Origin of the sequence: Streptomyces sp. NPDC051664, from assembly GCF_044453545.1 — a bacterium.
Lineage (GTDB): Bacteria > Actinomycetota > Actinomycetes > Streptomycetales > Streptomycetaceae > Streptomyces.
Map to the genome: position 1 here is coordinate 1 of NZ_JBITCU010000021.1, position 114510 is coordinate 114510.

A 114510-nucleotide genomic window follows, 5' to 3' on the forward strand; every position below is an offset into this window, starting at 1 on the left:
ACCACAGCAATCTCGTCCGGAGTCACACACTCTCAACGCCACACCGGACCCCCAGGACACGCACCACCACAACCGACCTGACCAAGCCCTACTAGGCACTGTCTGATAAATGATCAGGCTGTGGGCGCGCGAAGTCGTCAGCTGCGTGGCCACATCGGCAGCCGCAGCCGCGAAAGGTCAGGCCCTTCAAACGGACGACATCGGCGCGTGAAAGGCTGAGCCGCATGACCAGTGAAGCCGATGAACCACGTCGAGACCTGTTCCTCCGAGACGGCCTGGAGGCAGCAGACGTGGTACGTGTTCACCGTGAGGCGCTTCGTGTCCTGCGAGACAGCATCGAGACGGCTCACGTCGATGCCTACAGCGATATCGCATGGTCACGGGAAGTGGCGCCCGCGTACGAGCAGGTGTTGTCGATGGCCGCCAACGAGGTGGCCGAGGGCGTCCGGTCTGCGAAAGGTGATCCTGGCATGGGGATTGACGTCGATGTCCGCGACGACACGCAGTTCGACGTGCTTCTGGCCTTGGCTCCCTACACGATTCATGCCGAGGCGTGGCGACAGGGTCGAGAGATCTTCAGCGCCAGCGACACGGGCACAGCCTTGTGGATCGCTGTCACATCGGAGCAAGAGGTTCGGCTCTTGTCACAGCTCGATGCGCTGGGTGTCCCGCAAACGGCGTTCACGAATCAACCTCGCAGGCGGCGAAGTCTGTTCGCCCGGTGGTCACGGCAGCAGATCGCGTAGCCACAAGATGAGCGAACTCAGCTGCAGTCCCGCCTGGTAGCGGGGCCGAGGACGCGCTCATCGACGCGTACACCGGGCTCTACGCGCTCACGCACGACATCGTCGACCTCACGACCCTGCATACCGACGACCCGGCCGGACACGAGGTCCACATGACGGTCACCGAATCGGATGTCACCGCCCCTGCCCGCACCGAGCAGGTCACCACCGTCTTGATGAGCCACGGCTTCCAGCCGTCCAGGGCGGACGGACGAACCGTCCTGCAGCTCCCGGCTTCCATGACCGACCGGGAGAAGGACCGTGCACTGGTCAGGGCGGAAGCGCACCTGAACGCCGTGGGCGGACCCCTCTCCATCCGACTCGGCCCGCCCTGCTCCAAACCGCAGACCTTGCCGGCAATAGCGGTCTCCGCTCCGGCACAGCCCCGCACCACCCGCTCCCGATAGCCGACCTGCCGCACCACCGCGACACAACACCCCAGAACACCCGAACGGCCGCCCTTGTTCACCGCCACCCGACACATCGACCTATCAGCCACCTCACCGTCCGCTTCAGCGACGAAGCGCTCCACGACGTCGAACAGCCACCGCACAAACCAGGACACCGACTGGCAGCCGGTCGAGACCCTGGCCTCCGCCATGGCCACACCCGCGACCTCCTGCAGGAACCAAGGCGTGCCTCCCCGAGACGCAGACTCCGGCCGACAGCCTGCACGGCGTCTCCCGCACCACCTCGGCGCTGACCACCGCTCGCCCGGTCCCGCTCCCAAATGGACCACGTCCCGGCCCCGCCCTGCGATGACAGCACGAGTTCAACCAGTAGCTGCTGTATGCCCACAAGCCTCAGCGAGAGGCGTAGAGGAAGTACAGATCAGTGCCCCGACCGGCGCGCTCCTTGCAGCTCGGCCGTTGCGGTGGGCGTGACCTGGAGGTGCCCTGCTGTGCGAGTGGAGCGGTTCCAGTTTGTTCGTGATATCGAACAAAGGTCGAAGTGTCGAGCAACCTGGATGATAGGGAACCGGGGAACGGTGTCAATACTTCTCGCATGATTCGCGAATGCCGTCGAAACATTCGCACCGCTATATGGATGAAACGCCACAGGTCAAGCCGATCGAATGGCCGGGCTGAGCGGATGGACAGCCCTTTGGCGCCGGAGCGGGGCCGGTTTCGTGGACGGTGTTGACCTACGGTCGCCGCTCTAATATCCGAAGGAGCCGTAGGTGCCCAGCCGATCAGGCGGACGACGGCTCCGCCTCCTCGTGACCGCCATGCTGACGGTCACCGCGTCCGTGACGACCTCCTCCCACTCCACCGCCACGGCCGCGCCCGGCAGCCCGGCGCTCACCTCGCCGCTGGGGGTGGAACAGCTGGAACAGCTTCGGGTGCGGGATGACCGAGGTCCAGGTGCGCCAGGCCGCCGACGCGATGGTGTCCTCGGGCATGCGGGACGCCGGCTACCGGTACGTCGTGGTCGCTCGCGTCATATCTGCACGGGCATTGGCGAGGCGTCGATTCGGGGCGCTCATCGCCGAGTTGGCCAGGCCGTGGACGGCGCGGGAAGAGTCCCGGCCGAGCGAACGCCGAGGCCATGACCGTCTGCGCGCCGAGGGCGGCGGACCCAGGCAGCAACTGGTCTTCACCGACCGGGCGATCGCGACCCTGGTAATCCTGCGGTTCCAGCTTCCGCACGCCGCCCTCGCTGTCTTCTACAGCGTGGACCGCTCCACCGTCACATCCGCCGTCCATGAGACCCGTCCAACCCCTGGCGGCGCGGGGTTTCGCAGTCCCCGGCGAGGCAGGACTGCGTCTGTACACACTGGCGGATGCCTTCGCCCACGCCACCGCGAAAGGTGTTGAGCTGGGCGCGGACGGCACCGAGGTACGGGTCCGGCGTCCGAAGGCGGGCCGCCCTGACCTGGCGTGCGTTCGTGTCCGGCGATCTGCGGCAGAACACCGAGAAGGCCACCGTCATCACCGACGGACAGGGCCGCACTCCGTGGACCGGTGCGCTCCGGCCGGGCCGCATGCATGATCAGACTGCGGTCAAGACCGAGGGGATAGAGCCCTCTTCGAGCAATACCCACAGGTCAAGACCAAGATGGATGCCGGATACCGGGGCGGGGCCAAACGGTCTCCCGACCAGGCCAGGCGCCGCTGAAGAAGCCCACCAAGGACGCGTCGGCCGAGAAGATCACTGTCTGGGAGGAAGCCCGCAAGAAGCAATCCGCGGAGCGGATATGCGTCGAGCACGCCAACGCCGAGCACAAGCAGTGGAGGTCCCTCGAGCGGCACCTCGGCCCCCGCAAGTACTACTCCGAGAGCCATCCGACCATCGCCGGCCTCGTCTCCGGCTGCACCGCAGAGCGGTAATCACCCACCAGCCCAACCCGCCAAGCCCACACGACGCAACGTCAGTTGCGCTCGGCATCGTAAGTTTCGGCGAACTTTCGGAAATGAGTCATTGACTACCGCTCTGCGCCGAGCGCATACTCCAGCGATCGACGCCTCTCCGTAACGGACACGACTCCATACGGTCACACCCGTCCACCTGGCACGTCCACACGCGCATGCCCGGAGCCGGAAAGCAGGGGTTGCAGTGATCGACACGACTTCGCGCACTGTGCCCGACCCTCGCTGTCGCCACGGCTGGCCTGACGCTTGAACACCAGATCAGCGCATGCACGAAATTTTGGCACACCCAACAGGCCATTGCCTTGCGCGAACTATCCCCACCCATTGTGACAATGACGACGGATCAGGAAGTTTCCACGATGACGAGGAAAGCACGCAGCGCGACGGCTGTCGCGATCGGCTTGGGCATCGCACTCGCTGCCACCGGCTGCGCCGGCGGCGGCGACAACAGCAGCGGTGCGTCCGATGGCAAGGTCACGTTGACCTTGTGGGAGAACGCGACGCCCGGGCCCGGTGCGGAATACTGGAAGGCCGCCGCGAAGGCATACCACTCGTTGCACCCGAACGTCACGATCAAGATCCAGGCGGTCCAGAACGAGGACTTCGACGGCAAGCTGCAGACCGCGCTCAACTCGAGCTCCGCGCCGGATATCTTCCTTCAGCGCGGTGGCGGCAAGATGCAGGCCATGGTCGACGCCGGCCAGATCCAGGCGCTGAACCTCACCGCCGCTGACAAGGCGAATGCAGGCGCGGCGGGTGTCGCAGGCTATTCGATCGACGGCAAGGTCTACGCGATGCCGGTCGACACGCAGCCCGAGGGCATCTACTACAGCAAGGACCTGTTCAAGCAGGCCGGCATCACCTCGACGCCGACGACGATGGACGAGCTCGAGGCCGATGTCGCGAAGCTGAAGGCGATCAAGGTCGCGCCGATCGCGGTCGGTGCCAAGGACGCCTGGCCGGCTGCGCACTGGTACTACAACTTTGCCCTGCGCGCGTGCAGCCAGGACACCATGAAGAGGGCTGCCAAGTCGCTCGAGTTCACCGATCCGTGCTGGACCAAGGCCGGCGACGACCTGGCTTCGTTCCTGAAGATCGAGCCCTTCCAGAAGGGTTTCCTGACGAACTCGTCGCAGCAGGGCGCCGGGTCGTCGGCGGGCATGCTCGCGAACCACAAGGCGGCCATGGAGCTCATGGGCAACTGGGACCCCGGTGTGATCGCCAACTTGACCCCGAACAAGAAGCCGCTCCCTGACCTGGGCTGGTTCCCCTTCCCTGCCGTGGCCGGTGGCCACGGCGACCCGACCGCCATCATGGGCGGCCTCGACGGATTCTCGCTGTCCAAGAACGCACCGAAGGAGGCCGTTGGCTTCCTCGAGTTCCTTGTGACCAAGGACCAGCAGGAGCCCTATGCCAAGGCCTTCTACACGATCCCGGTGAACAAGGAGGCCCAGGAGGTCGTCACCGACTCCTACAACATCTCGGCACTGCAGGCCTTCAACAAGGCCGCCTACTCCATGATGTTCCTTGACACCGAGTACGGCCAGAACGTCGGCAACGCCATGAACACCGCCGTCGTGAAACTGATGGCCGGCCAGGGCTCCGCCGCCGGCATCGCCAAGGACACCAATGCTGCTGCCGCGAAGGGCTGAGTAAGTAGACAATGAGCGACACCCTGGGTACTGACACGGCCACAGGCCGCCAGTCGCAGGGCACGCCTGGAGTCGGGGGCGCGGCCAAGTCCGCGCCTCCGACTTCGCCGCGAGCGGCTGGGCGCCGCCGCGGCCGTGTCAAGATGCGACTCGAGATCGCGGTCCTGTCCGGACCGGCAATCATTATGTTCTTGGCGTTCGTGATCTTCCCGGTCGCGCTCGCTGCGTTCTACGGCTTCTACCGGTGGCACGGCTACGGGGCGCCCACCGACTGGGTCGGCCTGGACAACTACAAGCTGATCCTCACCGACCCCGCGTTCCAGCAAGTTCTGTGGCACAGCGGCCTGATCATGGTGCTCTCACTGGTTATCCAGGGCCCGCTCGCGATCACCCTCGCGCTCCTGCTCAACCAGAAGATCCGCGGCCGCTCGATCATCCGCGTCCTGGTCTTCGTGCCCTACGTCGTCTCCGAGGTCATCGTCGGCACCGGCTGGAGCCTGATGCTCCAGAGCAACGGCGCCATCAACGACCTGCTGCAGCACATCGGCCTGGGCTTCCTGCAGGCTGAGTGGCTCTCCAACCCGAAGCTGGCCATCTGGACGCTGATGGGCATCATCTCATGGAAGTACATCGGCTTCGCGGTGATTCTGATGCTCGCCGGCCTGCAGTCGATCCCCGACGAGCTCTTCGAGGCCGCTCAGATCGACGGCGCCTCCTACTGGCAGGTCCAGCGCCGCATCACGCTGCCGCTGCTGGGGCCGACGATCCGCATCTGGGCGTTCCTGTCGGTCATCGGCTCGCTGCAGCTGTTCGATCTCGTCTACATCATCTGGGGTCAGTACGTCGCGGGCACTGCGGGCACCTCGACCATGGCAATCTACATGGTCGCCCAGGGCCGCAGCGCGGGCAACTACGGCTACGGCAGCGCCGTCGCGGTCGTGATGTTCCTGATCTCGCTCATCGTCGCGCTGATCTACCAGCGCTTCGTCCTGCGCCGTGACCTCCGGGGCGCCGTCACCGAAGGAGCCGTCTGATGAGCGCGACGACCACCAACTCCTGGCTTTCCTCCGCCGTGGAGCCGGATGCCCCCATCGACCGTCGCGACAATCGCGACAAGCCGCAGAAGTGGGGGAATCCCTTCACCTACTTCATCGCGCTGCTCTTCATCGGTGTCTGCATCGCACCGGTGCTCTATATCGTGCTCGGCGGATTCCGCACCAACTCGCAGATCACCACGAGCCCGGCCGCCCTACCGCACCCCTGGGTCGTCAGCAACTACATCAGCGTCCTGACGTCGACGACGTTCTGGGGCGAATTCGCCAACTCCATCATCGTCGGGCTCGTGAGCACCGTCGGCATCGTCGTCCTCGGCCTGATGGTGAGCTTCGTGCTCGCACGCTATGACTTCAAGCTCAAGGGCGCGATGTATTCCCTGTTCGCCGCCGGCCTGATGTTCCCGATGGTCATCGCGATCACCCCGCTGTACATCCTCATCAAGGAACTCGGCCTCGTCGACAACCTGTTCGGCGTGATCGTCCCGCAGATCGCCTTCGGCCTGCCGACGACCGTCATCATCCTGGTGCCGTTCCTCAGAGCCATTCCAAATGAGATCGAGGAGGCCGCCGCGATCGACGGTGCGAGCCGACTCGGATTCTTCTTCCGCATGGTGATCCCGCTGTCACTGCCCGGTGTGGTGACCGTCGGCATCCTCGCGTTCATCGGTAGCTGGAACAACTACGTCCTGCCCCTGTACATCCTCAACTCGCAAGCAAACTTCACCCTGCCGCTCGGCGTCCAGGCGTTCTCCTCGCAATACTCCTTGGACACCGCGAAGGTCCTCGCGTTCACCTCACTCGCAATGCTGCCCGCGCTGATCTTCTTCTCGATCTTCGAGAAGCGGATCGTCGGCGGTCTCACCGGCGCCGTGAAGGGCTGAAGCCAGCACCGGGTTCTGCCCCCAGACCGTCTCACGCCTGCCCCTGCCGTGCCTTCGGCAGGGGCAGGCCGCTGATCGGCGGCATCGCTCAGCCCACGGCACGCCCCGCGCCATCCCATAGAAAAGGACCATTGAATTGCCCCGCGCCCACATCGAGCTCGACAAGCAGGCCGTCATCGCTCCTGTCCGACGCCGCACCTTCGGCTCGTTCGTCGAGCACCTCGGCCGCTGCGTGTACACCGGGCTCTACGAGCCGGAGCACCCGAGCGCGAACGATGAAGGGTTCCGCATGGACGTCGTCGAACTCGTCAGGGAGCTCGGCAGCACGACCATCCGCTACCCGGGCGGCAACTTCGTCTCCGGCTTCCGCTGGGAGGACTCGGTCGGCCCGCGCGCGAATCGCCCGGTGCGCCGCGACCTCGCCTGGCACTCGCTCGAATCGAACCAGGTCGGCCTCGACGAGTTCGCCAAGTGGCTCAAGCTCACCGGCTCCGAGCTGATGCTGGCGGTCAACGTCGCCACGCGAGGCATCCTGCCCGCCCTGGACCTACTCGAGTACGCCAACCACCCGTCTGGCACGGCGCTGTCAGACTTGCGCATCGCCAACGGCACGCCGGACCCCCACAACGTGCGCATGTGGTGCCTCGGCAACGAAATGGACGGACCGTGGCAGACCGGCTTCATGACGGCGGACGACTACGGCAAGATCGCCGCCCGCACCGCCGCCGCGATGAAGACGGCCGACCAGGACCTCGAACTCGTCGTCTGCGGCTCCTCCGGCTCCGGCATGCCGACATTCGGCGACTGGGAGCGCACGGTGCTCGAGCACAGCTACGACTATGTCGACTACGTCTCGTGCCACGCGTACTACCAGGAGCACGACGGCGACCTCGGCTCCTTCCTCGCCTCGGCGATCGACATGGACTACTTCATCGACACCGTCGTCGCGACCGCCGACCACGTGGGGTACAAGAAGCGCTCAAACAAGAAGATCAACGTCTCCTTCGACGAGTGGAACGTCTGGTACCTCAAGGAGCACCAGGCGTCCGAGGAGGTCAACGACGAGTGGCGCTACGCCCCTCGGCAACTCGAGGACATGTACACGCTGGCCGATGCCGTCGTCGTCGGCAACCTGCTGATGACGCTCCTCAAACGTAGCGACCGCGTCACCTCGGCATCACTCGCGCAGCTCGTCAACGTGATCGCGCCGATCATGACCGAGCCCGGCGGCCCGGCCTGGCGGCAGACGATCTTCTACCCGTTCTCGATCACGAGCCGGCTTGCTTCCGGCGAGGTGATCCGGCCTGTGATCGAGACGCCAACCTACAAAACGGCGCGCCACGGCGAGGCATCCGTCATCGACGCCGTCGCGACCATCGACGAGGACCGGGCCGCGGTCTTCCTCGTCAACCGTGACCTGGAGGAGGCCGCGCAGGTCGTGATCGACGTGCGCAGCCTCGGCTCGTCGCGCATCGTCGAGGCGGTCACGCTCGCCGACTCCGACGTGTACGCGAAGAACACGCTCGCCGAGCAGCACCGGGTGACCCCGTCCGCAAACACGAGCGCGACACTCGTCAACGGCGTGCTCACCATCGAGCTGCCGCCGATTTCATGGACGGCGATCGCCCTACGCTGAGCGACGACACGAAGCAGATCTGGCGCCGTGTCGGAGTCCTGTCGCGGCGCCAGATCATGTCACGGCAAACTCACTCGGAACGTTCGCCGAGGTGGCGCTGCCCCGGCGCACTATCTGCTGCAGTCGTTGCTGCTCCTGATCGGTCAGTCTGCGTACTCGTACCGGCTCCGCCATTGCTCCTCCCCTGCAGGACAGACCAGTCGCGCGACTCGCTTGGACTTCGTCGCCCTGGGACGGCATGCACAAGCTCCGTACGAACGAGCCCGTCTGACAAGGCGTCAGACCGCCCACACCGTCGCGGGCGGTCTGCTCCGGCTGCGACTGCCGACGGGGGACGGCCCACATCGCCCCTCCCGATTCAAGATCCGGACCAGTACCGGGCCAAGGCACTGTGCAGAGCCTCGAACGTAGGCATCTGCCCAGGTCATTGGGCATCACGCTCGTGTACCACCAGCAGACGAAGAATCTGCTGGTGTCGTACTCGGCGAAGAAGCTCCCACATGAGTGATCGAACACAGCATCACAGCCCGCCACACTCGGCCACACTCGGCCACACAAGCAGAGTGTCTGGTATTCGAAATCGGGTTCTAGATTTCGCCCGCTCCCACCCGTTACGGCGACAGCAGAACCTCCGTTACCCGAGCACCTGTCCGCATCTCGCCCCGAGGGGTCCCCATGCATCCCGTACGCCGCCCTGCGCTCGTTCATCCTGCGTTCGAGAACACCGCTGTCTCCTCGGGCACCAACCCTCGCATCACCTCCGACCGCGCCGCCCTGCTCGCCGAGGGGTCACGACCGGATACGAGGTACCTGGCATGACGGAATCCACTCGTCTTCCCTCTTCCCTCGCCACCTGGGTGGAGAGCGAGCTGGGCCCCTTGAACTGTGTGCGGGACGCCTCGCATGCCCGCGACAACTCCCAGGTGTGGAGGGTGACCGGACCGGCCGGTGACCACTACGTGAAAGTGGCGCCCAAGCCGATCCTGTATACGCGCGAGACCTGTGCCTACCGGGTGGCCGTTCCTCACCTCGGCCACGGCAACGCCCCGGTGCTGCGTGACAGTTCTGCAGAGCTGCTCGCCCTGATCCTTACCGCTGTGGACGGCGAGCCGTTGGAGGATGAGGAGTCACCCGCGCGCCGCCGCGTTGCCCACCGGCAGGCCGGCCAGCTCCTGCGCCGATTCCACGACGCAATGACCGGCCCCCTGGTCCAGCCTGAAGCCGCCAGAGTCGTCGAGAACACGGTGGCCGGCCTGGACAAGCACCTCGCGGAGGCCGGCGACCATCTGTCCGCCGCGGAAGCCGACACGCTGCGGCACCTGGTGAGCGCGCTGCCCGGCTGCGGACCGCTACCGGCTGGGTGGAGGCACGGGGACTTCTGGGAGCGCAACCTGCTGTGGAACGGCCGACGCTGCGCATTGATCGACTTCGAGCGCAGCGAACCGGGCCCTCTCGTCACCGACTTCGTCAAACTCGCCACCTCGCTGTGGCCGGACCACCCCGAACTGCGAACCGCCCTGTTCGAGGGGTACGGCCGACCTCTGTCCGAGACAGAAGAACGGGCGCTGAGAGCGTTCTCTGTAGCCGACGCCGCCAGCGCACTCGCCTACGGCCCCCGGCACGGCGACCCGCTCGTGACCGCGCGCGGCCGGCGCACCGTCGAATGCCTGATGCAGGAGGGCCGTCTGTGAGCGACGCGCCTCACCTGCTGATCTCTGACGTGGCCCAGGTCCTGCTCCGTGCGAACGGTGCCGCCCGGTGCGTGCGCCGCAAGCGGGACGCGCCCCTCGCACCGGGACAACTCACCGTCGTGGGCGGCCATCTGGAAGCCGGCGAAGCGCTCGATCGCGCCGCGCGGCGCGAAGCAAACGAAGAGACAGGGGTCCGCATCAGCGCTGACCAGCAGGAGTTCTGCGGCCTCATCCACCACCACGAACCCGGCGATGGCTTGGACAGGGTCACCGCTGTGTTCGTCGCCCAGTCCTGGGAGGGCGAGCCGCACAACGCCGAGCCGGACAAGCACGAAGGTCTGTTCTGGGTGCCGATGGACAAGCCCCCGCCGGACTGCCACCCCTACGCCACCCACATCTTCCACATGCTCGCCCACGGCCCGTCCTACCGGGCTCTGAACTGGCCGACGCAGGGAGGCAGCGAGTGAAGCGATTCTTCGGTAAGGTCCGCATGGCGGAGCCTCAGGTCTCCGACGCGGAGCGAGAGCTCTTCGGTGGGCCACTGCGCTACGACATGGGCTGGTCCCAACACGAGCACGCGGGCCTGGACTTGACCATGCGGTCAGCGCTGCGTCAGATGCCCAGACTCGTCAGCGCCACCCTGCGGATGGCCTGGAGCGCGGATCGCCGCGCGCTCGTGGTGGTGGCGATCAGCGAACTCGGCCAGGGCATCGCCGCTGCGGTCGGCCTGCTTGCCATCAACGCAGTCATGCACGCGCTTTTGGGGGCCGGAGACCCTGTCGAGCGGCTGCACGCCTTACTGCCGGGCCTGCTCGCCGCCGCAGGCGTCGCCGTCGTGAACTCCGCCTTGGCCGGCTGGTCGACCTCTCGGGCCGGACGCCTGGAGCCGAAGGTCGAGCGGATCGCCACGACGCAATACCTGGCCGCGGCAACCGCCGTCGAACTCGAAGCGATTGACGATCCGGACTTCCGCCGCCTGATCGACATCGCCCAGTACGGGCCCGCCTCCGCGCGCCGCATGATCGGCGCCTGCGTCTCCGCGCTGAACAGCACCATCTCGTTGATCGCCACGGCCGGTGTGCTCACTGTCTTGCACCCGGCACTGCTGCCCATGCTGCTGGTCATCGCGGCTCCCCGCGGTTGGGGCGCCATGCGGGTGGCACAGGAACGTTATGTGTCGATGATGAGCTGGATTGAGCACCTGCGGGCCAGCCGTCTCATCGGAAACCTTCTCACCGAGCGAATGGCTGCCCAAGAAGTACGTATCCACGCCGTCGGCCCCTTCCTTCTCGACCGGTACCGGCGCATGGCCGCGAGCGCAGAAGCGGAACAGGAACGCCTGGCCTCCAGCAAGGCCATCACCGAATGGGTCGCCTCCGCGCTGTCCGGGCTGGCGATGGCCGCCACCTACGGAAGCATGATCTGGCTGATCATGGCCGGGCACCTGAGCCTCGCCGTCGCCGGCACCACCGTGATCGCGGTACGGACCGGGTCAGCGAGCCTGGGCGCCCTGGTGATGAACATCAACCAGCTGCACGAAGAGTCCCTCTACGTCAGGGACCACGGACAGTTCCTGGTCGAGGCCGCCCAACGCGCCATCCCGCAGACCGGCAGTCCCGTCCCTGCCCAGGTCAGGCAGGTCTCCTTGGAGCACGTCACCTACCGGTATCCCGACCGCGACGCACCGGCCCTGGACGACGTGACGCTCACCTTCCCCATGGGGTCGGTCACCGCCGTGGTGGGTGAGAACGGCTCCGGCAAGAGCACGTTGATGAAGATCCTGTCCGGGCTGCTCCTCCCTCACGACGGAACCGTGAGATGGGGTGAGGCCGACATCTCCGGGCTGGAACGCTCCCAGGTCTTCGACCGCGTCTCCCTTCTCACCCAGGACTTCCAACGCTGGCCCGTAACTGCCGCGATGAACATCCGCATCGGCCGCCCCGGCCACGACGCCTCGACCCGCGACCTGCAGACATCCGTCGACTACGCCGGAGCCGGATCCGTCACCGCCAAACTGCCCAACGGGCTGGACAGCATGCTCGGCCGCATGTTCCGCGGAGCCATCGAACTCTCCGGCGGCGAATGGCAGAAAGTGGGCCTCGCCCGCACCCACTGGCGTAGCTCAACATCGCAGGCGGACACCGTCCTCATCGTCGACGAGCCCACCTCCGCCCTCGACCCCGAAGCCGAGATCCAAGCCTTCGACCGCATCCGCCGCCTCGCCGCCCCGAACCGGGCCGTCGTCCTGGTCACCCACCGCATGTCCGGCGTCCGCCACGCCGACCACATCTACGTCCTCAGCCAAGGACATCTCGCCGAACACGGCACACACGACGAACTCATCGCCACGCGCGGCCGGTACGCCGCCATGTTCGACACCCAAGCCGCCCAGTACGCCCCCACCGCCAGCATCCCGAACCCTGCCGCACCCACCGTCTCGGACCCTGCATGACCCGCTCGCACGAAAGGCCCGCCGTGACGACACCCCCCACCACCGACCTCGACGAAGCACTCACCCTGCGCCACCAGCTGGCCGACCAGCTCGCCGAGGCGGGTCACATCCGAAGCCCCGCGGTCGACGAGGCCCTGCGTACCGTGCCCCGGCACGCCTTCTCCCCCGAAGTACCGGTCCGGAAGGCGTACGCCAACGACATCGTCGCCACCCGCCACAGCGACGACGGCAGCATCATCAGCTCCATCTCTGCGCCCTGGCTGCAGGCCGACATGCTCGAAGCCGCCCGCATCCGGCCAGGCCACCGTGTCCTGGAGATCGGCTCCGGCGGCTACAACGCCGCCCTCATGGCCGAACTCGTCGGCCCGACCGGCAGCGTCACCACCCTCGACATCGACCCGGCCGTCACCGACCGCGCCACCCGCTTCCTGCCCCAGACCGGATACGACCACGTCCACGTGGTCACCGCGGACGCCGAGCACCTGCCCGCCGGCATCGTGCCGGACGGCGGCTTCGACGCCATCCTGGTCACCGCCGACACCTGGGACCTGCCCTGGATCGACGCTCTCACCGACGGCGGACGCCTCGTCGCCCCGCTCCGCCTACACGGCTACCACTGGGCCATCGGCTTCACCAAGCACGACAGGGCCCTGCACAGCGACGAGCCGCTCATCGTCTGCGGCTTCGTCGCTATGCAGGGCGACGGCGTCTGGAAGGCGAACCGGCGCACCGTCCCCGGCACCGGCGTACACCTCTCCTGGGAAGACGGCGCCCCACTGCCCGTCGACCAGCTCGCCCCCGCCCTCACCCGCGAACCGACCGTGGCGCACACCCACGTCACCGTCGGCGGCCAGGAACCCTTCGACGCCCTCACCCTCTACCTGGCCGGCGCCCTGCCCGGCTTCTGCCGCCTTGCGGTCGACCCCGACGGCGACAACGGGGTCCTGAACCCGCCGCCCAAGCACTGGCCCGGCGCCGCGATCGTCCGCGGTTCCTCCCTCGCGCGGCTGGCCACCGAGCGCTTCTCCGACGGCGACGACGGCAACGGCCTGTACGAGTTCGTCGTCCACGGCTACGGGCCCCACGGCCACCTGGCTGCGAAGGAGATGGTCGAGCAGGTCCAGCACTGGCAGCGCAACCACCGCGCCGCCCTCTGCCCGCGCATCACCATTCACCCCCTGGACGACAACAGCCCCACGCCCGCGACCGGTGCTCCGCACGTGTTCGTCAAGAAGCACACCCTCGTCGTGATCGACTGGCCGACGATTCCCGGTACCGCGGCTCTGCTTACCGACGACGACGGCCGCTACCTGCTCCACCTTCGCTCGGCGAACAGACCGATCTGGCGCCCGGGACACTGGGCCCTGCTCGGCGGAGACACCGAGAGGGGCGAGACCTGCGACGAAGCCATCGCCCGGGAACTCGACGAGGAGATCGGACTCGTCATCCCGGACCTGACCGGATTCGCCACGCTGGACACCCTGGATGCGAGCGGGGCCTTCAAGGGCCGCGTGCGCGTCTACCACGGCACGCTGAACACCCCCGCGCACGAGATCGATCTACGCGAGGGCATCCAGCTTCGCTGGACCCGTATCGAGGAAATCGCCGAGATGACCATGGACCCCGGCGCCGCCGCGGTCCTGCACGCTCACCACAACGCGGACCAGCCCGCTGGGCGCCAGGACGCAACGCTTCCTGTGGTGGAAGTCCGCGAGCCGCGCGATCACCGCAGCCGCAGCATCGTCGGCGCCCACCTCGTCCTCCTCCGTGACGGGGCCGTTCTTCTGGGCAAGCGCCACCCGGACAGTGCCTTCGCCCCCTCGACCTGGCACCTTCCCGCCGGACACCGCGAAGACATGGAATCCGCCGTCACCTGCATGGTCCGGGAAGCGGAGGAAGAGACCGGACTCCGCATCCCGCAGAGCGACTTGTCACTCGTCCACGTCCTCGACCTGCTCGACCCCGGGAGCACGATCCCGCGCATGGGGCTGTTCTTCGCTCCCTCCCGCTGGGAGGGCGAGCCTGTCGTACGTGAACCGGAGTGCTGCACCGAGTGGTGCTGGTGGCCGCTGGATGCGCTGCCCGAGCCCATCGTCGAGTACACGCGCGTCGCCTTGGAGGCCATCTCCAACGGCACCTCCTACGTCCCCATGGGCTGGTCCTGACGGGGTCTACATCCGGACGACCGGCTTGACGGCACTCTCGGCGGCTCCGCTGCACTGCCGTCGCCAGAACCGCTACCGAGAAGGGCGTGCCTTCTCAGATGTTCACCACGCAGGACGAAGAGGACCGCTGCAACGCCGAAGGGCGCCGCACGCCGTCGAGTTCGACCACCGCCCTGCCCGGCCCGGCCGCCCCATGCCGATGACGCCATCGCAGTACGCGCAGACCGTCCCCCACCACACGGTGTACGGCTGTCTGTACGTCCGGGACGAGCACGACCGGCCGGTACAGCTACGCTCGGTCTACGGCTCGCGGCTCTGGCAGTTCCCGGGCGGCAACCTCGACGCGCAAGGGGAAGATCCGCTCCAGACCGCCCGGCGCGAAGCGGTCGAGGACAGCAGCGCTCTTGAGAGCTGTCCTGTGCCATCGAAGTTTGAGTGACCTGGGTTACTTAGACGGTGTCCTACGTGGTGAGTTTGAGGAGTCGCTTGTAGCAGCACAAGGCAGCGGCAAGGCCGAGAAAGGCCAGGTAGTTGGCGGGTTGGCGCTTGTAGCGGGGGCTGAGTCTGCGGTAGCCGGACAGCCACGAGATCGTGCGCTCGATTGTCGGCGTCGACGTCAGCGGGCGAATCCGCGGCCGGCAGCACCGTTGGTTCCGCCGCAGCACGACGGCATCCGGTACGGACGCGGAGTCCGTACTCCCGCGTCCTGTCGCAGACGCGGAAGCACAGCTCGTTCGGTCTCTCGATGCGGTGCCCTATCGCAGGTCGTCGACGTCCAGTTCGGCGCCGACCACCAGGGTGACCTCGCCCACCGGAGCGGCGGCGTCCTCGACAGGGCGCGCGCCGGGCACCTGGGACGCGAGGACCGCGGCCCGGTCGGCGAGGCCCGGGGGATAGGTGACCGTGGTGCGGCCGGCGTGCGGCGCGTTGCCGGTGCCCGTGACGGTGAACCCGGCCTCGCGCAGTCTCTCGGCGACCGCGGCGGCCTTCCCCTCGGCGTCCGATCCGTTGAGGACACGCACGTGCACGGAGGACGCGTACAGCGGATTCTTCGTGTCCGCCTCCAGGCGCTTCTTGTCGATCTCCCTGTCCTTGGCCAGGGCGGTGAACACGGTGGCGGCCTGCGGGTACTGCCACACCACATTGGCCTTGTCCGTCGGGACGTCGGCTTCGCGCGGGTAGCTGGGAACGGTGAGGAACGTCAACCGGTCCTCGGGGACAGCCTTCAGCTCGGACGCGAGGCCGGTGAGGGCTTTCGCACCGGCCAGTTCGTCGTCCGTGGTCAGGGACTTGGTGAGGGACTGCAGCAACTTGTAGAGAGCGACGGGGTCGGTGATCTTCGACTTGGCCTTCTCGGCCAGCGCCGACATGAACTCCTGCTGGCGGCCGATGCGTCCGATGTCGGAGCCGTCGCCCACGCTGTAGCGGGCACGCACGTAGCCGAGCGCCTTCTCGTCCCTGATCGTCTGGCAGCCGGCCTCCAGATCGAGGTGGGCCTTCTTGTCGTGGATGGCCTGCTCAGGGCAGACCTCTATGCCTTCCAGGGCGTTGACCATGCCCTTGAACCCCTGGAATTCGACCGACATGAAGTTGTCGATGCGCAGACCGGTATTGGCTTCGATGGTCTTGATGGTGCAAGCGGCGGCGTCGGCCACCTCGCCGCCTGTGCCGCCGAGCGAGAACGCCTCGTTGATCTTGAAGTGATGGACCTCGGAGGTCGTACCGTCGCCCTTGTCGCAGGCCGGTATTCGCACCCAGGAGTCGCGGGGTAGGGACACGACCGCGGCCCACTTCCGGTTCGCGGGGATGTGCAGGACCATCAGCGTGTCGGAGTGCATGGTGCCCCCCTCCATGCCGCCGTACCGGGCATTGGCCCCGGACCTGCTGTCGGAGCCCACGACCAGGATGTTCCGCGACCCGGGACTGAGGTTCTCCGGGCGGTCGTCGCCGAGCTTGCCGTCGAGGTGGGCGCCGTGGATGTTGCCGTCGAGGTCGTTGTAGATCCACGCACCGGCACCGCCGGCGCCGAGGACGCACACGGCGCCGATACCGGCGGTCCAGGCAACGATCCGGCCCCGCCGCGTCAGCCCGTCCGACTTCCCGCCCGGTTTCCCGCCCGCTCGCCTACGCGAGCGCCCGGCCGCCGGAGCACTCTTTCGTCCGCGTGTCCCACCCATGTGAATCGCCCCCCGCGCCCCGCCCCGACCACCCGGCGTGACCGGACACCAGACGCCCGATGTCGATCACCGGACTTTATACGATCGTTTCCAACGTGCAGCTGTTGGTGCAGCGAAGCTCCGGCTTAATGGTGCGGCGCGGCTTGATTGATGTGGAGTCTTGAAAGCTGAGGTGGAGCTGCGTGACGGCCGACAGCGTGAGCCAGGTGTCGTGGTCGTCGAGGAACGATCGCCACGACTGCGTCGCGGTGAGGCCCCGCGCGTAGTGGTCCTTGAGCCGTTGGTAGGTGTCCTCCGGCATGGTCGGCCGCGGCACTGGTCGTTCGTTGGGGAAACGTGGGCTGAGGATCCGCTTGAGCAGCCAGAGAGGAATCTGCCAACGATGGGCGATCCGGCGCAGGCTTTGCTTGCTCCAGCTGGCTTCGTCGTGAGCGCGGCGAGTGACTTCTCCATTGGGAAGCCACTCTGGCGCTCGGTTTTTGCGCGGAGGTGAGCCGAAGCGCAACAGGTGTCGCAAAGGCAGGCTTGTTGTCACCAGATCCTCGGCGTCCGGTGCTTGTACCCGCTATTTCACCCGTTCGTCATCTGCGTCAGACGGTGGGCTATGACCCGGCTATATCGGTGTGGTGATCAGCGAGGACGGCGACTTTCTGTGAGTGCTTTACGGGCCGTCTTCGTGCGGATTGCCCGGTAGTAGAGCGATTTGGTGGATGAATACCTCCAAGGGAGTGCCTCCGTGAAGCCGTCTACCTGGCGGAACTGCTCTCGGGCCGCTCTGTACCGGCCCTGCCGGTACAGGAAGTACGCCAGCAGGTGCCGTACTTCCGGGAGCCTCGGGTGGTCCGGGTCGGCGAGTGCTGCGTCGTCGAGTGCTGCGTCAACCAGTGCGTGTACCTGTGCGCTGCGAAATCCGAAATCGCCCAGTTCATCCGCGTGGTTCTCGTACCAGGCGATCACCGGCAGCACGGCCAGCAGGCTCCCCGGCGGCGCCCCGGCGGCCGACTTCTCGGCGGGGCGGTGCCGTGGTGATCGAATCGTTGCCGCACCGCGTACAACCGCGTACAGCCCTGCCTTGTCCCACAGTCAGCCGCGAGGACGAACCTCCGGCCGGTGCGCCTACGCGCTCGGTCCAGGCTGCAGGGGAAAGGCGGGCTCGAAGATGGGGAAGACGATGTGGAGAGCGGTGGTGGTCGGTGGAGCGGCGGTCGTGTTCACAGGGGTGGCGGCGGTGCCGGCCGGGGCGGCGGAGGGTGGGGTCTCCTTCACCCGGGTCGCGGTGAACGGCGGAAAGCCGATCGTGATCGGGGTCAAGGAGGAGGTCGAGGTGCATGCGGTCTTCCGGATGACGACCAGGCTCAGATACGACTTCGGGCCGACGGTGTTCCCCTACCGGGGGAAGCCCGACACTGGGGACACGCTGCACAGCTCCGTCATCACCAGCGACTGTGAGGTCGTGGACAGGGCGAAGGGAATCTGCGACTTCGGGGAATGGCTGTACATCGACCCGCGGAACCTTGACTTCGGGAACGAGGACGCCGGCACCTGGGGAACTGCTGCTCGGGTCTTTCTCGCCGGTGACGCCCACGACACTGACGACGAGGACCTCCCGTTGCAGGTCAAGCGGGCCACGCGCGTCACTGTCAACGCCTCGCCGGAGCCGGTCGCGAAAGGGAAGACGATCACCGTGACCGGGCGGGTCACACGGGCGAACTGGGACACCCACACGTACCAGGGGTACGCGGGCCGCACGGTGAGCCTGCAGTTCAAGGCGGCGGGCGCCTCCTCGTACACGACGGTCAAGAAGGCGACGTCGAGTAGTACGGGGGCGCTCAGGACCACGGTGAAGGCCACCGGGTCGGGGACGTGGCGGTGGACGTACTACGGGAACTCCACCTCGGGGGCGAAGTCGTCGACCGGGGATCACGTCGCCGTGCGGTAGGCGACGTGCGCGGACCGCTTTCCCTCGCAGAAGCGTCATCATCCGGACGAGGAAGACGGTGTGCACCCCGTGGCCGCGGGCATGGGTGGTCAGGGCCGCCGTGACGGCGGCGGCCAGGCCCTGGCGGCGAGCGGTGGGCAGGGTGCCGTCCGGGGTGACGGCAGCGATGAGTGTCTTGTGCCCGGCGCGGATGGCGGGGGCGGGTCGTTGCGACAGCGCCGTCCGCGGCCAGTTCCTCGGCCGCCGCCGCCAGTTCCGCGCGGCCCGCCGAGCCCACCGCTGTGGCCGCCTCGGCGAAGGCCAGGCGGGGAAGGGCGAGAGCTGCGGGCAGGGCCGGGTCGTCGGCCGACAGCGCGCGGACCGTGACGCCGTCCGGCAGGGGCTGCGGGGGGCATCGCGTGGTGCGGGTCGAGGGCCATCAGCGGGCGTTCTTCCACCGGGAGGCCGACGGCCTCGATACGGGCGCGCAGCATCGGCTCCGCCTCAGCGAGGCACTCGAATGCTTCCGGCACGCCGAGTTCGCGCTGCCGGCCGCGCACCCGGGCGATGTCGGCGGCGGTGACGACTGCTGAGCCGTCTGGGGTGGGCTGAGCGTGGCTCGGCCCGCCGTGGTACGGACCCGGCGGGTGGGGACAAGACGGCGGTACGCCACCACGCACTCCCCCGCCGACGCCAGCGCCTCGTCGAGCCGCCCCAGTTCGTGCTGCGCCTGCGCCCCAAGGCGCAGCACGAACTCTCGCGCTGTCGGCAACCACCGTGCGCCCGGTACGGCCGGCAACGCGTCCATCGAGGTGCACGCCTCTTCGTACCGGCCGACGAGCAGGCGCGTGAAGGCATGCAGGCACAGGGCGCGAGCCAGGAGATCCCGGTGCCGCGGACGCGGGCCCTCCACCTCGACCCGAGCGAGGCACACGGCGACCGCTTCCTCGACCCAGACCAGCCGACGCTTGGACGACGGCGGCCGCGGCAGCACCCAGCCGGGGGCGATGCAGTGCATCAGTGCCACGCCAAGCAGGGGCCGACCGCCCCGTGGGCTCAGCCGGGCCGCGGCACGTGGCAACGGCAGCAGTGGGCGCACCAGCCCCATCGGCTCCCCCTCTTGGGCCGATAGCCAGAGTACGACCGAGCCCTCTCCGTGGTGGCCCCGAATGCCGTCGACGCACGGGTGGGGCTGGTCCTGTTCCCTGCAAGGGGGTTGGCCGGCGCGGAAAGCTGCCGCTGAGCATGGCGTCGATCGTCGGTTGCTCGCCCTACGCGGACGGCGCTGCCACCGGCCCCAGCCGCGTGTTACGGCAATATGGTTTTGATATTAAATCCAGTATCGAATCGTTGCCCTGACTCACCGTCGGCTGGCAGATTGCGTGAGCACGACAAGGTTTTCACGGCCAGGGGTCGGGGCGTTCGCGGATCACGCGGGTCTGCCCGATAGCAGCGCGCGGCACCCAGGGATCGCGACAACCATCGAGGCGCCGCGCCACCCGCGGCGTTGTACGACACCCCCAGGACAGCGGAGCCGGCTCACCCCGACTTCGCGACGGACAACGGCCCGGTCCGACCGGGCCGTGAAAGGCGATGTCGTTAGATGACCAGCAGCGAAAGCTCAAGACTGTCCCGTCGAGCGCTTCTTCGGACCACCGCGGCGGCCGGCGCCGCCGCGGCGACGCTGATCCACCCGGGCACCGCCTCGGCGGCGCCCGCGATACCCCCGACTCGGACCGACCACGACCAGCCGTCCGCCGGAACGCAGAAGAACGGGTCCATCCCGACCCCGGCGGAGTACTTCGGAACTGCGATCGGAACCGAGGGCTTCCTGGCTCAATGGGACAAGATGGTCCCGTACTTCCAGCTGATCGGTGCCCGCAGCGACCGGGTGCACTTCGAGGAGATCGGCAAGACCACCCGGGGATACCCGTACGTCCTGCTGACCATCAGCTCGCCGAAGAACCTTGCCAACCTTGACAAGTTGGTCGCCACCAACGCCAGGCTGGCCGACCCCCGAGGGCTGTCCGAGGCCGACGCCAAGAAGCTGGCCACCGAGGGCAAGCCGTTCTACTACGTGCAGGCCGGCATCCACTCGACCGAGGTCGGTAACTCCCAGGCCGCCATCGAATGGGCCTACCGGCTGGCCACCGAGAAGTCCGACTACATCGAGAAAATTCTGGACAACCTGGTCATCCTGCTCCAGCCGTGCCAGAACCCGGACGGCATCGTGCTCGTCAACGACTACTTCGCCGCCACGGCCAACACCGATTACTCGCGCACCTACCCCGACCTGTACAACAAGTACACCGGCCACGACGACAACCGTGACTGGATCATGCTGACCCAGATCGAGAGCAGACACAACGTCTCGATCCTGAACAAATACCGGCCCCAAGTCTTCCAGGACTCCCACGGCGCCGGCGCCGGCGCTCCCCGGCTGTTCACGCCGCCGTACCTGTCGCCGTACGACCCCAACATCGACAGCATCCTGGTGCAGCAGACCGACACGGTGGGCCTGGCGATGCAGCGGGGCATGACCGTCGCAGGCATGAAGGGCAACGGCTGGGGTTCGACATACGACTACTGGTCGCCGTCCCGGCAGTACTGCGTCTACCACGGCTCGGTGCGCATCCTGACCGAGGCGGCGTCTGCCGCCAACCTCGCCTACCCCCAAGTGGGCACGAAACCGCTCGGGCAGCAGACCACCGACATCAATTTCATCGAGCCGTACGACTCCAACACCTGGACGCTGCGCAACATCGTCGACTGGGTCTCCCAGGCCTTCTACTCGGGCCTGGAGGCGGTCGCCTACGACAACTACAACTGGCTCTACAACTCCTACCGCGTCGGGGCCAAGGCGGTGACCCGGACCAGCCCGTACGCCTACGTCATCCCAGCTGGGCAGCGTGACCCGCAGGCGGTCTACGACGCCCTAGAGATCTTCCACCTCGGCGCGGTGGAGATCCGCCAGGCACAGGCCGCGTTCACCGCCGGCGGCAAGCAGTACCCAGCCGGGTCGTACATCATCTACATGCAGCAGCCCTACGCCGGGTTCGCCAAGACGCTGCTGGAGGTGCAGGAATACCCGCAGCTGCTGCAGTACCCCGGTGGCCCGCCGCAGCGGCCGTACGACACAACCGCGCAGACCCTGCCGATGCTGCTCGGCTTCGAGGCCGACCTCATCGCCACGTCCTTCTCGGCCGAGACCAAGCTGCTGAGCTCCATCAAGCCGCCGGTGGTCGCCACGCCATCCGCACCGCCGAGAACCGGGGCGTACACGATCGGACCGGAGTCCTACGGGGTGTTCCGGATCGTCGCCGCGCTGCAGAAGCAGAACATCCCCACATTCCGCGCAGCCGCCCAGTTCACCGACGGCGGTCGCACCTTCCCCGCCGGCACCTTCCTCGTCCCACCGTCCTCGGCGGCCCGGCAGCTCCTGCACACCCGGTCGAAGAGCACCGGCATCCCGGTGTCCGCCGTCAGCGCGGTGCCGGCCGTGGCCGGCATCCAGCTCAAGCCGGGCACGAAGATCGGCCTGCTCAAGCCCCCGGACAACATGCCGTCCGGCTGGCTGATGTGGGTGTTCGACCAGTACGGGGTGAACTACTCCGTCGTGGAGGCGGGCGACTACGCCGACCTCGCCGGTAAGTACGACGCCATCATCATGCCGGATGGGGTCAGCAAGAACTCCATCGTCAACGGCCTGAACTCGACGAAGTACCCGTCCGACTGGGCCTGGGCGTTCGGCGTCGGCACGACCGGCTGGAACCAGCTGCACGACTTCGTGACCGGCGGCGGCACGCTGGTCACCTACGGCAGTGCGACCGCTACGGCGCAGTCGCTGTTCAGCCTGCCTATCACCTCCACTCTGCCCAGCGGTTCCTCCTCGGACTTCTACTGCCCGGGATCGCTGCTGAGCCAGGAGTTCGACACGAATAACCCCGCGGCCTGGGGCGTGCCTGCGAACAACCCCGTGTGGTTCGTGTCGAACGACGCGTACAAGTTGACCAGCACAAGCACGTATCCGGTGGACGTGATTGCCAAGTACCCCGACAGCGGCGACCAGTTGCAGAGCGGCTGGTTGATCGGCGGCGAGCACCTCAACGCGGCGGTCAACGGGCTGTCCTGGAAGATCGGCGACGGTTACGTCGCCACCTTCGGCAACGAGATCGGGTTCCGCACCTGGAACCGGTCCGAGCAGCGGATGCTCTTCAACGCCGCCTACTACGGGCCGTCCACGAAGCTGACCGCTGACCAGTTCCAGCGTTTCGGAAAGTAGATCGCGTGGTGGGGGCGGGTCTCCCCGCCCCCACCACCGGCCGCCGGACAGAACAGAGAGGAAGACCCGGTTGTACCCCGATGACGACGGAACCTGGACTAGCGCGCTGACCCACCTGGAGTGTGGTCGATGCGCCGAGCAGTACGACGCGGAAGTGCCCCAGAACGTCTGCCGCTGCGGTTCGCCGCTGCTCGTCCGCTACGACCTCGACCAGGTCCGGGCCACGGTCCGGCCACAGGACATCGCGTCGCGCAGCACGGACCTGTGGCGGTACCGGGAGCTGCTGCCGGTACGGGATCCCGCGAACGTGATCGCCCTCGGCGAGGGCTGGACACCGATCGTGCCGCTGGCCGAGTACGGCCGACGGATCGGTGTACCGGGCCTGCTGGCCAAGGACGAGGGAATGCTGCCGACCGGAAGTTTCAAGGCGCGGGGTGCGGCGGTCGGCGTCTCCCGGGCGCACGAACTGGGGGTACAGCGTCTGACCCTGCCGACCAACGGCAATGCCGGCGCCGCCTGGGCCACCTACGCAGCGCGGGCCGGTATGGAATGTCTGGTGGTGATGCCCGAGGACGCTCCGGAGGTGACCCGTAAGGAGTGTCTGGCGGCCGGCGCCAGGGTGTACATCGTGGACGGTCTGATCGGCGACGCCGGTCGCATCGCAGGACAGGCGGTGAAGGACGGCTGGTTCAGTGCCGCGACGCTGCGCGAGCCTTACCGCATCGAGGGCAAGAAGACGATGGGCCTGGAGATCGCCGAACAGTTCGGCTGGCGGGTGCCGGATGTCGTGGTGTACCCGACCGGTGGCGGCGTGGGCCTGATCGGTATCCGTAAGGCGCTGGACGAGTTGACCGCGCTGGGTTGGATCACCGGGCGGCTGCCCCGGTTCGTGGCCGTGCAGTCCAGTGGCTGCGCGCCGATCGTGAAGGCCTTCGAGTCGGGGGCCGAGACCGCCGAACCGTGGCCGGCGGACCGGGCACGCACCGTCGCCTTCGGTATCAACGTCGCCAGCGCGCTGGGCGACTTCCTCATCCTGTCCGCGCTGCGGGACAGCAAGGGCACGGCGATCGCCGTCGACGACCGGGAGATCCTCGAGGAGCAGGCGGCCTGCGCGGCCTCCGACGGTCTGCTGATGTGCCCGGAGGGGGCAGCGACGCTGGCCGCGGTACGCCGGCTGCGCGCGGACGGCTGGCTCGACGGGGACGAGGAAGTGCTGGTGCTCAACACCGGCAGTGCGCTGAAGTATGCCGACACCCTGCTGGTCGGCGAGCCGCCCCGCCTGCTGCGCGACGCCGACCTGCCGCCCGAGGCGGCCTCCTCGGCCGGAACGACCGGCACGGCCCAAGGCCGTCGGACACCGCGATGACGGAGTCGCCGGGTGTGGACGGTCCGCTCGCCAAGTCACCCGCCGACACGCAGACGGCCATGGTGGAGCTGCGCGGGGTGTACAAGTCGTACGGCGATGTCGAGGTGCTCAAGGGCGTCGACCTGACGGTGGCCCGCGGTGAGGTGGTCACCATCATCGGTCCGTCCGGTGGCGGCAAGAGCACGCTGCTCCGCTGTGCCAACCTGCTGGAGTCGGTGACCTCCGGCCAAGTGCTGCTGGAGAACCTGGACTTGACCGGTCCCGGCGTCGACCTGAACACGATACGCCGGCGCATCGGCATGGTGTTCCAGCAGTTCAACCTCTTCCCGCACCTCTCCGCCATCGACAACCTCACCCTGGCGCCGCGCAAGCTGCTGCGGATGCCCAAAGGCGAGGCGCAGGAGCGGGCCGTCGCATTGCTGGGCCGCGTGGGGCTGGCCGGCAAGGCCGAAGCGTACCCGAGGCAGCTGTCGGGCGGGCAGCAGCAACGGGTCGCCATCGCCCGCGCGTTGATGATGGACCCGCACGTGATGCTCTTTGACGAGGTGACCTCCGCACTGGACCCGGAGCTGGTCAGCGAGGTCCTCGACGTGATGCGTGACCTCGCCCGCTCCGGGATGACGATGCTGTGTGTCACCCACGAGATGGGCTTCGCCCGCGAACTCGGCGACCGGCTGGTGTTCATCGACGGTGGCGTGATCGCGGAGCAGGGCCGCCCGGCCGATGTGCTGGACCGGCCCCAGAACGAACGTACCCGCCATTTCCTCCGCAAAGTTCTCAGATAGCCCGCCCGATCGAGCAGAAGGAAGTTGTGTTGTGAGATCGAAATTCGGCATGCTCGTAGGTACAGCGATGGTCCTGGTCCTCGCCGTCGGCTGCTCCTCCTCGTCCGACGCGTCATCCTCGTCCGGTAGCGGTTCAGGCGGTTCCAACGCCGCCACCGGTGACCCCGTGGACGTGGGAGCGCCGCTGCCCGACGAGGTGAAGAGCAGGGGCAAGCTGACCGTCGGCGTCAAGTGCGACTACCCGCCGTTCGGATACATCGACGAATCGTCGAAGAACGCGGGCTTCGAAATCGACATCGCCCGCCAGATGGCCTCCTACGCGTTCGGCGACTCCAACGCGCTGACCCTGACCTGCGTGACCGGATCCAACCGGGTGTCGTTCCTGACCTCCAAGCGCATCGACCTGATCGAAGCGACGATGAACTACACCCAGGAACGCGCCCAGACCATCGACTTCTCCACCCCCTACTTCCAGAGCGGCGTGAAACTGCTGGTACCCAAGGACTCCCCGATCACTTCCTTCGACCAGCTGGCCGGCAAGACGGTCATCAGCACCAGCGGCGCCACCGCCAGCCTCTGGCTGACCCAGTGCAAGAAGGACGTCAAGCAGACACTGTTCACCCAGACCAGCCAGGCACTGACCGCACTGAACCAGAAGCGCGGTGTCGCTTTCGCCCAGGACGACGCCCTTCTGCTCGACCTGGCGGCGAAGAACTCCAAGCTCAAGGCCGTCGGCGACGCCAAGGCCGGCAGTCCCTGGGGAATGGGCGTCCGCAAGGGCGATGTGCAGATGCTGGCCTGGGTCAACGGCGCCCTGGCCCACATGCAGCAGACGGACTTCCTCTGGACCGATTTCCAGAAGACCGTCACCGACCCCTCCGTGCAGCAGCAGTTCGCCCAGTACGTGCCCCGGCCGGGCCGCAACCTGACCTACCCGTCCGGCTCCACTCTGAAGTGCTGAGCATGCTCGACGTCTCCGGCTACCACTTCGACCCGGGCTTCATCGTCCACCATCTCGGCGATCTCGGAACCGGCCTGCTGCGAACGCTGGCGATCAGCGCCATCGGCATGGCCGGCTCCCTGCTCGTCGGTGTGCTGCTCGGCGCCATCAGTGCGCTTCGCATACCGGTCGCCCGACAACTGATCGCGGCCTACGTCGAGTTGTTCCGCAATACCCCGCTCCTGGTGCAGATCTTCTTCCTCTACTTCGCGCTGCCCGAAACCGGGCTGCAGCTGGACGGCTTCACCGTCGGCTGGCTGTCACTGCTTCTGTGGGGCGGCGCCTACAACGTGGAGAACTTCCGCGCCGGCTTCGAGGCTGTCGAAGGCGGCTACGTCGAAGCCTGCCGGGCCCTCGGCTTCCCCCGCCTGGCCGCCTTCCGATATGCCACCCTCCCCCTCGGCGCCCGCATCGCACTCCCGTCGGTCACCAACACCCTCATCTCCGTCTTCAAGAACTCATCGTTCATGGTCGCGATCAGCTACCCGGAACTCACCGAAACCGCTGTCAACGTCGTCGCCGTCACGTTCCGGGTGTTCGAGATGTTTCTCGCCATCGGCGTCATCTACCTCGGACTGGTCTGGCTCATGTCACTGGGCGCCGGGGCCATCGAGCGTCGCTTGGCGATATCAGGAGGACACTGATGCCCCCATGGGTCGGGCCCGTGGCCGACTACCTCGCCGGCGGCCTGCACGAAACCGCCCTGCTGGCCCTGGTCAGCATCGCCGCCAGCCTCCTGGCCGGAATCCTGCTCGGCGCCGTACTCACGCTGCCCAGCAGACCGGTCCGGGGGGTGGTCCGGGCCTACGTCGAAGTCTGGCGGGGCCTGCCGATCATCATCATCCTGTTCTTCATCTTCTTCGTCCTGCCCATCATCGGCGTACGGGTGGACACCTTCGCCGCCGCCGCCATCGGACTGTCCCTGTGGGGCAGCGCCAACATGGCCGAAGTCGTCCGCGGCGCCGTCCAGTCGGTACCCCGCGGGCAAGCGGAGGCCGCCGCGGCGCTGGGCTTCTCCTGGACCGGACGCATGCGACACGTCCTCCTGCCCCAGGCCGCCCGGCGAGCGCTCCCCCCACTGATCGGACTCGTCGTCAACCTCATCCAGCAGACCTCGCTGGCCGCCGTCATCGGGCTGCTCGACATCCTCGAAGCATCACAACGCTCCGTCGAACGACTCACCCTTTCCGGCGGGTCCTCCCACGCAATACCGATCCTCGGCGCCGTGCTAGCCGTCTTCTTCGTCATCTGTCTGCCACTGACGATGCTGTCCCGCTGGTACGAGCGCAGACTTCACTGACGCGCCCGGCCGGACCGTAGTCTCTTCGAGTACACAGCGTCCTCGGTACCGACCATCACGAAGAAACGGGGGCACCCGCGGCCATGACCGTCCCGCGCCACACCCTGCTGAACGCCGCCTACGACCACCTGCGGGCCGCCATCCTCGACGGTTCCCTCACCCCGGGCTCACGCGTCACCGTCCGTCCGCTGACCGAACAGCTCGGCCTCAGCCCAACACCCATCAAGTCCGCCCTCGCCGCGCTCGAACGCGAAGGCTTCCTCGTCGCCGTCCCGCACCGCGGCTACTTCGTCCCCGAAGCCGGCACCGACGACCTGCTGGAACTGTACGAGCTGCGGGAGGCCGTCGACGGGATCGCCGCACGCCGGACGGCCGAGGCACCCGATCACGACCAGGTCGCCACACAGCTGCGCACGCTGCTGGCCAAGCAGCGCGAGGCCATCGAAGCGAACGACCTGCAAACCTACGGGGAGTTGGACCTCGCGTTCCACCGCCTCATCTGGGAGAGCTCAGGCAGCCGACGACTCATCCCCATAGCGGAGAACCTCGTCGCCCAGGTGCGCCTGGGCAACCGTCTCTCCGCGCAGGCACCCGGCCGGTTGCCGGTCGCCATCGACGAGCACCAGGACATTCTGGATGCGATCAGCAAGGGCGACCCGCGCGCCGCAGAGCAACACATCCGCAGCCACGTCCGGGAAGCGGGCCAGGCGCTGCGACGCTACCTTGGGGTACAGGGCGCAGCGGAGCAGCGTGACTTCACGTAGCCGGCGCAACGGCTCGTGCCGGTTCCCCGGCCCCGGGTACTTTGCCTTCGGTCTTAAGCCGAACCACCGCGTACCCGGTCTGTTCCCGGTAATCCTCCGCCCGGTATCCAAGGGCCCGCAGGACCATGGTGCGGGCCAGTTCGTTCTTGGTCCCGAATCGGCAGTGTTGGGGGATGCGGGCGGCGCGGCAGCGTTCGGGGTCGTCGGTCCAGGATTTGGACAGGTAGAGCTCGCAGTCGACCGGAGCATGACCGCGGGTGACGCGCACCGCCGTCGACGGCGGCCTTTCACCGCTGTGGCCCATGTCAAGCTTTCGCGTGATCAGGCGGTCGCCACGATCCTGGACAGCGAGGCACTGCGCACCGTCGCCCCTGGGCCAGGCCGGCATTCCCACGGATCACGAATCGCGAAAGCGACCTGCCTGGCCCACCGTTCGGACGTACGTTCCGCACGCGTGCTGTCGCGAACGGTCCCAGCTCTCCCTGAACCGCGGCCGCAGCTGGACCACGCTCATCAGCCCAGACCAGTCCGACGAGCTGGCCACACCCGGACCGCCGACGAGATCCTCGGCAAGGTCGCGCCACCTATTCAACGAATCCCCGACTCAGGTCACCAGGACGACCGGGTACAGTGCGCGCCGGCAGTCTGGTTACTTGAGGAGGGGAAGCGTGACCGACACCAGCGAGGCCCGATCCGCGGACGATGCAGCTCAAGCGACCCAGCAGAGCCGACTGCGCCGCCTGATGCGCTACATCCCTTTGATCGCCCCCGTCCTGCTGTGGACTGTGCCCTGCTGGGTGCTGCTGCACGCCGGCCAGCACTGGCCGCTCCCCGTGGCGCTGGGCGGCACCGCCCTGTTCGTCCTCGGTCTGGTCGCTATGCCGCTCGCGATGGTGCGCGGCCACGGCCGGCGGCAGCAGGACTGGGCGGCGATCGTCGGAGACACCCTCCTCGGGGCCAGCTGGGTACTCTTCACCTGGTCCGTCCTGCTCGGCGTCCTGCTGCGCCTCGCCCTGACCGTGGCCGGTGTAGGCAACGGTCAGAACCGGGCCCGGATCGTCAGTTGGGTGGTCCTCGGCGTAGCCGCCGGGCTGCTCGCCTGGGGGTACGCCGAGGCCCGCCGGGTGCCACGGGTGCGCCAGCTCGACGTACAAATCCCGCGGCTGGGAGCCGGATTGGACGGCATCCGCGTCGTCCTCATCACCGACACCCACTACGGCCCGCTCGACCGCGCCCGCTGGTCTGCCCGGGTCTGCGCGAAGGTCAACACCCTGGAGGCCGACCTGGTCTGCCACACCGGCGACATCGCGGACGGCACGGCCCAACGCCGCCGCGCCCAGGCCGCTCCGCTCGGCACCGTGCGAGCCACCCGGGCCCGGGTCTACGTCACCGGAAACCACGAGTACTACAGCGAGGCCCAGGGCTGGGTCGATCTGATGGACGAGCTGGGTTGGGAGCCGCTGCGCAACCGTCATCTGCTGCTCGAACGCGGCGGCGACACCCTTGTGGTCGCCGGCGTGGATGACGTCACCGCCGAGTCCTCCGGCCTGGCCGGCCACCGCGCCCACCTCGCCGGCGCCCTGAACGGCGCCGACCCCGACCTGCCCGTCCTGCTCCTGGCCCACCAGCCCAAGTTCGTCGACCGGGCCGCAGCAGGCGGCATCGACCTCCAGCTCTCGGGCCACACCCACGGCGGCCAGATCTGGCCCTTCCACCACCTCGTCGGCATCGACCAGCCGGCCCTCGCCGGCCTCAGCCGCCACGGCACCCGCACCCTCCTCTACACCAGCCGCGGCACCGGTTTCTGGGGCCCGCCGTTCCGCGTCTTCGCCCCCAGCGAGATCACCCTGCTCGTACTCCGCTCCCCGCAGCGGCCTCCCACACAGCCCCTGTGAGCGGGGTCCTGGCTGCAGCGGTCCGTGACGAGGTGGAAGATCTCCCTGGCCGCGTAGCGTTTGAGGCAACGATTTCGCGGGCTTCGTGAAGCCCCTGCATGACGACGAGTGGTACATGGGCAGCCTGTCGGACAGTAGCGGGGACTGGTTCCAAGGGAATGTGACCCTCCGCATCCAGTCCCCGCTGTGCGGTCCGCGCTACTTCAGTGCGTACGGCACCGCTACCAGCGTGCCGTCGACAGGGCACACGAGGAGACCGCGCCAGCGTGCTCCCACGGCGCCGATCCCGGCGGCCGGCCCGCCCAGCAGGTCGAACAAACGCGCGCACGGGAAACGTGAACGATGAGGCGAACACCGCCAGCACCGTTGCCGACGTTGTTCCTTCCGGTGTCGCCTGCGCGGCACGCAGTGAGCGTCATGACGGCGAGCGCGCCCGTCGAGCCACGGGCTGGGTGCCGAAGACATGGGAGCGGCCCTCACGATCAGGCCGACGGGAGTCGACGTGATCACGAAGGCCGCGCCGTTCACCGGGTGACCGGCTCAGGCGAGCCGAACCCGAGGGCCCATTAGGGCTGTCAGGGTGTCGGGTTGTCGATTTCGAAGCCGTCGAACGTGGCGTACTGTCCCGACAGCTTGCTCACCACGATCGTGTGAATGCCGGCCGGGAGCGGGGCGCCGGTGTAGATGGCCGCATCGGCGTGGCGGGTGCCGTCGGCAGGAACCGTGTCGACGACGGCGGGGGATGCGCCGTCGATCGACACACTGATCTTGCCCTGGTCGGTGTACTGCTCGCCAAAGACCTTGATGCCGGTGCCGATGAAGGTGAACGAGAGGCTGCTGCCGTCGCTCCCTGCGTAGTGGATGTCGCCGTTGTAGTCGCCGTAGCTTCGGCCGGCCGAATAATTCCAGCCGCTGTAGGTGATCGACGGGTCTGTGTCGTCGATCCGTGCCGCGGCCTGCGGTACTCCGATGTAGACCGTGACGCCTGCCGACCGCTTGGACGTGGCTCCGGCCTTGTCGGACTGCGTGGCGGTCAGCGTGTGCTGGCCGGGTGAGGAGCTGGTGACCGTGCAGGCCCACGTGCCGCCGGTGCCGGTCACCGCGGTGCAGCCGGTGTGGTCCAGGGTGACACCGACGGTGACGGTGTCACCGGCCACTCCGGTTCCGCGCACCGTGTAGGTGTCCGCCAGGCCGGCCGCGCCGTTGACGGGAGCGGTGATCACCGGCTTGGGCACGTACGTGCCGACGGTGACGTCGGTGCCGTCCGCTCCGGGCGGCACCGTGGCGGTCAGGAACCCGGAGGAGAGCAGCCGCACGCTCGTCGCGCGCTGGTCAACGAAGTACACCGGGGTGCTGCGCGAGAAGCCGACGCCGGCGATGAGCACCTGGTCGGTCGTGGAGGACCCGGCAGTGGCGGGCGTGGGCGCGGAGATGTAGCTCGCCTGCGGCCGCAGGCTGTCGGCCAACGACTGGTACGCGCCGGTCAGTCCGGCGCCGGCGAGCATCGCGTCCGGGATGACGCCCGGGCCGGGCGACGCGGGGATCGTGGTGTTGTCGCTGATGTTCGAGTCGACCGGCTTGTTGCAGTCGTAGCTGCCGACCCGGTCGGAGAAGTAGTTGCCGGTGACCCAGAAGTGACCGGTGGACGAGCAGCCGCCCTGCCCGGCGACAGAGGTCAGCGGGTGGAACTCCGCGTTGCCGCTGAAGTCGATCCACTCGGAACCCGCGTCGTCGTAGTACGCGTTGTACGGGGCGCCGTCGTTGTACGTGACGTTGCCGGTGACGTGCAGGCCGTTCGCGAGGGTGGCCGCCGAGTCGATCGTGCCGTCGGCCTGGTAGACGTACTGCGCCTGGTGGCCCTCGATGTAGATCGCGCCGCCGTCGGCGAGCACCTTCAGGAAGTCGAAGATCAGGTTGTTGCTGATCGTGTTGTCGGCGTTGATATTGGTCGAGTTCTGCGGGTGGTCGGCCTCGTCGACGTGGCCCTGGATGACGCCGGCGGTGATGCCGGTGTAGGGCAGGTCGTAGAGGTCGTTGTGCGTGATCGTGGTGTGCTGGCTGAACAGCAGCGTGATCCCGCAGGCCGAGGGGTAGTCGGTGCCGATCTGGTGGATCACGTTGTTCGCGACCGTGGTGTGGTCGAGGATCTCGTTCTGCCCGACCGGGTCCTTGGCGACGGCCTTCGGGTCAGGGGTGCAGCCGGCCTGGATCACCGATGCCGGCGTGGCCGTGGGGGTCGGGTCGTAGGTGCAGCCGAGGATCAGCGCGGTCGAAGCGATCCGGGTGAACTCGTTTCCTTCGATGACGTTCTGCGAGCCGCCGTACTTGAAGCTCAGGCCGGCGCCGCCGAGGCCGACGAACCGGTTGCCGCTGATCGTGATGTGGCTGGACGCGGTGAAGGAGACGTTGGCGGCGGGCTGGGTGAGCGCGCCCCACGGGCAGCTGCCGGCGGGCGTGGAGAAGGTGCACAGGCCCTGGTTGTTCGCGCCGGTCCTGCGCAGGTTGCTCTGCACGTCGGCGAACCCCACGGTGGAGGACGGGTCGTTCCAGGTGGCGTAGGAGAACTGCAGGCCCGCGAAGGTGATGTCGTGCAGCGGGGCGCGCAGGCTCCCGGCGCCTTGCAGCAGCGTCTCCAGCCGCGGCAGCTCGACGTCCAGGGCGGCGACGTGGACACCGCTCTTCGGTGCGTAGTAGATCCTGTTCGCAGCGCTGTCGAGGAACCACTGCCCGGTCTGGAGCAGGCCGCGGACGTTCTCGATCGTGGAGGGCATCCGCGAGGTGGACATCGACGGCAGGCCGCCGGAGCCCTGGGTGAACGGGGCACCGTTGGTGACGTTGGTCCAGCAGGGCTGATCCATGATCAGCCGGCTGCCGGACATGCTGGCGACCTGGCACTTCGAGTCGGTCCACGGGCCGCTGCCGCCGGGGTAGTCGAACTCGACCTGTGCCAGCTGCGCCGGCGTGAGTTGGCCGAACCAGGCCACGGCCGCGGCATCCTTCGACAGGTCGTACCCGGTGGTCGAGCCGACCCAGCCACCCGTGAAGTGCAGGGCAGCAGGCGTGGCCTGCGCGACGGACGCCTCCGTGCCGTCGACGTAGAGCTGCCGGCTGGCGCTGCCACGGGGCACGCTCGCCGACCACACACCGGTGCTGCCGACCTGGGACCAGCCGGTAACCCGCGTGGCGCCGGAGATCACCGGGTGTGCGCCCGGCGCCGCGCGCCACACCACCGGGTGACCGGTGCTACCGGAGTCGGCGGCGCCGAACTCCAACGGTTTGCTCAAACGGTACGTGCCGTCGGTCAGTTCGACCGTGACGCCCGCGGGGTGACGGCCCCCCTCAACCTTCCGCACCGCAGCCTGCGCCGCTGACAGCGAGCAGGGATTCCTCGACGTGCACGCCGCGCCATGGCCGTCAGGCGCCGCCCACAGCACCGCCTGCGTTGCCGCCTGCGCGGGCGCCGCCGACCAGGCGGGTGCCGCGCCGGCGAAGCCGAACACAACTATGGAAACGAGAATCTTCCACGATGACGCCATCCACTTCATGATCGCTCCGGAACCGCTGGCCCGCGGGGTCCGCCCACAGGGAGACAAAGACATCCGATCAATGCGGCCAAAGGTTGGCAGCCTACTTGACGGCCGTCAAGAGGTTTCGCAAGAAAGTCGGCCCATCGGACAGACGCGCCCATTGAGTCAGCCCCCGTTCCGCGCACAGTGATCCGACGTATACAGTGGGCGCACATCCGCATGCGACGGCCGGAACCTGGCAGCCCTTCGACGGCCGGCTCCTGCCACCGGCCCGCCCGGCGAGGCTGGCGATTGCCCTTGACGCGTCCGCGCCGCGGGTCCAGACTCGCCTCCGGCGTGGGTGACAACGTTGTCGCGTGTGTTTTCTGACAGCCCCCCACCGAAGAGCCGTGCAAGGTGACAGGGAAGGTCTGACGTGTACCGACACCGAGCGAAACACCACCGCAGAACCAGCAGCAGCCGCCGCTTCGGCCGTCCTGCCGTGGTCGCGGCGGCACTTGCCGCGGTCAGCGCGCTGGTCGTGCCCGCCGCGCTGGCGGCGGGGCCGGCCGGAGCGGCGGGGCGGGGCGGCGGGACCGCGCTCGTCGCGGACCCGACGGCCTACGTCAACACGTTCATCGGCACGCAGAAGGGCGTCGACTGGGAGAACACGTTCCCCGGCGTCACCGCGCCCTTCGGAATGATGCAGTTCAGCCCGGACACTGCTACCGCGCCGACCGGCTACGGGTACACCGACACCACCATCAAGGGCTTCAGCCTCGACCACTTCTCCGGTGGCTGCTCATCCTTCGGTGACATCCCGATCCTGCCGGTGACCGGCGAGGTCGGCGCCGACCCGGCCGGGCGCACCGAGCACTTCTCGCACGACGACGAGCAGGCGGCGCCCGGCTCGTACGACGTGCATCTCGCCGACTCCGATGTGCAGGTGGACATCGGCGCGACGGCCAGGACCGGGATCGCGTCGTTCGGCTACCCGGCGGGCAGCCAGGCGCAGCTGCTGGTCAAGTCCGGTACGAGCCTGGGCGGTGACCTGGCCGCCAAGGTGAACGTGGTCAGCGACCACGAGATCTCCGGCACGACCACCCCGCGCGGGCTGTGCGGCAACAGCAAGTACACGATGTACTTCGACATCACCTTCGACCGACCGTTCACCGCCCACGGCACCTGGCAGCGCGGCGGGGGCAGCGGCAGCGGTGCCACGGCCGTCACCGCGGGCTCGTCCACCTCGGCCGGCTCCGGGTCCGGCGCCTACCTCACCTTCGACACTTCCACCGACCGCAGTGTCACTGCCAAGATCGGTATGTCGTACGTGAGTACGTCCGGTGCGGCGGCCAACGCCGCGGCTGAGATTCCCGGTTGGAACGTCAGCCACGTCCAGGCGCAGACCAGGGCCGACTGGCGGGACGCGCTGCGCAAGGTGTCGGTCGGCGGTGCTTCCGACGACGAACTGACGACCTTCTACTCCTCGTTGTACCGCTCGCTGCAGTCGCCGAGCGTCTTCAACGACGTGGACGGTCGCTACATCGGCTTCGACGACGCGATCCACCAAGTGCCGCGCGGGCACACCCAGTACGCGACCTTCTCCGACTGGGACATCTACCGATCGCTGGCGCCGCTGCAGACGATGCTCTACCCGGACAAGGCCGGCGACATGGCCAACTCCCTGCTGCGGGACGCCCAGCAGCAGGGCGGCTGGTGGCCCAAGTGGCCGTCACAGAACATGACGGGGAATGTCATGAACGGCGACAACGGCGTACCGCTGTTCGCGCAGTACGTCGCCTTCGGCGCGACCGGCGTGGACATCAAGGACGCGCTGCCGATCATGAAGAAGGCCGCGACGCAGTCGCAGAAGGTCGGCTGGGGCTGGGTGGAGCGCCCCGGCGTCGAGGACTACGTACGGCTCGGCTACGCGCCCAACAACAGCACCTCGCAGGGTGACCACGGGCTGCAGGGCGCATCGGAGACCCTGGAGTGGGCCACCGACGACTTCACGATCTCGCAGCTCGCGGCCCGGATCGGCGACCACGCGACCGCGGCCGAGTACGCGGTGCGCGGCAACAACTGGCAGAACATCTTCGACCCGGCCACCAACTACTTGCGCCCGCGCGATGACAACGGCGCCTTCCCCGCGGGTCCCGGCTTCGAGACCCCGCCGGCCGGCGCGTTCGGCCAGGACGGCTACGACGAGGGCAACGCCGCCCAGTACAACTGGTCGGTCCAGCAGAACATCGCGGGCCTGGTCACCGCGATGGGCGGCAACGACGCGGTGATCCCGCGCCTGGACGACTACTTCAGCCGGCTCAACGCGGGCGGCAACGCGCCCTACGACTGGGCGGGCAACGAGATCGACACCACCACCCCGTGGATGTACGACTACGTCGGCCAGCCGTGGAAGACCCAGGAGGTCACCCGGCGGTTCGAGACGGAGCTGTTCACCACCGCACCCGACGGACTGCCCGGCAACGACGACAACGGCGCCCTGTCGTCGGAGTACGTGTGGGCGGCGCTCGGCATGATGCCGGCCACCCCCGGCACCCCGACGCTGGTGCTCAACAGCCCGCTGGTCAAGCGGGCGGTGATCAGCCTGGGCAACGGCCACCGGATCACCGTCGACGCACCGAAGGCCGCGGACGACGCGCCCTATGTCACCGGAATGCGGCTGGACGGACGGCACTTCGAGTCCACCGCGCTGCCCGCCACCTTCGCCACCCAGGGCGGCTCCCTGGACGTCGACCTGTCCACCCGGCCCGACACCCACTGGGCCACCGGCGCCAAGGCGGCCCCGCCGTCGTACCGCACCGGCGAGGTGCCGGCGGTCGGCTATCTCACCCCGACCGGCAATCAAGTGATGTCCAGCGGTACGAGCCTGCCCGCGACGGTGGGCGTCTCCGGCCTCGCCGGGCACGCCGGCTCGGTGCGCTGGACCGCCGCGTCGGACGTGCCTGGGGTCACCGTGACCCCGTCATCCGGCACCCTCGACCTGCGCCACGCCGACCGCGCCACCGTGCCCGTCACCATCTCGGTCGCGGACGGCACCCCCTCCGGCTACCACCCGGTGAAGGTCGCCTTCCGTTCGGCGGACGGCACCTCGCTGCCCGGCGGCGCCGCCGTGGTGACCGTACCGGCCGCGGACGGCAGCGCGACCGCCTGCGACACGCTCGGCGCGACCGACACCGAGTGCGGGCTGCGCTTCCGGGACAACGGGGACGGGCACACCACGCCGGTCACCGTCGGCGATCGCAGCGGTCGGTCCACGACGGACGGTTCGCCGTACGAGTACTTCGACATCGACAACACCATCGTCCCCGGCGGCGCCTACCATGCGACCGTCTCCATCGACTATTACGACCACGGCACCGGCAGTTGGAGCCTGCAGTACGACTCCACCGCCGGCGCCTACAAGCAGTCCCCTTCGGTGGCCAAGACCGGCACCGATACCTGGAAGACGGCGACCTTCACCCTGGACGACGCGGCCTTCCACAACGGTGAGAACGCCGGCAGCGACTTCCGGGTCGCCAACAGCGGGGACACCGGCACACTAGGCCGGGTCCAGGTGACCGTCAGCGGCGGCAACGTCCTGGCTCTGCACCTGTGCCCGGACGGCAGCTGACGGCAACTGATCGCAGCCGGCGGTCACCACCGCAACCGACGGCCCCTGGGCGCTGGACAGCACGACCGTCCGGCGCCCAGGGAGGCCTTCGTGCTGTCGCTGATCTCCCTCGGCCTGGGACTTGACGGCCCTGGGCATCGGCGTGGCCGGCTGCGTCGAGGGAGGCGGCGATGGGAATGCCAACCGCATCATGGCGCTCGTGTACGCGATCGTCAGCCCACTGTCCAACGTCGCCGCGCCCCTTCGGCACCCAAGCCGTCCGAGAGAAGTGCGACCCATGGGTGAAGGCCGTGCCGCCCGTCGCCGACCTCATCAGCTATCCCGTCGCCGCCGTCTTCAACCTCCTCGTCAACCTGGGGGTCGGCAAGAAGTAGCAGGGAGTCGTTCTCTCCCGGCCCTGGCAGACCCTCCGGCCGGACGTCTCGGCATGGGGCTTGGCGGGCGTCGGAACGACCGCGACGGGGCGGGGCTCGATCCTCCGCCATCCGTTGGACCGGAACTTCGGTGGGCCGGTCCGCCGCGGCCTCGAGGTCGCAGTCGGTGCACCGGCCAGACGGGCAGGGACAGGTGCCGTGCTCAAGGCACAGGCCTTGGGCGGCACGCTCGGCACGCTCACGTGCGGCGATCTCGGCGCACAGCTCGCAGGCCGCGCCGGTCCGCCAGGTCACGCCGCTCTCGCAGTCCTGGAGGACGCAGCCCCGGAGGGCAGGGCCAACCCGAGCGGCCACCGGTCCGGGTCGCGGACGCGCGGGGGATGATGGGGATGGAAAGATGGAAACAAGGTCTGGAGCTTCCATGGCGAGGCGGGTTCACCAACCCCGTGAGGACGCGGAGTTCGATTTCATCCTCAGGATGAGCGGAGTCCCGGTCCTCGCATACTTCACCGGGACATGGCCCAAGGCAATCGAGCTCTGCCGGGCGATGGACCTCGTCGTGGGTGGCATCGCCGACGAGTACGCGGGCCGCCTGACGGCCGTCCGCACCGACATTACGCGCTGTCCAGCCGCAACCGAGCGATACGGGATCACCGGAGCCCCGTCCTACGTCCTGCTGAAGGAGGGAGAGGCCGTGGCGCACGGCACGGGGCCTATGACGACCGCCGAGGTCCGGGAGTTCCTGGACGGCCACCTCTGAGACGGCAGGGGTCGCATCCACTCGGACGGGTCCTGGTCCGCCTTGGAGCGGTCGGCGTGGGCGGTGACGGCCACCAAGCTGGTCGCTGCGTCTTGGTCGTTGGCGTACGCCTCACGAAGAGCGGCTGTCCATGCCGCCGCGGGCCGGAGAAGGTGGTGGAGGCCAAGCGGGTCGCCTTGCAGGTCAAGCGAGCCAAGGCGGACCTGGCGGAGTTGCACGAGAAGCAGCAGGCCATGATCGAAGCTGATCGGCAACTGCCGCACGCTGCTGCAGCACATCTACACCGACGGTTTCGCCCCAGCAAGCGAAGACCAAGGCCGGGCAGCTTTCCGCCGAGGTGCTGAAGGTGCTCGCCGGGATCGAGGTGGATGCCGAGGCCGGACAGGTGGCGGCCCGGTTCGGCGGTGCGGTGGCGCCCGCACTGCACGCCCTGGCCGCCGCGGTGACCACGCAGGCCGGCGGCCTGTCGGCGGTGCTGCAGGCTGTGGACGGATTCGGCGGGTTCGACGGGCAGTACGAGCAGATCGAGAAGGCCTCCGCGCACCACGGCGACTACTGGGAGGTGCTGCTGTACGGGCACCTGCGCAAGGACCGGGCGGTGATGTACGACTTCACCAAGCTGGTCGAGCTGACACGGCCACTACCGACGACAGCCGGGTGCTGGACGCGCTGGAGCACGCGCGGCGGCACAAGTTTGCCCGGGACTTGATCCCCGACACCGATGCGGACGGCGGTCGAGGTCGACATCTCCTTCGCGACGAAGAACTGGCAGAAGGCGATCAGGTACAAGAACTGGCCCGGCCGCTTCGTGCGGCGGCACTTCGAGGCGATGGTCTTTCATGCCCTTGCCGAAGACACGCGGAGCTGACCCGGCTTCCGCGCGGCACAGCGGAACCCGGGGCCCAGGCCCTCCGCGCCCGGAAACGATCGAAGAGCCCGCGACCTTCATCCCTCCACAGGATTCTGATCGTTCTGCTCTTGCGCCTGCGCCCAGGCGATCGCCCATTCGTCGAGCGGTTGGAGGGCGTAACCGAGTGCTGTCCCCAGCCGGGTGAGCTCGTAGCCATCGGCTGAGGGGGCGATGATCCCGCTTGCCGAGAGTTCGCGAAGCCGCTGGTAGAGGACACTGGATGACACACCTGCGCACCGTGCCAGCAGCGCACGCGCACCGAGCGGGCCCGCACGCAGCTCCCAGATAATTCGCAGCGCCCACCGACGGCCGAAGAGATCCATCGCGGCCATGATCGGGCGGCCGGTAGTCGATCCACGAACCGGTGTTCCTGGGCGCGGTGTCGGCATGACCCTCCTTGCGTTTCGGTATTCGAAACACTAGCATCCCTCTCGTGTTTCTAATTTAGAAACAACCTCAACGGGAGCGCCGGTGTCGGGAATAGCCTTGCTGGAACCGCCGTACGCCGACCAGGCCGGCGCGCTACTCGCGCGCACGATGCCCGGGGACGTGCACGGGCGGAGGCGGTCCCGGCCACCCGTACGAGAGTCGCCGCCCTCTCCGCACTGGGCGAGGCCCGCGCCGCGGCCGACACTCACACGCTCGTCGACGCTGCGGAGATCCCGGCCCGCGCGGCCGTGCGCGCCGCCGCCCGCCAGGTCCTCGCCGAGGCCGGGCTCACCCCCGACTACCTGGCCCTGATCGATCCCTCCGACTTCACCGAGGCCCCCGACGACCACACCGGCGAGGCGATCCTCGCGGTGGCCGCCAGGGTCGGCACCACCCGTCTCATCGACAACATCCCGCTCACCTTCGGGGGCACCCAATGACCGCGTCCGCAACAGGAACCGCGACCGGCATACGCCTGCACGCACCGGCCCCGGGCTGGTCGATCGACGCGGACGTCGTGGTCGTCGGCTCCGGCGTGGCAGGCCTCACCGCCGCCCTGCGCTGTACGGCAGCCGGCCTGCGCACCGTCGTCGTCACCAAGGCCCGCCTGGACGACGGCTCCACCCGCTGGGCCCAGGGCGGCATCGCAGCCGCGCTCGGTGAGGGCGACACCCCTCAGCAGCACCTGGACGACACGCTGGTCGCGGGGGCCGGACTCTGCGACGAGAGCGCGGTCCGTGTCCTGGTCACCGAGGGTCCCGACGCGGTACGCCGCCTCATCGCCACCGGCGCCCACTTCGACACCTCGCCAGAGGGCGACCTCCAGCTCACTCGTGAGGGCGGCCACCACCGCCGCCGCATCGTCCACGCGGGCGGCGACGCCTCGGGCGCGGAAGTCTCCCGGGCCCTGGTCGAGGCGGTCCGCTCGGCGGCCCTCCGCACGATCGAGAACGCCCTGGTCCTGGACCTGTTGACGGACACAGAAGGCCGTACGGCAGGCGTCACCCTGCACGTCATGGGCGAGGGCCAGCACGACGGAGTCGGCGCGGTCCGCGCCCCGGCTGTCGTCCTCGCGACGGGCGGCATGGGCCAGGTCTTCTCCGCGACGACCAACCCCTCGGTCTCCACCGGAGACGGCGTGGCACTCGCCCTGCGCGCCGGAGCCCAAGTCTCCGACCTCGAATTCGTCCAGTTCCACCCCACGGTCCTCTTCCTGGGATCGGGCGCGGAGGGCCAGCAGCCCCTGGTCTCCGAGGCGGTACGGGGCGAGGGCGCCCACCTGGTCGACGCGACGGGCACCCGCTTCATGCTCGGGCAGCACGAACTGGCCGAACTGGCCCCCCGCGACATCGTCGCCAAGGCCATCACCCGCCAGATGCAGCTCCACGGCACCGAGCACATGTACCTGGATGCCCGCCACTTCGGCGCCGAGATGTGGGAGACCCGCTTCCCCACGATCCTCGCCGCCTGCCGCAGCCACGGCATCGACCCGGCCACCGAGCCGATCCCCATCTTCCCGGCCGCCCACCACGCATCGGGCGGCGTACGCACCGACCTGCGCGGCCGCACCACGGTCCCCGGCCTCTACGCCTGCGGCGAGGTCGCGTGCACCGGCGTCCACGGCGCCAACCGCCTCGCCTCCAACTCCCTCCTGGAGGGCCTGGTCTTCGCGGAACGCATCGCGGACGACATCACGGCGACCGCGCACGAGCGCACCGCCCCAGTGATCCCCGAGGGCACCACGCTTCCGCTCCTCGCCCCCGAGTCCCGCCTCACGATCCAGCGGATCATGACGAAGGGCGCCGGAGTGATCCGCTCCGCGGCCAGCCTCGCCGAGGCAGCCGAGTCCCTGGAGTCGATCAGGGCGGACGCCGACGCCGAGACCCCCGACGACCACAAGCCCGCCGTCCCCGGCGTCGAGGCCTGGGAGGCGACGAACCTCCTGTGCGTGGCCCGCGTCCTGGTCGCCGCCGCACAGCGCCGCGAGGAGACCCGCGGCTGCCACTGGCGCGAGGACCACCCGGACCGCGAAGACGCGGACTGGCGCCGCCACTTGGTGGTACGACTTCAGCCGGACCGCTCCCTCGCGGTCCACACCACAGACACCGCCGAATTCCCCCCGACCCTTCCTGCTCAAGAGAAGTGACCGTGACCACCCCCGACCTCCCTCTCCTCCCGGCCGACGGCTGCGGCGACGGCTGCGGCTGCGGCTGCGGCGGAGCAGGCGACCTCGAATGCGGCCTCGACCCCGCCCTCGCCCAGCTCCTTGAGGACGCGGGCCTGGACCCGGTCGAGGTCGAGGTCATCGCACACATGACACTCGGCGAGGACCTGGCCGGGGCATTGACGTCACCACGGCCGCCACGGTCCCCGAAGAGGCAGTGACCACAGGCGACTTCACGGCCCGCGAGGCGGGCACCGTCGCCGGCATCCACATCACCGAAGCGGTCCTGTCGGTCGTCTGCACGGACACCTTCGAGGTCGAGCGCCACGTCGAGGACGGCGACCGCGTCGAGGCGGGCCAGAAGATCCTCTCGGTCACCACCCACACCCGCGACTTACTCACCGCCGAGCGCAGCGCCCTCAACATCATCTGCCGCCTCTCGGGCATCGCGACGGCCACCCGCGCCTGGGCGGACGTCCTCGAAGGCACCAAGTCCAAGGTCCGCGACACCCGCAAGACGACCCCGGGCCTGCGCTCCCTGGAGAGGTACGCGGTCCGCTGCGGCGGCGGCGTCAACCACCGCATCTCCCTCTCGGACGCGGCTCTGGTCAAGGACACCCACGTGGTGGCGGCGGGCGGCGTGGCCGAGGCCTTCACGCTCGTACGCGAAAGCTTCCCCGACCTCGCGATCGAGGTGGAGGTCGACACCCTCACCCAGGTCACCGAAGTCCTGGACGCCGGCGCGGACTTGATCCTCCTGGACAACTTCACCCCGGCGGAAACGGCCGAGGCGGTGGCCCTGGTCAACGGCCGGGCGATGCTGAGTCCTCCGGCCACCTGACCCTCGACACGGCCCGCGCCTACGCCGAGACGGGTGTCGACTACCTCGCGGTCGGAGCCCTCACGCACTCCTCGCCCATCCTCGACATCGGCCTGGACCTCTGATGCTCCTGACCGTCGACGTCGGCGACGAGGTTTCATGGGGCCGGGCCGGCCGCCCGTCAACCGATGACGAGCAGTGAAGTCTGCCTGACCGGTCCACGCCTTTGCCGAGGGTGAGCACGCCGTGCAGAGTCAGCATCCGGAGCCGATCTGCGGAGACGATGTCAGGGCGAGGGCAGCGATCCGCAGCTGGGCCGCCCACGTCTGCTGGTCAAGCCCCAACGTGTACTCAATGCAGCATTCGCATTGCGGGATCAGCGCCACGAACGATTGCTCCGCCGCGGTCGCGACCTCCTTCTCCCACCAGTCGTCCGTCGCCAGGTCGGCGGGAGTGATTTCACCATCGATGAGTCTCGCCGCCATCCGGCGCAGAGCGTGGCGCCGTGCCAGGCCCCGATCCGGCAACCCGATTCCTGACTCGGAAAGTGCTTGCTCGAACGCGTCGCGAATATCGCGGGCATCCGCGTTGCGAGGCCAGCCGGCGAGTTCGCACAGCGTCGGGGTGTCCAGCCCGGCCGCGAGTGCCTCAGCCGCGATCATCGGCAGGTCCTCCGGCCGTATCTCATCCGCCTGATAACGGCATGCCACCTCCCCCAGAGACGTGAGGCCACTCTGCATAGGGATTTCCGGTTCCGGTGTCGTTCCTTCTGCTTTCATGACTCCGACGGTGTCAGCACCATTCACAGGGAAGGCACCCAGGGGCGGCCCGCTCGGCACCCACCCGCGTGTTCGCCTGAACCCGAAGGCCGAACCCACGAGAACACGACATTCCATCCTTGGGTTCCTGCGAAAAGCCCTTCAGTTTCCGTGAACTCGCGGGCCTCCAGGAGCGCTGGTAGGAACCGTGTCACCAGCCGCAAACGGCAGTGATCAGTGCTGGAGGGTCAGGGCAGTTCGGCTGTGCTCGGGGAATACGACACGGTATGCGGCTGAGATGTAACGCCGGGGCCGGGGATGTGGGCCCGCTGGGTGAATCCACAGGAGGGCTCCTGGCAGGTCCGGACGTACCCATGGCGTCGGAGGAGACGCGGCACCGGTGGTCAGTGAGGCAGCACGGTGTCCAGCCATTGCAGGATCTCGGGGGTCACCGGGTCGGTGATGTCGGCGAACTCGTCATGCTTCTTGAGGAACTTCGCGACGTAGGGGCAGACCGGCACGATGCGCTTCCCTGACGTGCGTACGTCGGTCAACGCCTGCTGTACGAGTATCGCGGCCAGGCCCTGCCCGGCGAACGCGTCGTAGATTTTGGTGTGGTAGAAAACGCGCTGGTCGTCGCGGTCGCGATACGCGGTGTGGCCTGCGGTTTTGCCGTCGACCAGGATTTCGTACCGGTGCTTCGGGTCCACTCGCTGAACAGTCGGAGCGGCGGCGGGCTGGGTCATCGCATGCCTTTCAGTGACGCGTCGGGTTTTTGCGAGGTGCGATGGTGGCGTGGGGAAGGGCCGGAGCGGGAAGACGGTCGCCGTCGTAACCGTCGACCTTGCCGAAGCGGTCGGATGCGCTCTGCCACGCTTCCCTGGCTTCGACGATGTCTTCGTGGCTCCGACCGATGAAATTCCACCACATGACGATCTGTTCCTCGAACGGCGTCCCGCCGAGCAGGACTGCCCGCGCGACGGCGTCCGTCTCGTTCGCCAGCGTCAGTGTGTCGCTTCCCGTGCCGACGTATCCCAACTCCGTCGGGTGCAGGAGTGTTCCGGCGATACGGACCTCCCCGTGGTCGACGAGAAGGCCGTGCTCGAAGCCGGCGTCGATGGCGAGCGTGGTCGTCGAGTGCGGCTCAAGGATGAGTTCGGCACCGAGCAGGGGCGTGAACGTCCGCACCGGGGCGGTGTCACCTGCCAGCGCCCCGAGGAACACTCTGACTTCGGCTCCGTCCACCCGGACCGAGCTCGGGACGTAATGCTGGAAGTCACGGCCGGTGTGCCGGTGTTCTTCGGGAAGCGCCACCCACAGCTGGACGCCGTGCAGGATCGTGGTGCGGGCGGTGGAAACTTCCGAGTGGCTGATGCCGTGCCCACCCGTCATGAGGTTCAGCTCACCGGGCCGTACAAAGGCGTGGCTGCCCAGGCTGTCCCGGTGCTCGATCTCCCCGCTGAACAGCCAGCTCACCGTCTGCAGACCGGTGTGCGGATGGGGCGCGACGTCCATGCCGCCCGTGCCGGCAACGTCGTCGGGGCCGTAGTGGTCGATGAAACACCAGGCCCCGATCAGCGTCCGGGCCCGCTGCGGCAGCGTGCGCCGCACGGTCATCGACCTCGGACCGCCCAACGGGACGTCCCTCGCGGAGAGGACCTCGACCTGCGGCACATGCTCACCGTGCTCCGAGGCTCCGCAGCGGAGCTCGGCGGGTTCCCTCTCGACATTGCTCATCGCACGCCCCTCTCACCCAAGGATGATTTTATATTCAACAATTGTTTCCGATGATACGAGGATGCCCCGCCGTGCGCACGGCAGGGCCGGCGAGGGCCGGGAGCGGCCCGTGAGGAGTCCAGGTTGAGTGACACGGCAGCAGGCCCCGCGCGCAAGCGGGTCTTCATCGACAAGCAGAGCCCGAAGGCGTACCACGCACTGACCGAGACAGCCGAAACGGTCCGTGCGGTCGCCGCCGACGCAGGGCTGGACCGCAAGCTCGTGGAACTGATCAACCTCCGCGTGTCACAGATCAACGGCTGCGCGTACTGCCTCAACGTGCACACCCGGGCCGCCCTGCGCGCGGGCGAGACCACCCAGCGCCTGGGTGTACTGGCAGCCTGGCGCGACACCGAACTGTTCACGGCACGGGAGCGCGCGGCACTCGCCCTGGCGGAGGCGGCCACCGAACCCGCGAACGCCGCCGTCCAGGAGAGTGCCTACGAGGCAGCCCGCCAGGCCCTCACCGACGATGAGATCTCCGCTGCGATCTGGGTAGCGATCACCATCAACGCGTTCAACCGCATCTCCATCATGAGCAGGCATCCCGTGCGCGTGATCCCGCAGCAGTGATTCCGGCGGCACCGTTCACAACCCCCTGCCGGACGCCGAGACACCGGTCGCACACACCACGGATTCAGGAAAAGTTAGTTGATTCTTAAATCATATCCGTTTACGGTTCAACGATGTAGGGCGTGCTCCACCGACGCTGCGACGCCGGCGGCCAGTGTCAGCCCACTCCCCATACGTACTTTTCAACGGAGAACAAAGACATGACCACAGCCGTCAAGCTTGCCGTCATCTACTACTCGTCCACCGGTTTCAGCGCCGAGATCGCCAAGGAGATCTCCCAGGCCGCGGAGAAGGCCGGGGCCGAGGTCCGTCTCCTGAAGGCCGCCGAACTCGCTCCCGAGGCCGCCATCAGCTCGAACGAGGCATGGGCCGCACACGCCGCCGCCAGCGCGGGCATCCCGGTTGCCACCCCCGCGGACGTCGAGTGGGCCGACGCCGTGATCTTCGGCTCCCCGACCCGCTTCGGCAACATCTCCTCGCAGCTCAAGCAGTTCATCGACACCCTCGGTGGCCTGTGGGCCCAGGGCAAGCTGGCCGACAAGGTCTACAGCGGCTTCGTCACCACCGCCACCGCCCACGGCGGCCAGGAGTCCACCCTGCTCGCGCTGTACAACTCGATCCACCACTTCGGTGGCCTCGTCGTCTCCCCCGGTTACACCGACCCGGTCAAGTTCGTCGACGGCAACCCCTACGGCACCTCGCACGTCGACGCCCAGGGCAACAACCCCATCGGCGACCAGACCCGCAACGCCGCCCGTCACCAGGCCGAGCGCGTCGTCCAGGTCGCGGGCGCCCTCAAGGCCGGCTTCGCCGCCTGACCCCTCCCGGCCCGGACCCGGCTCATCGGCGTTGCCACTCCTCGGCCGGCAGTTCGTAGGTCCGTACCCGATCGGCATCGCCGTGGGTGATGGTGGTGATGAGCCTCGGGGGGGGGGGGGGGGGGGGGGGGGGGGGGGGGGCCCGCCGCCCCCCCCCCCCCCCCCCCCCCCCCCCCCCCCCCCCCCCGGCCCCACGACCTGCGCGCTGCTCTGGACGGAAGAGCCCGCGCGTCTCCCCCGGGCCGGCGCCCGCGTCCACCGTCGTCATGCCAATTCCTGCGTCCCAGTGGCATGACCGGGACGTGACACGGTGCTGCGGCCGGCGGAGACCCAGATGAGGTCCGTCTCCCTGCGAAAGCCGAAGAGGTTCCGGCCCGCCCTCGGGGCGGACCGGAACCTCTTCGGCTTTCGCAGCGCGGTAGAAATCAGTGGACGGCCGCAGGAGCTCCCGCGGCGTTCCACTCGGCGATCACAGGTCGTCCGTGTTCGGTGGAGAGCCGGCTGACCGTCCCCGTCGTGAGCTGGAACAGCCGCCCGTCCGCGGCGGGCAGCCCGAGGCGACGCGCCGTGAGCACCCGCAGGAAGTGGGCGTGGGCCACGAGCACCACGTCACCGCTGTCCAGGGCTGTCCCGATGCGGCTCAACACGCGGTCGGCACGCTGTCCCACCTCGATCGGTGACTCGCCCGGATGACCGGCCGGACCGGGCGGCACTCCGTCGTTCCACAGGTACCAGTCGGGCCGGGTGCGATATATCTCGAGGGTTGTCACGCCTTCGTACGCACCGTAGTCCCACTCGTGCAGATCGGGCTCGCGTACGGCATCGTACAGGCCCGCGAGTTCCGCTGTCCGTTCGGCACGGCCCAGTGGGCTGGTTAGCGCGAGGGCGAAGGTCCGCCCTGCGAGCAGCGGGGCGAGAGATTTGGCCTGCTCTTCGCCACGCTGGGTGAGGGGCAGGTCGGTCCAGCTGGTGTGCTGGCCCGACAGGCTCCACTCGGTTTCGCCGTGGCGGACCAGCAGGAGGTCGCCCATGGCGGTTACTTCGCCGACTCGACGGCGTGGCCACCGAACTGGTTGCGCAGCGCGGCGATCATCTTCATCTGGGGGGAGTCGTCCTGACGCGAGGCGAACCGCGCGAAGAGCGACGCGGTGATCGCAGGCAGTGGCACCGCGTTGTCGATCGCCGCCTCGACGGTCCAGCGGCCCTCGCCGGAGTCCTGCGCATAGCCGCGCAGGTTGTCGAGGTGCTCGTCGTCGTCCAGCGCGTTGACGGCCAGGTCGAGCAGCCAGGAGCGGATGACCGTGCCCTCCTGCCAGGAGCGGAAGACCTCGCGCACATCGGTGACGGAGTCGACCTTCTCCAGCAGCTCCCAGCCCTCGGCGTAGGCCTGCATCATGGCGTACTCGATGCCGTTGTGGACCATCTTGGAGAAGTGGCCGGCGCCGACCTTGCCCGCGTGGACGAAGCCTGCGTCGCCCTCGGGCTTGAGTGCGTCGAAGATGGGCTGGGCCTTCGCTATGTGTTCGGCGTCGCCGCCCACCATCAGCGCGTAGCCGTTCTGGAGACCCCAGACACCACCCGAGACACCTGCGTCGACGAAGCCGATGCCCTTGGCCGCCAGCTCCTCGGCATGCTTCTCGTCATCCGTCCAGCGGGAGTTGCCGCCGTCGACAACGGTGTCGCCGGCTTCCAGGAGGTCACCGAGCTCGTCGATGACGTGCTGGGTCGGGCCGCCCGCGGGCACCATCACCCACACCACACGCGGGGCTTCGACCTTCTCGACCAGTTGGGCCAGGCTGCTCACGTCGGCGAGGTCCGGATTGCGGTCGTAGCCGATGACGGTGTGGCCCGCGCGGCGAATCCGCTCGCGCATGTTGCCGCCCATCTTGCCGAGGCCGACGAGGCCCAATTGCATCGTTGTCATGCTGTTTCACTTCTTCCGGAGGGTGCGGTACGCGGCCACCAGGGCGGCGGTTGAGGGATCGAGTCCGGGGGCGTCCGCTCCGTCGGTGAGCGCCGGCTCCACGCGCTTGGCGAGGACCTTGCCGAGCTCGACGCCCCATTGGTCGAAGGAGTCGATGTTCCAGATCGCGCCCTGCACGAACACCTTGTGCTCGTACAGCGCGATCAGCTGGCCGAGGACCGAGGGGGTCAACTCGCTTGCCAGGATCGTCGTCGTGGGGTGGTTGCCGCGGAACGTGCGGTGTGGCACCTGCTCCTGGGGCACGCCCTCGGCGCGCACTTCGTCACTCGTCCTGCCGAAGGCGAGCGCCTGGCCCTGCGCGAACAGGTTGGCCATCAACAGGTCGTGCTGGTCCTTGAGTTCGGGGCTCAGCTCGTCGACCGGGTTGGCGAAACCGATCAGGTCGGCCGGGATGACCTTCGTGCCCTGGTGGAGCAACTGGTAGTACGCGTGCTGGCCGTTGGTGCCGGGCGTGCCCCAGACCACCGGACCGGTCTGCCACTCCACCGGATTGCCGTCGCGGTCCACCGACTTCCCGTTGGACTCCATGTCCAGCTGCTGCAAGTACGCAGTAAATTTGGACAGGTAGTGCGAGTACGGCAGCACCGCGTGCGACTGGGCGCCGAGGAACGATCCGTACCAGACACCCAACAGGCCTAGCAGCAACGGCGCGTTTACCGCCGCGGGCGCGGCGCGGAAGTGCTCGTCGACGAGGTGGAAGCCGTCGAGCATCTCGTGGAACCGGTCCGGGCCGATGGCGATCATCAGCGACAGACCGATAGCGGAGTCGTACGAGTAGCGACCGCCGACCCAGTCCCAGAACTCGAACATGTTGGCGGTGTCGATACCGAAGTCCGCGACCATCTCCGCGTTCGTCGACAGCGCCACGAAGTGCTTCGCGACCGCCTTCTCACCGCCGCCGTCGAGCCCGGCAAGGAGCCAGGACCGCGCCGATGTGGCGTTGGTGATCGTCTCGACGGTCGTGAAGGTCTTGGACGCGACGATGAACAGCGTTTCCGCCGGGTCCAGGTCCCGTAGGGCCTCGTGCAGATCGGCGCCGTCCACGTTCGAGACGAACCGCACGGTCAACGAGCGGTCGGTGACGGCCCGCAGCGCCTCGTACGCCATCGCGGGTCCGAGGTCCGACCCGCCGATACCGATGTTGACGACATTGCGGATCCGCTTTCCGGTATGCCCGGTCCACTCGCCCGAGCGGACGCGCTCGGAGAAGTCGGCCATTTTGTCGAGCACGGCGTGCACCGCCGGGACGACGTCCTCGCCATCGACCTCGACGACGGCGTCGCGCGGGGCGCGCAGCGCGGTGTGCAGGACGGCACGCCGCTCGGTGACGTTGATCTTTTCGCCGCGGAGCATGGCGTCCCGCAGCCCGAACACGTCGGTCGCGGTGGCGAGTTCCTGGAGCAGCGCGAGGGTCTCGTCCGTGATCAGGTGTTTGGAGTAGTCGATGCGCAGGTCGCCGACGCTGACGGTGTAGCGCTCCGCGCGACCGGGGTCGGCGGCAAACAGGTCACGCAGCTGCAGGTGGCGCAGCTCCTCTCCGCGGTGGTCCTCAAGGGCCGTCCACTCCGGGCGGTGCGTGAGCTCGGGTGTGTCAGACATGACGGGGGTTCTCCTTGGTACCGTCCCCGCGCAGGGCGACGGCATACATCTCGTCCGCGTCGAGGCGGCGCAGCTCTTCGGCAATCAACTCGGAGGTGCTGCGCACCTTCAGGGCGAGCGTGCGCGAGGGCTGGCCCGGCAGGGAAAGCGTGACCAGCGGGCCGTCGGGGCGGTCGATCACGATCTCGCCGCTCTCCGTTCCGAGCCGGACGGCCGTCACGACCGGCCCGGCGGTGACGACGCGCTCGACCGGGACCTCGAGCCGGGCCTCCAGCCAGCGGGCCAGCAGCTCGGCACTCGGGTTCTCGGCCTCACTCTCCACAACGGCCGACACAACCTTCTTACGGGCCTGGTCCAGCGCCGCGGCCAGCATCGAGCGCCACGGCGTCAGCCGGGTCCACGCCAGGTCGGTGTCGCCGGGCGCGTACGAGGAGACACGGGCCTCCAGGGCGACGAGCGGGGCCTCGACGGCGTACATGTCGGTGATCCGCCGCTGTGCCAGAGCGCCCAGCGGATCCTCGGCCGGCACGTCGGGCGCGTCCACCGGCCACCAGACGACGACCGGCGCGTCCGGCAGCAGCAGCGGCAGGACCACCGAGTCGGCGTGGTCGGAGACTTCGCCGTACGTCCGCAGGACGACCGTCTCGCCGGTGCCGGCGTCCGAGCCGACCCGCACCTCCGCGTCCAGGCGGGAGTTCGTGCGGTCACGCGGGGTGCGTGCGACGCGTTTGATGACGACCAGGGTGCGCGAGGGATGCTCGCGCGAGGCCTCCTCGGCCGCCTTGATCGAGTCGTACGCGTTCTCCTCGTCGGTCACGATGACCATCGTCAGGACCATGCCCATGGCGGGAGTACCGATGGCTCGGCGCCCCTGCACGAGCGCCTTGTTGATCTTGCTTGCCGTGGTGTCGGTCAGATCGATCTTCATGGCCTGCGCCAGCTCCGTCCGTCTCGTGCGAGCATCTCGTGGGCTTCTTCGGGACCCCAGCTGCCCGACGCGTACGGCGCGGGCTTGCCGTGCGCGTCCCAGTACCCCTCGATCGGGTCGAGGATCTTCCAGGACTCCTCCACCTCCTGGTGACGGGGAAAGAGGTTGGCGTCGCCCAGCAGAACGTCCAGGATGAGGCGTTCGTACGCCTCCGGGCTGGACTCGGTGAAGGAATCGCCGTACGCGAAGTCCATCGTGACGTCCCGAATCTCCATCGACGTACCCGGCACCTTCGATCCGAAGCGCACCGTCATGCCCTCGTCGGGCTGGACACGGATGACGATCGCGTTCGCACCGAGCTCCTCGGTGGCGGTCGAGTCGAAGGGCGAGTGGGGTGCGCGCTGGAAGACGACCGCGATCTCGGTGACCCGGCGGCCGAGGCGCTTTCCGGTGCGCAGGTAGAAGGGGACGCCCGCCCAGCGGCGGTTGTCGACCTCCAGCTTGATGGCCGCGTAGGTGTCGGTCGTCGACCTGGGGTCGATGCCGTCCTCCTGCAGATAGCCGCGCACCTTCTCGCCGCCCTGCCAGCTCGCCGCATACTGCCCGCGCACGGTGTGCTCGCCCAGGTTCTCCGGCAGCTTCACGGCCTTGAGGACCTTCAGCTTCTCGGTGAGCAGCGACTCGGCGTCGAACGCCGCCGGCTCCTCCATGGCGGTCAGCGCCATGAGCTGGAGGAGGTGGTTCTGGATGACGTCACGGGCCGAGCCGATGCCGTCGTAGTAACCGGCGCGGCCGCCGATGCCGATGTCCTCGGCCATCGTGATCTGCACGTGGTCGACGTAACTGCGGTTCCAGATGGGCTCGTACATCTGGTTGGCGAAGCGCAGCGCCAGGATGTTCTGGACCGTCTCCTTGCCGAGGTAGTGGTCGATACGGAACACCTGGTCCGGGTCGAACACCTCGTGCACGATCGCGTTCAGTTCGCGCGCACTGGCCAGGTCGTGGCCGAACGGTTTCTCGATGACCGCACGCCGCCAGGAACCTTCCGGCGCGTCCGCGAGACCGTGCTTCTTCAGCTGCTGGACGACCTTCGGGAAGAACTTCGGCGGTACCGAGAGGTAGAACGCGTAGTTGCCACTGGTGCCCCGAGATGCGTCCAACTCGGCAACGGCAGAACGGAGTTGTTTGAACGCCTGGTCGTCGTCGAAGTCGCCCGGGATGAACCGCATGCCCTCGGCCAGCTGCTGCCAGACCTCCTCGCGGAACTCCGTGCGGGCGTGCTCGCGCACCGAGTCGTGCACCACCTGGGCGAAGTCCTGGTCCTCCCACTCGCGCCGGGCGAACCCGAGGAGCGAGAAGCCCGGCGGGAGCAGACCTCGATTCGCGAGGTCGTAGACGGCAGGCATCAGCTTCTTGCGGGAGAGGTCGCCGGTGACACCGAAGATGACGAGGCCGGAGGGGCCCGCGACACGAGGGAGGCGCCGATCTCGGGGGTCACGGAGCGGGTTGTTCCAGTCGAGGGCCGGGGCGGTAGCGCTCCCGTCGCCCATCACGTCGCCGGGTATCGCAGCCGCGTCGCCGCCCGATTCCCGGGCCGCGTCACTCGATCCGGCGGTCACGCCGCCCGGTTCCAGGGCCGCGTCACCAGATCCGTCCGCCGCGGCGGGCGCATCCTGCGCGGCACCACCGGGAAGCGTCTCGCGCTCACTCATTCCCCCTCAACTCCCTTGCTGCTCAGCGACGTCGCGACCACACCCAGCAGGTCTACCCAGGCCGCCTCGAACTTCGACACGCCTTCGTCCTCCAACTGCTTCACGACCTCGTCGTACGAGATCCCGAGCCGCTCGACGGCCGCAAGATCGGCGCGGGCCTGGGCGTAGCCGCCGGTCACCGAGTCGCCGTGGATGTCGCCGTGGTCGGCGGTGGCGTCGAGGGTCGCCTCCGGCATGGTGTTGACCGTGCCGGGCGCGACCAGTTCATCGACGTAGAGGGTGTCCTTGTACGCGGCGTCCTTGACGCCCGTCGAGGCCCACAGAGGACGCTGCTTGTTGGCCCTCGCGGTGGCGAGCGCGGTCCAGCGATCTGCGGCGAAGACGCCCTCGTACGCCTCGTATGCGAGACGGGCGTTGGCGAGCGCGGCCCTGCCCCTGAGTGCGAGCGCCTCCTCGGTGCCGACCTTCGCAAGGCGCTTGTCGATCTCGCTGTCGACTCGGGAGACGAAGAACGAGGCGACCGAATGGACCGTGGCCAGGTCGATGCCCGCCGCCTGCGCCTTCTCCAGGCCCGCCAGGTACGCGTCCATGACCTCGCGGTAGCGCTCCAGCGAGAAGATCAGCGTGACGTTGACGCTGATGCCGAGGCCGATGACCTCGGTGATCGCCGGGAGGCCGGCCTTCGTCGCCGGGATCTTGATCATCACGTTCGGGCGGTCGACCAGCCATCCGAGCTGTTTGGCCTCGGCGACGGTCGCCGCGGTGTCGTGCGCGAGGCGCGGGTCGACCTCGATGGAGACCCGGCCGTCGCGGCCGCGGGTCGCGTCGTACACGGGCCGCAGGATGTCGGCGGCGTCGCGGACGTCGGCGGTGGTCATCATGCGGACGGCCTCGTCGACCGTGACGCCGCGCACGGCGAGGTCGGCCAGCTGCTCCTCGTACCCCTCACCGGAGCCGATGGCGGCCTGGAAGATGGAAGGGTTGGTGGTGACGCCCACCACGTGCTTCCGCTCGATGAGTTCAGCGAGGTTGCCGGATGCGATCCGCTTGCGGGACAGATCGTCCAGCCAGATGGAAACGCCTTCCTCGGCGAGGGACTTGAGGGGTTCGGCGGTGTTGCTCACAGTGACTCTTTTCTTTCTGGCGGCCTGATCAACCACGCGCGGCAGCGAGAGATTCCCGCGCGGCGGAGGCGACGTTCTCGGCGGTGAAGCCGTACTCGGCGAACAGGGTCTTGGCGTCGGCGGAGGCGCCGAAGTGCTCCAGGGAGACGATGCGTCCGGCGTCACCGACGTACCGGTACCAGGTCAGACCGATCCCTGCCTCGACCGCCACACGGGCCTTCACGGACGCCGGAAGCACACTCGCGCGGTACTCCGCGGACTGCTCCTCGAACCACTCGACGGACGGCATCGACACGACACGCGTACCGACCCCCTCGGCCTCGAGCTGTTCACGCGCCGCGACGGCGAGCTGCACCTCGGAGCCGGTGGCGATGAGGATGACGTCAGGGGTCTCGGCGGAGGAGTCGCGCAGGATGTAACCGCCCTTCACGGCCTCGGGGTTTGCCTCGTATGTCGGCACACCCTGGCGGGTCAGCGCGAGGCCGTGCGGAGCAGGGTTCGTGGCGTGCCGTCTGAGGATCTCGGCCCAGGCGATACAGGTCTCGTTGGCGTCGGCGGGGCGGACGATGCTGAGTCCGGGGATGGCCCGCAACGAGGCCAGGTGCTCGACCGGCTGGTGGGTCGGGCCGTCCTCGCCGAGACCGATGGAGTCGTGCGTCCAGACGTATGTGACTGGCAGCTCCATCAGCGCGGACAGCCGCACGGCGTTGCGCATGTAGTCGGAGAAGACCAGGAAGGTGCCGCCGTGGACGCGGGTGTTGCCGTGCAGCGCGATGCCGTTCATCTCGGCGGCCATCGAGTGCTCGCGGATGCCGAAGTGGACCGTGCGGCCGTACGGGTCGGCCTCCGGCAGCGGGTTGCCCTTCGGCAGGAAGGAGCTGGTCTTGTCGATCGTGGTGTTGTTCGAGCCGGCGAGGTCGGCGGAACCGCCCCACAGCTCAGGGATGATCTCGCCGAGCGCCTGGAGCACCTTGCCGGACGCGGCACGGGTCGCGACGGATGTGCCCGCCTCGAACTGCGGCAGAGCGGCCTCCCAGCCATCGGGCAGCTGACCCGTGACGACGCGGTCGAACAGCTTGGCGTGCTCGGGGCCGGCGGTGCGCCACTCGGCGATCTGCTTGTCCCAGGCCGCGTGCGCCTCGACGCCTCGGTCGAGGGCCTCGCGGGCGTGGGCCAGTACCTCGGGCTCCACCTGGAAGGACTGCTGCGGGTCGAAGCCCAGGACCCGCTTGGTAGCCGCGATCTCCTCGGCGCCGAGCGCCGAACCGTGCGACGCCTCGGTGTTCTGCGCGTTCGGGGCAGGCCAAGCGATGATCGTGCGCATCGCGATGATCGAGGGGCGCCCGGTCTCGGCGCGGGCGGCGGTCAGCGCCTCGTACAGCGCTCGGACGTCGATGTCGCCGTCGGCCGAGGGCTCGATCCGCTGGACGTGCCAGCCGTACGCCTCGTACCGCTTCAGGACGTCCTCGGAGAAGGCGGTGGCCGTGTCGCCCTCGATGGAGATGTGGTTGTCGTCGTAGACGAAGACGAGGTTGCCGAGCTTCTGGTGACCCGCGAGGGACGAGGCCTCGGCGGAGATGCCCTCCTCCAGGTCGCCGTCCGAGACGATCGCCCAGATGGTGTGGTCGAAGGGGGACTCGCCCTCCGGCGCCTCGGGATCGAACAGGCCGCGCTCGTAGCGAGCCGCCATCGCCATGCCCACGGCGTTCGCGACACCCTGACCGAGCGGGCCGGTGGTCGTCTCGACACCCGCCGCGTGCCCGTACTCAGGGTGACCGGGCGTCTTCGAACCGTGCGTCCGGAACGCCTTCAGATCGTCCAGCTCCAGCTCGTACCCGGAGAGGAAGAGCTGGGTGTACAGGGTCAGCGAGGTGTGGCCCGGGGAGAGAACGAAGCGGTCTCGGCCGGTCCACTCCGGGTCGGCCGGGTCGTGCCGCATCACCTTCTGAAAGAGGGTGTACGCGGCCGGCGCCAGACTCATCGCGGTGCCCGGGTGGCCGTTTCCGACCTGCTGTACGGCATCGGCCGCCAGAAGGCGGGCGGTGTCGACGGCACGCCGGTCGAGTTCGGTCCACTCGAAACCGTCAGGAAAGCTGTCGGATGTCTGCGTGCTCATCTTCAAGAAGTCCTCGATAGGAACCGGTCAACTGCTCTGATGCCTTCAAACCTAAAAGTATGACTTTTACTGGGGTAGGTGCCCCTGTGTCAGCCTTTGGTGAAAGTGGGACAACGAGTGCGGGACCGAGCCGACGCGAGAAGGACATGACGGACAGAACGACCCAAGGGAGTGGAGAGATCAAGACCTTTCCCTTCCCCACGAACCTGAGCGTCTGCGGCGTAGGTATGCAGGTCGAATCCATGGAACCCGGTCGGCCCTGGCATGCGGACGCGCCATTGGAGCGCGTGCACCGCGTCGACTTCCACGTGGTGATGCTGTTCCACGGCGGCCCCATCAGACACATGGTCGACTTCGCCGAGTACGAGGCCTCCGCCGGCGATCTCCTATGGATCCGCCCAGGCCAGGTGCACCGCTTCTCCCCCACGGCCGGGTACCGCGGCACCGTCCTGACGATGCAGCCCGGCTTCCTGCCCCGGGCAACTGTCGAGGCGACGGGCCTGTACCGCTATGACCGGCCCCCGCTTCTGCGCCCGGACGCGAACCAGCTGGCCGCCCTCGAGCACTCCCTCGCCCAACTGGAGCGCGAGTACGTCGACACGACCACACTGCCCCTCAGCCTCCACACCTCGGTGCTCCGGCACTCCCTGACCGCGTTCCTGCTCCGCCTGGCCCACCTCGCGGCAATCTCCGCCAAGACGGCACTCGAGCAGACCGACACCACCTTCAGCCGCTTCCGGGACGCGGTCGAGAAGGGCTTCGCCACCAACCACAGCGTCAGCGCGTACGCGGACGCCCTCGGCTACTCCCGACGCACCCTCGTCCGCGCGGTGGGTGCGGCCACCGGCAACACCCCCAAGGGCTTCATCGACAAACGCGTCGTCCTCGAGGCCAAGCGCCTACTGGCCCACACGGATATGCCGATCGGCCGGATCGGCGCCGCCGTGGGCTTTCCCGACGCGGCCAACTTCTCGAAGTTCTTCCATCAGCACACCGGGACGACTCCGTTGGCGTTCCGGGTGGAGCTGCGTTGAAAAGGCGGGGCGGGCCAACCGGCCCGCCCCGCTGGTGACATGAGGCTCAAGGTCAGACGTACCTTCACGGCCGACACATGGACTGCAGCCTCCTCGTGCCTGGGCTTTTCAACGTTGTGAATCATCCTCATAGACATCGCGCCATGGGCGTGCTGTCATGCCACTTGAGCGTTTTCCAACGATGGAAGAACGACCGGACCGGTGTGGACGAGCCTCCCGGTCGACGTGAGAAACGGAGTCGCACATGAGACCCGTACCAACGAGGCGCCGGTCGCGATCCCTGCGAGGGCCGATCAGTCTTGCCGCCCTCCTGAGCACCGCCGCCGCCATGACGATGGTGGCCGGCGTCGGTCCCGCATCGGCAGGCGGATCGCACAGTCACCGGATTCCGACCGTCTCGGTCGGCGATGCCCGCTTCGAGATCCTCTCGCCGACATTGATACGCACCGAGTACGCGGGCGACAGGAAATTCACCGACGACCCGACGTTCAACGCCATCGGCCGCGACGGCTTCACCCCGGCCGCATACACCGCCAAAACGTCCGAGGGCTGGCTCACCATCACGACAAGCGCCATGACCCTGCGATACAAGGTCGGCTCGGGGCAGTTCGACGCGCAGAATCTCTCGGTGCAACTGACAGCCGGCGGCACTCCGATGACTGCCACCCCCTGGCAGCACCTGAGCTGTACGCTCGGGACTCTGTGCGAGGCCGAGAACCTGCAGGCCGGCGGGGTCACCGTGGCGTCCGATCACAGCGGCTACACCGGGACCGGCTTCGCCGCCGGATTCGAGAGCGCCGGAAGCTCGGTGTCCGCCGACATCGATGTCAAAAGCGCGGGCGCTTACCAGTTCGACCTGCGGTACGCCAATTCCCTCGGCGGCGACGGTCAGGCCCAGACCCGTACCCTGACCCTCTCCGTGGACGGCGGCGCACAGCAGAAGGTGAGCCTGCCGTCCACGGTGAACTGGAATACGTGGAACCTCGCCTCCACAGGCGTCCAACTCGGCGCGGGACACCACACGATCACGCTGGCCCGCACCGCGTCGGACTCCGGCAACGTCAACATCGACAGCGTTGCCCTGGTCCACGCCGACGACGCGTACCCACCCGTCTCCAGCACCGCGATCGCGGACTGCCGCTTCGGTGTGAGCTGCGAGGCGGAGGCCGGGCGCATTGACGGCACCGCGGTCAGCGCCACCGACCACAAGGGATACGCCGGCAGCGGTTTCGTCGCCGACCTCAACCAGGGGTCGAGCCTCACCACCCACGTGGTGGAGGTTCCCTCCGACGGCGCCTACACCCTGCGGGTCCGCTACGCCAACGGCGTAGGCGGCGACGGCAAGCACGAAACGCGTACCGCCACCGTGTCCGCCGGCGGGATCGCCGACACCCTGTCGTTCCCAGCGACGAAGGACTGGGACACGTGGGAGACCGCCTCACTGCCCGTCATGCTGAAGGCGGGGGCCAACGACATCACCCTGAACTGCCCTGAAGCGGCGAGTTGCCACGTGAACGCGGACACCGTCTCCGTGGCCACGCCCACGGCCGCCGCCCCGCCGCCGCACGTGGCGATCGGCGGATATCGCCGCGGCCTCGACGGCGTCACCGGCAACGGCAACTCCCCCGTGACCACGCCCGGCCTGCTCAACCAGGACGGCTGGTACCTCCTGGACGACACCCCGTCGGCGCTGTACGACACCGCCTCGCAGAAGGTCACCCAACGCCCCGGCCACGGCGGCGCGCCCTACCACGACGGCTACGTCTTCGGTTACGGACACGACTACAAGCAGGGGCTCACCGACCTGGCCACGCTCACCGGGCCGCCCGCGCTGCTGCCCCGCTGGGCGTACGGCGTCTGGTACTCGGAGTACATCGATCGCACCGCGACGGACTACGAGAACACGATCCTGCCGAAGTTCCGGTCCGAGGGGGTGCCGCTCGACGTGCTGGTCACGGACACCGATTTCAAAGCCGTGAACTCCTGGAGCGGCTGGGAGATCGACCCCGCCAAGTTCCCTGACCCGAAGAGCTTCTTCGACTGGTCCGCTTCCCAGGGCCTGCACAACACCCTCAATGTCCACCCCAGTATCCTCGCCTCCGATCCTCAGTTTCCCCAGGCACAGGCCACTGCCAAGGGCAAGCTGCAGAAGGGCGGTTGTGCGCCGGGGGCCAGCGTCAACAACGACTGCTACACCTTCGACTTCGCCGACCCCGACCAGCTCAAGGCATACATGGACCTGCACCGGACCATGGACCAGCAGGGCAACGACTTCTGGTGGCTGGACTGGTGTTGTGACGCAGCGCAGTCCTCGCTGCCTGGGGTGACTCCGGACGCGTGGATCAACCAGCAGTACGCCACCGCCACGGGCAAAACCCTCGGCCGCGGGTTCGTCCTGTCGCGCGCCTACGGTTCCCTTCAGGCCGGCGGATACAGCGGCCAGCAGGCGTTGCCCACCGGTCCCTGGGCGGACAAGCGCACCACCGTGCACTTCACCGGCGACACGTCCTCCACCTGGGGAACGCTGAGGCTCGAAGTGGGCTACACCCCCGGCGAGTCGGCCGCGACCGGGATGGCTGCCATCACTCATGACATCGGCGGCCACAACGACACCACGGGGTTGCAGGGCTCGGAGACGTACACCGACGGTGGGCAGAACCACACCACATACAAGCTGCCCGACGACCTGTACGCACGCTGGGTCCAGTTCGGCGCGTTTCAGCCCATCGATCGCCTGCACAGCAACCACAGCGACCGGCTGCCCTGGCAGTACGGCGCGACGGCCAAGGAGTCGGCGAAGAAGTTCCTCAACCTTCGCGAGAACCTCGTGCCGTATACCTACTCGCTCGCCGAGGAAGCGCACCGGACCGGCGTGCCGATCGTCCGGCCCACGTACCTGGAGTACCCGGACGAGCAGCAGGCGTATGCGAGCGCCGGCAGCGAGTACTTCTACGGCTCCGACGTCCTGGTCGCCCCCGTCACTACTCCCGGGACCTCCGCCACGACCTCGGTCTGGTTCCCGCCCGGCCAGTGGATCGACTACTTCACCGGCAAGACGTACGCCGGTGGCACCACCCAGGATGTCACCACCACCCTGGACTCAATGCCGGTATTCGTGAAGGCCGGTGGCATCGTGCCTACCCGGACGCACAACGTCGCCCACGACGACCGGAGCGCGCTGACCGACGTCACACTCACCATCGCGGCGGGCGACTCGGGATCCTCCAGCCTTTACGAGGACAACGGGTCCACCGCGGGCCCGGGCCGGAGCGCCCTGACAGAGATCCGGTACAAGGAGTCCGGCGGGCGGCACACGGTGTCGATCAGCCCCACGCAGGGCTCTTTCCGCGGCCAGATGACAGACCGTCAGTGGACCCTTTCGATCATGGGGGCGAGCGCGCCCACCCACGTCACCACCAACGGCGTAGATCTGTCCCCACACGCCTATCACTGGGACGCCGCCTCGGGGATCCTGACCATCACCGTATCGCGGCACACTGTCCACGCCCCGATCACCGTGACCTACCAGTAGGAGCCGCAAACCACCTCCGAGCAGAACCACAGCGGCCGCCGGTGGGCCGGCGCACCACGCACCCGACCCGCAGGCGGCCGCCGTGGCGCGGGACGAAGCTTCCATCCGCCTCGGTTCCACACTCCCCACCTGGATCGACGCAGTCGACGTCAGACAGCTCCCCGGCCTCACAGGCTTCGCACTCCACCTGCTCCGAGACCTCGGTGCCGTGACAGCCGGACTCACTCGCGACTGGAGCTCCGGCAGCATCGAGGGCGCCGTCAACCGCATCAAGAAGATCAAGTGGCAGCTCTACGGCCGAGGCAGATTCGAACTGCTCCGCAAAATGATCTTGCTGCAGTAGCTTGCGCGACGGTGTTGGTCTGCCGCTGGTCGGCACGTTGGAGGTCAGAGTTCCGTCGTCCAAACCCCGACAGGGTGTTCCCTCGGCGGCAGCCACAACCGAGGCTGCGACTCGCGATGCCTCTCCTCAGCCTGATCTTCCCAGTGGAAACGGTCATCCACATCGGGCCACGCAACTTGCAGCACAGGCAACGGAGGCTGCCGGTAGAACCCCATTGCCCGCCCGAAGAAGGTTCGGTACCAGCCGAAATCGACCCGCCTGAGCGCGACTTCGTGACCGTCGACAACCTCAGGATGCCTCTGGCCTTCAGCCAATACAGCACCCGCGGCGGACTTCGCTCCGAGCCTGTTGAGCGTGTGGTGCATAGCGTGGATATCGAGTCCGAACATGGCGAGTTCAGGTCCGCCGTGAGTGTGCGCGAGGCCGATCGTGTAGGCGAAGCCAGGACCGATTTCGTCCTCGGGAACCATCTGGACGTGCCATCCGTGCTGCTGCACATTCTCGATGATCGTCAGATCCGCGCGGTCCGCCTCGTCTCGGTCACCGTAGTCATGGCAGAGGACACAGCGGCAGTGGAACGAATCATCAGTCATGTGCGGAGGCTACGAGGTGAGCGGCTGAATCGGGCAGCCAGGGTTCGTGACCACCCTTTCAATCGAACAACATCGTCACCCCCCGCGACCGCTCCCCAAGATCTGTGCCAGAACCGAGAAACGACAGGGCCAGTGCACCCCGCCGTCGCGGAGCCGCTACTCGGGAAGTCGCGACGGCACCCCAAGTAGCTCTGCGCAGTGTCTTCGTGGCATCCGACCACGGAGACTCCGCAAAAACCCGTTTGGCGGACGAGGGGCGACCACTGCTACATTTCCGGAGGCCGTGTGAGAGATCGAGGAGGTGGTACCTGTGAACGCTGTATCGACATGGGTGCTCCCCTCCGGGGTCACGGTCGGGCGATAGACAGGTCGTCCGGGAGCGCCGTTCCAGTGCACTCCCGAAAGGCACGACCATGCATTTCACTTCCGAGCAGCGCCTCGACGAAGGCGTCCTCGAACGCGAATTCACCCTCGGTGAGATCCCCGGCATCCTGTGGACACCCGCATCCGCATCCGCACCGGCGCCGCTGATCCTGCTCGGCCACCCTCCCCTCGGGCTGCGCAAGATGTACCCGCGACTGGTGGCCCGGGCCCGGCACTCCGCGGCGGAGGGCTTCGCCACGGCCACCATCGAGCTCCCCGGAAGCGGCGACCGGCCCCGTTGGCCCGCCGCCGAGCAGGCCCGCGCTGACCTGCGCCGGGCGATGGAGGCCGGCGAGCCGGTCAGCGACGAGATCGTCGACGCCCTCATCCTCCCGCTGGTCGACAAGGCGGTCCCGGAATGGCAGGCCGCCCTGGACGCCCTCCTTTCGCTGCCCGAGATCGGCGGCCCTGTCGGGTACTCGGGGGGAGTGATCTCCATCGGCATCCGGCTTGCGGTGGTCGAGCCGCGCATCGTGGCCGCCGGCTTCTTCGCCGGGAGTTTCGTGCCTCGCGCCATGTTCGAGGAGGCCCGGCAGGTCACCATTCCGCTGCACGTCCTGCTGCAGTGGGACGACGAAGGGAACGACCGGCAGGCGGCCCTGGACCTGTTCGACGCCTTCGGCTCCAAGGAGAAGTCCCTGCACGCCAACGTGGGCGGGCACACAGGCGTCCCGCAGTTCGCGGGGGACGCCGCGGCCCAGTTCTTCACCCGACATCTGAAGTGAGGCCGGGCCGTCAGACCGGCAGCAGACGGTAGCTGATGTCGGCCGGCATACCGCTCATCGAGGACAGGTCCCGGTCCTCCGCAGCTCTCTGCACCGTGGGCCCCTGCTGAACTCTCGGCAGGGGCCCGTGCTGCCTGAAGTCATGAACTGTTCGGTTTCTCGTCGATCCGCGGCGAACAACCTTCCCGAAGAGGAAACGAGCAGCTCAAACGAGCCTTCTTCCTCTCCGCGTCCGCCGCCCTCGCCGGCCCACGATCAAGTGCCTACTACGACAAGAAAATCAGCCAGGGCAAGCACCACACCCAAGCACTCCTCTGCCTCGCCCGCCGACGAGCAGACGTCCTCTTCGCGATGCTCCGCGACGGCACCTTCTACGAACCCCAACCTGCCCCATCACCTTGACCAAACCCATAGGAGCACACCCCGCATCGCCCCACACGGCATGGCCGAGGGACGTACGCCCTCGGCCATGCCAAGCCGTGTTCACAGACCTTCTCGCAGAGAGCATTCATCCGGCTCGTCGCGTCTCCGGTGGGGTCGCCGCCGAGTCCGGTGGCCTCCGTGTCGCGTTCTCCTGGGCTTCAAGAAGCTCGTCACTGTGCTCGATCGCCCAGCGTCCCAGCGCCGTCATCGGGCCCTCGACCAGGCTCTGCCCCAAGCTGGTCAGGCTGTACTCGACACGAGGTGGCGCCCCGGCATGTGCGTGGCGGTCGACCAGGCCGCTGGCGAACAAGCGGTGCAAGGTGTCGCTCAGTACCTTGTCGCTGATGCCGCCGATCGCGGCGCGTGGTTCGCGGCGTCGACGCGGTCCCACGCGAAGAGCTGCCAGCACAACGGGATCCCAGGTGTGGGCGAAGAGATCGGTGGCCGCGCGCAGGCGGCAATCGGCAACCAACTCGTCGCAGTGGGCTTCGTGATCAGTCATCTCACCACTCATCATCGCGCGTCGGTTACGCACCGATCGGTGCGTATCGCCTTCTCTACCGTGACTGCCCAACTGACTGCTCCTTGAGAAGAAGCGACGATGCGCATCGGGATCCTGGGGACAGGGACACTGGCGGCGGCCTTGGGTGAGGGCTGGGCGCGTGCAGGACATGAAGTGGCGATCGGCGGGCGGTCGCAGGTCAAGGCGGAGAACCTTGCTGAGCGGGGTTCAAGGCGCCGCGCAAGCGCGGCGCGAGCCGCAGCCCCCGGCCGGGGGCCGGCTCTGTCTTCGCCCCGGCTGCCCCCGGCCGGGCGGCGGCGCACCGAGCGCGGCACCAGCCCGAGAGAAACGGCCGATACGGGGCGCGGCAAACCCGCTCGGGCCGGGCCGTCAGAGTTTGCGCGACCCAAAGTCATGCCTCCGCCAGGGGCGCTCAGACTCCGGGATGGGTCGGGGCGCCGTTCGCGGGTGCCGGCCGGATCGTGGCGAGCGTCGTGGGCTCCCATCCCGACCACCTTCGACCCAGGCAGAGCCGAGCAGTCGCGGCCCAGGCCTCAAGCTCGTTCGTACAGTGGCGCGTTCCACCTGGACGCCAGGGACCACGCCCGCTCCACAGTGTGTGGGCCGAGGCAGACGGGATGGGAGCTGGGGTGAGTGGTGGGCTGAGGTGGCCGAGCAGCCCAGCAGATCCCATACCCAGTTAGTGACGGGCTTCGTGTGGTCTGCGATGAATCAATCTTCGTCATCCGAAGAGGAGCCCCGTCGTACGGAGATCACCAAGATCACAACCAGTGTCAGGATGATCAGGACCGCGGCAAGGCCCCAGATTCCGGATGGCCAGCCACTGTCGTCATTCTTGAGAGGCGACAGGCCGCCAGGACCCACAGCCAGGATGCCGAAGCTCGTATCCCCCAGTTTCATGGGGCGAGCGTATTGCTGTCAGCCCTCCGACGCTAGAGACGAAGGAGCGAGGGATGTGTTCGCGCCTTAGGTACGTGCTGACCAGCGGGTGAAGGGCGGGCTGTATCTGCGGGGTCTGTTGCTGGACGGGCGGCGGAAGTCGATGCAGCCGATGGCAGGGCGCCTGGGTGTCGATCACCAGCAGTTGCAGCAGTTCATGACGTCTTCGACCTGGCCGGTGGAGACGGTCCGAGGGCTGTTGGCCCGTCGGGCGGTGGCGGTGGTCCGTCCGCAGGTATGGGTGGTGGACGACACCGGCTTCCCCAAGGACGGATACGCCTCGCCCGGGGTGGCGAGGCAGTACTCCGGCACCCTGGGCAAGGTCGGCAACTGCCAGATCGGGGTCAGTGTCCATGCCACATCCGACACCGCTTCATGTCCGCCGGCCTGGCAAGACGCCCGCGAGCTACATGGCGGGGCTCCAACTGCGCGGATCCATCATCTGGATGCGCAGCCTCAACACGGGCCCGCGGTCGCGGCGCCCGGCTGGCAAGCCGGACGCCGCAACCGCCCAGGTCAGGCCGACGCGGTGACTGCTCCGCCGAGGTGCCGGGCGAAGAAGCGGACCGCGCTGTCGGCCTCGAACCGGGGCAGCTCCTTGTGCTTGCCCGAGTTCACGTGCAACGACTTCTCCTTCGAGGCGAAGGCGTCGAACAGCGCGAGACCTTCCTCGCGCGAGATGTGCTCGTCATCCCACTGCATGTCGAACTCGACCGGGATGGTGATCCGCTTCGCCTTCTCGGCCAGGACGTCGGGCCAGTGCTGACCGAAGACCGCGGCCGTGATCCTGGGTTCGATCGCCACCAGCGGCACGCCGATCGCGGTGCCCATGTTGATGCCCCAAAAGCCGGCCGGCCCGTCGGTGCCGATCTCCGGGAGTCCCTGGAGGGCGTCCAGGGTCGCCTGGTACTCGGGCACGGCGAGCTGCGCCAGGTGGTCGTTGTAGCGCACGACGATCGGGCCTTCCGGCTCGCCCGCCGCCCTCGCCCGGAACAGCTCGGCGATTTCCGCCTCGTCGTGCGCCGTGCGCGGCCGGTCCCCGTGACCGGGCGCGTCGATGACGGCGACGTGGAAGCCGCAGCCGGTCACGACGCGCTGGGCGCGGCCGGACATCGCTGGGTGCTTCTTGTGATTGCCGCCGCCGTGGGCCATCAGGATCAGGGGCGCGCGAACGGCCGCGTTGGAGGCCGGCGACCAGAGGACGCCGGGGACGCCGCCCACAGTGAAGTCGCGTTCGAGCATGCCGTTCGATGACGACTCGGCGGTGAACTGCAGAGAGTGCATAGGTGTTGCCTTTCGGGAGTGCCTTGTCATCGAGGCGCTCCCGGCGACACCTGCGTCAATCGCCTGACCGTGACGAGAGGGGGAGCACCCACATGGATACAGCGTTCATGGGTCTCACCTCCTCGGGACGGTGTCTCGGTCGACTGAAAGCTAGCAGCCCGGCCGCGATCCCGCCCACCCCTTTTTCCCGCCACGTGATCACAACTCCAGACAGGCCCTAGGAGTGCCCCGGTTGGGGCGGCCGAGCACGGTCAGCGACGGCTCCCTGGTGGGTGGCTTCATCCACGAGTTTCGGTTCTGGCACACATTCCGTGAGCAATCTTGAGTCCGGCTTCAACGGACCCTGGTGACGCGTGGTCGGTGCAGCTCACAGGACGCGCGCGTCCTGCTGACGAGCGCTAGCAAGATCTTTTACGAAATGTGTGCCAGAACCCGAGAAATGACGTCAGTGCATGTGACGGCCTGCAGGACGAGGAGTTCGGCGCTGTGGCGGTCCAGCTCCATGTGGCCGAGCCCGTCGTGGACGGGGCGCCGTTCGCGAGTGCCGGCGGATTCGTGGTGAGCGTTGTGGGCTCCCATCCCATCTGCCGTCGCCCCAGGCAGAGCCGAACCGGCGCGGCCCCTGGCGTCCAGGTCGTTCATACAGTGGCGCGCTCCACCTGGACACCAGGGACCACGCGCGCTCCACAGTGTGTGGGCCGAAGACAGACGGGATGGGAGCTGGGCAGGTGGTGGGCTGTGGAAGTGATAGCGCCAACGATCAGCTTTGGCCGCCAGCCGTCCCCGCAGTTCCCACTGACGGACCGTCCGGCTCGGGCTCTACCGACGGACCTGTGAAGAGGTCGCCGGATCCGCCACGCCGACCGTCACGGTGAGTTAGGGAATATTTCCAGAGTGCTACGTTCCGTAATCGTCAGTGGGAGAGTCGAACACCAGTGATTGGGTGGTCCGGTCGTGATGGGTCTGCGTGCGGACAGGGCAGCTGCGGCGTGGCGGTCGGCGATGGTGGTAGGTGGTCTGTCGACCGGTCTCATGGTCCTACTTGCGGCCACGGCGAGCCCCGCGGTGGCAGATCCGGTCGGAGTGCCGGCATCGGGTGTGAGAGGCAAGGTCACCGCCTGGGGCTACAACGGCGAGGGGCAGACGAAGGTACCGGCGTCGCTGATCGGCAAGACGGTCACCACGATCGCCGCCGGCCTTGCGGGCGGTTCGGCGACAGCTGTCGCCGCCGGACCGTGCGGAGCAAACGGCGTGTTCTCGCAGTCCGGCTCCACCGTGTCCTGCACCTATACAGCTGCGGGTGAAGACACCTTCACGGTGCCCCCCGAGGTCAGTAGCGTGAGCGTGATGGCCATCGGGGCACCCGGAGGCAAAGGCGGCGACTACGCCGGAGGACAGCCCGGTGCGCCCGGCGGGGCCGGGGCGCTCGTGACCGCGCCCACGGTCCCGGCCGGAGGCCACGGCACGCTGTACGTGGAGGTCGGAGGCGCCGGCGGCAACGGGACCAACGGCCCTAACTGCGCGGCCGGGAGCGCCGGTATCAACGGTGGTGGCCCCGGCGGAGGCGCCCGCTGCCATTTCGGGGGTGGGGGAGGCGGCGGCGGGGCGTCCGACGTGCGCACCCAGACCGCGTCCGGCGGCGGCCTGACCGCCGGTCCTGGAGACCCGCGCCTGGTCGTCGCGGGCGGAGGCGGCGGCGGTGCCGGGTCCGCCAACCAGATGATCAGCGCCGGCGGGCCCTCGGGCGGATCGGCCACCACCGGCGCGGGCACGGGCGGCGACGTCGACTGCCAGGCAGGCACGGCCAGTCCCGGCGGCACCGGCCAGACCGGCGGCGGCGGAGCCGCCGGCCAAGTACTCAACAGCGGACCCGATTGCCTAAGCAGCAGCGGGACAGCCGGGACGCCCGGCGCGGGCGGCACGGGCACCAACGGTGATCCGATCAACCTCGGCGGTGCCGGCGGTGGCGGCGGCGGATTCACAGGCGGTGGCGGCGGCGCGAGCAGCAATCAGGTCATCGAACACCTGCTGGCGTCAGCGGGTGGTGGTGGCGGTTCGAGTTTCGGCCCGGCCGGTACATCGTTCACCACCGCTACGAACACCGGCAACGGCTCAGTCACGATCTCCTACACCGTCAACACACCACCGCTCATCACCGGACAACCGAGGGATCAGACGGTCAACCCCGGCCAGGACGCCACGTTCACCGCCACCGCGTCCGGTGACCCCGCCCCGACGGTGCAGTGGCAGCGCCGAACCGGCGACAACGCGGCGTGGGTCGACATCCCCGGCGCGACCACGAGCCCCTACACCCTGACCAAAGCCACCCGGGCCGACGACGGCAGCCAGTTCCGGGCGGTCTTCACGAACACCGCCGGCACCACCACCACCCAGACCGCCACCCTGACCGTGACAGTGCACCGTCCCCGACCCCCGCACCATCACCCCTGCGAGCCGCACCGTCACCACTCCCGGCCACATCACCACCATCGCTGAGCCCCACCGACACCAGGCCTCCTGACATCCACCGTTGACATCAACAACGCCGGACAGCGGTGGATCGAAAAGGTCATCGGCAGACTCGGGGCTGCACACCGAACCCACGTTCACGGGCATCACGGAGACCGAGGATCGAACTTACGAAGCAGATGTCGGCGGTTCGAAACCGTCCGCGCCCACCAGCCAGAACGCCCCCGCAGCGAGCTTGGGTTCCAGAAATCATTTCAACACCCGAGCTTCGGGGATGCGATGGGCTTCGACAACGACCCCATCAGGTCCGGATCGGAGAAACAGCTCACACCATCCCCAGGACGCCCGCTCGGACGACGCGGACCTCTGCTCCAACTTGTCCGTACGGCTGGCGAGTCGACCCGCGTCGGCGCGGGTGCGGTCAGGGGCGGGAGGCGAGGGAATGGGCCAGCCGCAGCAGATCGCGCAGCCGAGGGTCGGCGCCGTTCGCGTGGGCCAGGGCGGCACGCTCGGCGTCGCCGAAGGAGGCGAGCGGGCGGTGCAGCAGCGCGCCGGGATGGTGCAGGTCGTGCACCCTGGTCAGCCACGCGAAGGAGCGGCGCCGCAGCGGTGCGGTGACGTCGAGCTGGCCCGAGTACGCGACGTACCGCCCGCCCGGCGCTGCCGCCACCGCCTTGAGGTGACCGGCGTCGCCGACGACGGCGGGCGGGGCAGCGACAGGCACCAGACCGTCGGCCGGGTCGAAGAAGTGAACGCGGTCCTCCGAGCCGGCCTTGCCGCCGACCACTCCCCAGGCCGGCACGGCGAACAGCTCGGACAGCCGGACGGTGTCCCGCCTGGCCACCGGCTCCAGCTCGGACCCACCCAGTCGCCACAGCATCAGACCGCCGTGGTTCCCCGCCGTCACCAGCAGGTCCTCGTCGGCGAAGACCAGATCCGACACCTCCGCATGCGCTTGCGGCACGGAGGCGGCGGCCAGTGCCCTGGTGAGCGTGGAGTCGGCGGCGATGAGGCGGTGGCCGTCGCACAGGACCATCCGGTCGCCGGACGGTGTCACCGCCATCCGGTCGCCACGGGCCAGGGCCCAGTCCCGGAGGTCAACCTGGCGCAACTGACCCGTGCGGCCCAGCACGAACGCCGCCGGGACGAGCGCGAGGCCGACCACGCACCCGCCGACCGTGGCGGCCACGCGCAGGCCCGTGAGCCGCTGGCCCTGTGCGAGGACCCGGCTGGCGCCCGGCCCGTGCCGGACAAGCTCCGCCTCCGTCCGGCGCCCCGGGCGCCGCCGCACCGCGACCACGTCGTCGGTGCCCAGGCAGGCGAGGGACGCGTGGCAGACGGGGCCGCGGTGCAGCACAGTGCGGCGGCCGGAGTCCAGCTCGAGGGTCTCGATCGTCTCGGCCGTTCCCCTATCCGGCCCGGCGACCACGTGGGCCATGGCCAGGACGCCGCCGCCGTACGCGAAGGCGCTGTACGGAGCCGAGTACAGGCCGAAGTCCTCGGGCAGCAGCCGCGTGGCCTCCGCCGTGGCGTCGGCGATCAGTGCTTCGGCGCGGCGCGGTGAGGTGGCGCGCAGCCAGGGCAGCAGCTCCCGGTCCGAGAGGGACGCGGGGGACCAGCCGCGCCGGGGCATCCGGCGGACCAGCCGCACGGCGTCGGCCAGGGGCGCGGCGCAGACGAGTTCCCAGTAGGCGGGCCAGTCCCGCAGCTTCGCGAGCCGCGCGGCCTCGGCGTGCAGCGCGACGGGCGACAGGGCGCGGGTGGGGCGCGGGTCCGGCTGCCACCCGTGCACGGTGATGGTGGCGGCCGGGATCCGCCGCATGTGGTTCGGGTCGAGCCGCGGGGAGAGAGCGTCGGCCTCCGGGTCCTTGGGCAGGCCGGCGGACTGCCGCGCGTCGTTCTGCGCGTGCAGCGCGCTCAGCAGCACCATTTCGTACGTGGCCGGGGCCGTGTCGGCGAGTCGCCGCAGCAGGGCGATGGCCTCCTCGCCGACCGCCAGCGCTTCGCCGGGGCGGCGCGCGTCGAGGAGGGCGGTGTGCAGATCCATCAGTGAGGTGGCACAGGACTCGGCGTAGTGCTGCGGGCTGGCCTCGGCGAGACGCCGGCCGATCGCGGCCACCTCCTGCGCCACCTCGACGGCCTCCGCGTGACAGCCGTCCGCCGTCAGCTGTTTCCGGAGCCGCGACAGGGACGGGACGAGCGGCGTGTCCTCGGGAAGCGTACCGTCGGCCACCAACTCCCGGCTCAGGGCGACCGCTTCGCGCAGCGCGTCGGCCCCGGCGGGCGGACGGAACGTCAAGGACGCCCCGTTGGTCAGGGCGATGGCGAGCCCCCGGCGGTATTGCGGGTCGCGGGCCGCGACGTTCCGGTAGGTCACCGCCGCCCGCTCGTTGGCGCGGTACGCCTCCTCCCACCGCCCGGACCGCTCCAGCACTCCGGAGAGGTTGGCCAGCGCGGTGGCCAGGTCCGGCGCGTGGGCCGCCTGGTCCGTCGCCGTCAGGCGTTCGAAGAGGTCGACCACTTGCTGCTGTGTGCTCAGCGCCTCGTCGAGGCGGCTGAGCCGGGCCAGCTGGTTGGCGACATTGGTGAGGGCGCGGCCGACGTGTTCCTCGTATTGCTCGGGGTCGGTTGCGGCCAGGTCGCCGAAGAGCTCCGCACCTCGCTGCGTGGACCGCAGGGACTCCTCGGTACGGCCGAGATCGTTCAGGTTGTTGCCGTGATTGACGAAGAGCCGGGCTTGCGCGGCGGGGTCGTCCGTGGCGGCCAGCCGATGCTCGAAGAGCCGGACCCGGAGGGCCGCCCGCCCCACGATCAGATCCGCGGGGACCGGATCGGGCACCTCCGCCGCGATGTCCTCCAGGAGGCCGGGCTCGATGTCCGCGAGATCGGCGAGGGCGGTGAGCGCCGCGCCCCCGGCGGCGGCGCCGAGCCCGGGGTCGGCGGTCAGCAGCGGGTACAGACAGGTGGCGCCGACGTGCGGCCAGCGGCCCGCCGCCGTGGCGAGCGCCGTGACGGCACGGGCGGGACCGCCCCCACCGCGCAGCACCATGGCCGCCGTGTCCGCGGCCCAGGGCTGCGCGGGGTAGTCGGCAGGGTGGCCCGGCAACGTGAGTGCGACGAAGTCCTCGGCGAGACGGTCCGGGTACAGCGGCTCGAGGACGGTGTCGTCCGCCGAGTCCGGCGGCGGATAGCACACGGCGTGATCCGCGAGCACGGTACCCGTGCGGTGGTCGAGCCGTAACGCGTCGACCAGGAGCGTGCCGCGCGCGGTCGGCTGCGTTCCGCCCAGCGAGGCGGTGAAGACCACCCGGTTCATCACGGAGGGCGGGACACTGACCCGGCCCTCGCCCCGCTTGTCGTGCAGCAGGGCCCAGCCCAGCTGCTCACGGTCGAGGAGGTAGACGGTCAGCCCCGCCAGGTCCTGGGGGGCCCGGCGGCCGGTGGCCAGGGCGTCCACCGCGACCAGCGCCGCCATGTGCACGGCGAGCGTGAGCCCGAAGTCCGGATGGTTCAGGTCGGGTTGCCGCGACGCCGGGGCGATCCCGTACCGGGCGGCGAAGCCGTCGCGCGCCGCCCGGAACATCCCGCCACGGTCGTCCCCGCGCTGCCCCTGCTCACCCATCACGGTGAGGGGCCCCAGTGCCTGGGCCGACACGTCGACCTCTTCGTTGGCCAGCGCGGCCCGCAGCGCCGGCCAGGGATCGGTGCTGCGCGCCAGGAGCAGGACGCGCGTCGGCACCTCCGGCTGGTGCAGCAGCGCGTTGCTCAACAGCCACGTCAGACTGGTGAGCGGCCAGCGGTCGGCGTAGTCGACCAGGACGAGCAGCCCCGCCGCGCCGTCAAGGCGCAGGTCCTGGCTCCCCGGGGGCGGCAGCACGCTGCCCGGCCCCTCGACCGCGGTGACCACCTTCCAGCCCTGCGCGTCGAGTTCGTGCGCGAGTTGGTGCGCGAGCCGGGTCTTACCCTGGCCGCCCGGCGCGTGCAGCCAACGCGCCGCCCGCCGCGGCCCCTCGACGCACCATGTCCGCAGTGCCGCCAGCTCGCTGTCACGGCCGGTGAACGGGGCAATGGCGAACCGGGCGTTGAGCATCCGGCTGGGCTGCTGCGCCAGCCACACGGCTTCGGGCTCGGGGGCAGGCGACCATCGCTTCAGGAGGTACAGCGGGGTGCCGTCGCCGAAGACGTGGATGTCCGCGCCGATGGCGCCGTAGGCGAACCCGCCGGTGGCTGTGACGTACTGGGCGGTCACGTCACCGGGCCGCCACGGCCGGACCCGGGCTCCTGGTGGATGATCACGTTGCCGTGCTGCACACCGAAGGCCTGCGCATGGTCACGTGCCTCGATGTGCTGTACCCAGTGCTGCTGGGAGCGGGGCAGCTCGCTCTTCAGCCGCTCGGTCAACTCCCGTACGTCATCGATCACTTCGGGGTGGTCCCGAAGGAACTGCTCCAGGCGCAACTGCCAGGCGGGCATCAGCGTCTGCCGCGCCGTTTCGGGGTCGTCCGCGGCTCCGACCAGAGTCGCCTCACTGTCCAACTGCGCGGCAAGCCCAGTCTGTTCGTTCTCGTTCCCACGGCGCAGCACGCGCAGCATGCCCGTACGCGCGGCCCCCCAGGCGTCCGTGGCCATCGCCGCGACCAGCGTCGTCGACGCGGCCGTGGCGACAGCCGCCAGGGATTCGATCATCGGCTTCCTCTCACCGCTCGGCCCACGTGATCCCATCATGCCATCGACCCGGGGACCAGAGGCGCCCCGCGACCGGAAATCCCCAGGTGTACCTGCGCACCCCTGCACCTCAACGCCCCTTCCCCTTAGGCTTGTTCATCGATCGGCCGGGCGAGGGAAGGGGCCGCCATGTGGAGGCGCAACGGTCAGCACCGCAAGAGCCTGCGCCGGCAGATCCGCACGGCCCGCGCCTTGTTCGACGAAGGGGCCCTCGAGCAGGCCGAGTCGCTGATGCGCCAGCTGGTGTCCGACTGCGACGACGCCTTCGGGACCGATACCCCGGAGTCGATCGGCCTGCTGAATCTGCTGGGGTCGGTCCTCTACCAGCAGCGCAAGCTGTCCGCGTCCGCGGCCATGCACAGCGAGGCCGTGGACCGGGCGGCCCGCGTCCTGGGCCGCGACCATCCGGAGACTCTCGGCTATGCCCACAATTACGGTGCCGCGCTGGCCGTCCAGGGGCTTACGTCCGACGCGGTCGCAGTCCTGGACGACACCCTGCAGCGCCGCATCCGCCGACTCGGCAACGATCACGAGGACAGCCTCACCACCGCCAACACACTGGGCGCGACCCTGTTCGCCGCCGGGGCTGTCACCGACGGTCTCACCCTGCTGCGCCAGGCGTACGCCGCCAGCCAGCACCTGCCCGGCGGACACGAGCTCCGCGACGACATCGCCCGGAACCTGCGGATCGCGCAGCGCAATGCGGGCGGTCGATGAACCGCGGCGACGACACCGTCGAGATGTATGTAGCGCCGTTGGACCCCGGTGCGGTGTACATACAAGATCGCGTCCATGATCTCGCGCAGCTCGTGCTCGGGCGGGCGACCAAAATCCAGGGCCCTGCCGCGGTGCTCGAAGCGCCCTCGTGGAGTAGGCGGATCGAGCGGTTCCACGCCGGATCCCGTCGACCTGTCGACGCAGGTTCCACGCCGGACGACCGCACCCTGCGACCGACAGCAACGCCGCGACCACCGCCCACGCCCCGTCCGTCGGATCATGTCGCCCAACCGCGTCACCCACAGGCCCGCAGCATGGCGCACCCGCAGGTCACGAGCCACTTCCGAACCAGGCCCCAGCCGCTGCGGGTCGTCTTCGATCAGACGGTCGAGTCGGGCATGATCTCCCGGACCTCTTGCGCACAGCGACACGCGGCAGCGATCTTGGCAGCCCACTCCAGCGCGTCCTCACGTGAGGGCACATCGATGATCGAGAACCCGCCGAGCACCGCCTTGGTCTCCGGGTACGGGCCGTTGGTGACGGTCCCGTCGGTGGCCACGACGCTCGCCTGCCGCCTTTCCAGTCCACCACCGAAGACCCACACACCGGCGTCCTGAGCCTTACGCACCACCTCGTGCGAGGCCGCGGCCACCTCGGGCAACTCCTCCTGGGGGAAGGTCATCGCGCCGTCATCGAACGAGATCAGGTACCGCGTCATACATGGCTCCCTTGGCCGTTGGCCTCCTTCGGCCGCCTCTCACCCTACGACGAGCGCCTCCCTTCAGAACCGACACTCCCCCAACCTCCGTGGACAGAACACCTAGCCCATCCTGAGCCCTGCCTCGGCGGGGCTTCAGCGTGGTCCGGGTCTGGGGCAGCCAGTTTGCGGGGCCGAGTTGGAGGCGGGAGTCGACGCCGGCGAGGTCGACGAGTGCGCGGATGCGGCGTTCGATGGTGCGCACGGAGAGACGGGGTTGGGAGCCACCGCCCTGCCGGAGAAGGGCGGTGGCTCCGGCATGTGGGGCGGCGCCGCGTCTCAGGCCCGGTTGGGCACCGAGGGTTCCGTGCCGGACTGGGCCACGACCGAGGCGGCCACCTGGGAGGCGAAGCGCAGCATCGCCTCCGCCCGCTCCCTCGGCAGAGTCGAGGCACCGCCCGCGCGGTGGGCTCCGCTGCCGACGAGCCAGCTCAGTACGGCCGCCATGAAGGCGTCGCCGGCGCCGATGGTGTTGACCACGTCGACCGGGACCGCCGGCACGGACACCGGTTCAACCGACCTGGTGTAGGCCGTGCTGCCGCGCGCGCCGCGGGTCAGCACCACGAGCCGGCCATCCCCGGCCAGGGTCCGGCACGTCTCATCGGGATCGGTGTCCGGCCAGAGGTGGACCAGATCCTCGTCGCTCGCCTTGACGACGTGCGCCAATGCGCACAGTTCCCGCAGCCGCTCGGCGCCGGCCTCGGGGTCGAAAGTGCGGTCCTCGCGGACGTTGGGGTCCACGACGAGTACCGATTGCCCGGCGGCCGCGCGTGCGGTCGCCGCCACGGCCTCGGCGGCCGGTTCCACGACCGCGGCGAGACCGCCCACGTACACGGCGCCGAACCGGCCCACCTCCGAACTGCGGTCCTGAATCCGGAAGGTGGCCGTGTCCTGCAGATGGAAGTGATAACCCGTGTCCTCCGGGCCCGGGTCTGCGACCGCAAGCGCGGTGGGCAGCGGGGAGCGTGCGCACAGGCCGAGTTCGGCGCCTGCCGAGACAAGCCTCTCCTCGATCGTACGGGCGAAACCGTCACCGCCGAGGGCCCCGGCGTACCAGCTGGGGGTGCCCAGTCCGGCCAGACCGGCCGCGACATTGGCCGGCGCGCCTCCTGGCTGGGCCAGGTGCGTGCGCGGGTCCTGTGCGGACGGCACCAGGTCGATGAGAGCCTCCCCCATCACCAGGACGGCGCCGGGACCTCCTGTCACGGCTCGACCACGATCTTGCGCCCCTGGCCCGCCTTGAACTTCTGCAGCGCCTCGGGGTACTGCTCCAGTGACATCCGGTCGCTGACGAAGACCGAGGGGTCGAGCAGGCCGGTGGCGAAGAGCGCTGCGGCGCGTTCGTAGCTGTGCAGCACCGCCATGGAGCCGGTGATGGTGATTTCCTGGTTGTAGATCTTGTACGGCTCGATGACGGCGGTCGTCGCGTAGTCGGCGACTCCGAACTGCAGGAACGTTCCTCCCTTGGCGACCCGGCCGAGACCGTCCTGAATTGCTCCCGCGTTGCCGGTGGCGTCGATGACGACGTCCCACCCCCGTTCGGTCTCCAGCTCGTCCGCTGAGGCGGCGGAGCGTGAACAACCCAGCTGCGCCGCGGTCTTGAGCCGCTCCGCGTTGATGTCGAGGACATCGACGCCGGCGGCGCCGGTGCGCTTGGCGAGTTCGAGCATCATCAGACCCATGGTGCCCGAGCCGTAGATCAGCACCTGGGCGCCGAGCGTGCTGCTGAGCACGTCGTAGCCGCGCACCGCGCAGGACAGCGGCTCGATCAGTGCCGCGTCCTTCACATCGATGTGCCCGGGGAGCTTGACGCAGTTCGCGACGGGTGCGACGGCGTACTCCGCGGCTCCGCCGGGCTTGCTGACGCCGATCGCGTTCCAGCGCTCGCACAGGTTGCCGCGGCCGATACGGCAGTAGTGACACTCGTGGCAGTACAGCGAGGGGTCGACGGCGACCAGGTCGCCCAGGGCCAACTCGTCGACGTCGGTGCCCAGTCCCACGATCTCACCGGCGAACTCATGGCCGGGGATGATCGGCAGGGTCGGCGCGAACTCGCCCTGGAGGATGTGCAGATCGGTACCGCACAGCCCGCATGCCGCGACCCGGACGACGACGTCCCGGGGGCCCGGGGTCGGATCGGGAACCGTCGTCACAGACACTTTGCCGACGGCTTCGATGATCGCAGCCCTCATTTCACAGCTCCAAGAGAAAGGCCCTGAACAAGCTTGTCCTGGGCGGCGAAGCCGGCGGCGAGCACCGGCAGGGACACGACGACGGACGCCGCGCACAGCTGGGCGAGGAAGAGTCCCTGGCTGGTCACGAACCCGGTCAGGAAGACGGGCGCCGTCTGCGCCGTCACCCCGGTGAGCACGCGGGCGAAGAGCAGCTCGTTCCAGCTGAAGATGAAACAGATCAGTGCGGTGGCGGCGATGCCGGGGGCGGCGATCGGCGCGACGACCCTGGTGAGGATGGTCGGCAGCCTGGCGCCGTCCACCTGCGCCGCCTCGATGATCGAGACCGGCACATCGGCGAGGAAGGACTGCATCATCCAGACGGCGATCGGTAGATTCATCGAGGTGTAGAGGATGACGAGCAGCCAGACGTTGTCCAGCATGCCGATGTTCTTCGCGAAGAGGTACACCGGCAGCAGTCCGGCGACGACCGGCAGCATTTTCGTGGAGAGGAAGAAGAACATCACGTCCGTCCACTTCTCCACCCGCTTGATGGACAGCGCGTACGCGGCCGGCAGCGCGAGCACCAGCACGAACAGTGTGGAGAACACGGAAGACGTGAGGGAGTTGATCAGCGGCGGCCAGGGGCTCGCGCCGCTTCCCGTGCCGAAGAACGCCCGGTAGCTGTCGAGCGTGAGCGGCGCAGTGAGCGACGGCGGGTTGGTCGCCGCGTCGGGCTCCGAGTGGAAGGAGGTCAGCAGCATCCAGATCGCCGGAAGACAGAAGGCGATGCCGACGACCCAGGCAAGCAGGCCGAGCGAGGCTGAGCGGCGCCTGACACGGCGCTCGACGGGAGCGGCACGCCGGGCCGCGGGAGCGGCCTTGGGGGCGTCGGTGGCGGTCAGCGTGCTCATGAGCGGCCTGCCTCCTCAGTGAAGAGGGACGAGACCACACGCAGGGCGAACGTCGCGATCACGATCGTGCCGATCACGACGACCACTCCGGCCGCGGACGCCAGTCCGTATTCATGAGCCTGGTAGAAGGTCTGATAGACGGTGTACGGGAGGTTGGCGGTGCCGAGGCCCCCTGCGGTGATGGTGAACACCGCGTCGAAGTTCTGCACGATGTAGATCGAGCCGAGCAGGATGCCGAGCTCCAGGTACCTGCGCAGATGCGGCAGGGTCAGGAACGCGAACATCTGCCAGGCGTTGGCTCCGTCGAGACGGGCCGCCTCCATCATGTCCATGGGCCGGCTCTGCAGCCCGGCGAGCAGGATGAGCATCATGAAGGGCGTCCACTGCCAGACCAGCGCGGCCTCCACCGCGAGCAGCGGCATGTCGGAGATCCAGTCGGGCTGGGCCGGACTGCCGTCGCCGAACAGGCCGGTGACCCACGCCCACGCGCCGTTCAGCAGCCCGTACTCGGGGTTGTAGAGAACGTGCTTCCACAGCAGTGCCGCGGAGACGGGGACCAGCAGGAACGGCGTGATGAGCAGGGTGCGCACGAAGCCGCGGCCCATGAACTTACGGTCGAGCAGCAGGGCGAGGAGCAGCCCGAGCACGACGCTGACGATCACCACGCTCACCGTGAGCAGCACCGTGGTGAAAACCGACTCGCGCAGGTCAGCGTCGCTGAACACGGAGCCGTAGTTGGACAGTCCGGAGAACCCCCGCTTGTCAGGAGCGAGCGAGTTCCAGTCGAAGAGCGAAATGAACAGCGTGGCCACGAAGGGAAGTTGGGTGACCGCGATCAGGAAGACCAGGGCAGGCAGCAGTGGGGCACGAGTGGCCCAGTTACGTGCCCTGCGGGAGGGCTCCCGGCCGGCGCGCCGCGTCGCTGTGGGGGGCGACGCGCCTGCCGGGGACACTGACGGGCTACTGAGAGAGGTGCTCACTTCTGCTCCTTGCCGACCTTCTCGGCGAGCGCCTGCGAGGTCTTGAGGGCGTCGTCCACCGACTGCTTGCCCGCGATGGCCGAGCTGATCTCCTGCGAGACCTTGGTACCCAGGTCCGTGAACTCCGGGATGTCGACGAACTGGATGCCGATCGTCGGCCGCGGCTGGGTGCCCGGGTTACTCGGGTTCGCGCTGGAGATGGCCTTCTTGGTGACGTCGGCGAAGGCCGAGGCGTCCTTCAGGTAGTCCGCGTTCGCGTAGGTCGAGGCGCGCTTGCCGGCGGGCACGTTGGGCCAGCCGATCTTACTGCCGACGAGGTTCTCGTACTTCTCGCTGGACGCCCAGGAGATGAACTTCCACGCGCTCTCGGTCTTGGCCGAGGCCTTCTGCATGCCCCAGGCCCAGGTGTAGAGCCAGCCGGAACTGTCCGTCTTGTCGACGGGCGCAGGCACGTAGCCGATCTTGCCCTTGACCGGGGAGTTCGAGGCCTCCAGCGATCCGGCGCCGGAGGTCGCGTCGTACCACATAGCTGTCTTGGACTGCGTCATGCCGTTGAGGCACTCGGCAAAGCCGGACTGCGGGGCACCCGCCTCACCGTGCTCACGCACCAGGTCGACGTAGAACTGGGTGGCCTTCCTGAACTCGGGGGTGTCGAGCTCGGCGTTCCAGTCCTTGTCGAACCAGGTACCGCCCATCGTGTTGACCACTGTGGTCAGCGGCGCGATGACCTCGCCCCAACCCGGGAGACCGCGCAGACAGATGCCCTTCATCCCGGGCTTGGCACCGTCCGCCTTGGCGGCGAGATCGGCGACCTGGTCCCAGGTGGGCTTGGCAGGCATCGTGAGGTTCTTGTCCGCGAATACGTCCTTGCGGTACATCAGGAAGGACGACTCGCCGTAGAACGGTTCGGCGTAGAGCTTGCCGTCCTCCGCCGTGAGGGACTCCTGCAACGGCTTGAGGATGTCGCCCTGGTTGAACGCCTCGTCCTTGGCGACGTAGTCGTCGAGGGGGTGCAGCCAGCCGTTCTTCGCGTAGAACGGCACTTCGTAGTTGCTGATGGTGGCGACGTCGTACTGGCCGGCCTGGTTGGAGAAGTCCTGGGTGATCTTGTCGCGGACGTCGTTCTCCGGCAGGACGGTGAAGTTCACCTTGATGCCGGTGTCCTTGGTGAAGTTTGCAGCGGTGAGCTTCTGCAGCTCGATCATCTGCGGATTGTTCACCATGAGGACGTTCAGCGTGTCGCCACCTCCGCCGGAGGAGGAGGCACCGCCCGCGCCGCTGCATCCCGCGAGCAGCGCCGTCAGGGCGACGCCCGCGCCCACGCGCACGTACAGTCCACGCCGTCGTAGCTGAAGAGGCATGAGATTTCTCCTGATCATTTGTTGCGGAGGGGTTGAGAAAGACGTGCCGTTCCCGCCCAGCCGTCCCGGGGAGATACGGAGAGCACACAAGAGGGGTGGATGACATTCAGACGCGGATGACCTGCGGTCCGAGGAGCGAGTAACGCTGCGCTTCTGCCGAGGGCAGACCCGCGTCGGTGACGATGGCCTCGAAGTCGCCGACCTCGGCGAAGCGGCAGAAGCTCACCGCACCGAACTTGGTATGGATTCCGACGAAGACCCGGCGCCGCGCGCTGCGCATGGCTTGGGCCTTCACCTCGCTCACGGCCGGGTCCGGGGTGGTCAGGCCGTATTCACGGGAGATGCCGTTCGCTCCCACGTACGCGAGGTCGATGACGAACTCGGAGAGCATGCGGGTGGTCCAGTGGTCGACCGTCGCCATCGTGGAGCCGCGCACCCGGCCGCCGAGCAGGAGTACCGCGATCTTCTCCGCCTCGGCGAGTGCGGTCGCCACGGTGAGGGACGCGGTGACCACGGTCAGGGCCCGGTCCCGGGGCAGCGCCTCGGCGACCAGCTGAGGGGTGAAGCCCTCGTCGACGAAAACGGTTTCCGCGTCGCCGAGGAGACCGGCGGCGGCTGCCGCGATCCGTGATTTCTGGGGTACGAGACGGGTCGTCCGTACCGCGAGTGTGCTCTCGAACCCCGCGCTCTCGACGGGGTAGGCGCCGCCATGGGTGCGCCGCACCAGACCGTGCTCCTCGAGGGTGTGCAGGTCGCGCCGGACGGTCTCCTTGGCCACGCTGAGTTTCACGGCCAGCGCGGCGACTTCCACTGACCCGTCACGGCGGGCGATCTCAAGGATTTCTCGTCGGCGTTCGTCTGTGTCCACGACACACTTCCCTGCTCCACTACGGATGAGTACCCGTTCGGGCTCATGCGTCGTTTGTACAAGCAAGAGACCCACTGCCACCAGGCTCTTCGCTGCATCGACTGTGCCCGTTCATGCCTGTTCCGCCAAGGCCATAAACGCTGCTCACGCGGGTGGATCGGGAGCCTGCGGATCAGATCGCTGCCCGTTTGGGGCCGTGAGAGCGCCCGAACGGAGCCCGAAGAGATGTACGCGGTCGAGCGAAACGGAGCGGGAAAGGCCTGCGGCGGCCCACGGGTGTCCGTGAGCCGCCGCGCCCCAAGGCCGTTCCCGCAAGACCCGACGACCAAGATCCGGACCATTCACGGTCCGGGCTCGACAAACTTGCCACTGTGACGGCCGTGTCTGCTGGTCAGCATAGGTACGACCCATGTATCGCTGCCACCGCGCAGATGACCGCCGAAGCGCTGCAGGGCGCGCTGGGGTTCAGGTCGAGGCTGTGAACATTCCGGCACTGAAGCGCTGTGAGCCGACGACGGAATCCCCGCGAGCGCACGCATGCGCCGCACACCACCAGCCGCGCCACGTCACCTCACAAGACCGCCTCGACTCGCCCGGTTCCAGCTTGGGCTGAGGGCCATCCGGGGAGCAGCGCGCTTGGGGCACCTGAGAACCGAGCGAGACCGTGCGTGCGGTATTCGGAATCCCATCACCGCAGCACCGACGAAAGGGGCTGACGGTTCGTCAACTCATTGGCTCCGCCCAAAGATCGGGCGGGATGACGCCGACGGAGCGGCCATGGGGGTCCAGGAGGTGCCCGAGCAGCTTGTCCTGGCGCAGGGTGATGACGCGGTCGACGATGTCGAGGCTTGGGTGGGCGGTGGCGAGTTGGGTTTCCAGGCGTAGTACGTCGCTGACGGAGTGCAGGCTGGCCTGGATGATGAGGTTGTGGGGGCCGCTGATGGCGGCGCAGTTGCGGGTTTCGGGCAGGCGGATGAGGGAGGGGCCGATCCCGGGGATGTCGGCGGGGGGCACTTTGGCCCAGAGGGTGACCGAGACGGGCCAGCCGCCGAGGGGTCGGGCGAAGTCGCAGCGGAACCGCAGGAGGCCGCGTCGCGTGAGGTGTTCGGTGCGGCGTTTGGCGGTGTTGAGGCTGACGCCGAGGTCGCTTGCCAGGGTCCGGTAGGGAGCGCGGCCGTCGTGGGCGAGCCGACTGATGAGGGCGCGGTCGAAGGGGGTGATCTCACCCGGGGCGACAGGGGTTTGGGCTGGGGGCGTGCCGGTCAGCTGGGCGCGCTGATCGGGGGCCAGGGCGGCGATGCGCCACCGGCCGCCCTCGGTGAACATGTGGGTGACGATCCGGGCCTGCGCGGTGGTGATACCGGGAAGGTGCGGGAGCAGGTCGAGGGCGTAGCGGGAGAGGGCCGACAGGTCGTGGGTGGCGACGACAGCGAGGATGTCGTGTCCGGCGGCGGCGCGCTCGATCGTGAGCATGTGGGGGTGGGCGCTCAGTGTCCGGGCGACCTCGGCGGTGGTTCCCGGGGAGCAGTCGATCACGACGAAGGCCACGCAGATCTGCTCGAACAGGCGTGGGCCGGGTGAGAAGCCCACCCAGGCGGCGCCCCGGTCGGACAAGCGGCTGAAGCGGCGCGCGACGGTGACCGGGTCGACGCCCAGGGCGCGCCCGAGCTCGGTCCATGAGGCCCGCGGCTGCAACTGCAGGGCGTTGATCAGCGCCAACTCGTCCTCTGCCAGCAGCGACGGTGCATCATCCTGCACATTCCGGCCTTGTGAGCCAGAATCCTGCGTTTTGCGGCTTTTGTGCGTCACTCTCCCATTGTGGGACCTCCAGGGGCCCACGCCCGGCGAGTGTGAAGGAGGGCCAGATCATGGCTTACGGCGATTATCAGGACGAGATCTACATGGACGGGCTGCGCGGTGTGGTGCCACGCTTTCCGATGACCTACGCCGAGCTGGAGCCGCTGACTCAGGCGGCGATGCCCGCCTCGGTCCGCTCCTACGTCGCGGGCGGCGCCGGCGACGAGCGCACCCAGCAGGCCAACGTCGCAGCGTTCGCCGGCGGTCCCTCGCCCACCGAGTCGCACGCCCTGACCCACCACCTCAGCGAACCGGGCCAGGTCCTTGGACCCGTCCCCGAACAGGCCCTATTTCATGACATACCCCCGCTTATTGGGCAGGATCAGACTGGCGCACCGGTGATGGCATCCCCCCTCGACGCCCAGGTGGGCATTCGAGTCTTCACCCAGCAGCGCTCACCCTCCGGCAGCCCCGTCGAACCCTAAGTCCAGCCCTAGCAAGAAATCAGATGGCAACCATGACTGAGCAGTCCACCGTTCGCAGCGTGACCTACGACCTGCTGCGGACACTGAAACTCACCACGGTCTTCGGCAATCCGGGCTCCACCGAGCAGCCCTTCCTTCAGGATTTCCCCGAGGACTTCACCTACGTCCTGGCGCTGCAGGAGGCATCCGTCATCGCGATGGCCGACACATTCGCCCAGGTGACCGGGCGTCCCGCGCTGGTCAACCTGCATTCCTCGGCCGGGATGGGAAACGCCGTGGGCAACCTGGTGGCGGCCTACCACGGCAACACACCCCTGATCATCACCTCCGGCCAGCAGCATCGGGAGCTGGTGATCGGTGATCCGTACCTCGGCAACCGCGAGGCCGTCACGCTGCCGAAGCCGTGGGTGAAGTGGTCGTACGAACCGGCCCGCGCCCAGGACGTCCCCGAGGCCTTCATGCGGGCCTACGCTGAAGCACTGCAGCCGCCGACGGGGCCTGTCTACCTGTCGATTCCCATGGACGACTGGAAGCGGCCCCTGTCCGGCTTCACCCGGGTGCGCACGGTGAGCGACCGCGTCGCCCCCGACGCCGAGCGACTGCGCGGCTTCGCCGACCGCATCTCCGTCAGCCGGCGTCCCGCGCTGGTCTTCGGGCCGGAGGTCGACCGCGGCGGCGGCTGGGACGCGGCCGTCGTCCTGGCGGAGAAGCTGCGCGCGGCCGTCTACGGCGCCCCGCTCCTGGACCGCGCCTCGTTCCCCGAGGACCACCCCCTCTTCGGCGGTCCGCTCGGCATGTCGGTGAAGACCATCAGCGACCGGTTGACGGGGCACGACCTCGTGGTCGTGATCGGCGCCGAGGTGTTCCGCTACTACCCCTACGTGCCCGGCGACTACCTCCCCGAAGGCACCGAACTGCTGCAGATCACCGGAAATCCGGGTGTCGCCGCCGCGGCACGGGTGGGTGACAGCCTCCTGGCCGATCCCCGGACGGCGATCGAGCTGCTCCTGGACATGGTCACGGAGGGATCCGCCCGAACCGCTCCGGAACCGATGCCTCGCCCGCGCGAGCTGCCGCAGACTCGGAACACCCCGCTCACCCCTCCGGAGGTCTATGCCGCCCTGAGCAGGGTCCGGCCGTCGGATGCGGTCATCGTCAACGAATCGACCTCCACGATGGCGCAGCAGATCGAGTGGCTCCCCACCACCCGGACCGGATCGTTCTTCGCCACGGCCAGCGGAGGCATCGGATGGGGCACTCCTGCCGCGGTGGGCGTCGCGCTCGGCGACCGGGACAGGGCCGTCGAACGGCCGGTGATCGGCTTGATCGGAGACGGCTCCTTCCAGTACTCCGTGCAGGCCGTCTACACGGCGGCCCAGCACAACCTCCCGATTGTCTACGTCGTCATGCGCAACCAGGAGTACTCCATCCTCAAGTCGTTCGCGGTACTCGAGGAGACCCCGGGCGTGCCGGGGCTCGACCTGCCGGGGCTCGACATCGCCTCCGTGGCCCGCGGCTTCGGATGCCGCGCGGTCGACGTGGAGACCACCGAGGACCTGGAGCGGGAGTTCAAGGCGGCCCTGTCCGCCGGCACCACCACGGTCATCGTCGTCGCCACGCAACCTCAGAGGGCGATGTTGTAGGCCGCGTGCCTCGCACGATTCAGAGAGAAACCAGCAGACAGAGGGCAGCAATCATGGATTTTGGACTGACGGACCGGGTGTACATAGTCACCGGTGGCACTCGAGGGCTGGGCCTGGCGGCGGCGCGCGAGCTGGTGGCGGACGGCGCGAGGGTGGTCGTCAGCAGCCGCGACGAGACATCGGTGGCCGCGGCCGAGGCGGAGCTCGGCGGCCCGGGGCAGGTAGTCGGCGTCGTGGCCGACAACGCCGACACCGCGACTCCGGACCGGCTGATCGCCGCGGCCCGCGATGCCTTCAAGCGGCTGGACGGGGTACTCATCAGCGTCGGCGGGCCCCCGGCAGGTACGTCGGACGCCATCGACGACGACCGGTGGCGCGCCGCCTTCGAGTCGGTCTTCCTCGGCGCGGTGCGGCTGGCCCGCGCCGTCGCGGCGGAGCTGGGCGAGGGAGGTGCCATCGGCTTCGTCCTCTCCAGCTCCGTGTACGAGCCGATCCCCGGCCTCGCGATCTCCAACGCCCTGCGGCCAGGCCTGGCAGGATACGCGAAGAACCTCGCCAACGAGCTGGGCCCCAGGGGCATCCGCGTCGTCGGCCTCGTGCCGGCCCACATCGAGACCGACCGAGTACGCGAACTCGACGCGCGGGCCGGCGATCCTGCCGCGGCTCGCGAGCGCGCTAGCGCCGACGTCCCCTTGCGCCGCTACGGAACCCCGGACGAGTTCGGCCGCAGCGCCGCCTTCCTGCTGTCGCCGGCTGCGTCGTATCTCACGGGTGTGATGCTGTCGATCGACGGCGGCGTGCGCAGAGGCTTCTAGCGGTTTCCGCGGCCAAGGGCGCGCACCGGCGCGGGCCCGTCAGCCGTCGCCTCCCGCCGCCAGAGGATCGAGCTTCCTGCGCCGTCGGCTGATGGAGTCGGGGTCCCAGTCCGGCCGGGGAACGGACGCCAACAGGAGCTTTGTGTAAGGGTGTCCGGGGTCGGCGAGCAACTCCGCGACGGGCCGGTGTTCCATGGTGCGGCCCCGGTACAGGACGAGCGCCTCGTCGCACACGTACCGCACGACGGCCAAGTCGTGGCTGACGAAGACCAGGCCGATGCCGGTGCAGCGGCGGATGTCCGACAGCAGGATGAGGGGCCTTCCCCCGTGGTGCTGGAAGCACGCAGCGCCGCCGCGTCGTCTGCCACCGGACCTGGTGCGGGCCGCGCAACCCGTTCAGCCGGCAAGAAGACCACCGCGGCCGCTGGGCGTGCGAAAGAGGGCAGCGCCCGCTCCGCCGAAGCCGCGAAGTCGTCAGCCTCCGACGCGCAGGAGGCGACCGCCGGGGTGGAGAGCGGCAAGCCCGCCGCCGCATCCGTCGGCGGCAAGGGCACCGCAGGGGCGCTCACGACATGACTGCGGTCAAGCATCGCAACGCCGTTGTAGCGGGGTCCGGTGCCACCGTCGTAGGCGTCTCCTTGGCCGCCGGGCGCCACACCGCCAAGCAGAAATTAGGGCCGGTGACTCACCTCACCGGAGGCCGCATCTGAGCAGAACCTTGTGCGAAACAACAGACGGCCCCCGTTTCGCCGCACGCTGTGTGGCGAAACGGGGGCCGTCCTGTGTACGGAGAGGGCAGCAGTACACCCGGGCGCCCGCGATGGCATTGACACCATCCCCCGGACTCAGAAATGGCCTGGGGAATCGGTAGCGTTCAAGCGGCCTGGGCGGCGGCATCACGAAATCGAGCTGGCCACATCACACGCATCGAAGACGGATACCAGTCGTAGCGCCCGCCACGACTGTTCTGCCCCCACTTCGGGGACAAGCTCACCGATCGGTGATGACCTGCTGCATCAGCTCCTGCAGGTGAAGGCCGCGGGCCGCGTCGATGCCGGTTCCGGTACCGGTGCGTACGGCAGTGGCGAACTCGTTTCGAAGGATCGGCCAGCATTCCTCGTGGTCGATGTCCGCCGTGTCGTAGACGAGTTCATCGGACGGGCCGAAGAGCTCGACGCGCGTTCTGGCACGGAGCAGGTTGACGCTGCCGGACAGTGAGGCCTGGCTAACGGCGCCGTTGCTGTGTTCGCAGGTCAGCTCGATCCAACGGCGCGGGTCGCCAGTGCCGCGTACGGAGACGATCGGCGCGACAGCGCTGTCCAGCAGGTCCAGTAGGTGCGGGCCGAGGTCGAGCAGCGCGCCGTGCTCCAGTCGCCAGGATGTCGCGAACTCCCCGCCGAGGAAGGCGCCGTGCAGATAGCAGGATCGAGCTCCGATGACCTCACGGTTTGCAGCTTCGGCAAGGAACTCCCGGGTGGTCGGGTGGTACCGCTTGGTGAGGACGAGTTGCGAGATGACGCCGTGCTCGGCGACCGCGTCGGCAACGGCGCGTGCTGCGGCGAGGTCCGCTCCCAGTGGCTTTTCCAGGAGTAGTGCCCGTCCGGCGGCTGCCGCGTGAACGGCGAGGGCGGCCTGAACGGTGGGCGGCACGGCGAAAGCGATCGCCTCGCATTGATCGAGCAGCTCCTCGAAGGAACCGGCGGCGTGGGCCCCGTAGGCATTTGCCACCTCGGCTGCCGCTTCCGGGCGCCGGGCCCACACGGCGGTCAGGGTGGTTTCCGGACCGGCGGCCAGCATCCGGGCGTGCATCGCGCGGGCCCACGGTCCCGCGCCGACCAGGCCGACGCGGACCGGAGGGTAGGTCCAAGGGCCTTGAGGCAGGCCTGCTGTTCGGGACATGGACTCTCCATAGGTGTGCGGACAGAGGTCAGCCGACACCGTCGCTGCGGGCGAGTGCAGCGAGCCGGGCGTCTGCCCTGTCAGGGGCGTAGAGGTGGTCTATGACCATGGCGGCAGCCCCGACCAGGGCCGCGCGGTCGCCGAGGGTGGAGATGGTCACAGAGAGATGGGCGGTGGTTCGGGGAAGCGCGCGCTGGTAGAGGAGTTCCCGTACACCGGTGAGAAAGGGGGTGCCCGCGAGGTCTCCTCCGAGCATCAGGACGCCGGGGTTGAGCAGTGTCACCACCGTGACAAGTACCTCGCCGATGCGCTGCCCGGCCTCGCGGGCGAGCCGCACGGCGTCGGGCTGTCCTGCGGCGAGATGGTCGCGCACATCGGAACCCGAGGTGGTGGGAACGCCGGCCGCTGTCAGTTGTTCGGCGATGGAGCGGCCGCTGGCCGCAGCTGCCAGGCAGCCGTAGGAGCCGCACATGCAGAGTGCGTCGGGACGGTCGTGGAGCCGGATGTGGCCGATGTCGCCCGCTCCGCCGTCGATTCCGCGGTAGACCTCACCACCGACAACGACGCCGGCGCCGATTCCGGTCGATGCCTTCACCAGGAGGAAAGCTCCGCAGTCTGGGTGGTTCTCGCGCTGCTCGGCCAGTGCCATCAGGTTGGCGTCGTTGTCGACGAAGACTGGGAGGGGTCCTGGGGTGGACAGCGGGCCGACGTGCTCCGCGAAGGCGTCGCGCAACCGTTCCCGGACCGGGAACCGGTCCCAGCCGGGCATGATCGGCGGCTGCACAATCTGCGCCGACTCCCAGTCGACCGGCCCGGGCACGGAGAGGCCGACCCCGCAGACCCGGTCAGGCCCGACGCCCGCCTCGTCGAGGAGCGGGCCGAACCAGCGCGCGAGCCTGTCCAGGACCACATCGGGGCCGTCTGCGATCACCAGGTCACCGGTGCGTTCGGCAAGAATCGTGCCGGCAAGGTCGAGTACGGCGGCGCGTCCGTGCCGCGTCTCCAGGTCGGCCACGAGCACCACGGCATGGGTCGGGTCGAACTCCAGCCGTGCGGAGGGGCGTCCACCGGTGGACGCGCCGGCGGCACCGCGCAGCCAGCCGGCTCCGAAGAGCTGATCGAGGCGATGCCCGACGGTCGACCGGGACAGTCCCGTCGCCTGCTGCAACTCCCCGCGCGTGGTGGCCTCGCCGCTGCGGATGAGCCGCAGCAGGTGTCCCGCACTCGCCTGGTTTCCTGCCATTCCTGCTGTCCTCGTCCTGTTCGTCCGTGCCGGGAAGCCGCTTGTGGAGCCGCGCCGGCGACCTCGTCGCTCCTGATCGGGTGTCAGCCCTTGTCCGCGCCGCTGGTCAGCCCCTCGGTGAGAAGGCGTTCAGCTGCGAAGAACAGCAGTACCACGGGGATGGTGAGGATCACGGACCCGGCCATCAGAACGGTTTTCGAGACTTCGATGCCGTTGGCCAACTGCTGAAGTCCGAGCGAGACCGTCCACTTGCCCGGGTCTGCTGCCAGGAAGAGGAGGGCGAAGAGGAATTCGTTCCAGGCGATCATGAAGACGTAGAGTCCGGTGGCCATCAGCGTCGGCAGCGCGAGGGGCAGGATGATCCTGCGCACGGTCTGCAGCCGGGAGGCGCCGTCGATCGCGGCGGCCTCCTCGATGGTGAAGGGGATGGTCACGAAGTAATTTTTCAGCATGTAGATCGACACCGGCACGGTCTGCGCGATGTAGACGATGGCCAGTCCGGCGAGACTGCCCGAGAGACCCATCTTCGCGAACATCACGAAGAGCGGGACGGCGAGCAGGGTGGCCGGGAAGAGGTATACGGCCAGGAAGAGCGCGCTGACATGCCGGCTGCCGAAGAATTTCAGGCGGCTGACGGCGTAGGCACCGGGCACCGCAGCTGCCAGGGTGAGCAGCACCGTGGCCACGGCGACGAGCGCCGAGTTGAGCAGCATACCGAGGAAGCCTTGACCGCCCTCGGAGGTGGGTTTGAGAACACTCTCGTATGTGGCGAGGGTGAAGTCCTTGGCCGTGACCCAGAGGTTGCCGGGATTCAGCAGCAATGCGTCGATGGGCTTCACCGACAGCATGAGCATGTAGTAGAAGGGCACGATCGTGATCGCAGCCAGGAACGCGATCACGACCCAGCGCAGTATCCCGAAGAACTGCTCCTCGAACTGGGCGCGGCTCAGGGTCCGGCGGCGGTGCGGCTGCGCGGTGGGGCGAGGCGCCAGGGTGGGCCGGATGGGTGCCACGGGGGTCGTGGGCGGGGCGCTGCTCATGCCGACTCCTCCTGAACCTTCTTGCCGAAGAACTTGAAGTAGATGCCGAGCAGGGCCATGAGTACGACGGCGAGGACGAGGGCCTGGGCCGACGCGGCTCCGACGTCGAAGCGGGACGTGAGGAAGTCGTAGACGCGGACAGCGACGACGTCTGTACCCGAACCGCCACCGGTGAGGAGATAGATGTCATCGAATTTGTTGAACGTCATGATGAAGCGCAGGACGGACAGCAGGGCGATGACGGGCATCAGCTGCGGCAGCAGAATGTGCCGGAAGCGCTGCGAAATGGTGGCTCCGTCGACCTCGGCGGCCTCCTCCAGACTGCCGGGGACCGCTTGGAGGCGGGCGAGCATGAAGAGGAAGGCGAAGGGGAAGTACCGCCAGGTCTCGAAGGCGATGACGGTGAGCAGCGCCAGCGGGATGTCGAAGTGGGCGCCGAACAGGCCGACTTCGTACGACCGGGTGGAGAGGAAGGCGATCGGGTCGTCCCAGCCGAAGAGCCGGCGGCCCCATTCGTTGACGATTCCGTACTGCGGACTGAGCGCGACCTCCCAGACGAAGGAGACGGCGACGACCGGCGCGACGTAAGGGAGGAGCATCGCGGCTCGCAGGGCGCCGCGGCCGCGGAACGGCCGCCGCAGTGCGAGGGCTGCGACGAGGCCGAGGATCACGGAGCCTGCGGTGGCGCCGATCGTGTAGAGCAGTGTGGTGCCGAGGCTGCTCCAGAAGCCGGGCGAGCCGAAGACCTGCTCGAAGTTGTCCAGGGTCCAGTGGCCGAAGAGACCGTTCTCCTGAATGTTGACGAGCTTGGAGTTCTGGAAGGCGAGCAGGACGGTCCACAGGATCGGCAGGATCACGACGACCAGGACGACCAGGAAGGTGGGGGTGACGAAGGCGAGGCCTGCGCGGTTCTCCCGCCTGCTGGAGGTCTGTGGCCGGTGGCGGCGCTTCTTCGCGGCGCTCTGGATTGTGCTCATGGGTCGGATACCTCGATGACGGAGCGGCCTTGCGGCTACTGGAGGGATTTCTGGAGGGCGGCCACTTCGTCGTTGGCCTCCCTGGCGGCCTCGGCGGGCGAGAGCTGTCCGCCGGTCATCGCACCGATGGCTTTGGCAACGGGCAGTTCGCCGTTGGTGGCGCCGACAAGGGTGCCCTGCCCCTGGGTGAGGCCCCATCGCTTCATGTCGCTCACTCCGGTGACGAGCTGGTCGAGGAGCGCGGACGGGTAGGCCTTCTTCATGGCTTCGTGGTGGTCGACGCCCATGACGCTGGAGCGCCACGCGCGCTGGAAGGAGCCGGGTGCGTCGGGAGTGCCGGTGCGAACCGGGATCTTGCCTTCGGGGGCCATGCCGAACCAGTCCGTGTACCCCTTGCCCATCATGTATTCGATGAACTTCTCGGAGGGTCCGGTCTCGGCGGTCTTGGTGACGGCCCATGAGGTGATCTCGCCGAACTGGGCGGGTTCCTTGCCGTCGGGGCCCTGCAGGGATGTGACGACGCCGGTGTTGCGGGCGAGGAACTTCGGGTCCTTCTTGCATTCCGGGCAGCTCGGGAGTGCGTCGGAGCGCAGGCCTGCCAGTTCGTCCAGGAGGAAGGAGGACCAGACCATCATGGTGGACCGGCCGGAGAAGTAGGTGGCGCGGGTGGTGTCCACGCTCTGGGTTCCTGGCGCTCCATGCTTGCGTGCCAGGTCGTCGTAGGCGGTGAAGGCCGCGAGGCAGGCCGGTGAGTCGAGGGCTGGTTCGCCCTGTCCGTCCACGAGCTGGCAGTCGTTCGCCAGCGCCAGGTCCTCGAAGCTCTGCTGGGTGAAGACGTCCGACGGATCGGTGGCGAGGGAGACGCCGTACCGGCCGTTGCTGTCGAGGGCGGCTGCTGCTGTCAGCGCGCTTGCGTAGCTGTCGGGCGCCTTGAGGCCGGCCTTGGCGAACAGGTCCTTGCGGTAGACGACGAGCTGGAGCCAGGCGTCGGAGGGGACGCCGAGGCGGGTGCCGTGGTCCTCGGTGAGCGACAGCGCGTTGCTGTTGAACGTATCCGGGTGCAGGTCCTTGACGATCTTGTCCGCAACTTCGGTATTGAGCAGTCCGTTGCCGTACATCTGCCAGACCTGGCCCATCGGCACGGCGCCGATCACATCCGGAAGCTTTCCGGCGGCGGCTGCGGACATGATCAGCTGCGGCAGCTGGGCCTCGTCGACGCCGACGAGATCGACCTTTACGCCCGTCTCCTTCTCGAACCGGCTGACGACCTTCTGCGTCGCGGCCATCCGCGGAGGCAGGTTCTCCTGCGACCACACCGTGATCCGGTTGTCGGCTTCCTGATCGGCACCTGAGACGCCTGAGCAGCCTGCTAGCAGGCCTGCGGCAAGGGTCGCGGCGAGCCCGAACACGGTCGCCCTCGACCGTCGGGTCTTCATCACCATGCTGTTTCCTCACGCCACTTATGCACTTTCAATGTGCATCTCAGCATCACTTTTGCTTGTTGACAAGACATAACTCTGAGATATCTTCGACGTAAGTCAGCGAGCAACACCCCTCTCAGCACCATCGGAGCCCTCCGTGGAACGCGTCGTCCAGTTCACCGGCCCTCGTCAGGTCGAAGTCGCCGAGCACGAGAGCTCGCCCCTTCCTCCCGGGCACCTGCGAGTACGCACCAGGTACTCCGGCATTTCCGCCGGAACCGAGCTCACCGCCTACCGGGGCACGAACCCGTATCTGACACGCACCTGGGACGCCGGGGCCCGGCTGTTCCGCGACGGTGCAGCAGGCATCGAGTATCCGGTGGCGGGCTGGGGCTACTCCGAGGTCGGCGAGGTCACGGAGGTCTCCCCCGAGCTCGTCGGTACGCCGGGTATGCCGGTGACCGGCGATGTGGTCTGGGGTATCTGGGGTCACCGCAGCGAGGGCATCGTGCCGGCCGAGCGCATGGTGGGACACACACTGCCCGCCGGGCTCGAACCTCTGGCAGGGGCCTTCGCCCGGGTCGGCGCCATCGCGTACAACGCCGTACTGGCTGCCGACATCCACCTCGGCGAGGACGTCGCCGTGTTCGGTCAGGGCGTGATCGGCCTCCTCACCACGCGCCTTGCTCAGCTCAACGGCGCCCGGGTCACCGCAGTCGACGCCCTCGACGACCGGCTCGAGACGGCCCGATCCTTCGGAGCGCGGCACACCTTGAACGCCCGCACCGACAGCGTCGCCGAACGCATCCGTGAGGCCACCGGGGGCGCCGGCGCCGATGTAGCCATCGAGATAAGCGGCGTGTACCCGGCGCTCCACGAGGCTCTGCGCTCGGTCACCGTCGGTGGCCGGGTCGTCGCGTCCGGCTTCTACCAGGGCGACGGGACGGGGCTGCGACTCGGCGACGAGTTCCACCACAACCGCGTACAGCTGATCTGCTCCCAGATCGGCGGTGTCCCGCCGCAGCTCGCGGGACGCTGGACCGTGGAGCGGCTCCAGCAGACGTTCCTGTCCCTGGTGGCGGAAGGCCAGGTCGACGTGGAGTCCCTGGTCAGCCACACCGTCCCGGTGGCGGACGCCGCCGGTGCCTACGTCCTGCTGGACGAGCGGCCCGCGGATGCGCTCCAGGTCGTACTGGAGTTCTGAGCCTGCCCGGCCCCCGCCCGCGACACGAGCCACACGACTGCAGCGCGCTGCTCACCAGCGCCGAAAGGCACCCCATGATCAAGACCGCCTGCCAGGAACAACTGCTCCCCGGCAACTCGCTCCAGGAGAAATGGTCGTTCGCCCAGGACGCCGGCTACGACGCCATCGAACTGCGCTCCAAGGGCGACTTCCATTTCCGTGACCGCCTGCCCGAGCTGAAGCAAGCCCTCACCGACGGTGTCGTCATGCCCACCGTCTGTGTCGACATGCTGCACTTCTTCGCAGCGTTCGACGACGCCCTGCGCCGGGACGCGCTGGAGCAGATGAAGTCGCAGCTGAGCGTCGCGGCAGAGATCGGTGCGCTGGGCGTGCAGACCCCGGCCTCGTACGGAATGTTCTCGCGTCGCCTGCCCCCCTTCGAACCGCCGCGCTCCGAGGAGCAGGACCGCGACGTGCTGCTCGCCGGCCTGACGGAGCTGGGCGAACACGCACGCCGGGAGGGCGTCACCCTCTACCTGGAGCCGCTGAACCGGTACGAGGACCACATGGTCAACCGCTTGGAGCAGGCCGCGGACCTGATCCGTACGGTCGGGCTGGACTCGGTCCGTATCGGTATCGACAGCTACCACATGAACATCGAGGAAGCCGATCCGTCGGCTGCCATCCTCGCTGCCGCCCCGTACATCGGCCATGCCCAGGTCAGCGATTCCAACCGGTTCCAGCCGGGGGCCGGGCACCTGGACTGGCCGGCCTGGCTCGGCGCCCTGCACACCATCGGCTTCGAGGGCTACCTCGCCGCCGAGTGTCGCCTGACCGGCGACCCTGTCGAGGCCGTCCGTTCGATCCCCGCGTTCCTTCGGAGGTCCGGCGCGTGACGCTGCTGCTCCAGACCCCCGTGCCCGCCGCCGTCGACAACCTGACTCTTCGACGCGGCGCGGCACGGGTTCTGTTCACCAACTGGACGGGCGGTTCCACCGTCCCGTCCCGTGGCCTGTATCCCCACCAGTGGAGCTGGGACTCGGCCTTCATCGCGATCGGTCTGCGCCATCTGTCCGCGCGGCGTGCTCAGCGCGAGCTGGAGACGCTGGTCGGGGCCCAGTGGGCCGACGGACGGATTCCGCACATCGTCTTCAATCCCGCGGTCCCCCTCGACGCCTATTTCCCGAGCCCCGACTTCTGGCGCTCCTCTCGGGACGGCGCGGCAGCGGGAGCTCCGGCAGGTATCGAGACCTCCGGGATCGTGCAACCCCCCGTACACGCGCTCGCTGCCTGGCTCGTCCACCAGTCCGACCCCGAGGCGTCGCGCCGCCGTGGATTCCTGCCTCGCATGTACGGACATCTGGCGGCCTGGCACGACTACCTCACGGGCCCCCGCAACCTGGGCGGTGGAGGTCTCGCCGCCATGGTGCATCCGTGGGAGCCCGGCATGGACAACAGCCCTTGCTGGGACGGTCCCTTGCAACGTGTCGAACCGGCAGCGGCAGGCTCCTACCGGCGCGCCGACCTCGACCACGGACAGCCCGCGGAGCGCCCGACCGATCTGGACTACGGCCGATACGTGCGCCTCGCCACCGACTACCGCGACAGCGGTTACGCGGACAAGGGCAGCCGGCACGCCTTCGCGGTCGAGGACCCCTGTGTCAACGCGCTGCTGATCGTCTCGGAACACGCACTCGCGCGCATCGCCGCCGAGACCGGTGCCGATCCCGCGCCCCACGAACACCGGGCCGCGCGTCTGACCGAGGCACTGGTGGAGCGGCTCTGGTCGCCCGGTGACGGGATGTTCCTCTGCCGCGACCTGGTGGGCGGCGGTCTCCTCGCCGAACGCAGCATTGCCGGACTCCTCCCTCTCATCGTGCCCGGACTCCCGCAGGACGTCGTGGACGCACTGATCCGCACTGCCACGGGCCCAGGTTTCCGGCTCGGTGAGATCCCGATGGTCCCGTCGTACGACGTCACCCGGCCTGCTTTCGACCCGTCCCGCTACTGGCGCGGACCGGCGTGGTTCAACACCAACTGGCTGCTGGAACGGGGCCTGCGCCAATACGGACAGATCCGTGCGGCGGACCGCCTGCGCACCTCGATACTCGCCGCTGCGGGGGCCTGCGACTTCGCGGAGTACGTGGACCCCTTCACCGCGCAGGCCCGCGGTACCCGCGACTTCGGATGGACGGCCGCCCTCACCCTCGACCTGCTGGCGTCTGCCTCGTCCGCGGGAAACACCAGCCGCACCACCGACCCCTCGAACGGAGCGCGAACGTGAACGGGACAGCGGACATCACCCTCGTCCGCGCAGGCACCTTCGCCGTCCTCGGCGCCGAGGGCGACATCACAGGCCGCCGCGGCAGGTCTCCCGACGGTCTTTTCCGGCGCGACGCACGGCATCTGAGTCTCTGGTCCCTGACGGTCGACGGCGCGGCACCCACCGTGCTCGTACCCCCCGACGGTGACGAGCCTTCCACCTGCGTACTGATCCCACCGGGTACTCGTGACGAGCCTCCTGCCTACACGGTCTTCCGTGAGCAGACACTCGGTGACGGAGTCCTGACGGAACGGCTCCGGTTGGTCAGCAACCGGGCGGACGACACCACCGCGATCGTGAACCTGTGTGTCGACGCCGACTTCGCCGACCAGTTCGAACTCCGGTCCGACGGACGGCATTACAACAAGGACGGCGCCCGTCGCACTGCCCGTGTCGAAAGCGACGGCGTCACCTTCGGGTACGCACGCGGTGACTGGCTCTCCCGTACGACCGTCACCACAGCCCCCGCACCGGCCGCCGTCGCGCCCCTCGGCGCAGAGGGCACGGCCCACCGACTGGAGTGGCAGCTGTCCCTCCCCGGGCACGGAACGGCGGAACTGCTGCTGACCGTTGCAGCACACCCGCACGGCTCATCCGCCCCGAAGCCGCTCGTCACGCCGTCCGAAGCCGCGTCGGCCGGTGCGGCCGACACCGCGGCCTTCGTCGGCGAGGTGCGGCTCCCGATGCCTGACGACTCACCCGCCGGACTGGCCGCGGCATGCGCCCGCGGTCTGGCCGACCTGGCAATGCTCCGGGTACCCACCATCGGTCCTGACGGCGAGGAGCTGCGCGTTCCCAGCGCCGGAGTTCCTTGGTTCCTGACCCTCTTCGGCCGCGACTCCCTCCTCACCTCCCACTTCGCACTGCCCTACCGGCCGGAACTCGCCGCAGACACACTCGCAGCGCTCGCAGCAACGCAGGGCACACGGTACGACGCAGACCGAGGTGAACAGCCGGGCCGTATCGTCCACGAAATCCGCCACGGCGAATTGGCCCACTTCCGCCAAGTACCGTACGGCCGCTACTACGGATCCGTGGACGCGACCCCACTCTTCCTCGTGCTCCTCGACAGCTACACGCAGGCCACCAGCGACAGCGCCCTCGCCGCCCGTCTCGAACCACACGCACGTGCGGCCATTGCCTGGATGTTCCGGGACGGCGGCCTGGAGCATGCCGGCTACCTCCGCTACACGCCCGACCCCAACGGACTGGTCAACCAGAACTGGAAGGATTCCGCCGGGGCAATCTGCTTCCACAACGGCACCCAAGCCGAAGGGCCGATCGCAGTCGCCGAAGCTCAGGGATACGCCTACGACGCGCTGGTCCGCACCGCCAGGCTGTCCCGCGAGGTCTGGAACGACCCTGGGTGGGCCGACGAACTGGACGCGGCCGCCACCGCTCTGCGCACGCGCTTCCTCCGGGACTTCTGGATGCCGGAAGCCGACTTTCCCGCCCTCGCGCTGGACGGACAGGGGCGACATGTCGACTCGCTCGCGTCCGACGCCGGGCACCTGCTGTGGTCAGGCATTCTCGACCAGTCCCACGCACAACGTGTCGGACGGCGACTGCTGCAACCCGACTTCTACTCCGGATGGGCCATCCGCACTCTGGCCGCCGGGCAGCCCGGCTACCACCCGCTCTCCTACCATCGCGGCACATGCTGGCCGCACGACAACGCCATCATTCTGCTCGGACTCGCACGCTGCGGTCTGGCACCCGAGGCACGCACGCTGGCCCTGAGCCTCCTGGAGGCGGCCGCACACCACGACAACCGCCTGCCAGAGGTAATGGCGGGCTACGGGCGCGCGGAACACCCGAAGCCACTGCCCTATCCGCACTCCTGCACACCGCAGTCCTGGGCAGCGGCAACCCCTCTGGCGATCCTCACAGCCCTCCTGCACGCGGACGGGAGCAGGTGAGCAGCTGAAGGTGCGTCGCCGGTGCCGGCCGCGCCGTCACGGCATTCTTGTCCCTGCTCCGTGACGGGGCAGGGACAAGCAGACCACTATGGAACCTCTGTGCAGGCCGAGCTGCAGCATTGCGCCCAGATCCGCCAGTACGGGTACGCCGTCGGCGGCATGGTGACGGCCGCCGTGCGGGGCGAGCGCGCCGACCGATCGGGCACCGCCCAGGGTCCGAAACCCCCAGGCTGGTGGTGGGTCATCCGCCCCAGCCCGATCAGGTCGACCCATAGTTCACCGGCGTCACGCAACACGCCCCCGGTGCGGGCCAGTCCGGCCCCTGGGTAAGTCCTCAATCTGAGCGGCGACTTCGGTTCCGTGCAACGGCGGCCGCGTCGGCAGGGCCGTTGACTACAGCTCCCGCTCGATCTGGTGCTCGCTGACCTTGTCTTCGCGCATGGTCGCCTCGTTCTGGACGGCGTAGTGCGTCTGCGCCCCGCTGCCCTCAGCACTCCGGATCTCGCCCCGCTGAAGCTCGTCCTGCTGGTCGCCGTACTGCGCGGCGAAGCGCGTGCAGGCAGTCGCATTCACCGCGGTCGTGGCCGCCCCTGGGCAACACGTCGCTGTTGGACAAGCCCAAGGGCGGGCGGCGAGTACATCCACCGATGGTCACGACACCTTGATTCCGATGATGCACGTGTCGTCGTCGGTATCTGAGTCGCTGTGTGTGAGCAGACGGTCAAGTCGGCGTTCGAGAGTGGAGGCGGGTTCCTCCGCCGTGGTGAGGAGTTGGGCGAGGGAGTCATGAACACTGGTGTCCCTGCGCTCGATGAGGCCGTCGGTGTACAGCAGCAGCGTGTCAGCCGGGTCGAGTTGGACCTCGCCTTCCTCGTACTCGGCCTGAGCGAGCGCGCCGAGTAGGAGACCGCCGAGCATGGGCAGGGTGGCTGCCCCCTCGCCACGTACCAGGACGGGCGGCAGGTGGCCTGCCCTGGCCCAGCGCAGGATGCGGGTTTCCGGGTCGTACAGGCCGCAGACCGCAGTGGCGGTGACTTGCTCGGCGAGGTGGTGGGCCACGATGTTCAGCCAGGACAGGAGCTGGCCCGGGCCCGCACCGGTGATGGCGAGACCGCGCATGGCGTTGCGCAGGACCACCATCCCTGTCGCGGCTTTTATACCGTGGCCGGCGACGTCTCCAACGCACAGCAGTATCTGCTTGGAGGGAAGGACGACGGCGTCGTACCAGTCGCCGCCCACCAGGGACTCGGACTCCGCCGGCCTGTACCGCACAGCGACCTCGAGGCCGGGCGCGTCCAGCGGGTCCTGGGTCGGCGGCATGATGGCGTGCTGGAGCTGCAGTGCCAAGCGGTTGCGTTCAGCCGATTCCTGTTCCGAGTACGCAAGTTGGTCGCGTGTGGCTGCAAGGGCCACCTCGGTCCAGTGTTGTGAGGAGATGTCCTGGTAGGCCCCGCGCACCGCGAGGAGACGATCGTCAGCGTCGAATACGGGCTCAGCGATGACTCGAATGTGCCGGGTGACGCCGCCGGGGCGCATCAAGCGGAAGGCCGTCGAGGTGGACCGCCGGTGGTGAAGCACTGCCTGGAGGAAGCGGCCGATGGCGACGGCATCGTCCGGATGCGCGTGGGTGGCGAGATCCTGCAGGGATACAGGGGCTTCGGTGGCAGCACGCCCGTACAGAGCGAAGAGCTGACCGTTCCAGGTGATCTCACCCGTGACAAGGTTCTCCTCGAAACCGCCGATGCGGCCGAGGCGCTGGGCATGTTGGAGCAGGCTGGCGAGCCGGGCAGCCTCGTCCTCGATGCGCCAGATGAGCAGCACACTGTCGCCGTGTCGGCTGATGCTGAGGTCGGCGACGGAGGCCAGCGGCACCTGGTCGACCAGCGCGGTCAGCGTCATCCGCTGGGCGCGGAATGGTTCACCGGTGGCGTAGACACGTTCGATCTTCTCGAAGAGTTCGCTGTCACCAGCTGCCATCGGGTAGGCCTCCAGCAGCAACGCTCCATCGACCGCGCTGCGGGGCCGCCCCGCCGGGTCGAGGTAGCGGCTGTTGGCGTGACGGACTCGAAAATCGGTGAGGTGGCCGTCCGCGTCGAGGTGTGGGGTGAGCACGAGAGCCGGGTCATACAGGCCTTCGGACAGATCGACGAGCTCGGAGATGTCGGCCCGCTCCCGGGCAGCGGGGTGCTGCTCCCTTGAGGCGGGGACACTGTCGAGGGTGTGGCCACACAGCTCGGCCATTGCCTCGATCTGGCGTGCTTCCGCCGGTGAGTGCGGTGGAAGCGGCTGGGGCCAGCAGATCTCCAGTACCCCCAGCGTGCGCCCGCCGGTTCCGGCGGGAAGGGCCACCCTGCCGCTGCCCGGGGTCTGCAGGTGCCCGATGGACGGGATACCTGCCTCGGTGAGGGAGGAGACCCGGACGGTGCGGCGTTCGCTGAGCGCCAGTCGGGCAACGGTCGCCACGCCAGGCGGCACGTACCGCCAGCGTCCCGCCTCGTCGGCGCTGAACCCGGCATGGCCGGACAAGGTCAGGGAGGCGTCCGAGCCGGCGGTCCAAACAGCCACGGCCGTCGCGCCGAGAGGTGCGAGCGCGTGTTCAAGCAAGGATTCGGCCACGGCTTGAGTGTCGCCTGCAGCCAACGCGGCACTTTCGGCGGTGCGCAGGCGTACGGCAACGGACGATCCTGCCTTGTCCGCACGCTCGGAGCCACCGTTCGCCTGCCAGACGAAGTCGCCCACGACCTCTGCCACCTGATCGCGTGCGGCCTGGTTGATGATGTCCACTGCCAGTTCCAGCGTGGACGCGCCGGCGCGGGCGGCAAGTTCCGTGAGCTGGCGCGCCGCCTGTGCCGGACCGCATCGTAGGCGCTCAACCATGATTCCCTTGGCGAGCTCGATGAGAGCACGCCCGTCCGCCGCGGCATGCGCCGCGCTGACCTCTGCCCGAAGCCGTTCCACTGTGGCGGCCAGACGTCCGACGGCTGACGCCGACTGCGCTCCCCCAGCCGACTCCTGGAGGAGCTGGCTCGGCCCGGGAGAAGCCGATTCACTGAACGGTTTTGGGCTGTCAGCATCGGTCGGCATGGCATCCGCGGGTGCATTGATCGCCCCCGGTGCGGCTGCTTCGACGGACGGGAGCGCCCATGTATCGGACAGATGGACCTTGTGCTGTTCGGGGTTGGGCCCGCGACTTCGCCCTGTCCCACCCTCGTCGCCGTCGACGCCGTCGAAAGAGGAGGTCACGACATCACCCGGGCGTCGGACTGGGGGCTCAGCCACCTGCGCACGCAGGCGATGAGGTCGTTGGCGTCCACCGGCTTTGTGACGTAGTCGTTGGCGCCGGAGGCAAGACTCTTCTCCCGGTCTCCGGGCATCGCCTTTGCGGTGACCGTGATGATGGGCAGGTTCGCGTGCGCGGGCATCTGCCTGATCCTCGTGGTCGCTGTGTACCCGTCCATCTCCGGCATCATCACGTCCATCAGAATCAGGTCGATGTCCGGGTGCTCGGTGAGTGCCTCGATTGCCTTGAGGCCGTTCTCCGCGTGCAGGACGTGCAGGCCGTGAAGCTCCAGGATCCCACTGAGGGCGTAGAGGTTGCGGGCGTCGTCGTCGACGACGAGCACGGTACGGCCGTGGAAACTGTCATCGATGGCCTGAGGGATCGGCGGGTAGGATTCCTCGCCGCGCACCAGAGGGACCACAGCGCCCGGCTGTTCGGCCGACAAGTGGAGTGCGATTCGTTCCCGCAATTCGTCGAGGCTGGAGAGCAGTTCCAGGGGCTGCTTGTAGCTCCGTGTCTGGAGGGCCTGTTCGTGTGCTGCGTCCATGCGGCGGTTGTTGTGTGCGAGTACGGGGACAGTCCTGAGCGCCGGGTCGCCGTCCATGGCGTCCAGGAAGCGCAGCGCCTCGCTGTTGGCCAAGTCGAGCTCGAGGACAACGCAGTGGAAGGGGGCGGCGGCCAGTGCGCTGGCGGCATCCTGTGGCCCCACGGCAGCGATTACCTCGATGTCCGTGCGGTCGTAGCTGCCGCCGAGTTCTGCCACGGCGCTCTCCGCGACGAGCGACAACAATCCGTGGGGACGCTCTTCGATCACCAGCAACCGGCGCGGCTTCCGTGACTCCTGGCCTCCAGCGCCTTGTCGGTGGTTGTCGGATGGCCGGTCGGCTTCTACCGCTGTGGTCGCGGAGGCGGCTTCAGGCGAGGCGTCGGTCTGCTCCTGGAAGTCCGCGCGCGCGACGGGCAGATACAAGGTGAACGTACTGCCGTGACCGGGTGCACTCTCAGCAGTGAGGGCGCCGCCGAGGAGATAGGCGATCTCGCGACTGATGGACAGACCCAGTCCTGTACCTCCGTACTTGCGGCTGGTGGTGCCGTCCGCCTGCTGGAACGCCCCGAAGATGGTTTCCAGTTGTTGCTCGGCGATGCCGATGCCGGTGTCCTTCACCCGGAAGGCTACGACTGCGCCTCCGCGGTGGACGGGGTCGGGGAGCTCGCCATCGGCTGCTGGTTCGATGCGCAGTTCCACGCTGCCGCGTTCGGTGAACTTGACCGCGTTGGACAGCAGATTGCGCAGGACCTGCCGAAGCCGGGAGTCGTCCGTGAGCAGGTCGACCGGTACCCCGGGGGCCGTTGTGATGGTGAAGTTGAGACTCTTCTGCGTGGTCATCGGCTGGAACGTCGCCTCGACGTAGTCGAGGAGCTGCTGTAGCGCGACGCGCTCCGGATTGAGGTCCATCTTGCCGGCCTCGACCTTCGACAGGTCGAGGATGTCGTTGATCAGCTGGAGTAGGTCGCTCCCGGCCGAGTGGATGATGCCAGCGTACTCGACCTGTTTGGCCGTGAGGTTACGGGTCGGATTCTGGGCGAGCAACTGGGCGAGGATGAGCAAACTGTTGAGTGGCGTCCGCAGTTCATGACTCATGTTCGCCAAGAATTCCGACTTGTACGTGGACGCCAGCGACAGCTGCTGGGCACGGTCCTCGAGCTCCTGCCGGGCCTGCTCGATCTCCAGGTTCTTGCCCTCGATGTCGCTGTTCTGGGCTGCCAGCAAGGCGGCCTTCTCCTCCAGTTCCGCGTTGGAACGCTGCAGTTCCTCCTGCTGCACTTGTAGTTCCTCGGAACGGGACTGGAGTTCACCGGTGAGCCGCTGCGACTCGCCGAGCAGCTCGTCGGTACGGGCGTTGGCGACGATGGTGTTGACGTTGACGCCCACCATCTCCATGAGCTGCTCGAGGAAGTCCCGGTGAACGGGGGTGAAAGCGGTGAAGGAGGCGAGTTCGATGACGCCGAGCACCTGGTCGTCAACGACGATCGGCAGCACGATCAGGCTGCCTGGTGCCGTTCGGCCGAGTCCGGAAGAAATACTGATGTAGTCACTGGGGACTCCCTCTGCGGCGATGGTCCGACGGCTACGTGCCGCCTGACCGACAAGGGACTCCCCCATCTTGAAGCGATCGTGGCCGGCACTGTCGACCGGGCGCCCGTACGAGCCCACAATTCTGAGCTCGGTGCCGTCCGTGGTCTCTTCCGCAAGGTAGAACGCGCCGTACTGGGCGCAGACCAGCGGGGTGAGCTCTTCCATGACCAGCTCACCGACGACGCCCAGGTCGCGTTGGCCCTGCATCAGCCCGGAGATCCTGGCGAGGTTGGACTTCAGCCAGTCCTGTTCCTGGTTGGCCCGGGTCGTCTCGCGCAGCGAGCCGACCATCGAGTTGATGTTGTCCTTCAGCTCCGCGACCTCGCCGGACGCATCGACGGTGATCGACCGAGTCAGGTCGCCCTCAGCGACGGCACTGGCGACCTCGGCGATGGCCCGCACCTGGCGGGTGAGGTTGCCTGCCAGCTCGTTCACGTTCTCGGTCAGGCGCTTCCAGGTGCCTGAGACGCCTTCGACCTCGGCCTGCCCGCCGAGGCGGCCCTCGCTTCCCACCTCGCGGGCAACGCGGGTGACTTCCGCGGCGAAGGAGGACAGCTGATCGACCATCGTGTTGATGGTGGTCTTCAGTTCGAGGATCTCACCGCGGGCATCGACGTCGATCTTCTTGGAAAGGTCACCGTTCGCGACAGCGGTGGTGACAAGAGCGATGTTGCGGACCTGACCCGTCAGGTTGCTCGCCATGGAGTTGACGTTGTCCGTGAGGTCCTTCCAGGTCCCCGCGACGTTCGGTACGCGGGCCTGGCCGCCAAGTCGCCCCTCGGTGCCGACCTCGCGCGCGACGCGGGTCACCTCGTCAGCGAACGACGACAGGGTGTCCACCATTGTGTTGATGACCTCGGCGAGCGCTGCGACCTCGCCCTCCGCCTCCACCGTGATCTTCCGCGAAAGATCGCCTCGGGCCACGGCGTTGGCCACCTGGGCGATGGAACGGACCTGCCCAGTCAGGTTGGACGCCATCACATTGACGTTGTCCGTGAGGTCCTTCCAGGTGCCGGAGGCACCTCTCACTGTCGCCTGTCCGCCGAGGTTGCCCTCCGTGCCCACCTCGCGGGCCACACGGGTCACCTCATCGGCGAACGCCGACAGCTGATCGACCATCGTATTGATCGTGTTCTTCAGCTCAAGGATCTCGCCCCGCGCGGTAACGGCGATCTTCTGCGACAGATCGCCCTGCGCGACCGCCGTCGCCACCTGCGCGATCGACCGAACCTGGTCCGTGAGGTTTCCGGCCATGAAATTGACCGAGTCGGTCAAGTCGCGCCACGTACCTGAAACGCCCTTGACATCGGCCTGACCACCCAGGATGCCCTCCGTGCCGACATCCCTCGCCATCCGGGTGACCTCATCGGCGAAGGACGACAGTTGATCGACCATCGTATTGATCGTGTTCTTCAGCTCAAGGATCTCGCCCCGGGCGGTGACTGTGATCTTCTGCGACAGATCGCCCTGCGCCACCGCCGTAGTCACCTGGGCGATGTTGCGGACCTGGTCGGTCAGGTTGCCCGCCATGAAGTTCACGGAGTCGGTCAGGTCTCGCCAGGTTCCTGAGACGCCCTTGACGTCGGCCTGGCCACCGAGGTTGCCCTCCGTGCCGACCTCACGAGCCACCCGGGTCACCTCGTCCGCGAATGCCGACAGCTGGTCAACCATCGTATTGATGGTCTTCTTCAGCTGCAGAATCTCACCCTGCGCATCGACATCGATCTTCTGCGAAAGGTCACCACGAGCCACCGCGGTGGCTACATGTGCGATATCACGAACCTGGGTCGTAAGGTTGCCCGCCATGGCGTTCACCGAGTCGGTCAGGTCCGCCCAGGTGCCGGAAACGCCCGGAACCTCAGCCTGGCCCCCCAGCGTCCCTTCGGTACCGACCTCACGAGCGACCCGCGTCACCTCGGAGGTGAAGAGCGACAACTGATCGACCATGCCGTTGAACACGGTGGCGATCTCGCCGAGCAGGCCTTCCGCCTCGTCCGGCAGCCGTGTGCCGAAATCCCCATCACGTACCGCAGTAAGGCCGACCAGCAGCTGCCGCAGCTCTGGCTCCCCAACCTTTCCTGCACCGCGCGCCCGCGTACGCGGCACCTGACGCGAGCCATCAACCGTCGAATCAGCCATGACCAACCCTCGTTACCCTCGCCTGGCACCCCGCCGGAAGGCAGAACGCCACCACGGCCCCTGCAGCGAGCCGCCCCCTTGAGCCCCCCACCGCGTCGGCACAACTGTTGAAATTTGTAGGCAGAGAGTACCCCGACCCACCTTGGCACGTCTTGGCGGCCTATCGGATCTTGCGACTTACGTTTCTGCTGCTGGCGGGCCGGCTGACGGTGCGTCGGCGAGGGCCGGAAGAATCACCACGCGATGAATGAGCAGGCTTTTGTTCCGGCAACGATCTCGCGACCCTCGGCGGGTTCCGAGCGTCACGTGCCAACGCTCGGATTGGCCTAAGAGGAATGACTGGATCACTACCCGCGCCCCTACGCCGCCGAGGATGACACGACTATGCGATGCACTGAAAACTCTTCTTCAACTCGCCCCAACTTGCTCCTAAAAGCGGCTGTCGCAGGTTCGAATCCTGCCGGGGGCACGAGGCAAGAGGCCCCGGACCGATCATGGTCCGGGGCACCGTGCCCGACGGCGCGCTGCGGGCTGCGGGCTGCGGGCTGCGGGCTGCGGGCGAAGGAGGGAAACCCCGCTGCGGCTATCGAGGGGACGGCTGTCAGTCATGGGCTTACCTGCCATCTCCGCTACACCCCAGCACCCCGGCCTCGCTCGGGTAGCACTCAGCCCACAACCTGGTACAAGTCAGATCAAACCAGTCCGGGTTGCGGTTCCGGTTGCCGCGCTGGTGTGGTCCTCGGTTTCCACAGTTCGTCGGTCCTTACGTAGCCGTAGACCACTGAGGCCGTCGCCAGCAAGAGAAGTGGTCCGGACACCCACGGATGCTTCGCCATCTCCAACGGTAGATAGCGATAGGACACCAAGAGCGCAGCGAAGACGGTTGCGCCGCAAGCGACCAGCTGGATCCCTGATCGATCCCAGCCGCGGTCGAGCGAGCGCAGTGCTGCCTCGATCGTGAGCGTAAACACCACGCCGGCAATGAGATCCGCGCCGTAGTGGTAGCCAAATCCCAGCGTTGCGCAGAGCGTAGCTATCAGCCAGAACGTGCCTGCGAATCGCAGAAGCCGTGGGCCCGTCCGGGAATGAATGAAGATCGCGGTAGCCCACGCTGTGTGCAGGCTGGGCATGCAGTTCCTTGGGGTGATCTCGTCGAATGGCATGTGGTGCGGGGTGTTGATCGGCGGCGGCGTCTCCGGCCACAGGTTGGCCACCGCCCAGTGCTCGGTGGGCGGCGTTTCCGACCACAGGCTGACCGTCGCCCAGTGCTCGGCGCCGGTGCCGTACGCGAAGATCGGTCCGACCACGGGGAAGATCATGTAGATGGTGGGCCCGAGGAGGCCGATCACCAGAAAGGTGCGCACCAGATGATGGCCCGGGAAGCGGCGCTCGACCGCCACGTTACGCAGTTGATACAGCGCGACGATGACCGCGGCCACCGCGAGCTGGCCGTACACGATGTCGAGAAAATTGAAGCCGATCGGGCCGGTGGCCGTGACGATCCGGCCCACCAGCCACGACGGGTTGCCCAGCGCGTGATCGGCGGTTGCCACGTACTGGTCGAGCACCGCTGGGCGGGTCCTTGATGTGATGAGTAGCCAGGTGTCGCCGGTCTTGCGGCCGGCGACCAGCAGCAGGCCCAGCCCGACGCCCTTCAGCAGCAGGACACGTTCCCGGCCGGTACGGCGAGTGACAGCGATGACCGCATAGCCCAGAAGCACCCACAACGCACCGTTGCCGAAAGGGTGGCCGCCGGTCGTCTTGGCGTCGACCGCCCACCGGACCGCCAAGAAGGCGACGTCGATACCGATCGCGGCAGCAGCCGCGATGAACCGTTGCCGCCAGGTGAGCACCACCATCATCAACGCCATACCGGCGTACAACAGGAAGCCTGATTTGGGGGCGAATATCACCTCTCGCGCCTGGTTGGTGATCGGCCCCGGCAGGCCGTAGCGACGGGCGGCGATCTCCAGCGCGATGAGGAATCCGAGGGCCGCGACACTCGCCACGCCCCAGAGTCTCACCCGTGGTTGACGCCACACGGAGAACACGGTTCTGCTGTTTATTCGCGAAAAAGCCCGCGATGGTATATATCTCAATTTTCAGCCGATTTTCTATGTTTTGTTAAAAGTCAGGGTGGGTTCGCTCGCCACCTTCCGGTCAGGGCTGCTTTCTCCCTCGCCAAAAGTAGCCCGCCCGACGAGGGAAGACGGAAAGATCACAGTCCGGGTTGCGCCTCGTTCCTGGTGCGGCATGTGACGCGTCGCCCGATCGTTCGCTCCGGCTCGGCGACGGGAACACGGACCCTGAGTTGTCGACGTCGACGTCCCGCCACCGGCGTATTACTACAGCCTCAGCGAGCGCGTCGACCTGGATATCCCGATCTCCTGGACCTGGCACTGCTGCCATACGCCGATCATCCGGACCACCGTGAACAGTGGCGGCCGCACCAGATGCGCACCAGGTAGGCCAGGGATCAGCGGACAACCACGGTCACGTCGGTACGCCCCTTCCCACCCCGATCCCGGCTGTTTCCGCAGTTCAACAGGCCTTACAGAGCGAAGCCACTTGTTATTCCCAAGCTCATAGCTTGGCGTCCTCGCGCTCCGTTCAGGTGCGCAGCATGACCGGCGCCCCAGCCTGCCCTGTGTGCAGCCAAGCCACGCAGTTCGGCGGATTCGTGCTCTGTGTGCGGCAGGACGACGGTAAGCGAGTGTGCCGTTTGCTGTGGCTACGTCCCCGCGTCTCCGTGCCGTTGGTGGATCATCGACCCCGGCCGATCGGCGATCGCACGGTCCCGGTCGGCGGTCATGTGCTGATAGATCAACGCGGCACGGGCGGTGCTGTGCCCCATGCGCGTCATCAGCTCACGCGTGCTCGCCCTGTCTTTAGCTCGTGAGGCTACTGGTGACAACCCGGAGATCTCCGGTTGGGCCCACGAGATGCGCACAAGGATCGCGCTCACGACGGGTGACTACCGCGGAACCCTGGCAGCCTCGCAGGCCGGGACCGACGCGTCTCCCAAGCATGGGGTGGCGGTCCAGCTTGCCGCCGAGAGCTTCCAACGCCTGGAGGAGGGCTGGCTCGCCGTGCTGTCGTTGTTAGGCTCGCGGGATGGCGGCACCGAGTGCGGACGATATCCGTGGATTGCATGAGAAGTACGCGCCCTCAGCTGAAGCGTTTGATCTTGTCTTCACGCATTGCGAGATTGTGTGGAGTATTGCTGAGCAGCTGATTGCGGAATCGGCCCGCGATATTGATGCTGATCTCGTTCGGGCTGGCTGCCTCCTCCACGACATCGGCGTCTATCGCCTGTACGACCGAGACGGGGTGCTGGATCAGCAGAATTACGTGCGGCACGGCGTGCTGGGCCACGAGATCCTCGTGGAGGAGGACTTCCCGGAGGAGCTGTGCCGATTCTGTTCCTGCCACACAGGCGTCGGGCTGACGAAGCAAGACGTGGAGCGCCAGTGCCTTCCCCTGCCGCCGGCTGACTACCTCGCGGTGACAGTCGAGGAGCAGCTGGTCATGTACGCGGACAAGTTCCACAGCAAGACCACACCGCCGAAGTTCGTCACCGCGGACTCCTACGCCACCTACGTCAGCCGCTTCGGAGACGACAAGGTGGCCGCCTTCCACTCGCTGCACAACACATTCGGAGCCCCCAACCTCGCTGAACTGGCGGCTGCGCACCAGCACGCCCTTGCCTGACGCGGGGCGGTGTGTTCGTCCCGACCCGGTCCGTAAAGGTAATTGAGCAGCCCATACGTACGGCTGCCGGTGGATACGTCCGGAACCACGGTGTTCAGCGCCTCGCCATCTCGATCGCGGCAGCCTCGATACGGGCGGCGGCGCGCAGGACACGGGCGACCGCTTCATCGCTCGACACCGTGGAGCGTCTCGTCCCCGCCCCGAACGCGCGCCGTCGCCGACCGGGCGCCCCCTTCGCTCCGGGCGATCCGTTCCGTCACCCCTCATACGGATCCGCCCCGGAACCCCGAGCAGCTGCCGCCCCCATGTCATCTCCGCCTCGCTGAACGGGACTTCGGGGCACAGCCGCTCGGGGTGGCCCGGGGGCGGCCCGACGACGGTCACGTCGTCCGACTCGCTGGTCGGCGGGATGTAGACCCAGATGTGGCCGAAGGCGACCAGCGCGTACGCGACAGATCGCAGGTACCGGGCGAGGAGGATACGCATGCTCCTCAGCCTGCCCGCCGTCGCCAAATCCGCACCAAAGGCGGTCGGCCACAACGCATTTCGGCCAATCGGCACACGTACGCAGTTTCCCCGATGTGCGGACATGTGCGGCGCCTCGACAGTGGCTGGAGCCGGAACACGAAAGTACGTTCCCCCTACCGCAAGAGGTAAAGATGCACTATGAGCTGCTCGGTCCGCTCCGGGTCTCCCACGGCGGACACGGTTACTCCCTGAGCGCCCCCAAGATGGAGATGACACTGGCCACCCTGCTCGTCGGTGCCGGGCGCGTCACCACGAACGAACAGATCATCGAGGAGCTCTGGGGGTCGGGGCCGCCACGGCGCGCGTCGGCCGCCGTCCACGTCTATCTCTCGCAGCTGCGGAAGTTCCTGACCGCCGCAGGGGACGATCAGGGCCGTGCCATCACCACCAAACCGTCCGGCTACCTGATGCGGCTGGACGGCTCCGGCTACGACGTCGACGACTTCCGCGCGGCCATGCACGAAGGCCGCTTCCTCCAGCAGGCCGGCCGGTTCGAGGCCGCCCTCGACGCCTTCGGCCGGGCGCTGTCGCTCGTACGCGGCCCGGTGCTCGACGGCACTCCCGAGGGGCCGGTGCTGACCCGCTTCGCCACCTGGGTGGAGGAGGAGCGACTCGCCTGCCTGGAGCTGTCCGTCGAGGCCAGTACAGCGCTCGGCCGGCACCGCGAGGTCATCAGCCTGCTGAACACCCTCACCGCCGAGTACCCGTTGCGAGAGTCCTTCTACCGCCAGCTGATGCTGGTGCTGTACCGCTCGGAGCGGCAGGCGGAGGCGCTCCAGGTGTACCGCTCCGCACAGCGCGTCCTCAGATCCGAACTGGGCCTGGAGCCCTGCCGGTCGCTGCGCCGGCTGCACCAGGCGATCCTCACTTCTGACCGGCTCCTCGATCTCCCCGTGGCGAGCTGACGGTGGCCCCGGAGCGCCAGGACACCTGGCTGCGCCGCTACCACGACACGGATGCCCGGGCCGAGCTCATCTGCTTTCCGCACGCGGGCGGTTCCGCCGGGTTCTGACATCCCCTCTCCGCCGCCGTCCACCCCGCCCTGGGTGTACGCGCCGTCCAGTACCCGGGCAGGCAGGACCGGTACCGCGAGCCGGCCGTCCGCGATCTGCACCGGCTCGCCGACCTGATCGCCGAGGCGCTGGGCGACGGTCCGCCGCCGGCCGGGCCACGGATCTTCCTCGGCCACAGCATGGGGGCCTCCCTCGCCCACGAAGTCGCACTGCGGCTGGCCGGGACGCCGGACCGCGGCCCGGTGGCGCTGCTCGTGTCCGGCCGCCGGGCGCCGTCCCGCACGGTGGCCGGCGCGGAACGGCTCGACACCGACGCGGCGCTGCTCGCCAGGGTCCACTCGCTGGGCGGCACCGTGCCCGCCGTGCTGGACGACCCCGAGCTGCTCGACCTGATCCTGCCGGCGCTGCGCGGTGACTACGCGGGGCTCGCGGCCTATGTGCCGTCCGCGAGTGTGTCCCTGGCGTGCCCGGTCGTGGCCCTGACCGGGGACAACGACCCGGAGGCGCCGGTCGAGGACGTACGCGCGTGGCGCGACCACACCACCGGTCCCTTCGAGCTGCGGGTCTTCCCGGGCGGGCACTTCTTCCCGGCCGACCACCTGCCGGCCGTCGCGGACCTCGCCGTCGCGCTGTCGGCCGCCGCCCCGGCGAGCCGGCGGTGAAGCCGTCATGAGCGGGTCGGGAAGCCTGCTGGCCATCAGCGATCTGCATGTGGCGTTCGACGACAACTGGGCGGTGCGGGAAAGGCTCCGCCCGGAGCACCCGGACGACTGGCTGCTGGTGGCCGGTGACGTGGGCGAGATCGCCGGCGACATCGGCCGGGCCCTGGAACTGCTGAGCCGGCGCTTCGCGAAAGTGGTGTGGGTGCCGGGGAACCACGAGCTGTGGACCCATCGGCAGGATCCGGTGACCCTGCGGGGCCGCGGCCGGTACGAGCATCTGGTGCGGATCTGCCGGGACCTGGGCGTGCTGACGCCGGAGGACCCCTATCCCGTGTGGCAGAGCCCGACGGGCCCGGTCACGGTGACGCCGCTGTTCGTCCTGTACGACTACACCTTCCGGCCGTCCGGTACGAGGACCCGGGCCGAGGCACTGGAACGGGCCAGGGCGAGCGGGATCGTGGGCACCGACGAGGCGCTGCTGCACCCCGATCCGTACCCCTCGATCGACGCCTGGTGCCGCGCACGCCTGGCCCTGACGGAGCGCCGGCTCGCGGCTCTCGCCCCCGGTACCGGAACGGTGCTGGTGAACCACTTCCCGCTGGTGCGCGAGCCCACCCGCATCCTGCGCCATCCGGAGTTCGCGCTCTGGTGCGGCACCAGGGCCGCGGCCGACTGGCACACCCGGTTCAACGCCCGGGCCGTGGTGTACGGGCATCTGCACATCCCCCGCACCACCTGGTACGACGGGGTCCGCTTCGAGGAGGTGTCGGTGGGCTACCCGCGCAAGTGGCACCGGCGCGGGAACGGCCCGGGCGGGCCGCGGCTCGTTCTGCCCGGCCCGGACGCGGCCGCCCGGGTGGGCGGGCCGGAGGTCCTGCGGTGATCGCCGCACTGCTGCCGCCGGGGGCGGTGGGGGCCGAGGCGTACGGCGATCCGCCGGAGGCCCGGCTCCATCCGGCGGAGGAGGCCGCCATGGCCCATGCGGTGGAGTCGCGCCGCAGGGAGTTCACGACCGTGCGCCACTGTGCCCGAACGGCCCTGGGTGAACTGGGTTTCCGTTATGAGCCGTTGGTGCCGGGACACCGGGGCGCACCCGGCTGGCCGGAGGGTGTGGTCGGCAGCATGACGTACTGTGCCGGCTTCCGGGCGGCCGCGGTGGCCCGGGCGGAGGTGCTGGCGTCGCTGGGCATCGACGCCGAACCCGACCGTCCGCTGCGGCCCGGCATGCTCGCCTCGGTCTCCCTTCCGGCGGAGCGCGAACGCGTGGCCGAGCTGGCCGCGCACCGCCCCGGCCTGGCCTGGGACCGGCTGCTGTTCAGCGCCAAGGAGGCGGTGTACAAGGCGTGGTTCCCGCTGACCGGGCTGCTGCTCGACTTCCCGGAGGCGGAGACCCGGATCGACGCCGGGGGTACGTTCCGGGCGGTGCTCCTGGTGCCCGGCCCCGTGGTCGGGGGCCGGGCGGTCGGGGTCTTCCACGGCCGGTGGGCAGCCGGCGGCGGGCTGCTGGCCACCGCGATCGGGGTGCCTCAGCCCGCCAGGGCCATCAGCCGGACGAGCGCGGCGCGGGAGTTCACGCCCAACTTGCTGTAGATGTGCGTCAGATGGACGTCCACGGTGCGCGGGCTCACCCGCAGCCGTTCGGCGATGTCCTTCGTCTTCAGCCCCTCGCCCGCGAGTTCGGCGACTTCCCGCTCCCGCAGGGTCAGCTCACCCAGGCCGCTGTCCTCCCGCCGGCCCGTCAGTCGGACGGCGGACCGGGCCAGTTCGCGGGCGCGCGCACCTGCCGGGCTGGCGTCGCCGAACAGCCGCTGCGCCTCCTGGTAGCATCGGGCGGCCTCCGCCGTCAGCTCCCGGCCCACTCAGCCGCAACGTCGGTATCCGGGTGGCGAGTTCATGGAGAGCGATCTCCAGTTCGGCCCGGGCGAGGTTCTGGCCGATGCACTGGTGGACGCCGTAGCCGAAGACGAGGTGGTGCCGGGTGCCGCGCCGGACGTCGAGGGTGTCGGGGTCGGCGAAGACCTGCGGTGAGCGGTTGGCCGCTGCGTTCGGCAGATAGACGCCGTCGCCCTCCTTCACCACGACTCCGCCGATCTCGATGTCGGCGGCGGCCACCCGCTGCAGCTCGTCGGCGACCGAGAGGAACCTCAGCAGCTCCTCGACCGCCCCGGACGCGACACCCGGATCGGCACGCAACTCGGCGAGCTGCTCAGGGTGTTCGAGCAGCGTGAGCACACTGAGCCCGATCATGTTGGCCGTCGTCTCATGGCCGGCGACCAGCAGGAACATCGCGATGAAGGCCAGTTCGAGCCGCTCCAGCTCACCGGTGGCGAGCCGGTCGACGATCAGTTCGTCGAGCAGCCCCTCCCCCGGCTTCGCCTCCTTGGCCGCGATGAGTTCACCGAAGTAGCCGACCAGGGCCGCGCTGGCGTCGGACGCCTCCTGCGCCGTGCTGGTCGCCTGCACCATCCGGCTCGTCTGCTGCTCGAAGAAGTCGTGGTCGGAGTAGGGAACGCCGAGGAGCTCACAGATGACGGTGGAGGGTACCGGCAGCGCGAACTCGGGAACGAGGTCCGCGGTGGTTCTCCCGTCGGCGAGCAGGGCGTCGATCTTCTCCCCGACGATGCGCCGGATGGCGGGCCGCAGCGAGTTGACGCGCTTCACCGTGAAGCTGGGGATCAGCATGCGCCGCTGGATGTCGTGCTCCGGCGGGTCCATCCCCACCAGCGCGGTCAGCTTGGCGGCAGCCATGCGCGGGACGAGCACCGGGAAGTCGGGGCGGGTCCGGTCGGAGGAGAGCCGGGGGTCGACGAGCAACTGACGGGTCTCCGCGTAGCCGGTGACCACCCAGGCCACCCGGCCGTCGTACAGACGGACGCGCGCGAGCGGCCCTTCCTTCCGCAGCTCCTCGTACCCGGCCGGCGGGTGGTAGGGGCAGCCGCGCGTCATCGGGAATTCCGGCAGTCCTACGGTCTCGGTCGTCGCGGTGTCACTGCTCATGCGGCCCCCAGGCACTCGGTCACAGCCGGCTCTCCGGCGTGAACCGGCATTGTCCGAAAGGCCGGTTAAGGAGTTCTAAACCCACCTGCCAGGCGTGCGCCACCGGCCCTCACGGAGTTCAGGGGGCGCCCACCCCAGCCGCATCTTGCTGGTGTGGTACGTGGGAACCCCGTCGTGGTCACGCCTATGGGAGGGGACGCAGCCGCGCGCCACGCTGCTACCGCTGCTCTGACGCCGCCGTCCTGCAACGCGTCGCTTCGCGGCCTTGTCCCGGGACTCAGCAGGCGCCGGCGGCCGCTCAGATGCCGGGGAGTGCGATCCGGGTGTAGGTCAGTCCCGCGCTGGTGCCGCCGGGGCTG

At 68.4% G+C, this 114510-nt stretch carries 89 protein-coding genes and 11 pseudogenes; 54 read left to right on the plus strand and 46 right to left on the minus strand.

The window, feature by feature from the left end; all coding sequences use genetic code 11:
- The first annotated feature begins 224 nt into the window (after positions 1 to 224).
- From ACIA8E_RS29420 to ACIA8E_RS29475, 12 genes and pseudogenes are all read left to right on the plus strand, one after another.
- Positions 225 to 746 (plus strand): hypothetical protein, encoded by a 522-nt coding sequence (locus tag ACIA8E_RS29420; RefSeq protein ID WP_399302425.1) that lies wholly within the window; start codon positions 225 to 227, stop codon positions 744 to 746.
- Between the two features lie 152 nt (positions 747 to 898).
- Positions 899 to 1192 (plus strand): hypothetical protein, encoded by a 294-nt coding sequence (locus ACIA8E_RS29425; protein ID WP_399302427.1) that lies wholly within the window; start codon positions 899 to 901, stop codon positions 1190 to 1192.
- A gap of 773 nt (positions 1193 to 1965) precedes the next feature.
- Positions 1966 to 2218, plus strand: a pseudogene (locus tag ACIA8E_RS29430) (alpha-galactosidase); the annotation flags it as partial.
- 1241 nt (positions 2219 to 3459) lie between these two features.
- Entirely contained in the window at positions 3460 to 4809 is a 1350-nt protein-coding gene (locus tag ACIA8E_RS29435; RefSeq protein WP_399302429.1) for an ABC transporter substrate-binding protein, read from the plus strand.
- Positions 4810 to 4994: 185 nt separating this feature from the next.
- Positions 4995 to 5843, plus strand: coding sequence for a carbohydrate ABC transporter permease (locus ACIA8E_RS29440; RefSeq protein ID WP_399302580.1), 849 nt, complete (start codon positions 4995 to 4997; stop codon positions 5841 to 5843).
- Positions 5843 to 6745 (plus strand): carbohydrate ABC transporter permease, encoded by a 903-nt coding sequence (locus tag ACIA8E_RS29445; RefSeq protein WP_399302431.1) that lies wholly within the window; start codon positions 5843 to 5845, stop codon positions 6743 to 6745. Before ACIA8E_RS29440 ends, ACIA8E_RS29445 begins: the two co-directional genes overlap by 1 nt.
- 136 nt (positions 6746 to 6881) lie before the next feature.
- Entirely contained in the window at positions 6882 to 8381 is a 1500-nt protein-coding gene (locus tag ACIA8E_RS29450) for an alpha-N-arabinofuranosidase (RefSeq protein WP_399302433.1), read from the plus strand.
- A gap of 815 nt (positions 8382 to 9196) precedes the next feature.
- Complete coding sequence (locus ACIA8E_RS29455; RefSeq protein ID WP_399302435.1) at positions 9197 to 10072, plus strand: phosphotransferase enzyme family protein; 876 nt, start codon at positions 9197 to 9199, stop codon at positions 10070 to 10072.
- Positions 10069 to 10539 carry an NUDIX domain-containing protein gene (locus ACIA8E_RS29460; RefSeq protein ID WP_399302437.1) on the plus strand — a complete coding sequence of 157 codons (471 nt, stop codon included), beginning with the start codon at positions 10069 to 10071 and terminating at the stop codon, positions 10537 to 10539. Before ACIA8E_RS29455 ends, ACIA8E_RS29460 begins: the two co-directional genes overlap by 4 nt.
- Positions 10536 to 12524: an ATP-binding cassette domain-containing protein gene (locus ACIA8E_RS29465; RefSeq protein ID WP_399302439.1), complete on the plus strand. Its 1989-nt coding sequence runs from the start codon at positions 10536 to 10538 to the stop codon at positions 12522 to 12524. Before ACIA8E_RS29460 ends, ACIA8E_RS29465 begins: the two co-directional genes overlap by 4 nt.
- Before the next feature lie 23 nt (positions 12525 to 12547).
- Complete coding sequence (fxlM, locus tag ACIA8E_RS29470; RefSeq protein ID WP_399302442.1) at positions 12548 to 14689, plus strand: methyltransferase, FxLD system; 2142 nt, start codon at positions 12548 to 12550, stop codon at positions 14687 to 14689.
- A 199-nt stretch (positions 14690 to 14888) separates the two neighbouring features.
- A complete protein-coding gene (locus ACIA8E_RS29475; protein WP_399302444.1) occupies positions 14889 to 15128 on the plus strand; it encodes an NUDIX hydrolase in 240 nt (79 codons plus the stop codon).
- A 22-nt stretch (positions 15129 to 15150) separates the two neighbouring features.
- Here the strand turns inward: ACIA8E_RS29475 and ACIA8E_RS29480 are convergent.
- From ACIA8E_RS29480 to ACIA8E_RS29495, 4 genes and pseudogenes are all read right to left on the minus strand, one after another.
- Positions 15151 to 15291, minus strand: a pseudogene (locus tag ACIA8E_RS29480) (IS5/IS1182 family transposase); the annotation flags it as partial.
- Between the two features lie 153 nt (positions 15292 to 15444).
- Positions 15445 to 16866, minus strand: a complete 1422-nt coding sequence (locus ACIA8E_RS29485) for an LCP family protein (protein WP_399302446.1) — start codon at positions 16864 to 16866, stop codon at positions 15445 to 15447.
- 76 nt (positions 16867 to 16942) lie between these two features.
- Positions 16943 to 17401 carry a hypothetical protein gene (locus tag ACIA8E_RS29490; protein ID WP_399302448.1) on the minus strand — a complete coding sequence of 153 codons (459 nt, stop codon included), beginning with the start codon at positions 17399 to 17401 and terminating at the stop codon, positions 16943 to 16945.
- A 95-nt stretch (positions 17402 to 17496) separates the two neighbouring features.
- Positions 17497 to 17832 carry a hypothetical protein gene (locus ACIA8E_RS29495; RefSeq protein WP_399302450.1) on the minus strand — a complete coding sequence of 112 codons (336 nt, stop codon included), beginning with the start codon at positions 17830 to 17832 and terminating at the stop codon, positions 17497 to 17499.
- A 193-nt stretch (positions 17833 to 18025) separates the two neighbouring features.
- Here ACIA8E_RS29495 and ACIA8E_RS29500 point away from each other — a divergent pair, with 193 nt between their 5' ends.
- The 9 genes from ACIA8E_RS29500 to ACIA8E_RS29540 all read left to right on the plus strand — a co-directional run bounded on the left by ACIA8E_RS29500 (position 18026) and on the right by ACIA8E_RS29540 (position 28281).
- Complete coding sequence (locus ACIA8E_RS29500) at positions 18026 to 18805, plus strand: hypothetical protein (RefSeq protein WP_399302452.1); 780 nt, start codon at positions 18026 to 18028, stop codon at positions 18803 to 18805.
- A gap of 398 nt (positions 18806 to 19203) precedes the next feature.
- Positions 19204 to 19377 (plus strand): hypothetical protein, encoded by a 174-nt coding sequence (locus ACIA8E_RS29505; protein ID WP_399302454.1) that lies wholly within the window; start codon positions 19204 to 19206, stop codon positions 19375 to 19377.
- A gap of 1010 nt (positions 19378 to 20387) precedes the next feature.
- Positions 20388 to 23066 (plus strand): M14 family zinc carboxypeptidase, encoded by a 2679-nt coding sequence (locus ACIA8E_RS29510; RefSeq protein ID WP_399302456.1) that lies wholly within the window; start codon positions 20388 to 20390, stop codon positions 23064 to 23066.
- A 70-nt stretch (positions 23067 to 23136) separates the two neighbouring features.
- The gene (locus ACIA8E_RS29515; protein WP_399302458.1) at positions 23137 to 24432 is read left to right on the plus strand and encodes a threonine synthase; all 1296 of its coding nucleotides are present in this window, start codon (positions 23137 to 23139) and stop codon (positions 24430 to 24432) included.
- Entirely contained in the window at positions 24429 to 25217 is a 789-nt protein-coding gene (locus ACIA8E_RS29520) for an amino acid ABC transporter ATP-binding protein (protein ID WP_399302460.1), read from the plus strand. Before ACIA8E_RS29515 ends, ACIA8E_RS29520 begins: the two co-directional genes overlap by 4 nt.
- Positions 25218 to 25248: 31 nt before the next feature.
- Positions 25249 to 26178, plus strand: a complete 930-nt coding sequence (locus ACIA8E_RS29525) for a transporter substrate-binding domain-containing protein (protein WP_399302462.1) — start codon at positions 25249 to 25251, stop codon at positions 26176 to 26178.
- A 2-nt stretch (positions 26179 to 26180) separates the two neighbouring features.
- A complete protein-coding gene (locus ACIA8E_RS29530; protein ID WP_399302464.1) occupies positions 26181 to 26861 on the plus strand; it encodes an amino acid ABC transporter permease in 681 nt (226 codons plus the stop codon).
- Complete coding sequence (locus ACIA8E_RS29535) at positions 26861 to 27517, plus strand: amino acid ABC transporter permease (protein WP_399302466.1); 657 nt, start codon at positions 26861 to 26863, stop codon at positions 27515 to 27517. Before ACIA8E_RS29530 ends, ACIA8E_RS29535 begins: the two co-directional genes overlap by 1 nt.
- Positions 27518 to 27600: 83 nt before the next feature.
- Positions 27601 to 28281, plus strand: coding sequence for a GntR family transcriptional regulator (locus tag ACIA8E_RS29540; RefSeq protein WP_399302468.1), 681 nt, complete (start codon positions 27601 to 27603; stop codon positions 28279 to 28281).
- Here ACIA8E_RS29540 and ACIA8E_RS29545 read toward each other — a convergent pair.
- Positions 28274 to 28669, minus strand: coding sequence for a transposase (locus tag ACIA8E_RS29545; RefSeq protein ID WP_399302470.1), 396 nt, complete (start codon positions 28667 to 28669; stop codon positions 28274 to 28276). The genes ACIA8E_RS29540 and ACIA8E_RS29545 overlap by 8 nt on opposite strands.
- Positions 28670 to 28949: 280 nt before the next feature.
- Here ACIA8E_RS29545 and ACIA8E_RS29550 point away from each other — a divergent pair, with 280 nt between their 5' ends.
- On the plus strand, positions 28950 to 30176 hold the full coding sequence (locus ACIA8E_RS29550; protein ID WP_399302472.1) for a metallophosphoesterase: 1227 nt from the start codon (positions 28950 to 28952) through the stop codon (positions 30174 to 30176).
- A 575-nt stretch (positions 30177 to 30751) separates the two neighbouring features.
- On the opposite strand, the gene ACIA8E_RS29555 is transcribed toward ACIA8E_RS29550, so the two are convergent.
- Positions 30752 to 33712 carry an Ig-like domain-containing protein gene (locus ACIA8E_RS29555; protein WP_399302474.1) on the minus strand — a complete coding sequence of 987 codons (2961 nt, stop codon included), beginning with the start codon at positions 33710 to 33712 and terminating at the stop codon, positions 30752 to 30754.
- Positions 33713 to 34118: 406 nt separating this feature from the next.
- On the opposite strand from ACIA8E_RS29555, the gene ACIA8E_RS29560 reads away from it, so the two are divergent.
- Both ACIA8E_RS29560 and ACIA8E_RS29565 read left to right on the plus strand, forming a co-directional pair.
- Complete coding sequence (locus tag ACIA8E_RS29560) at positions 34119 to 37313, plus strand: GH92 family glycosyl hydrolase (RefSeq protein ID WP_399302476.1); 3195 nt, start codon at positions 34119 to 34121, stop codon at positions 37311 to 37313.
- A gap of 795 nt (positions 37314 to 38108) precedes the next feature.
- On the plus strand, positions 38109 to 38447 hold the full coding sequence (locus ACIA8E_RS29565) for a thioredoxin family protein (RefSeq protein ID WP_399302478.1): 339 nt from the start codon (positions 38109 to 38111) through the stop codon (positions 38445 to 38447).
- A 2-nt stretch (positions 38448 to 38449) separates the two neighbouring features.
- Here ACIA8E_RS29565 and ACIA8E_RS29570 read toward each other — a convergent pair.
- Positions 38450 to 38587, minus strand: a pseudogene (locus tag ACIA8E_RS29570) (HNH endonuclease); the annotation flags it as partial.
- Between the two features lie 206 nt (positions 38588 to 38793).
- Between ACIA8E_RS29570 and ACIA8E_RS29575 the strand changes: the two are divergent.
- Both ACIA8E_RS29575 and ACIA8E_RS29580 read left to right on the plus strand, forming a co-directional pair.
- On the plus strand, positions 38794 to 39156 hold the full coding sequence (locus tag ACIA8E_RS29575; protein WP_399302480.1) for a hypothetical protein: 363 nt from the start codon (positions 38794 to 38796) through the stop codon (positions 39154 to 39156).
- 12 nt (positions 39157 to 39168) lie between these two features.
- Positions 39169 to 39315, plus strand: a complete 147-nt coding sequence (locus ACIA8E_RS29580; RefSeq protein WP_399302482.1) for a hypothetical protein — start codon at positions 39169 to 39171, stop codon at positions 39313 to 39315.
- A 77-nt stretch (positions 39316 to 39392) separates the two neighbouring features.
- Here ACIA8E_RS29580 and ACIA8E_RS29585 read toward each other — a convergent pair whose 3' ends face one another.
- Entirely contained in the window at positions 39393 to 39689 is a 297-nt protein-coding gene (locus ACIA8E_RS29585) for a winged helix-turn-helix transcriptional regulator (RefSeq protein WP_399302582.1), read from the minus strand.
- A gap of 216 nt (positions 39690 to 39905) precedes the next feature.
- Here ACIA8E_RS29585 and ACIA8E_RS29590 point away from each other — a divergent pair.
- From ACIA8E_RS29590 to nadC, 3 genes and pseudogenes are all read left to right on the plus strand, one after another.
- Positions 39906 to 40226, plus strand: a pseudogene (locus ACIA8E_RS29590) (pantoate--beta-alanine ligase); the annotation flags it as partial.
- Complete coding sequence (locus tag ACIA8E_RS29595; protein WP_399302484.1) at positions 40223 to 41932, plus strand: L-aspartate oxidase; 1710 nt, start codon at positions 40223 to 40225, stop codon at positions 41930 to 41932. The pseudogene ACIA8E_RS29590 and the gene ACIA8E_RS29595, both read left to right, overlap by 4 nt.
- Before the next feature lie 2 nt (positions 41933 to 41934).
- Positions 41935 to 42895, plus strand: a pseudogene (nadC, locus tag ACIA8E_RS29600) (carboxylating nicotinate-nucleotide diphosphorylase).
- Between the two features lie 129 nt (positions 42896 to 43024).
- Here the strand turns inward: nadC and ACIA8E_RS29605 are convergent.
- The 3 genes from ACIA8E_RS29605 to ACIA8E_RS29615 all read right to left on the minus strand — a co-directional run bounded on the left by ACIA8E_RS29605 (position 43025) and on the right by ACIA8E_RS29615 (position 45265).
- A complete protein-coding gene (locus ACIA8E_RS29605) occupies positions 43025 to 43549 on the minus strand; it encodes a hypothetical protein (protein WP_399302486.1) in 525 nt (174 codons plus the stop codon).
- A gap of 383 nt (positions 43550 to 43932) precedes the next feature.
- Complete coding sequence (locus ACIA8E_RS29610) at positions 43933 to 44274, minus strand: GNAT family N-acetyltransferase (RefSeq protein WP_399302488.1); 342 nt, start codon at positions 44272 to 44274, stop codon at positions 43933 to 43935.
- A gap of 10 nt (positions 44275 to 44284) precedes the next feature.
- Entirely contained in the window at positions 44285 to 45265 is a 981-nt protein-coding gene (locus ACIA8E_RS29615; protein ID WP_399302490.1) for a pirin family protein, read from the minus strand.
- 123 nt (positions 45266 to 45388) lie between these two features.
- On the opposite strand from ACIA8E_RS29615, the gene ACIA8E_RS29620 reads away from it, so the two are divergent.
- Together ACIA8E_RS29620 and wrbA are read left to right on the plus strand one after the other, a co-directional pair.
- Positions 45389 to 45877: a carboxymuconolactone decarboxylase family protein gene (locus tag ACIA8E_RS29620; protein ID WP_399302492.1), complete on the plus strand. Its 489-nt coding sequence runs from the start codon at positions 45389 to 45391 to the stop codon at positions 45875 to 45877.
- 200 nt (positions 45878 to 46077) lie between these two features.
- A complete protein-coding gene (gene wrbA, locus ACIA8E_RS29625) occupies positions 46078 to 46695 on the plus strand; it encodes an NAD(P)H:quinone oxidoreductase (RefSeq protein ID WP_326818522.1) in 618 nt (205 codons plus the stop codon).
- Positions 46696 to 47120: 425 nt separating this feature from the next.
- Here the strand turns inward: wrbA and ACIA8E_RS29630 are convergent, their stop codons facing one another.
- The 7 genes from ACIA8E_RS29630 to tkt form a co-directional block, all read right to left on the minus strand.
- Positions 47121 to 47726 carry a histidine phosphatase family protein gene (locus ACIA8E_RS29630; protein ID WP_399302494.1) on the minus strand — a complete coding sequence of 202 codons (606 nt, stop codon included), beginning with the start codon at positions 47724 to 47726 and terminating at the stop codon, positions 47121 to 47123.
- A 5-nt stretch (positions 47727 to 47731) separates the two neighbouring features.
- Complete coding sequence (gene gnd, locus ACIA8E_RS29635; RefSeq protein ID WP_399302584.1) at positions 47732 to 48610, minus strand: phosphogluconate dehydrogenase (NAD(+)-dependent, decarboxylating); 879 nt, start codon at positions 48608 to 48610, stop codon at positions 47732 to 47734.
- A gap of 15 nt (positions 48611 to 48625) precedes the next feature.
- A complete protein-coding gene (gene pgi / locus ACIA8E_RS29640) occupies positions 48626 to 50278 on the minus strand; it encodes a glucose-6-phosphate isomerase (RefSeq protein WP_399302496.1) in 1653 nt (550 codons plus the stop codon).
- On the minus strand, positions 50271 to 51206 hold the full coding sequence (gene opcA, locus ACIA8E_RS29645; RefSeq protein ID WP_399302498.1) for a glucose-6-phosphate dehydrogenase assembly protein OpcA: 936 nt from the start codon (positions 51204 to 51206) through the stop codon (positions 50271 to 50273). Before opcA ends, pgi begins: the two co-directional genes overlap by 8 nt.
- Entirely contained in the window at positions 51203 to 52756 is a 1554-nt protein-coding gene (gene zwf / locus ACIA8E_RS29650; protein ID WP_399302586.1) for a glucose-6-phosphate dehydrogenase, read from the minus strand. The genes opcA and zwf overlap by 4 nt, the downstream gene beginning before the upstream one ends.
- A gap of 158 nt (positions 52757 to 52914) precedes the next feature.
- Entirely contained in the window at positions 52915 to 54042 is a 1128-nt protein-coding gene (gene tal, locus ACIA8E_RS29655) for a transaldolase (RefSeq protein ID WP_399302500.1), read from the minus strand.
- Between the two features lie 28 nt (positions 54043 to 54070).
- Complete coding sequence (tkt, locus tag ACIA8E_RS29660) at positions 54071 to 56158, minus strand: transketolase (protein ID WP_399302502.1); 2088 nt, start codon at positions 56156 to 56158, stop codon at positions 54071 to 54073.
- Positions 56159 to 56304: 146 nt separating this feature from the next.
- On the opposite strand from tkt, the gene ACIA8E_RS29665 reads away from it, so the two are divergent.
- From ACIA8E_RS29665 to ACIA8E_RS29675, 3 genes are all read left to right on the plus strand, one after another.
- Positions 56305 to 57192 carry a helix-turn-helix domain-containing protein gene (locus ACIA8E_RS29665; protein ID WP_399302504.1) on the plus strand — a complete coding sequence of 296 codons (888 nt, stop codon included), beginning with the start codon at positions 56305 to 56307 and terminating at the stop codon, positions 57190 to 57192.
- A gap of 328 nt (positions 57193 to 57520) precedes the next feature.
- The gene (locus tag ACIA8E_RS29670) at positions 57521 to 60724 is read left to right on the plus strand and encodes a TIM-barrel domain-containing protein (protein WP_399302506.1); all 3204 of its coding nucleotides are present in this window, start codon (positions 57521 to 57523) and stop codon (positions 60722 to 60724) included.
- Between the two features lie 82 nt (positions 60725 to 60806).
- Positions 60807 to 61067, plus strand: a complete 261-nt coding sequence (locus ACIA8E_RS29675; protein WP_399302508.1) for a hypothetical protein — start codon at positions 60807 to 60809, stop codon at positions 61065 to 61067.
- Positions 61068 to 61111: 44 nt separating this feature from the next.
- On the opposite strand, the gene ACIA8E_RS29680 is transcribed toward ACIA8E_RS29675, so the two are convergent.
- On the minus strand, positions 61112 to 61660 hold the full coding sequence (locus ACIA8E_RS29680; protein ID WP_399302510.1) for a DUF4262 domain-containing protein: 549 nt from the start codon (positions 61658 to 61660) through the stop codon (positions 61112 to 61114).
- A 413-nt stretch (positions 61661 to 62073) separates the two neighbouring features.
- On the opposite strand from ACIA8E_RS29680, the gene ACIA8E_RS29685 reads away from it, so the two are divergent.
- Together ACIA8E_RS29685 and ACIA8E_RS29690 are read left to right on the plus strand one after the other, a co-directional pair.
- The gene (locus tag ACIA8E_RS29685) at positions 62074 to 62808 is read left to right on the plus strand and encodes an alpha/beta hydrolase (protein WP_399302512.1); all 735 of its coding nucleotides are present in this window, start codon (positions 62074 to 62076) and stop codon (positions 62806 to 62808) included.
- A 159-nt stretch (positions 62809 to 62967) separates the two neighbouring features.
- A pseudogene (locus ACIA8E_RS29690) lies at positions 62968 to 63210 on the plus strand (IS110 family transposase); the annotation flags it as partial.
- Between the two features lie 106 nt (positions 63211 to 63316).
- Here ACIA8E_RS29690 and ACIA8E_RS29695 read toward each other — a convergent pair.
- Positions 63317 to 63733: a winged helix-turn-helix transcriptional regulator gene (locus tag ACIA8E_RS29695; protein ID WP_399302514.1), complete on the minus strand. Its 417-nt coding sequence runs from the start codon at positions 63731 to 63733 to the stop codon at positions 63317 to 63319.
- Between the two features lie 99 nt (positions 63734 to 63832).
- On the opposite strand from ACIA8E_RS29695, the gene ACIA8E_RS29700 reads away from it, so the two are divergent.
- The gene (locus ACIA8E_RS29700) at positions 63833 to 64387 is read left to right on the plus strand and encodes an NAD(P)-binding domain-containing protein (protein WP_399302516.1); all 555 of its coding nucleotides are present in this window, start codon (positions 63833 to 63835) and stop codon (positions 64385 to 64387) included.
- Between the two features lie 78 nt (positions 64388 to 64465).
- Here ACIA8E_RS29700 and ACIA8E_RS29705 read toward each other — a convergent pair whose 3' ends face one another.
- A complete protein-coding gene (locus ACIA8E_RS29705; protein ID WP_327128745.1) occupies positions 64466 to 64654 on the minus strand; it encodes a hypothetical protein in 189 nt (62 codons plus the stop codon).
- A 73-nt stretch (positions 64655 to 64727) separates the two neighbouring features.
- Here ACIA8E_RS29705 and ACIA8E_RS29710 point away from each other — a divergent pair.
- A pseudogene (locus tag ACIA8E_RS29710) lies at positions 64728 to 65087 on the plus strand (transposase); the annotation flags it as partial.
- 122 nt (positions 65088 to 65209) lie between these two features.
- Here the strand turns inward: ACIA8E_RS29710 and ACIA8E_RS29715 are convergent.
- Complete coding sequence (locus ACIA8E_RS29715) at positions 65210 to 65977, minus strand: alpha/beta hydrolase (protein WP_399302518.1); 768 nt, start codon at positions 65975 to 65977, stop codon at positions 65210 to 65212.
- 1098 nt (positions 65978 to 67075) lie between these two features.
- Here ACIA8E_RS29715 and ACIA8E_RS29720 point away from each other — a divergent pair.
- The gene (locus ACIA8E_RS29720; protein ID WP_399302520.1) at positions 67076 to 68473 is read left to right on the plus strand and encodes an immunoglobulin domain-containing protein; all 1398 of its coding nucleotides are present in this window, start codon (positions 67076 to 67078) and stop codon (positions 68471 to 68473) included.
- A gap of 394 nt (positions 68474 to 68867) precedes the next feature.
- Here the strand turns inward: ACIA8E_RS29720 and ACIA8E_RS29725 are convergent, their stop codons facing one another.
- Complete coding sequence (locus ACIA8E_RS29725) at positions 68868 to 72695, minus strand: hypothetical protein (protein ID WP_399302522.1); 3828 nt, start codon at positions 72693 to 72695, stop codon at positions 68868 to 68870.
- On the minus strand, positions 72692 to 73132 hold the full coding sequence (locus tag ACIA8E_RS29730) for a hypothetical protein (protein ID WP_399302524.1): 441 nt from the start codon (positions 73130 to 73132) through the stop codon (positions 72692 to 72694). Before ACIA8E_RS29730 ends, ACIA8E_RS29725 begins: the two co-directional genes overlap by 4 nt.
- A gap of 168 nt (positions 73133 to 73300) precedes the next feature.
- On the opposite strand from ACIA8E_RS29730, the gene ACIA8E_RS29735 reads away from it, so the two are divergent.
- Entirely contained in the window at positions 73301 to 73888 is a 588-nt protein-coding gene (locus ACIA8E_RS29735) for a tetratricopeptide repeat protein (protein ID WP_399302526.1), read from the plus strand.
- 17 nt (positions 73889 to 73905) lie between these two features.
- Here the strand turns inward: ACIA8E_RS29735 and ACIA8E_RS29740 are convergent.
- The 9 genes and pseudogenes from ACIA8E_RS29740 to ACIA8E_RS29780 all read right to left on the minus strand — a co-directional run.
- Positions 73906 to 74034 (minus strand): annotated as a pseudogene (locus tag ACIA8E_RS29740) (IS5/IS1182 family transposase); the annotation flags it as partial.
- Positions 74035 to 74267: 233 nt separating this feature from the next.
- Positions 74268 to 74606 (minus strand): YciI family protein, encoded by a 339-nt coding sequence (locus ACIA8E_RS29745; RefSeq protein WP_399302528.1) that lies wholly within the window; start codon positions 74604 to 74606, stop codon positions 74268 to 74270.
- A 318-nt stretch (positions 74607 to 74924) separates the two neighbouring features.
- Positions 74925 to 75851, minus strand: coding sequence for a PfkB family carbohydrate kinase (locus ACIA8E_RS29750; protein WP_399302530.1), 927 nt, complete (start codon positions 75849 to 75851; stop codon positions 74925 to 74927).
- Positions 75848 to 76837, minus strand: coding sequence for a zinc-dependent alcohol dehydrogenase family protein (locus ACIA8E_RS29755; RefSeq protein WP_399302532.1), 990 nt, complete (start codon positions 76835 to 76837; stop codon positions 75848 to 75850). The genes ACIA8E_RS29750 and ACIA8E_RS29755 overlap by 4 nt, the downstream gene beginning before the upstream one ends.
- Entirely contained in the window at positions 76834 to 77730 is an 897-nt protein-coding gene (locus ACIA8E_RS29760) for a carbohydrate ABC transporter permease (RefSeq protein WP_399302534.1), read from the minus strand. Before ACIA8E_RS29760 ends, ACIA8E_RS29755 begins: the two co-directional genes overlap by 4 nt.
- Positions 77727 to 78683: a carbohydrate ABC transporter permease gene (locus ACIA8E_RS29765; protein ID WP_399302588.1), complete on the minus strand. Its 957-nt coding sequence runs from the start codon at positions 78681 to 78683 to the stop codon at positions 77727 to 77729. The genes ACIA8E_RS29760 and ACIA8E_RS29765 overlap by 4 nt, the downstream gene beginning before the upstream one ends.
- Before the next feature lie 23 nt (positions 78684 to 78706).
- Positions 78707 to 80071 (minus strand): ABC transporter substrate-binding protein, encoded by a 1365-nt coding sequence (locus ACIA8E_RS29770; protein ID WP_399302536.1) that lies wholly within the window; start codon positions 80069 to 80071, stop codon positions 78707 to 78709.
- Positions 80072 to 80177: 106 nt separating this feature from the next.
- Positions 80178 to 80939: a DeoR/GlpR family DNA-binding transcription regulator gene (locus ACIA8E_RS29775; protein ID WP_399302538.1), complete on the minus strand. Its 762-nt coding sequence runs from the start codon at positions 80937 to 80939 to the stop codon at positions 80178 to 80180.
- Between the two features lie 723 nt (positions 80940 to 81662).
- Complete coding sequence (locus tag ACIA8E_RS29780) at positions 81663 to 82697, minus strand: Lrp/AsnC family transcriptional regulator (RefSeq protein ID WP_399302540.1); 1035 nt, start codon at positions 82695 to 82697, stop codon at positions 81663 to 81665.
- Positions 82698 to 82807: 110 nt separating this feature from the next.
- Between ACIA8E_RS29780 and ACIA8E_RS29785 the strand changes: the two are divergent.
- The 3 genes and pseudogenes from ACIA8E_RS29785 to ACIA8E_RS29795 form a co-directional block, all read left to right on the plus strand.
- Positions 82808 to 82993, plus strand: a pseudogene (locus ACIA8E_RS29785) (lactate 2-monooxygenase); the annotation flags it as partial.
- 260 nt (positions 82994 to 83253) lie between these two features.
- Positions 83254 to 84864, plus strand: a complete 1611-nt coding sequence (gene mdlC / locus ACIA8E_RS29790) for a benzoylformate decarboxylase (RefSeq protein ID WP_399302542.1) — start codon at positions 83254 to 83256, stop codon at positions 84862 to 84864.
- A 53-nt stretch (positions 84865 to 84917) separates the two neighbouring features.
- Positions 84918 to 85679, plus strand: a complete 762-nt coding sequence (locus tag ACIA8E_RS29795) for an SDR family oxidoreductase (RefSeq protein WP_399302544.1) — start codon at positions 84918 to 84920, stop codon at positions 85677 to 85679.
- Between the two features lie 39 nt (positions 85680 to 85718).
- Here ACIA8E_RS29795 and ACIA8E_RS29800 read toward each other — a convergent pair whose 3' ends face one another.
- On the minus strand, positions 85719 to 85922 hold the full coding sequence (locus ACIA8E_RS29800) for a hypothetical protein (RefSeq protein ID WP_399302590.1): 204 nt from the start codon (positions 85920 to 85922) through the stop codon (positions 85719 to 85721).
- A gap of 12 nt (positions 85923 to 85934) precedes the next feature.
- Between ACIA8E_RS29800 and ACIA8E_RS29805 the strand changes: the two genes are divergently transcribed.
- Positions 85935 to 86255, plus strand: a complete 321-nt coding sequence (locus ACIA8E_RS29805; protein WP_399302546.1) for a hypothetical protein — start codon at positions 85935 to 85937, stop codon at positions 86253 to 86255.
- 414 nt (positions 86256 to 86669) lie between these two features.
- On the opposite strand, the gene ACIA8E_RS29810 is transcribed toward ACIA8E_RS29805, so the two are convergent.
- The 5 genes from ACIA8E_RS29810 to ACIA8E_RS29830 form a co-directional block, all read right to left on the minus strand.
- Positions 86670 to 87578, minus strand: a complete 909-nt coding sequence (locus ACIA8E_RS29810) for a Gfo/Idh/MocA family protein (protein WP_399302548.1) — start codon at positions 87576 to 87578, stop codon at positions 86670 to 86672.
- 28 nt (positions 87579 to 87606) lie between these two features.
- Positions 87607 to 88821 (minus strand): ROK family transcriptional regulator, encoded by a 1215-nt coding sequence (locus tag ACIA8E_RS29815; RefSeq protein ID WP_399302550.1) that lies wholly within the window; start codon positions 88819 to 88821, stop codon positions 87607 to 87609.
- An 83-nt stretch (positions 88822 to 88904) separates the two neighbouring features.
- Positions 88905 to 89771 carry a carbohydrate ABC transporter permease gene (locus ACIA8E_RS29820; RefSeq protein WP_399302592.1) on the minus strand — a complete coding sequence of 289 codons (867 nt, stop codon included), beginning with the start codon at positions 89769 to 89771 and terminating at the stop codon, positions 88905 to 88907.
- 86 nt (positions 89772 to 89857) lie between these two features.
- A complete protein-coding gene (locus ACIA8E_RS29825; RefSeq protein WP_399302552.1) occupies positions 89858 to 90838 on the minus strand; it encodes a carbohydrate ABC transporter permease in 981 nt (326 codons plus the stop codon).
- Between the two features lie 35 nt (positions 90839 to 90873).
- Entirely contained in the window at positions 90874 to 92280 is a 1407-nt protein-coding gene (locus ACIA8E_RS29830; RefSeq protein ID WP_399302554.1) for an ABC transporter substrate-binding protein, read from the minus strand.
- Between the two features lie 136 nt (positions 92281 to 92416).
- On the opposite strand from ACIA8E_RS29830, the gene ACIA8E_RS29835 reads away from it, so the two are divergent.
- From ACIA8E_RS29835 to ACIA8E_RS29850, 4 genes are all read left to right on the plus strand, one after another.
- Positions 92417 to 93463, plus strand: coding sequence for a zinc-binding alcohol dehydrogenase (locus ACIA8E_RS29835; RefSeq protein WP_399302556.1), 1047 nt, complete (start codon positions 92417 to 92419; stop codon positions 93461 to 93463).
- A 74-nt stretch (positions 93464 to 93537) separates the two neighbouring features.
- A complete protein-coding gene (locus tag ACIA8E_RS29840) occupies positions 93538 to 94338 on the plus strand; it encodes a sugar phosphate isomerase/epimerase family protein (RefSeq protein WP_399302558.1) in 801 nt (266 codons plus the stop codon).
- Positions 94335 to 95726, plus strand: coding sequence for an MGH1-like glycoside hydrolase domain-containing protein (locus ACIA8E_RS29845; RefSeq protein WP_399302560.1), 1392 nt, complete (start codon positions 94335 to 94337; stop codon positions 95724 to 95726). Before ACIA8E_RS29840 ends, ACIA8E_RS29845 begins: the two co-directional genes overlap by 4 nt.
- Complete coding sequence (locus tag ACIA8E_RS29850; RefSeq protein WP_399302562.1) at positions 95723 to 97684, plus strand: glycogen debranching N-terminal domain-containing protein; 1962 nt, start codon at positions 95723 to 95725, stop codon at positions 97682 to 97684. The genes ACIA8E_RS29845 and ACIA8E_RS29850 overlap by 4 nt, the downstream gene beginning before the upstream one ends.
- A 393-nt stretch (positions 97685 to 98077) precedes the next feature.
- Here ACIA8E_RS29850 and ACIA8E_RS29855 read toward each other — a convergent pair whose 3' ends face one another.
- The 4 genes from ACIA8E_RS29855 to ACIA8E_RS29870 form a co-directional block, all read right to left on the minus strand.
- Complete coding sequence (locus tag ACIA8E_RS29855) at positions 98078 to 98257, minus strand: hypothetical protein (protein ID WP_399302564.1); 180 nt, start codon at positions 98255 to 98257, stop codon at positions 98078 to 98080.
- Between the two features lie 78 nt (positions 98258 to 98335).
- Complete coding sequence (locus tag ACIA8E_RS29860) at positions 98336 to 100768, minus strand: SpoIIE family protein phosphatase (protein ID WP_399302594.1); 2433 nt, start codon at positions 100766 to 100768, stop codon at positions 98336 to 98338.
- Between the two features lie 155 nt (positions 100769 to 100923).
- Positions 100924 to 105240: a HAMP domain-containing protein gene (locus ACIA8E_RS29865; protein WP_399302566.1), complete on the minus strand. Its 4317-nt coding sequence runs from the start codon at positions 105238 to 105240 to the stop codon at positions 100924 to 100926.
- 692 nt (positions 105241 to 105932) lie between these two features.
- Entirely contained in the window at positions 105933 to 107282 is a 1350-nt protein-coding gene (locus tag ACIA8E_RS29870) for a phosphatase PAP2 family protein (protein ID WP_399302596.1), read from the minus strand.
- Between the two features lie 810 nt (positions 107283 to 108092).
- Here ACIA8E_RS29870 and ACIA8E_RS29875 point away from each other — a divergent pair.
- Together ACIA8E_RS29875 and ACIA8E_RS29880 are read left to right on the plus strand one after the other, a co-directional pair.
- Positions 108093 to 108395 (plus strand): hypothetical protein, encoded by a 303-nt coding sequence (locus tag ACIA8E_RS29875; RefSeq protein ID WP_399302568.1) that lies wholly within the window; start codon positions 108093 to 108095, stop codon positions 108393 to 108395.
- Positions 108355 to 108951, plus strand: coding sequence for an HD domain-containing protein (locus tag ACIA8E_RS29880; protein WP_399302570.1), 597 nt, complete (start codon positions 108355 to 108357; stop codon positions 108949 to 108951). The genes ACIA8E_RS29875 and ACIA8E_RS29880 overlap by 41 nt, the downstream gene beginning before the upstream one ends.
- Positions 108952 to 109254: 303 nt before the next feature.
- Here the strand turns inward: ACIA8E_RS29880 and ACIA8E_RS29885 are convergent.
- Positions 109255 to 109542, minus strand: a pseudogene (locus ACIA8E_RS29885) (DUF6059 family protein); the annotation flags it as partial.
- Between the two features lie 68 nt (positions 109543 to 109610).
- On the opposite strand from ACIA8E_RS29885, the gene ACIA8E_RS29890 reads away from it, so the two are divergent.
- The 4 genes and pseudogenes from ACIA8E_RS29890 to ACIA8E_RS29905 all read left to right on the plus strand — a co-directional run bounded on the left by ACIA8E_RS29890 (position 109611) and on the right by ACIA8E_RS29905 (position 112744).
- Entirely contained in the window at positions 109611 to 110384 is a 774-nt protein-coding gene (locus tag ACIA8E_RS29890) for a BTAD domain-containing putative transcriptional regulator (RefSeq protein WP_399302572.1), read from the plus strand.
- Positions 110385 to 110386: 2 nt separating this feature from the next.
- A pseudogene (locus ACIA8E_RS29895) lies at positions 110387 to 111154 on the plus strand (thioesterase II family protein).
- A gap of 7 nt (positions 111155 to 111161) precedes the next feature.
- Positions 111162 to 112037: a metallophosphoesterase family protein gene (locus ACIA8E_RS29900; protein WP_399302574.1), complete on the plus strand. Its 876-nt coding sequence runs from the start codon at positions 111162 to 111164 to the stop codon at positions 112035 to 112037.
- Positions 112034 to 112744 (plus strand): 4'-phosphopantetheinyl transferase, encoded by a 711-nt coding sequence (locus ACIA8E_RS29905; protein WP_399302576.1) that lies wholly within the window; start codon positions 112034 to 112036, stop codon positions 112742 to 112744. The genes ACIA8E_RS29900 and ACIA8E_RS29905 overlap by 4 nt, the downstream gene beginning before the upstream one ends.
- Here ACIA8E_RS29905 and ACIA8E_RS29910 read toward each other — a convergent pair.
- Together ACIA8E_RS29910 and ACIA8E_RS29915 are read right to left on the minus strand one after the other, a co-directional pair.
- Positions 112681 to 112959 (minus strand): helix-turn-helix transcriptional regulator, encoded by a 279-nt coding sequence (locus tag ACIA8E_RS29910; RefSeq protein WP_399302598.1) that lies wholly within the window; start codon positions 112957 to 112959, stop codon positions 112681 to 112683. The genes ACIA8E_RS29905 and ACIA8E_RS29910 overlap by 64 nt on opposite strands.
- The gene (locus ACIA8E_RS29915; RefSeq protein ID WP_399302578.1) at positions 112862 to 114151 is read right to left on the minus strand and encodes a cytochrome P450; all 1290 of its coding nucleotides are present in this window, start codon (positions 114149 to 114151) and stop codon (positions 112862 to 112864) included. Before ACIA8E_RS29915 ends, ACIA8E_RS29910 begins: the two co-directional genes overlap by 98 nt.
- Positions 114152 to 114510: the final 359 nt, after the last annotated feature.

Excerpts from the sequence above, each read along its gene's own strand:
- ACIA8E_RS29840 (WP_399302558.1), top strand. The coding sequence starts at position 93,538 with ATGATCAAGACCGCCTGCCAGGAACAACTGCTCCCCGGCAACTCGCTC.
- ACIA8E_RS29585 (WP_399302582.1), bottom strand. The coding sequence starts at position 39,689 with ATGGCCGCGATGGATCTCTTCGGCCGTCGGTGGGCGCTGCGAATTATC.
- ACIA8E_RS29425 (WP_399302427.1), top strand. The coding sequence starts at position 899 with ATGACGGTCACCGAATCGGATGTCACCGCCCCTGCCCGCACCGAGCAG.
- ACIA8E_RS29420 (WP_399302425.1), top strand. The coding sequence starts at position 225 with ATGACCAGTGAAGCCGATGAACCACGTCGAGACCTGTTCCTCCGAGAC.
- ACIA8E_RS29500 (WP_399302452.1), top strand. The coding sequence starts at position 18,026 with ATGGGGAAGACGATGTGGAGAGCGGTGGTGGTCGGTGGAGCGGCGGTC.
- tkt (WP_399302502.1), bottom strand. The coding sequence starts at position 56,158 with ATGAGCACGCAGACATCCGACAGCTTTCCTGACGGTTTCGAGTGGACC.
- ACIA8E_RS29485 (WP_399302446.1), bottom strand. The coding sequence starts at position 16,866 with ATGGGTGGGACACGCGGACGAAAGAGTGCTCCGGCGGCCGGGCGCTCG.
- ACIA8E_RS29440 (WP_399302580.1), top strand. The coding sequence starts at position 4,995 with ATGTTCTTGGCGTTCGTGATCTTCCCGGTCGCGCTCGCTGCGTTCTAC.
- ACIA8E_RS29715 (WP_399302518.1), bottom strand. The coding sequence starts at position 65,977 with ATGCACTCTCTGCAGTTCACCGCCGAGTCGTCATCGAACGGCATGCTC.
- gnd (WP_399302584.1), bottom strand. The coding sequence starts at position 48,610 with ATGCAATTGGGCCTCGTCGGCCTCGGCAAGATGGGCGGCAACATGCGC.
- ACIA8E_RS29520 (WP_399302460.1), top strand. The coding sequence starts at position 24,429 with ATGACGGAGTCGCCGGGTGTGGACGGTCCGCTCGCCAAGTCACCCGCC.
- ACIA8E_RS29685 (WP_399302512.1), top strand. The coding sequence starts at position 62,074 with ATGCATTTCACTTCCGAGCAGCGCCTCGACGAAGGCGTCCTCGAACGC.
- ACIA8E_RS29830 (WP_399302554.1), bottom strand. The coding sequence starts at position 92,280 with ATGGTGATGAAGACCCGACGGTCGAGGGCGACCGTGTTCGGGCTCGCC.
- pgi (WP_399302496.1), bottom strand. The coding sequence starts at position 50,278 with ATGTCTGACACACCCGAGCTCACGCACCGCCCGGAGTGGACGGCCCTT.
- ACIA8E_RS29860 (WP_399302594.1), bottom strand. The coding sequence starts at position 100,768 with ATGCCGACCGATGCTGACAGCCCAAAACCGTTCAGTGAATCGGCTTCT.
- ACIA8E_RS29540 (WP_399302468.1), top strand. The coding sequence starts at position 27,601 with ATGACCGTCCCGCGCCACACCCTGCTGAACGCCGCCTACGACCACCTG.
- ACIA8E_RS29810 (WP_399302548.1), bottom strand. The coding sequence starts at position 87,578 with ATGTCCCGAACAGCAGGCCTGCCTCAAGGCCCTTGGACCTACCCTCCG.
- zwf (WP_399302586.1), bottom strand. The coding sequence starts at position 52,756 with ATGGGCGACGGGAGCGCTACCGCCCCGGCCCTCGACTGGAACAACCCG.
- ACIA8E_RS29890 (WP_399302572.1), top strand. The coding sequence starts at position 109,611 with ATGCACTATGAGCTGCTCGGTCCGCTCCGGGTCTCCCACGGCGGACAC.
- ACIA8E_RS29735 (WP_399302526.1), top strand. The coding sequence starts at position 73,301 with ATGTGGAGGCGCAACGGTCAGCACCGCAAGAGCCTGCGCCGGCAGATC.
- ACIA8E_RS29670 (WP_399302506.1), top strand. The coding sequence starts at position 57,521 with ATGACGATGGTGGCCGGCGTCGGTCCCGCATCGGCAGGCGGATCGCAC.
- ACIA8E_RS29865 (WP_399302566.1), bottom strand. The coding sequence starts at position 105,240 with ATGGCTGATTCGACGGTTGATGGCTCGCGTCAGGTGCCGCGTACGCGG.
- ACIA8E_RS29795 (WP_399302544.1), top strand. The coding sequence starts at position 84,918 with ATGGATTTTGGACTGACGGACCGGGTGTACATAGTCACCGGTGGCACT.
- ACIA8E_RS29680 (WP_399302510.1), bottom strand. The coding sequence starts at position 61,660 with ATGACTGATGATTCGTTCCACTGCCGCTGTGTCCTCTGCCATGACTAC.
- ACIA8E_RS29475 (WP_399302444.1), top strand. The coding sequence starts at position 14,889 with ATGACGCCATCGCAGTACGCGCAGACCGTCCCCCACCACACGGTGTAC.
- ACIA8E_RS29875 (WP_399302568.1), top strand. The coding sequence starts at position 108,093 with ATGCGCGTCATCAGCTCACGCGTGCTCGCCCTGTCTTTAGCTCGTGAG.
- ACIA8E_RS29605 (WP_399302486.1), bottom strand. The coding sequence starts at position 43,549 with ATGAAAGCAGAAGGAACGACACCGGAACCGGAAATCCCTATGCAGAGT.
- ACIA8E_RS29760 (WP_399302534.1), bottom strand. The coding sequence starts at position 77,730 with ATGAGCACGCTGACCGCCACCGACGCCCCCAAGGCCGCTCCCGCGGCC.
- ACIA8E_RS29545 (WP_399302470.1), bottom strand. The coding sequence starts at position 28,669 with ATGCCGGCCTGGCCCAGGGGCGACGGTGCGCAGTGCCTCGCTGTCCAG.
- ACIA8E_RS29695 (WP_399302514.1), bottom strand. The coding sequence starts at position 63,733 with ATGACTGATCACGAAGCCCACTGCGACGAGTTGGTTGCCGATTGCCGC.
- ACIA8E_RS29615 (WP_399302490.1), bottom strand. The coding sequence starts at position 45,265 with ATGAGCAATGTCGAGAGGGAACCCGCCGAGCTCCGCTGCGGAGCCTCG.
- ACIA8E_RS29915 (WP_399302578.1), bottom strand. The coding sequence starts at position 114,151 with ATGAGCAGTGACACCGCGACGACCGAGACCGTAGGACTGCCGGAATTC.
- ACIA8E_RS29745 (WP_399302528.1), bottom strand. The coding sequence starts at position 74,606 with ATGACGCGGTACCTGATCTCGTTCGATGACGGCGCGATGACCTTCCCC.
- wrbA (WP_326818522.1), top strand. The coding sequence starts at position 46,078 with ATGACCACAGCCGTCAAGCTTGCCGTCATCTACTACTCGTCCACCGGT.
- ACIA8E_RS29530 (WP_399302464.1), top strand. The coding sequence starts at position 26,181 with ATGCTCGACGTCTCCGGCTACCACTTCGACCCGGGCTTCATCGTCCAC.
- ACIA8E_RS29665 (WP_399302504.1), top strand. The coding sequence starts at position 56,305 with ATGACGGACAGAACGACCCAAGGGAGTGGAGAGATCAAGACCTTTCCC.
- ACIA8E_RS29630 (WP_399302494.1), bottom strand. The coding sequence starts at position 47,726 with ATGGGCGACCTCCTGCTGGTCCGCCACGGCGAAACCGAGTGGAGCCTG.
- ACIA8E_RS29555 (WP_399302474.1), bottom strand. The coding sequence starts at position 33,712 with ATGGCGTCATCGTGGAAGATTCTCGTTTCCATAGTTGTGTTCGGCTTC.
- ACIA8E_RS29825 (WP_399302552.1), bottom strand. The coding sequence starts at position 90,838 with ATGAGCACAATCCAGAGCGCCGCGAAGAAGCGCCGCCACCGGCCACAG.
- ACIA8E_RS29900 (WP_399302574.1), top strand. The coding sequence starts at position 111,162 with ATGAGCGGGTCGGGAAGCCTGCTGGCCATCAGCGATCTGCATGTGGCG.
- ACIA8E_RS29510 (WP_399302456.1), top strand. The coding sequence starts at position 20,388 with ATGACCAGCAGCGAAAGCTCAAGACTGTCCCGTCGAGCGCTTCTTCGG.
- ACIA8E_RS29700 (WP_399302516.1), top strand. The coding sequence starts at position 63,833 with ATGCGCATCGGGATCCTGGGGACAGGGACACTGGCGGCGGCCTTGGGT.
- ACIA8E_RS29580 (WP_399302482.1), top strand. The coding sequence starts at position 39,169 with ATGCGGACGGCGGTCGAGGTCGACATCTCCTTCGCGACGAAGAACTGG.
- ACIA8E_RS29815 (WP_399302550.1), bottom strand. The coding sequence starts at position 88,821 with ATGGCAGGAAACCAGGCGAGTGCGGGACACCTGCTGCGGCTCATCCGC.
- mdlC (WP_399302542.1), top strand. The coding sequence starts at position 83,254 with ATGACTGAGCAGTCCACCGTTCGCAGCGTGACCTACGACCTGCTGCGG.
- ACIA8E_RS29610 (WP_399302488.1), bottom strand. The coding sequence starts at position 44,274 with ATGACCCAGCCCGCCGCCGCTCCGACTGTTCAGCGAGTGGACCCGAAG.
- ACIA8E_RS29730 (WP_399302524.1), bottom strand. The coding sequence starts at position 73,132 with ATGATCGAATCCCTGGCGGCTGTCGCCACGGCCGCGTCGACGACGCTG.
- ACIA8E_RS29445 (WP_399302431.1), top strand. The coding sequence starts at position 5,843 with ATGAGCGCGACGACCACCAACTCCTGGCTTTCCTCCGCCGTGGAGCCG.
- ACIA8E_RS29705 (WP_327128745.1), bottom strand. The coding sequence starts at position 64,654 with ATGAAACTGGGGGATACGAGCTTCGGCATCCTGGCTGTGGGTCCTGGC.
- ACIA8E_RS29595 (WP_399302484.1), top strand. The coding sequence starts at position 40,223 with ATGACCGCGTCCGCAACAGGAACCGCGACCGGCATACGCCTGCACGCA.
- ACIA8E_RS29770 (WP_399302536.1), bottom strand. The coding sequence starts at position 80,071 with ATGCCTCTTCAGCTACGACGGCGTGGACTGTACGTGCGCGTGGGCGCG.
- ACIA8E_RS29880 (WP_399302570.1), top strand. The coding sequence starts at position 108,355 with ATGGCGGCACCGAGTGCGGACGATATCCGTGGATTGCATGAGAAGTAC.
- ACIA8E_RS29535 (WP_399302466.1), top strand. The coding sequence starts at position 26,861 with ATGCCCCCATGGGTCGGGCCCGTGGCCGACTACCTCGCCGGCGGCCTG.
- ACIA8E_RS29565 (WP_399302478.1), top strand. The coding sequence starts at position 38,109 with ATGGCGAGGCGGGTTCACCAACCCCGTGAGGACGCGGAGTTCGATTTC.
- ACIA8E_RS29455 (WP_399302435.1), top strand. The coding sequence starts at position 9,197 with ATGACGGAATCCACTCGTCTTCCCTCTTCCCTCGCCACCTGGGTGGAG.
- ACIA8E_RS29755 (WP_399302532.1), bottom strand. The coding sequence starts at position 76,837 with ATGAGGGCTGCGATCATCGAAGCCGTCGGCAAAGTGTCTGTGACGACG.
- opcA (WP_399302498.1), bottom strand. The coding sequence starts at position 51,206 with ATGAAGATCGATCTGACCGACACCACGGCAAGCAAGATCAACAAGGCG.